A 115,343-nucleotide genomic window follows, 5' to 3' on the forward strand; every position below is an offset into this window, starting at 1 on the left:
ATGGTGCATTGTTAGTTACCGTTACTGTTCCTGAGCAGTTATCGCTTGTAGTTGGTGTTCCTAAAACAACTCCGGTTGCAGCGCATGAATTAGCATCAGCTACAGCAGTAACATTCGCAGGACAAGTAATTGTTGGTTTTTGCGTATCGTTTACTGTTACGGTTTGTGTACAAGTCTGAGTGTTACCAGCAGCATCAGTAGCCGTCCACGTTACCGTAGTGATTCCGATTGGGAAGCTTGATGGTGCGTCGTTAGTCACCGTTACAGTTCCTGAGCAATTGTCTGAAGTCGTTGGAGTGCCTAAAACAACTCCGGTTGCTGTACATGAATTAGCATCGGCTATAGCAGTAACATTTGAAGGACAAGTGATTGTTGGTTTTTGAGTATCGTTTACTGTTACGGTTTGCGTACAAGTCTGAGTGTTACCAGCAGCATCAGTAGCTGTCCAGGTTACCGTAGTGGTTCCGATTGGGAAGCTTAATGGCGCGTCGTTAGTTACCGTTACTGTTCCTGAGCAATTGTCTGAAGTCACTGGAGTGCCTAAAACAACTCCGGTTGCTGTACATGAATTAGCATCGGCTACAGCAGTTACATTCGCAGGACAAGTGATTGTTGGTTTTTGAGTATCGTTTACTGTTACCGTTTGCGTACAAGTCTGAGTATTTCCGGCAGCATCAGTAGCCGTCCAGGTTACCGTAGTGATTCCGATTGGGAAGCTTGATGGTGCGTCGTTAGTTACCGTTACTGTTCCTGAGCAATTGTCTGAAGTCACTGGAGTGCCTAAAACAACACCGGTTGCTGTACATGAATTAGCATCGGCTACAGCAGTTACATTCGCAGGACAAGTGATTGTTGGTTTTTGAGTATCGTTTACTGTTACCGTTTGCGTACAAGTCTGAGTATTACCAGCAGCATCAGTAGCTGTCCAGGTTACCGTAGTGGTTCCGATTGGGAAGCTTGATGGTGCATTGTTAGTTACCGTTACTGTTCCTGAGCAGTTATCGCTTGTAGTTGGAGTGCCTAAAACAACTCCGGTTGCTGTACATGAATTAGCATCAGCTACAGCAGTTACATTTGAAGGACAAGTGATTGTTGGTTTTTGAGTATCGTTTACTGTTACGGTTTGCGTGCAAGTCTGAGTATTTCCTGCAGCATCAGTAGCTGTCCACGTTACCGTAGTGATTCCGATTGGGAAGCTTGATGGTGCGTCGTTAGTTACCGTTACTGTTCCTGAGCAATTATCGCTTGTAGTTGGAGTACCTAAAACAACTCCGGTTGCAGCGCATGAATTAGCATCAGCTACAGCTGTAACATTCGCTGGACAAGTGATTGTTGGTTTTTGAGTATCGTTTACTGTTACCGTTTGCGTACAAGTCTGAGTGTTACCAGCAGCATCAGTAGCTGTCCAGGTTACCGTAGTGGTTCCGATTGGGAAGCTTGATGGTGCGTCGTTAGTTACCGTTACTGCTCCTGAGCAGTTATCGCTTGTAGTTGGAGTGCCTAAAACAACGCCGGTTGCAGCGCATGAATTAGCATCAGCTACAGCAGTAACATTCGCTGGACAAGTGATTGTTGGTTTCTGTGTATCGTTTACTGTTACGGTTTGCGTACAAGTCTGAGTGTTACCAGCAGCATCAGTAGCTGTCCAGGTTACCGTAGTGGTTCCGATTGGGAAGCTTGATGGTGCGTCGTTAGTTACCGTTACTGTTCCTGAGCAATTATCGCTTGTAGTTGGAGTACCTAAAACAACTCCGGTTGCAACGCATGAATTAGCATCAGCTACAGCTGTAACATTCGCTGGACAAGTAATTGTTGGTTTTTGAGTATCGTTTACTGTTACGGTTTGCGTACAAGTCTGAGTATTTCCTGCAGCATCAGTAGCTGTCCACGTTACCGTAGTGATTCCGATTGGGAAGCTTGATGGTGCGTCGTTAGTTACCGTTACTGTTCCTGAGCAATTGTCTGAAGTCACTGGAGTACCTAAAACAACTCCGGTTGCTGTACATGAATTAGCATCGGCTACAACAGTAACATTTGAAGGACAAGTAATTGTTGGTTTCTGTGTATCGTTTACTGTTACCGTTTGCGTACACGTCTGAGTATTTCCTGCAGCATCAGTAGCTGTCCACGTTACCGTAGTGATTCCGATTGGGAAGCTTGATGGTGCATTGTTAGTTACCGTTACTGTTCCTGAGCAATTGTCTGAAGTCACTGGAGTGCCTAAAACAACGCCGGTTGCAGCGCATGAATTAACATCAGCTACAGCAGTAACATTTGAAGGACAAGTGATTGTTGGTTTTTCAGTGTCACTCATCGTTACGGTTCTGGTAGCTGTTGCATTAGCACAACCTCCTGTTCCTGTTACCGTATAAGTGATCGTAGCGGTTCCAGTTGCTTTTCCTGTAACTACTCCTGAAGCATCAACAGTAGCAATTGCGGTATCACTGCTTGACCAGCTTCCGCCTGTATTTCCGTTTGATGTGAATGTAGTCGTTCCGGCAACGCAGATCGTTTGATTCCCTGATAATGTACCTGCATTTGGTGCAGCGGTTACCGTTACAGTTCTCGTTGCAGTTGCATTGGCACAACCTCCTGTTCCTGTTACCGTATAAGTGATTGTTGCAGTTCCGGCTGAAACTCCGGTAACAACGCCAGAAGCATCAACTGTAGCAACTCCCGTTGCATTGCTTGACCAGCTTCCGCCTGTAGTTCCATTTGAAGTGAATGTTGTCGTTCCGGCAACACAAATAGTTTGATTTCCTGATAATGTCCCTGCATTTGGTGCAGCGGTTACCGTTACTGTTCTCGTTGAAGTTGCATTAGCACAACCTCCTGTTCCTGTTACCGTATAAGTGATTGTTGCAGTTCCTGCTGAAACTCCGGTAACAACACCTGTTGAGTTATTTACTGTTGCAATTGCGGTATCACTGCTTGACCAGCTTCCGCCTGTAGTTCCGTTGGATGTAAATGTAGTAGTTCCGGCAACACAAATAGTTTGATTTCCTGATAAAGTCCCTGCATTTGGTGCAGCAGTTACCGTTACGGTTCTGGTAGCTGTTGCATTAGCACAACCTCCTGTTCCTGTTACCGTATAAGTGATCGTAGCGGTTCCAGTTGCTTTTCCTGTAACTACTCCTGAAGCATCAACAGTAGCAATTGCGGTATCACTGCTTGACCAGCTTCCGCCTGTATTTCCGTTTGATGTGAATGTAGTCGTTCCGGCAACACAAATAGTTTGATTCCCTGATAATGTACCGGCATTTGGTGCAGCAGTTACCGTTACCGTTCTTGTTGCAGTTGCATTAGCACAACCTCCTGTTCCTGTTACGGTATAGGTGATCGTTGCAGTTCCGGCTGAAACTCCGGTAACAACGCCAGAAGCATCAACTGTAGCAACTCCCGTTGCACTGCTTGACCAACTTCCGCCCGTATTTCCGTTTGATGTGAATGTAGTCGTTCCGGCAACACAAATAGTTTGAGTTCCTGATAATGTACCAGCATTTGGTGCAGCAGTTACCGTTACCGTTCTCGTTGCAGTTGCATTGGCACAACCTCCTGTTCCTGTTACAGTGTAAGTGATTGTTGCAGTTCCGGCTGAAACTCCGGTGATAACACCTGTTGAGTTATTTACTGTTGCAATTGCGGTATCACTGCTTGACCAGCTTCCGCCTGTAGTTCCGTTTGATGTGAATGTAGTCGTTCCGGCAACACAAATAGTTTGAGTTCCTGATAATGTACCAGCATTTGGTGCAGCAGTTACCGTTACCGTTCTCGTTGCAGTTGCATTGGCACAACCTCCTGTTCCTGTTACAGTGTAAGTGATTGTTGCAGTTCCGGCTGAAACTCCGGTGATAACACCTGTTGAGTTATTTACTGTTGCAATTGCGGTATCACTGCTTGACCAGCTTCCGCCTGTAGTTCCGTTGGATGTAAATGTAGTAGTTCCGGCAACACAGATCGTTTGATTCCCTGATATGGTACCAGCATTTGGTGCAGCAGTTACCGTTACCGTTCTCGTTGAAGTTGCATTGGCACAACCTCCTGTTCCTGTTACCGTATAAGTGATCGTTGCAGTTCCAGCTGAAACTCCGGTAACAACGCCAGAAGCATCAACTGTAGCAACTCCCGCTGCACTGCTTGACCAACTTCCGCCTGTAGTTCCGTTTGATGTGAATGTAGTCGTTCCGGCAACACAAATAGTTTGCGTTCCTGATAATGTACCTGCATTTGGTGCAGCAGTTACCGTTACCGTTCTCGTTGAAGTTGCATTAGCACAACCTCCTGTTCCTGTTACGGTATAGGTGATCGTTGCAGTTCCAGCTGAAACTCCACTGATAGCACCTGTTGAGTTATTTACTGTTGCAATTGCGGTATCACTGCTTGACCAGCTTCCGCCTGTAGTTCCATTTGAAGTGAATGTAGTCGTTCCGGCAACACAGATCGTTTGATTTCCTGATAATGTACCGGCATTTGGTGCAGCGGTTACCGTTACCGTTCTCGTTGCCGTTGCATTGGCACAGCCTCCTGTTCCTGTTACGGTGTAGGTGATTGTTGCAGTTCCAGCTGAAACTCCAGTAATAGCACCTGTTGAGTTATTTACTGTTGCAATTGCGGTATCACTGCTTGACCAGCTTCCGCCTGTAGTTCCGTTTGATGTGAATGTAGTCGTTCCGGCAACGCAGATCGTTTGATTCCCTGATAAAGTCCCTGCATTTGGTGCAGCAGTTACCGTTACAGTTCTCGTTGCAGTTGCATTGGCACAACCTCCTGTTCCTGTTACAGTATAAGTGATCGTAGCGGTTCCGGCTGAAACTCCGGTGATAACGCCAGAAGCATCAACTGTAGCAACTCCCGTTGCACTACTTGACCAGCTTCCGCCTGTAGTTCCGTTTGATGTGAATGTAGTCGTTCCGGCAACACAGATAGTTTGATTCCCTGATAATGTACCGGCATTTGGTGCAGCAGTTACCGTTACAGTTCTCGTTGCAGTTGCATTGGCACAACCTCCTGTTCCTGTTACGGTGTAGGTGATCGTTGCAGTTCCGGCTGAAACTCCAGTGATAGCACCTGTTGAATTATTTACTGTTGCAATTGCGGTATCAATGCTTGACCAGCTTCCGCCTGTAGTTCCATTTGAAGTGAATGTAGTCGTTCCGGCAACGCAGATCGTTTGATTTCCTGATAATGTACCAGCATTTGGTGCAGCAGTTACCGTTACCGTTCTCGTTGCAGTTGCATTGGCACAACCTCCTGTTCCTGTTACGGTGTAGGTGATTGTTGCAGTTCCGGCTGAAACTCCAGTGATAGAGCCTGTTGAGCTATTTACTGTTGCAATTGCGATATCACTGCTTGACCAGCTTCCGCCTATAATTCCGTTTGAAGTGAATGTAGTTGTTCCGGCAACACAAATAGTTTGATTTCCTGCTAATGTACCGGCATTTGGTGCAGCAGTTACCGTTACCGTTCTCGTTGCAGTTGCATTGGCACAACCTCCTGTTCCTGTTACGGTGTAGGTGATTGTTGCAGTTCCGGCTGAAACTCCAGTAATAGCACCTGTTGAGTTATTTACTATTGCAATTGCGGTATCACTGCTTGACCAGCTTCCGCCTGTAGTTCCGTTTGATGTGAATGTAGTCGTTCCGGCAACACAAATAGTTTGAGTGCCTGATAATGTACCGGCATTTGGTGCAGCGGTTACCGTTACAGTTCTCGTTGTCGTTGCATTGGCACAACCTCCTGTTCCTGTTACCGTATAAGTGATTGTTGCAGTTCCGGCTGAAACTCCGGTAACAACGCCAGAAGCATCAACTGTAGCAACTCCCGTTGCATTGCTTGACCAGCTTCCGCCTGTATTTCCATTTGATGTAAATGTAGTCGTTCCGGCAACACAGATATTTTGATTTCCTGATAATGTACCGGCATTTGGTGCAGCAGTTACCGTTACCGTTCTGGTAGCTGTTGCATTGGCACAACCTCCTGTTCCTGTTACCGTATAAGTGATTGTTGCAGTTCCAGCTGAAACTCCGGTAACAACGCCAGAAGCATCAACTGTAGCAACTCCCGTTGCACTACTTGACCAGCTTCCGCCCGTAGTTCCGTTTGAAGTGAATGTTGTCGTTCCGGCAACACAAATAGTTTGATTACCTGATAATGTACCAGCATTTGGAGCTGCAGTTACCGTTACTGTTCTCGTTGCAGTTGCATTGGCGCAACCTCCTGTTCCTGTTACGGTGTAGGTGATTGTTGCAGTTCCGGCTGAAACTCCGGTAACAACGCCTGTTGAGCTATTTACTGTAGCAACTCCCGTAGCACTGCTTGACCAGCTTCCTCCTGTATTTCCATTTGATGTGAATGTAGTCGTTCCGGCAACACAGATAGCTTGATTCCCTGATAATGTACCGGCATTTGATGCAGTAGTAATCGTTACAATTCCATTTATTGTCGCTGCGGTACAAGGTGCTGTATGACCAACTGTTGTTATCGTATAAGTACCACTCGCAGTTGGTGTTCCAGAAATCGTGATTGTTTTTGCATTGGAATCAACAGAAGCTGATAAACCAGTCGGCAAGTTTGAGGCAACAGCATTGGTTGCGCTTCCGCCAAAAGTATAAATCGTGCTAGGAATAGCTGTTCCGTTACAAATTGTCGGGTTTTGTGTACCACTGGTAAATACAATCGTAGAGGCTGTATTTACAACTGCCGCAACTGCAACTCTTGATGCCGAAGTACAACCTTCTGGTGAAGTAGCCTCTACATAATAAGTTGTAGTAGTTGATAAACTTGGTGTAGTATAACTCGCTCCCGTTTTTAATGATGTACCTCCTGTTGAAGCCGCATACCAGTTAATAGTTGCTCCTGCCGATGCTGTTGCATTTAATGTTAATGTTCCTGCACCACATCTGGAGTCTTGTGTTGTTGAATCTATTGTTGGTCTTGTATTTATTGTTGCTACAACTGCCGTTCTTGTTCCTGTAGTACACCCATTTCCTGTAGCATCTACATAATAAGTGGTAGTTGTTGATAAATTTGGTGTGATAAAACTCGTTCCGGTCGCTAATGATGTACCACCGGTCGCAGCAGCATACCAATTAATAGTTCCTGAAGAAGCTGTAGCGCCTAATGTTACTGATCCTGCATCACATCGCGAAGCAGGTGTTGTTGCTGTTATTGTTGGTATTGCATTGATCACAAAATTTGTAGCAGTTCTACAGCTTCCAAGGCCCGGACAAGCTGCATAATATGTTGTGGTCCCCGGCGTATTTGTATTGGTCAAACCTGAGCCCGCAACACCTACAGGATTAAAAGAAGAACCTGTAAATATTGGTGTTAAACTTACAGACGATGTGTACCATTGTATAGTCCCCGAATTTGAACATGTAGAAGTAGCTGTTAATGCCCCGCTACCTCCCTGACAAATAGAAACTCCTGTGGTTGTTGGTGCTCCAGCAACCGGATTGATCGTCATACTTGCAGTCGGAGCCGAAGTACATCCCTGAGCATTAGTTGTAGTCAATACATAGCTGTTCGGTACTAAACCTGAGAAAACACCTGATGTATTATTTACTGGCGCCGTTACCGGATTTGTTCCTCTTAGAGTATAACTTATTCCCGCTCCCGGAGCTGGGGTATTGACTGTTATTGTTCCTGTTGGTGTAAGACAATTTCCTTGTGTTACAGTAGCTGTTGGAGTTGCCGGCAATGCCAAAATTGTAATATCATCTACTGTTTCTGCACTACCTTTAAAATTTGTTCCCGGAACATTTGCCTGGCTTGCTCCTTCATAAGTTTTATTGGCAGTACCATAAGCGTTCGTAAATGCTGTAATTCTTCTATTCGGATTAGCGGTTGTACGTGTTGGATCAAGATACAAAGCCTGCGCACTAGAACTGTAAGTTCCTGCCGCCATAGACGCCGCTACCTTTCCTGTTAAGGTTATCGTAACCACTCCATTTTGTGCAATATTAAAGCCTCCAAATACAGGATTACCTGCCGTAGCAGTGTTTGTTAATACACCTGAAGGTCCTGTTGCTTCTGCTGAATAAGTCGCTGTAGCGGAATCGAACTCGATACCTGTTGGAAAAAGAAAATCTAAAAATACTCCTGCAGCATTCCCCACTCCTGTATTTTTGATCTGAATTTCATAAGAAACTTTTTCTCCAATCGAATTACAGGCTGATGCGGTTGAAAGTGCTTTTACTTTTGTTTCTAAAACAGGGAAACAATTAGAATTTACCTGCAAATTTGGCGGTACATCCTGTGCTGTAAAAGTTGACGCACTACCTGCTGTTCCATCTACCGCACCATTTCTAATTCCCGCACCGGCATTAGACCTTCCTGAACTACCTCCAACTACAGTAGTAGTTAAGGTTACAGTACCGGTAAGGTTGTGTCTGATTATTCCACCACCACCACCACCACCAGGTCCGTGTGAATTATTATTATCATTTTCAGTATTTCCTCCTGCTCCTCCTGCTGCTTCTATTCTGATCGTAGCGGTACTACTATTTGAGATATTCAATAATACTGTTCCTCCGGCACCACCACCACCTGCTCCATCGGGTGAGCCTGAAAAAGCACCTGGTGCTCCTTTTCCTCCATTGGCATAAATGTTACCTGTTCCCTGAACGGTACCTGCATTAATAAGAATAATGGCACCACCGACACCACCTTTAACACCTGTTGAAGCATTATTGGCATCTCCGGCACCACCACCACCTCCCATAACTAATCTTGGAAAGGCAGTTGCAGTAAGATAAGATCTGAAACCTGGTCTTCCTCCTCCTGTTAATGGAAGAACATCACCGCCTCCACCTTGCCATCCGGCACCACCTAAGCCACCGAATCCGCCATTACCTCCACCTCCACCTCCGGAGTTGTGGTCATTACCACCTCCACCAGCGTTGGCAGGGGCTCCTCTTCCTGCAGATCCTCCAGGCATTCCTTCTACTCCATTATCAACCTGATTAAATCCATCCCACATATAACGGGGCGTTCCGGCTATTCCTTCTCCTTTTCCTGAAATTGTATTATTACTTGATAATCCGACATAAGTTGTAGAATTATTAAGATTAGATACTGCTATAGGGCTATAACCTCCTCTAAAACCGCGGGCATTTCCATCAATAGAAAATCCGGCAAAATTGAATGTACCGGAAACATTAAAAGCAATAACTCCTCCTGCAACACCATTAAAAGGAGGTGTTGTTATAGAAGAAGTAAGTGTTAAATTGGAATATTGGGGTACTCTTACAATCTGAAAAGTTCTTTTTCCTCTTGTCGTTGTAGCATCTGCATTATAAAAACTATTCAGGGTTCCACCATTGGCACCCGTTCCTTTAAACGTTAAATTCCCACCAGTCAGTGGGACATTATTAGTTGCGATAACATATTCAAAAACTCCGGTGTTACCCAAAGATGTAAATCCGGTACCTCCTAAAGCATCAGGACCGCTATTTGACGTTCCGGAACCATAACTTGTTGTATTCGTATAATCTATCGTAGCATCCTGCATTTGAATAATCAAAATCAGATCTCCTACTGATATCGCAGTTGTTCCGAAATTATTAGAATACTGATCTGTGGGAGGTACTCCTCCTAAAACTATCGATTGAGTTCCTGCATTCAGTGTTATATTTCCCGAAATAGGAAAATAAGTATTTACAGAACTTGATACGGTAACAGGTCCATCTCCTCCGGGTGTTCCACAAACTTGTGAAAAAGCAGGTAATGACACTAGTCCAAAGAACAAAACAAAAAAGATTTGTTTTAAAAAATTAAACTTGCTAAAAGTAAAGTTATACATAAACAATGGGGAATTTAGAAATGGAAATATCAGATGCTGAGAAAACAACCGTGGTATTCAGCACACAAAACAGATACGATAAAATAATGGAAATGGTTTTTTGAAGTCTTAAAAAGTGCTTTTTAAAAGCTTTTTCAAAAAAGGGCAGCGTTTGGACCATAGGTATATAGGTTCAAGACACAAAATGTCTTTCGGTTAAATTAGTAGTTTTTGGAGCCGCGAAAATATGCAATCAACTGGCTATCAGCTATATTTTTCGATAAACTACCCAGATTAACGATGAATGACGTTTTTCAACAGACCATAATACACTTTTGACTACAAAAAAAATGACTATTTGATAACGAAGTGGTAAAAATTGGCAGGCATATTGTACATATATTACTATTTTAAAGAATATAGTGACAAAAAATCAATAAAAAAAGCGCAACAATGTCGCGCTTTTTTTACTTAATTATTTGAAAAACAATATTTTACATCATCTTGAAAAATATAAATACCCCATTAAACTTATCGGCTCATTTAAATACGTTTTATACGTAATCACGTAAAAATAAGTACCAACCGGTAATCCTTTTTGTTTATTGACTGTTGCTCTTCCTTCTGAAATTCCTGTAAAGACAACGGAGGTATTATTATAACCATGAGCATCATAAACCAGAACTCCCCAACGGTCATAAATTTCTACATATACATCAGGATAACATTCGACCCCATCGATTTTGAAAACTTCATTAATCCCGTCACCATTAGGTGAAAATGCATTGTGAACTGTAATTTTACAAGCGTCTATTGGCAGTACGGTAGGATTGTCTCCTAAAAGAGAGTTTCCGTCAGACAAGTCTTTTGCAATTTGCCCGTCCGGGCTGACGGCACTCACCTCAGCCTGATTTACGACAGATCCGGCCTCGAGATCAGCAGCTGTTAAAACATAGGTTCCAACAAAGTTATTAGAATTTGTCTCTCCTTGTTTTAAAATCACCGGATCACCGGTAATAGTTACACCTGGTTTAGGATCTTTAACTACAACATTTACGAGTATAATATTTCCCGTATTGGTTATGCTAAAGCGATACGTAACTGTTTCCCCTACCTCAGCATATCCATTTTTGTTTTCATCATTAAAAGTAGCCGTTTTGATAAGTGCAATAGAAGGTTTAAGGCTTAAATTAACAACCGTTGGATCATCATCGCCGGTTAAAGTTGGGTCATCACTATCGGAGATATCGGTAACCGGATTTCCCTGAGGGTCATCTCCAATTGCAAGTGCAGAATTGATTACTACTCCTTTGGCAACATCTGCAATATTTACGGTATACGATGCTGTGGCTGTTCCTGTTGCCCCCGGTGCGAGTACATTAGGAGAAACAGCAATGGTTGTCGCTGTTAGCATCGGATCTGTTACAACCAAATTAGTGAGTGCTACATTTCCGGTATTCTTAACTGTAAAACTGTAATTGATGATCGAACCTACTCCTCCATTTCCGGTTAATTTCCCGCCTTTTATTAAAGTTAATTCTTTATGTTGAGGCACCGGAGTAATTGTAGGATCATTAGGTCCAATTAAGGTAAGATCGTTACTGTCGGACAAATCCTGAATGGCTGATCCGCTAGTCGGCTGCGCTTTCACCAAAGCCTGATTTTCGACATAGCCCAGATTAATATCTGCCTGAGTCAACACATAAGTTCCTTTATAATTCGTGGTGTTGGATTGCCCCACTCCCAATACTGCAATTGGTGTACCTGTAATATTTGCCTTTGGATCGGTTACCACCACATTGTTTAAATCTAAAGTTCCGGTATTGGTAATAACGAAGGAATAACGTATTTGCTCTCCCGGCTGTGCATACCCATCACCATTGGAATCAACAAAAACACCTTGTTTAAGCAATTGAATAGAAGGTTGTGCTACCGTTATTTTGATAACTGCTTCATCGCAATTTGACGGATTTAATTTATCACAAATTTTATATACAATAGAATATACTCCCGCAGCTGTACCCGCAGGAACATCCACAGCACCAGTAAGAATATTTAAAACAGGGACTGCAGCTCCGTTTATGGAGTTTGCTGCAGTAATAAGCGTACTATTAATATTGGTCTGCAGAATTGTTGTTCCGTTTAGAGTATCGTTGGCGTACGCATTTAAAACATTACTTGCTCCGGTTAATCCATTAATATTGTCAGCGGCATCATCATTCGCAACAATTGTCGGAACAGCTACTACAATAGTAATAATGGCATCGTCGCAATTCGTTGGGTTTAATTTGTCGCAGATTCTATATCTAATCTGATAAGTTCCCACCGGTGTACCTGCCGGAATGCTAACAAAACCAGTCGCCAAATCTAAAACAGGAACCAATCCGCCATTTATAGAAGTTGCCCCACTGATAATTGTTGGGTTAATTAAACTCACATCTGTTAGAAGAACTCCGTTGTACGTATCATTGTTTGTAAAAGCATTCAGTACATTATTTATTCCTGATAAGCCGTTTGCGTTTGTGATGGTATCATCTTCCGCAACTATCGGAGGTGCGTTTACAATTATGATAATCGTTGCCTGATCACAATTCGTCGGATTTAGTTTTTCACAAATTTGATATTGGATGAAATAAGTCCCTGCAGAGGTTCCTGGCGGTACATCGACATTTCCTGTAGCGGTATTCAATACGGGAACAATTCCGTTTGTTGATGTTGGCGGTGGCGTAGTACTCAAAACACTGATATTAATCAGAGTGGCTTGTGCTGTTACTCCGTTAAGGCTATCATTGGTTAGAGCATTTACTACATTGTTTGCACCAACATATCCGTTAATAGCATTGGCAAAATCATTATTAGCATCAATAATTGGGGCAATAACATTTATGGTGATATCTGCCTCACTGCAATTTGACGGATTTAGTTTTTCGCAAATACGATAATGAATAACGTAAATTCCTGCTGAAGTTCCTGCCGGTACATCGACATTTCCTGTCGCAGTATTCAATACCGGAACCGGGTTACCGGAAACATATCCTGCCGGAGTGGTGGTACTTACAGATGTAATATTAATGTTAACCAATTGAATATCCGAACCGTTCAGTCTGTCATTTGTAATGGCATTTATGATGTTCGTTCCGCCTGTATATCCATTAATCGTACCTGCGTTATCTGCATTAGCGATGATCGTTGGCGCTATAACCACAATAGTTATAGTTGCCGTATCAAAATTAGCTGGATTTAAGTTCTCACTCAAACGATATTGAATGGTGTAAGTTCCTGCTGCGGTTCCTGCCGGTACATTTACATTTCCGTTTGAAGGATTTAGAACTGGTACTGCTCCGCCATTAATTGGTGTTGCCGGAACTACATTACTGATGGTTACCTGAGCAGGAATAACGGCCGCTCCGTTTAGGGTATCATTCGATAAAGCATTCAGTACATTCGTTGCTCCCGTAAATCCATTAATATTGGCTGCGGAATCATTCACTGCATCTATTTGAGCTCCTGTCACATTAATGAAAACTGTAGCATTATCACAATTCAGCGGATTTATTTTCTCGCAAATATGGTATTTAATTTCATAATTCCCTGCCGGAGTTCCAGCCGGAATACTTACAAATCCGGTTAGCGGTTCTAATACCGGAACCGGGCCTCCGTTTATTGGTGTTGCGGCGGCATCAACGGTAATATTAACTTTCGAGATGTTAGCAGCAGTTCCATTAAGGGTGTCATTCAATAAAACATCAATTGCATTGTTGGTAGTTACATATCCGTTTATATTAGCAATTGTATCATCATTAGCTACAATTAATGGTGCCGAAACCTCAACAGTTATAAAAGCAAAATCATTATTAGACAAGTTCAGCTTTTCATTCAGCTGATAACCTATCAGGTAAATTCCTGCTGCAGTTCCCGGTGGTACACTTACGTTTCCTGTTATCGCGTTGAGTACCGGAACCAAACCTCCGTTAATAGGTGTAGCAGGTATAATATTAGTAATTGTTACTTCCGAAGGAATTACAGCCAAACCATTTAAGGTGTCGTTGTTTAAAGCATTTAACGCATTCGGATCACCAACAAACCCATTAATTGGTGCAAAATTAGCATCATCTACAGCATCAATTGGTGCTGGAACAACCATGATGGTAACCACTGCCTGATCGCAATTAGTTGGATTTAGATTTTCACAGATTTTATATACAAATTTATATTCTCCTGCCGGTGTCCCCGGAGGAACGTCTACTAAACCGGTAACGCTGTCAAGTGTCGGAACCGGACCGCCATTTATAGCCGCTGGAATTGATATAACGGTTGTCGTAATATCCGGAAGGTCCAGCATTCCTCCGTTCAGTAAATCGTTATCATAAATATTGACAATATCATCTGCTCCTTCATAGCCATTTACATTTAAAACGGTATCGTCAATAGCTTCAATAATTGGTACAACTACATTAATAATTACAGTCGCATCATCACAATTACCCGGATTAAGGTCTTCACAGATCTGATACTTTATTTGATATTGACCGGCCGGAGTTCCCGGTGGAACAGTCACAAAACCTGTCGAAACATCTAACTCAGGAACAGGAGCTCCCGGAGTTTTAGGCTGCGCCGGCGTTAGAACTGAAGGAGTCAATACATCTGCCAGATTGATATTAATAATCTGACCGTTAAAAGTATCAGCTCCGGCTGCATTGGTGTACACATTAATGACATCTACCCCACCTTCATAACCATTGATATTATTGACCTGATCGTCATTTGCAATTATCGGAGCCGCATCTACCACAATAGCAATGCTTCCGTTTGCACAATTTGTCGGGTTTAATTTTTCACAAATCGTATAGGTTATATAATAGGTATCGGCCGGAGTTCCTTCGGGAATGCTGATGCTTCCTGTGGCCGCACTAAAAACCGGAACATTAGCTCCAGGGTACAAAGGTATAGCAGCAATATTTTGAGAAATTGTTATTTCATCAAAATTTGCTCCGGTAATCGGCACTCCGTTTAAGGTGTCATTGGTTAGGGCATTCGCAGCATTCAGCTGTCCTACATAACCATTTATGTTTTCTACCCGATCGTCATTTGCCACAATTTCGGCATTTCCAACCGGAACCAGAATACTTGATGTATCACAATTGGTAGGCGCTCCGATTTCGCAAATCCTATATTCAATTTCATACAGTCCTTTAACGGTCCCCGGCGGTACATTTACATTTCCGGTGGTGATATCCAGATACGGAACGGTTGTTATGGCCGAATTAATAGGCTGTGCCGGATTTACTACCGAAAGGGTTACATTAGACAAGGTTGCCTGTGCACTGGCCAGTCTGTCATTGGTTAAAGCATTAATCACATTGTTAGCTCCCGTATATCCGTTTACCAGATATTTCACGATATCGATTCGGGCATCAATTCCTGCAGTAGTTACACTAATGGATTCTGTTGCTGTCGAACAATTTTTAAAATTCGCAGGATCTGATGGAGTTCCGGGATTTACAATTTCACATATCGTGTAAGTTAAGGTATAATCTCCCGGAGGAGTTCCCGGTCCTACAGAAATAGTATTGTTAGCAGGATTGAAGGTTAAAAAACTGGAAATAGAGTTGATTGTAACATTAACTGACGAAGGGTTCAAAATAACTCCGTTCAGCGTATCACTGTCTAAAATGGTTTGTGCTCCGGTATTCCCTCCTGTATCTCCTGATATGGAGGCGAAATTTTCTGAAACTGCGCAGATTCTGTTAGAAATTGTAAAGGTAGTTCCGGATGAGATACAAGTATTCAACCCTACTCGTCTCACATAAATGGTTACATTTCCGGAAGGTAAACCTGCAAAAACATTACTGGCCTGAAAAGTCGTTCCATTGCTGCTGTATTCATATCCTGTTCCCAGATCCGGATTCGTGATATTAACGGTCCCTGTAGCAATGGTACAGGAAGGTTGTTCCGTTACCAAACCAACCGGAGCAGCAGGAAGATCAAAAACCTTTAAAGTTACCTGATTGGAAAGGGTACGACAACCGGACTCTGCCTGAGAAATATTCACTCTGAAATATCGGTTACCAGCTGTAGCGTAAGCTGGTGTTGTATAAGAAGCTGTTGTACCGCCAACTCCAGCTGTTACGTCTGTATAAGGCCCTGCCAGAGCAGCAGCACTTTGCCATTGGTACAATATTGGGCTTCCGGAAATATTTCCCGTTGCCACAACGGTAAAAGTATGAGTCTCATTAATACAGGCTTCCCCATCTTTTGGTTGCGTAGTAATTATTGGAATATCAAAAACATCAACTTTCGCCGGATTAGAATTTATTGTTCCACATCCAACACCTGAATCTGTCACGCGCAATCTGTAATACGCATCTGCATTTACAAAACCGGTCGTATAAGTTGTTGTATTAGCTCCCGAACCATCCGTTACGTTTGCCCACCCTGTCGTTCCATCCAAGGATTTTTGCCACTGATAGGTAAAGTTTCCGGAACCATTTTGTGCACTGGATGTCATAGTAAATACACCTCCTTCACAAATATTTCCACCCACAGGCTGTACTGCTATCGTTGGATCCGGTATAACAGTTGCTACTACAACATTGGTAGTAAGAGTACAATTTGGATTTGACGAAGTGATTACACAACGATAATAAGTTGTAACAGAAAGTGGTCCTGTCAAATAATTCGGATTTTGTGCTCTGATTTCTCCGGTAATATTAGCCCAGCCATTAACCCCGTCTGGTGAACGCTGCCATTGATAGGTAAACGAAGCCGACCCATTGTTAGCAGAAGCCGCCGTTGACATCAATACTGTTCCTCCCACACAAACGGTATTCGGATTAACAGGCTGAGTCGTAATACTTGGAATAATTACTGAAGCAATACTCGATAGAATTGGTATACATCCCTGGGTAGGATCAGAAATGGCTACCTGATAAAAAGTAGTCACCGTTAAGTTTGGAGTCGTATAAGATGCCGAATTTGCACCCGAAATATCAGTAAACGGACCCGCTAAAGCAGCAGAGCTTTTCCATTGGTACGCATAATTTCCGGAACCTCCTGCCACTACTACATTTAAAGTTGCATTTGAACCGCTGCAGATGTTAGTTTTAAATACCGGTTGTGTCACGATGGTAATGGCCGACAAAACGGTCACGGTCGCTACGTTTGAAGTAATGGTATTACATCCGCTTCCGCTGGCCGAAACATCTACTTTATAATAAGTAGTTTGTGTTAAAGCAGGAGTTGCATAAGTTGCTGCCGTTGCCCCGCCTATGGCTGTAAAAGTAGCGTTGTTTGTACTGCTATACCATTGATAAGTTAAGGCCGGAGTTCCATTCGCTCCTGTTACCGATAAAGTATGATTTCCTCCTGAACAAATTGTCGCTCCTGTTGGTTGAACGGTAATGGATGGATCCGGAACCACTGTTGCTGTAACGGTATTGGAGGTTAAGGTACAATTGGTCGTCGATGAGGTCACTACACATCTGAATTGGGTTGTAGCATTCAATACATCTGAAGTAAAATTAGCCGTAATTGCCGTTGCATTGGTTTCATTCACAAAACCTGAACCCGAATTACTTTGCCATTGATAACTAAGTGATCCTGTACCTCCGTTTAATGAAGCTGAAATACTGATGTTTACAATTCCTCCCACGCAAATAGCTGCCGGAGTGGCTGGCTGAGTCGTGATTGTTGCCACAAATACCGGTACTGCATTCGAATAAACTTCGCAGCCATTAGGCGTTTGTGTCACTCTGACTCTGTAATAAAAAGTAGAAGTTAATGCTCCTGTGGTGTAAGAGGCTGTTGTAGCACCGCTTCCTCCAGTTGTATTGGCCCAGCCTGTTGTACCGTTTGCCGATCTTTCCCATTGATAAAGCAAAGCTCCTCCCAAAGGATCTCCCGAAGCTGCGACCGTCATGGTATGTGTCGCACCGGAACAGATTGTATTTCCCACAGGCTGCTGGTTTACAACCGGATCAGGAATTACATCCACTAATACGCTATTGGAAGATACCAGACCACAACCGTTTCCGGTAGCCGAAACATCTACACGATAATAAGTATCCTGTGTTAATACCGGAGTGGTATAAGTACTGGAAGTCGCACCGGATATTTGCGCAAAACTTATATTATCCGAACTGCTGTACCATTGATAATTTAAAGACGGAGTTCCCCCTGTTCCTGTAACCGATAAGGTAAATGCCCCGCCTGAGCAGACAATTCCTCCTGTTGGCGGAACTGATATGGCAGGATCAGCGACTACAGTGGCGGTAACCGTATTTGAAGTCAGTATACAATTGGTTGTTGATGAAGTTATCAGACATCTGAACTGAGTGGTAACATTTAAAACATCAGACGTAAAATTAGCGGTTGTTGCCGTTCCATTGGTTTCATTTACAAAACCTGCACCTGAATTACTTTGCCATTGATAACTTAATGCTCCTGCTCCTCCGTCTAAAGTTGCAGCAATAGTCATGCTTACAATTCCGCCTACGCAAATAGCTGCCGGAGTTGCAGGTTGTGTTGTAATGCGCGCAACATTAACCAATGCCGGATTTGAAAAGGTTTCACAGCCGCTTCCCGATTGTGTAATTTGTGCTCTAAAATACAAATTCGATGTTAAGGCTGCTGTAGTATAAGTTGCTGTATTGGCTCCGCTTCCTCCTGAAACATTAGTCCAGCCCGAAGTTCCATTCACCGAACTTTGCCATTGATAAACAATCGTTCCTGCAGCTGTATTGGTAGTTGTCGCAGCGACCGTCATCGTATGAGTGTTTCCTGAACAAATTGTACTTCCTGTTGGCTGAGTAGTGACAACAGGGTCTGCAATAATGGTGAGTTTCGCCGCATTACTTGTAACCTGTGTACAAGTACTCGAAACAATTACTCTATAATAATAAGCTCCACTTGTTAAAGCATTATTAGTGGAAAAAGAAGCATTCGTTTGTCCTGAAATATCGGTCCAGCCCGTAACTCCATTGGCAGAAGTTTGCCATTGATAGGTATAAGGTGATATGCTTCCGGTTGGGCTAGCCGTAAAAGTTGTGGTACCTCCTTCGCAAATAGTGGTATCACTTGTTAATCCCGCAAGGGCTAAGTCAGAAGGTCGTACTATATTGACTTCATCTGCATAAGAATTACAAGAGCCATTACTAATTGTCCATTTTAATCGTGTTGTCCCTACTGATATATTCGTTACCGTAGTGTTAAAAGCATTGGCATTGGTGATTACTGCCGTACCTCCGGGATTCGTTACAAAAGTCCAGACACCTGTTCCCGTTATCGGATTGTTTCCATTTAAGGTTGCGGTTCCCGTATTACAAATCGTCTGATCGGCTCCTGCATTTGCTAAAGGCGGCAATGCATTTACAGTTACCGAAACAGTACTGGAACTTGACGCACACACTCCGCTAGTAATCGTCCATCTAAAAACATAATTACCTGCCTGTGTTCCCAGAACAATTGTTGTTGGCGAAGTGGCATCTGTAAAACCTACTGTTACCGGCCCTGAGATTTGTGTCCATAAACCTGTTCCTATTATTGGTGTATTTGCTGCCAGAGTCAGCGTTTGAAATTCACAAATACTAATTGGAGTTCCCGCATTTGAAGTGGATGGCAGAGGGTTAACCGTTAAAGTCATCTCGTCAAAAAATTGACAGCTCAGATTTGTGGCTGTCCATCTCAAAACATAAGTTCCCGAAGCACTTGGTGTAAATGTAGAAGTCGGACTCGAAGCATCAGAAAAAACTCCTGCCGGTCCACTGGTTTTTGACCATTGTCCTGTTCCAACAGTAATGACATTGGCAGCTAAAGTTGCACTATCAGATTCACAAATCGTCTGATCAGGTCCGGCATTAGGAACTGTTAAATTTGCAGTCACCGTAATTTGAACCGAATCTGTTGTAGACGGACAAAGTGCTCCATTGCTAACGGTCCAGCTAAAAACATATACCCCACCTGTTTGTGTCAGATTGCTAACCGTTGTCGTAGGCATAATATCTGAACTAAATACCGCTGTAGTTGGTCCGGAAACCTGAGCCCATTTTCCCACTCCTGCTAGTGGTGGAATTGCCGTTAAATCTGTCACAGATCCGCAAATACTTTGATCACCACCCGCAATTGCCGGTGAAGGCGGTTCTGAATTCTCAATCCTAATCTGGTCCGACTCACTACAGGTTCCTGAACTAACGGTCCAGTTAAACACATAAAAGCCATAACCCGGATTTATAAACATCGTATTAGGATCGGTATCATTTACAAAAGATCCTGTTCCCGGGCCGAATAATACCGTCCATTTTCCTGTTGTTCCGGGATCAGGTGTCGAAGCTGCCAGCTGAAATCCTCCTGCACCTACATCGCAAAATTCCTGATTAGGCCCCGCATTTGGAGGTGTTGTAATCTGACCGTTTACCGTTACCTGAATATCATCTGACGTTTCAGGACAAAGTCCTTGTGCCGCAATAGTATATCGAAACACGTAAACACCCGGTATTAAATTGGTTACCGATGCGCTATTGTTACTGGTTGTTGTAATGGTTGGCGCTCCTGCTCCTCCGGAAACATAGGACCAGGTTCCTGTACTGTTGGGATTACCCGTTAGATATAAAGGTCCCTCTAAGCAGGTGGCATAATCAGACCCCGCAGCAGCAACTTCCGTTACTTTTACGGTCATCTGATCTTGGTTTGTCGGACAATTTATTCCTGTAGAGGTCGTCCATTCTAGAATATATTCTCCCGTTATAAGTCCGGATAAAGTCGAATTAGCAGCTCTTGCATCTGAAAACACAGGCGAATTTGGTCCGCTGACTAACGACCATATTCCATTGCCTATCACCGGAGGAGTTGCTCCGAGAGTAACCGAATTTTGATTACAAACCGTTTGATCTGGTCCTGCGATTGCCGGTGAAGGACCTTCGTCAACATTAAGCTGTACGGTATCTGATGTACTCGCACAGAATCCTCGTGAAATGGTCCATTTGAACACCCATGAACCTGGAGTTAGTCCTGTTATTGTAGTAGTGGGACTATTCGGATTTGTAATAACAGGTCCGTCTCCTCCACTAACCAATTCCCATAGGCCGCTTTCTCCGGAAGCTGGTGCATTTCCCGTTACTGTTGTATTATTGGCACATAGTCTTTGACCGGGACCAGCCTGAGCTACAGTAATATCAGGTGCTATAGTTATACCTACACTATCTTCGCCATCGGCACAGCCCACATTACTAACGGTCCACTTGAAAGTATAATCTCCGTCACTTAATCCTGTTACCGTAGTATTATATTGCGTTGGATTTGTAATGGTTACCGGTGTTCCCATTGTCTGAGTCCAAAGACCGGTTCCGGGAGCAGGATCATTTCCGTTTAAGGTAATCGTGCCGGTACCCGTCGCAAAACATTGAGCAGCTCCTGCATCAGCATCTGCTCCTTCTGTGCCATTGGTAACAACATCAACTGTATCTGCCGACGTACCGCAGCCGTTTGCAATAGTCCAGGTAAAAGTATAAGTTGTATTGGCAGCCAATCCGCTTACTCTGGTATTTGGATCACCCGGATCGCTAATAATTACTCCGGCACTGGGAGAAACTGTCCAGGTACCATTTTCGCTATTCTGTATGGCATTTCCCTGTAATTCAACTTTTGCCCCAAAACAAACTGCCTGATCAGGTCCGGCATTAGCATCTGTAGGGGCGACACTGGATACCAAAACCTCAGAAGTGCTTTGAGATACTTCACAGGCTTCTCCACCTGAAATGGTCCATCTAAATTTATATGCCCCGTTAATTAAGGGAGATACTGTTGTAGTGGGGCTATTGACATCAGAAAAAGTCACACTACTGGGCCCTGAAATCTGTGACCATTTTCCTTTCCCCCGAACGACCAGATTTCCCGCCAATGTTCCGGAAGTTGAATTACAAGGTACTATCTGCATCGTTCCCGCACTCGAGGTGGTAGGAGTTGCAGATACCACCAATGTCACATTATCATAAACGGTTTCACACTGACTCCCCTGATTTGGCGCTTTAATTAACCGAACAACATAAGTTCCTGAAAAAGTCAATTGACTAATTGTAAGACTGTTTCCTGAAAAATTCACCGGAGCTGTCGGGAACGAAGGATATGGCGGATTCAGAATGGGATTGATACTTGGTCCTGATACGATCTGCCAGCTCATTTGCCCATTACCTGTAAAAGTTACCGGAATTATAGCCTCAGAATCATTACAGCCCAGAACCTGATCCGGACCTCCTGAAATGGATATTATATCTTCTAAGACTACCACATAATTAGCCGTCGTCACACAATTTGTTACGCTATTAGTCAGTGTGTACAAAAAAGTATAGGTTCCTAATGTGGTCATTCCTGACACTGCTGTGGCCGGAGAAGTCGGATTTTGAATTACTGCTGTTGGGCCTCCGGTTTGTGTCCACTGCACACTTTCATTTACATATCTTGGTATTGTTCCCTGAAGGATTGTTGAGGTTCGTCCGTCACAAAAAAAAGCTGTAGAACCACTAACATTAGTAACATCGGCTGTTGGCGGCGGAACTACTACCGTTACTTCATCCACTCCATTGGCACAGGTTCCGGCAACTGTCCATCTAAAAACATAAGTACCTTCAAGCAGGCCTGTTACGGTTGTATTGTTTTGATTGGCATTCGTAAAAGTTGGAATACTTGGTCCTGAAACAACTGTCCAGGTACCTTGCTGCTGTCCCGGTGTATTTCCGCCAAAACTCCCATTAAGCGTAACGGTCTGCGTAGCAGAATAACAGTTTGAAAGCGTGATGTCAGATCCTGCAGTAACAGGCATTCTTCCGCCCAAGCTTGAGATAACTACGTCATCAGTTGAAGTACAGGATGCATTTGTTATGGTCCATCTTAGCGTAGTCGAACCGGAACTATTTCCGGAAACGGTAATTGTACTAGTGGGAGAATTTGGATTGTTAATTGTAACTCCGGCACTATTATTTCCTACAATACTCCAGGTTCCTGTTTCTGTTCCTCCTACTGTGTTTCCGTTAAGTGGATATGTCCCCTGACAATAGGTTTGATCCGGCCCTGCATTTGCAGCTGTAAGTGGCGAAACCGTCACTACAACATCATCAAATATGGTTGAATCGTCACCACATTTAGCCGTTAATCTAAAAGTATAACTATTTCCGGGAACCGCTCCCTTAATTAAGGTCTGCAATGCGTTCGGATCATCGATTTGTACCGCTGGCCCTCCTATCTGACTCCATTTCGGAGCATCCATAAAATTAGTCCCGGGTGCCGTATTGGCTGTCCCCAGTAAATAAAACTGATCTGGTGGTAAAGCTGTTGCTCCACCCGGACAAATTGTTCTGTCTGCATTTGCATTTACAGTACAATTCTGCGAAAAAGTATAAGCGGGAAGTACAAATAAAAAAAAGAAAAGCGTTTTATTTAGTCCTTTATGTAATTTATCAGAGTAATTTAATTTCATAAATTTAAATTTTTGAATTAAAAACAAAGAAATAACAGTAAAAACGTTGGGGCGACTTAACACAAATTTAATAAAAAAAAGCTTATCAAGTCAATAAATGTACTGATTATTAAGTAGTTACAAAATAAAAGCAATTAAAAAACACAACTTACTGATTATCAATAAATTACATGCGTTTAAGGATTTTATTTGTATGAAAAAATTAAATTAGAGCTCCTAAAATCATTAAAAAAACAAAAAAACAAGACAAAATACATCCTGTTTTTAGTTTTATTCAAGAAAGAGAATATTGCGTTTTAAGCCATCAAATTTGGTTCTTTTGATAGGGGAATTTTTAAAAACTAACCGAAAAGTTTCCTCGGTAATTTCGATCCAATCCTTTTTAGAAAAGGAAAGTAATTCCGGATTGGGATTGAATAAAGGTTCGGAATGCGGCTTTGAGAATCGATTCCACGGACAAACATCCTGACAGGTATCACAGCCAAACATCCATTCATCAAACTTTCCCTTCATTTCATGAGGTATGTTTTCTTTGAGTTCGATAGTGTAATACGAAATGCATTTGCTGCCGTCGACTACATGAGGGGCCACTATTGCCTGTGTGGGACAGGCATCAATACAAGCAGTACACGACCCACAATGATCTGTTGTAGCGTGATCGTACTCTAAATCTAAATCCAGAATAAGTTCGGCAATGAAATAAAAAGATCCTACTTTTTGAGTCAGCAGGTTACCGCTTTTACCAATCCAGCCCAGTCCGCTTTTTGCTGCCCAGGCTCGATCTAAAACGGGTGCCGAATCTACAAAAGCACGGCCTGATACTTCTCCTATATTTTCCTGAATCGAGTGTAAAAATTCTTTTAATTTTTCTTTAATCACAAAATGATAATCCTGACCGTAGGCATATTTCGAAATTTTAAAGCTTTCGTCGGTCTGGGTTTCTGTTGGGTAGTAATTTAATAAAAGTGACACTACACTCTTGGCATCATCTACTAATAAAGTAGGATCCAGACGTTTGTCAAAATAATTCTCCATATACCCCATCTGCCCATGATGGTTGTTGTTTAACCATTTTTCAAGACGCGGTGCCTCCTCTTCCAGAAATCCCGCTTTGGATATTCCGCAAGAAAGAAAACCGAGCCTTTTGGCTTCAGCTTTTATAAATTTTGAATAGGTCTCTTTAGAATTGATTGTCATCTTTTAGAGAATAAAACTTCTATTCCAACAGGTTTTAAAGTAATTAACGGATTGAATTGAACAATATCAGTCTCCGATTTAATTACGTATTTTTTTACAACATGAGCCACAGTAAGGCACATTTCATAGATCGCAAATCCCGCTCCGATACACATTCTTGGTCCGGCTCCGAAAGGATAAAAATATTGCATCGAGTGTTTCTTTTGTTCCCCAAGAAAACGCTCCGGAATAAACTCTTCGGGATTTTCCCAGTATTTAGGATTTCGATGCAACTCATAAAAAGAAACTCCAATTAAAGTTCCTTTTTTTAAATGATACGCTCCAATAGTATCATCTTCAACATTTTGCCGGTCTGTAATCCAGGCTGGCGGATACAGGCGCATTGCTTCATTGATAACGGCATTCAAATAGGTCATCTTCTGCAATTGTTCTGTTACATTCTCTGTCTGTGCTTCGATTTCCAAAATTTCATCCAATACTTTCTGCTGTATCTCCGGATTTCTTCCCAAAAGGTATAGTGTAAAAGTTAAGGCATTGGCACTGGTTTCATGTCCGGCAATAAAAAGAATTTTAATTTCATCAATCAGTTGTTTGACTGACATTCCTTCACCGGTATCTTCGTAACGTGTTTCTAAAAGCAGCTGAAGCAAATCGTTTACGGACTCTCCCGAAGTGGTTCGCTCGTCGATAATTTCCTGAATGATTCGGTTGTTCTCTTCGGCCAGTTCCAAATGTTTTGCCACCTGACCACTCACCGAAAACCACCATGCTTTATGGGGAAGCCGAATTTCTTTGATCAAAAAATTCTGAACTTCTTCGATGATGTATTTGATCCGATTTAATTTCTCTTCCGAAATCGAAAGATGAAACAGTGACTTCGCCACTACATTAAATGCAAGCTGACTCATAACCGGAAAGAGATCAATGCACTTTTCTTCCTCCAATTCCTTTAGTTCTGAAACGATTGTCTCATTCATATTCTCAACCAGCTGATTCATTTTCTGTTTGTGAAACGCGGGCTGAATGAGTCGTCTTTGTTTCAGCCAAAAATCACCGTCAACGGTCAAAAGTCCTTTTCCCAAGTATTTTGAAAGATAAACGGACTGAAATTTAGATTTGTGATAGTTCCTTTGATTTTTCTGCAAAATATGCTGGGCAATCTCATTATCACGCGATAAAATCAAGTGTTTCGAACGTCCTATCTGAAGTGAAAAAGAATCCCCAAACTGCTCAAAATATCTTTTATGATAAGGAATAGGGTTTCTACGCACTCCTTCGGCATCTAAAAAGAACCTTACGATCGAAAGCTTGTTCGGGTACTTGTATTTTTTATTTTCAGACATGCTTAACAGGATTAAAACAATCCGCCCTGAATATTGGTATTTATTTTTCCTAAATGTTTGTAGGCCTTATCCGTAACCTCACGTCCGCGTGGTGTACGCATAATAAAACCTTCCTGAATCAAAAAGGGTTCGTAAACTTCTTCAATAGTTTCACTGCTTTCTGATACAGCAGTTGCCAAAGTCGAAAGTCCTACGGGGCCACCTTTGAATTTATTTATAATGGTCAGTAAAATTTTATTATCCATTTCATCCAATCCATGCGCATCTACATTTAGTGCTTTTAAGGCATAACGTGCAATTTCGATGTCGATGGTTCCATTTCCTTTTATTTGTGCAAAATCGCGAACTCTTCTCAATAATGCATTGGCAATACGAGGTGTCCCACGACTTCTACCGGCTATTTCGATAGCGGCATCCAATGAAATTGGCATTTTAAGTATAGAAGAACTTCTTTCTACAATGGTGGTCAAAAGTTCAGTAGTATAGTATTGCAAACGGGATGAGATTCCAAAACGAGCTCTCATCGGAGCTGTCAGTAATCCGGAACGCGTTGTAGCTCCTATCAGCGTAAAAGGATTCAGATTGATTTGTACCGTTCTGGCATTTGGTCCGGATTCAATCATAATATCGATTTTGAAATCCTCCATAGCCGAGTACAAATACTCTTCGACAATAGGGCTCAAACGGTGAATCTCATCAATGAATAAAACATCTCTTTCGTCAAGATTGGTCAATAAACCTGCCAAATCTCCCGGTTTGTCCAAAACAGGGCCTGAAGTAATTTTGATTCCCACTTCAAGCTCATTGGCCAGAATGTTCGCCAAAGTAGTTTTACCCAATCCCGGAGGCCCGTGAAAAAGAGCGTGATCAAGTGCTTCACCACGCTGATTAGCGGCAGCAACGAAAATCTTTAGGTTCTCTAAAACCTGATCTTGTCCTGCAAAATCATCAAATGACAGTGGACGCAATCTTTTTTCAAGATCTAATTCTTCCGGATTGTACCCTTTTGTAGTGGGATCTAAGTTTTCATTCATTTTACAAAGATAGACAAAGAAATTAGTTTGTAAAACAGTTCTATTTCAAATAAAAAATTCCAAGTTTCAGGTTTCAAGTTTCAGGTTTCAAGTTCTAAATCATTCCTTTGCCGGACTAATGACGAACACCTCTTCGTTATCCGCCATTTGAATTCCGATACTCTTTTTAGGAAATGTTTTTTAAGAAGTCTAAGAGCTTTACTTCCCTCTTAATGATTCTTACCAGCATTACTCCAAAAAACAGTAAAAAACCAAATCCGCTGACAAGGATATATAGATAAAACCCTTTGGAGAAATTTTCTTTAAAAACGGGCAAAAGCAATGTAAATCCGACGATATAAGTCAGGTAAATTATGGGCGTAAAAATGTAATGTATTTTTTTTCTCCATTGATAAAACCGTTGAGCCTGCTTGCTGTATTCGATTAAGGGAACGTCTGTTTTTAAATTCTCAAATTTTCTTGCGCTACTCCACTCCAGAGCGATACGAACCATCAGCATGGTAATCATAATTCCCAATCCGAAACTGAATACAGTTTGTTTATAGGCTCCTACCCAAATGTAATAGGCGATGAGTATGATTGCCGTCAGACTCAGAATTATTCTGGTCCAAAGATGATTGCGTTTTATTTTTTTAGTATGTGCTTCGGCCTTTTCAATGACATCGTTGGCGGCTGGTTTTATATTAGATGCTGCTTGCTGATCCCAAATGTTTTGTAAATCTTCAAATGTTTTCATTTTGTACACATTGCGTTAAACTTTTTTTAATTCGATGAATTCTAACCCGAAGTGTTTCTTCAGTGATTCCGATTACTTCTGATATTTCGGGATATTCGATACCATCTAAGATCATCAGAATGATCATTTTATTGGTTTCTTCGAGCTTTTGTATGCACTGATACATTTGCTGAAGCTGTTCTTCTTTTTCATCCGAATAAGTTTCCGAAGCAACCTTAGGCAGTATATCAGTTCGAACTTCTTTTCTTGCGGATGATTTTCGCAAATAAAGAAGACAGGTATTAACGGTGATCCTGTAAATCCAGGTACTGATGCTTGATTCATTCCGAAAGGTATCTAAATGCTCCCAAACCTTGATGAAAACTTCCTGAGCTGCATCAGAAGCCAATGCAATATCTCCACAAAAATAACCTTTGCACAAACGAAACACTTTATTATAATGTTTGTTATAGATCTCGTTAAATTGTTCTTTTTTATTCACCTTAACGTATTTCTGATTTTACTTTTTCCATGAACCACTCCGGTTGATCGTACATTACAAAATGTGCCGAATTTGCTGCATAATAAATTTTAACCGATGGCAGATTTTCATATTGTGCTTTATAGGTATTTTGTACGGTAGCAAGATCGGGATTTGTGGCCGCTAAAATTACTACCGGGATTTTAATTTTGGCAATTTCTTTACGCAAATCCAAATTAAGCATATCGATATAACCGTACACATAGGTTTTCCTGTCGGCCACACTCATCCATTCGTTGACTGTTTTTTGCTTTTCTTTGTTGAGACACATGTAAGACGTTGCCTGAGAATTCATCGCATTGAAAGCTTTTTGATCCATTCCCAACATCATTTTGCTTTGCGGATTGTCATAAGGAATGACTTCTCCTTTGTAGTTCGGAATCATTAAAGCAGCACTTGCTGGTAAAGCATCAACGATGATTACTTTTTTGAACAGATTAGTTTCTTCGGCAGCCAGCCACAAACTTAGAGTTCCTCCTAAACTGTGCCCCATTAATGTGGCTTTCTTTAGTTTTTTGGTCTTTACATAAGAGACAACCTGATTTTTTATTGTAGACAACCAAGGGCCTTCAATTGGAGGAACATTTCCAAACCCGGCAAAAGTAAAAATGTGGCATTCGTAATTTTTAGAAAGTTCGGCTACAGTTTCGTTCCAAACTTCTCCTGTACAGCCAAAACCCGGAAATAATAAAACAGGTGCTCCTTTTCCTTTTACGTCGACCTTAAAAGCGGTTTGCGAAAAAACAGATTTTGAGATAAGAAGCATTAATGCGATCAGTAAAATTGATTTAGTTTTCATAATGTTATTTTTTAAAGTTTCTCTTTTGATGCAGTGCTATACTATTTGTTACCTCAAAAAATACTTTTTTTTTAAAATAAATTAGAATCCCATAATCTGCGGTACTTCACGCGTGCTTTTGTTACGCAAAAAAACGGAACAATGCAGCTACTTTAGTTATTTAACCTCTTTCAGAATACTCTCGGCTATTTTATTATAGTCATTGTTGTAGTGATGTGACCCGGGCAAAGCAATAGTTTTGATTCCGGCTTCCGAGAAACGATTGCGGGTTGCGGCGTCTTCTTCATCTCCAAAAAAACAAATTGGATTATAGGATTTGATTTTTTTTATTTCGGAAATCACATCAAAAGTGTCCTTCGAACTTTCCATACTCAGCATGTCTGCAATATGAATTTCAAAATCAGCTTTTACATCCGGAGACAACAAATACAATCCTTTTAATTTTTCTTTCAGGGATTCCGGAAAATTACCCGCTACAAACGGAATTACAGAAGCACCAAATGAATAACCGGCAAGTAGGAATGTTTTTCGATTCCATTGCTGTAAATAATGTTCAACTGCTTTGGCAATTGCATTCGAAGTCTCGACAGGAGTTTTTGCATTCCAAAAATATTTCTGCGAATCCAATCCTATTACGGCAATTCCTTTCTCCGCCAAAGTTTCCCCGACAGATTGATCAAAACTTGTCCATCCTCCATCACCTGAAATTAAAAAAGCGACAGGCAAAGATTCCTCTTTACTTTTTGTCGGAATTAAGATTAAAGGCATTTCAAAAGGCAAAGGAGCAAGGTGCTGTTCTTTCAACAAAAGGTTTTGTTCTGATTTTTGTTGATTATAATTCGGGGTGTTCACGATCTCCCTGAAAGCAGCTGTGAATTGTGGCAGCCAGTTTTTAGTAACCGAAAAACCATGTCCCACTTTGGGCAGTGTGATTAGTTTTCCCTGCTTCATGCCTTCCATGTATTTTTTGGTGTCGGCATAATTACAAACCTGATCGGTGATTCCTTGCAAGACGATAAAAGGAGCCGATAATTTTTCGGTTTTTTCCAGAAAATAAGCTTTTCCGTCTTTCAGGACATGTGAAGTCAGTCCGGAACCATCGCATAAAGTCCTGTCCGTTTCTATATCGGGACAAAACCCTAAAGCAAAGGCTCCGCCAAAAGTATTCGCGGGAGCCTGAGCCAGCATACCGTAGATCAAGGTTGCTCCCGAAGAATATCCGGCCAATATTGGCTTTAGATATTGCTTCATCTTTATCTTTTTTTGCAACATCAGACTAAGCTCTTCAAAGTCTCCGGCAGGATAATAACATTTGGATTTTTCTTTTTTGATTTCCTTAAAATAATGCTGAATATCAATTCCCGCAACCACAGCTCCCTGGTCAACAATGTTTTTAGCCATATCGACGACACCGCTGTTCCATCCGCCATCACCTGACACAAACAAAACAACCGCTGTTGGTGTTATTTTAGGCTTGTATATCATAATTTTTCCAAATGCTCCAACCCTTAAAGTATCTGTTGTTACGGCATAAACATTAGTCCCAAAAATAAAAACCGACAGAAGAAGTGTTACGACTTTATTCATCTTGATTGTTTTTTAACATTACGAAATCTTAAATTATGGTTTTACTACTTTATTTAAAACTAACGGTGCCTGTAGTAAATCGTAATCATGCGTGTACACTAAGTATTTGTTGTACCAAACTGGAGAGAATTTTTCTTTAAAATCGCGCAATCCTTTATAATGTGAAAAATACTTAATTCTTTCATAAGCATACTTCATTGACTTTTCCGGAAAGGTGTCCGGGTCTTCAATTCCACTCATAGCAGCTAATCCTAAATTGACTGACGTACAGCCCTGACTTTTCAAATAAGCAAAAAGTTCCAAAAGGATAAAATCGATGATCCCATTTGGTGCATCATTGGTTTTCCGAATCAAATCGTATGTTCCTTCTCCTTTAGCATAATCCGGAATCACATTTAAAAAAGCCACGATTTTCTCTTCAGCATTTTCAACTGTTATGATGGTTTGCTGTTTGAGTTCTTCCCAATCAAATTTACCTTGCGAAAAAACTATTTCAGTTCTTCCGGTACCTGCAAGCCATTCATCGCTTACCGCTTTAACTTTTTGCAGTAATCCATCCTTAACCGGTGCCGTATGAATGGTAGTCTTAAAACCCTTTTCTTTGACTTTGCTTATCGCATTACGCAATGATTTTTTGGCACCTCCTTCCATCGTAAATACCGATAAATCCACAACAGCTTCCTGTCCTATAAACAGATTCTTTTTGTGTAATGAGGCAAAGAGTTCTAAATTTTCTTCAGGAACACGATAATAAATACTTCGCAAGCCATTCTCATAACAATACTCGTCAAACTCGACAATACACTGTTTAAATTCATCCTCCGACGCTGCTACGGGGTTTTCTAAAACCACCGCAAAACTATCCGCTACACGATAAGCTAAAAAAGACTTTTTACTTTTTGCTATAAAAATATTTTTATCGTCATACGTTTTAAAATAGTCTAAAGCAGAAGTTCCATACAGACTCCGAAGATCTTTAGCAGATAAAAAATCATCTTCTATTGCTTCCTTTTTTATGGTATAGGGACGGATTAAGGCAAAGATCAAAAAGCCGATGGATAAAAAACCACTAATGTTGATGGAAAGTAAAAAGCGCCTAGCAAATCTGTCAAGAGGAACCAAATCAGAACTCCCTACCAAAAAGTAATTCTGAAAGCCATATCTAATAGATTGCTGCCAATGAAAATCGATACCAAAATGTTTCTTATCCAAAAAGTAGAATCCCAGAATGCTGTATATTAAAACAGCTGCCATAGTGATTAAAACTGTTTTTAATCCGATACTCTGCAGGTGCGCATTACTCTTAATATAATATTCTTTTCTGGTAATAATTAAACTGATAAAAACAACCAAAGCGATTACTGCTTCTTCATAATCAATCGCCTTTGTAAGGTGTCCAATTACAGAAATACCACTTAAGAAAATGGCAGACCACCACGCATTTCGCAAACCTTTGAGCATAAATGTCGCATTTACTAACATGAATAAACCTGCGGTTATCACAAAATCATTTGATGCTTTAATCGCCGACACGGGAATAATGTTTCTCAGGATGTGCAATCGTTCTGAAATCGCCGGGGTTAGTACAGACACTATATTTATTAACCCCAAAACAAAAAGTAAAAATGAAGGCACAACCCGCATCAATAAGGTATTCGCATTAAACAAAAAGAGGAATGCCCCTGCAACTAATGGAATCCAAAATTCGAAGAAACGATACAAAAAAGTGATGGCGATAGCACTAACATTATCAAACCCGAATTGTATTAATATAAAACTCATTGAGATTTCTATAGCTCCTAACCCCCGCAAAAAAGGAGAAACGATTAAAAAAATAACCGAAACAATATACCCTATTATAGCGGCAGGCAATGACGGCTCAAATCCCAAAGCGATCATCGCAATATACAAATGTGCTATTCCCGCAAACTCGATGAGCACGGAATAAAAAACAACTTGCAGAAAATTCTTTTTTAAGATTCTGTTTTGCTGTAAATCATCCAAAAAGACAACTGCAGAAGGAAGAAGTTTTATAATGAGACGGTACAGAGGCCCTTTTTTTACTATCGAATCATAAATCAGAAAAAGAAATAGAGCCAAGATCACAACCGCTCCCAAGGCATATCCTTCACCAGATCCCGCAGTTCCCTCCAATAAAGAGTAAATTAACGCCGGTATTGCCACAATAATAACCGAGAGTATCCCGACAAAACCATAAACTACGGAAGCAAAATGAATTTGAGTTGGTTTTACACCACTCTTTTCGATGGATTTTGTAAAAAAAGCTAAAGAAGAAATTCCACCCGCCGGCAAAAAAACGCTTACAAAATTTCGTTTGAGAAATAAAATAATGGCCTGTTTAAAAGATATCCCGCTTTGAACAGCTTTAAAAGAGGCAAAATACATTAACGCCTGAAGTGATACATACAAGAAAGCAAGAGCTATTCCGCACGAAACCCAAAAAAAGCTGGCATTGGTAATTACAGTATTAACTTCTACTAATTCCGAACGTTCGTGTTTGATAAACCAGATTCCGATTCCGATAAAAAAAATAGTAAATACAAACTGCCTGATAATTTTATCATTCTCACGTAAATAAGAGACTCCCTTTCTGTCTTTAAAAAAACTAAAAATTGTATTGGAAATCACTTGTGTCTTCATATTATCACCGAATAATTTACTTATGAAAAATGAAACCTGTTTCTATATAAATATACAATAATTATCTATTTGTCAATTATTTAGTTTGCTATTTTTCTCACTTTTACAAACCATACCAAACTAAGTGTAATTATGACTACAGCTAATTAACTTTTTGGGATCAAGAACAAAAGTTGGAAAAAAAAAGCTGAAAGCCAGAAACGCACGATCATAGTACAAAGGGCTATAATTTAGATTAAGGTGTAGAATTGCCCTGAATGGGCAAAAGCAATTTTCAACTCCAACAAATCCCGATAAAAAAATGACATTCCTAGAGAGTCTCACACAAAATATGCCGGATGCTTTTCTTTGCGATCGGACTTTTGTCATTTCAGGGCATAACCCACAATTGCCATCATCATTCCTAGTGCTACGCGCCATGCTTTTGCCATAGCCCTTCAAAGCAAATCCAGATTTCAATAGTGATCCTGTCACAATTGAATTCCGGATTCAAATATTTTCCTACGCAAATGAAATAATCAGATCCGCACTCTAAACGCATAGCTTATAAAAACAAAAAAGACTGTCTTTGCAGACAGTCTTTTAAAGTATTTTTTAGTGGTGTAAAACTTCTTCACCTTCTTTCATCGGTACATTTTGCGGTACAAAATCTACATCGTGATTCGGGTTACTGTAGTCATACGGCCAACGGTATACGTGAGGAATTTCACCTGGCCAGTTACCGTGGATATGTTCTACAGGAGTAGTCCACTCTAATGTTGTTGATTTCCATGGATTCTGAACCGCTTTCTTACCGTAGAAAATACTAACGAAGAAGTTGTATAAGAATACTAATTGGAACGCACCTCCTACAAGAGCGAATGTTGTAATTAAAACATTCACATTTTGTAAATCATCAAATAATGGGAAGTTTGTGTTTGTATAATAACGTCTTGGTAAACCAGCTAATCCGATAAAGTGCATTGGGAAGAATACTCCATAAGCACAAACTGCTGTTACCCAAAAGTGAATGTAACCTAAGTTTTTATTTAACATTCTACCGTACATTTTAGGGAACCAGTGGTAAATACCAGCAAACATTCCGTAAAGCGCAGAGATACCCATTACTAAGTGAAAGTGAGCAATTACGAAGTAAGTATCGTGAACGTTAATATCTAAAGTACTGTCTCCTAAAATGATTCCTGTTAAACCTCCAGTGATGAAAGTAGAAACCATTCCGATAGAGAATAACATTGCAGGGTTGAATTGTAAGTTACCTTTCCATAAAGTCGTGATCCAGTTGAACGCTTTTACAGCAGATGGAATTGCAATCAATAAGGTAGTGAAGGTAAATACAGATCCTAAGAAAGGATTCATACCTGAAATAAACATATGGTGACCCCAAACAATTGTAGATAAGAATGCAATTGCAAGAACTGACATAATCATCGCTCTGTAACCAAAGATTGGTTTACGAGAGTTTGTAGCCATAATTTCAGACACAAGACCCATCGCTGGTAAGATTACGATGTAAACCTCAGGGTGTCCTAAAAACCAGAATAAGTGTTCGAACAATACAGGAGAACCACCTTGGTAGTGTAAAACCTCTCCGGCAATATAGATATCAGATAAGAAGAATGAAGTACCAAAACTTCTGTCAAAGATCAATAATAAAGCAGCTGACAATAATACAGGGAACGAAATAACACCAATGATAGCTGTTACGAAAAATGTCCAGATTGTCAATGGAAGTCTTGTCATAGACATTCCTTTTGTTCTAAGGTTGATAACCGTTACAATGTAGTTCAAAGATCCCATTAAAGAAGATGCAATAAAGATAGCCATTGAAACTAACCATAAAGTCATACCTGTTCCAGAACCTGGGATTGCTTGTGGTAAAGCACTTAATGGAGGGTAAATTGTCCAACCTGCAGATGCTGGTCCAGCTTCAACAAATAAAGAACATAACATTACTACAGCAGATAAGAAGAACAACCAGTATGAAATCATATTCATAAATCCGGAAGCCATATCTCGCGCTCCAATTTGAAGTGGAATCAATAAGTTACTAAAGGTTCCGCTCAAACCGGCCGTCAGTACAAAGAATACCATGATGGTACCGTGAATGGTAACCAAAGCCAGATAAATATCATTTGCCATTACACCATCAGGTGCAAATTTATCTCCTAATAAAACATTAAAAATTTTAAAAGACTCTTCTGGCCAAGCCAATTGCATTCTGAAAAGCAACGACATTGCAATACCAATTACTCCCATTACAATACCTGTAAGTAAGTATTGCTTAGCAATCATTTTGTGATCAATACTAAAGATATATTTAGTAATGAACGTGTCTTTATGATGATGTTCGTGCTCGTGATCGTGTCCGTGATCGTGACCGTGCGCTTCTGCTGACATATATGTGTACTTTAAATTTTCTTAATAAATATTATCTCATAGCCACTTTAGCTACAACTGCCTTAACTGTATCGATAACTGCTTTCACAGTATCTTTAGCAGTACTATCTGTGCTCGCTTTTGCTTCTTCACCTGCCTTCTTTTCAGCATCTGCAGCAGCGGCAGCTTTAATATCCTGAGCTAATGTAGTTTTTTCGCTTAACCATTTTTTATAATCTTCCGGAGTGTCAACAACTACTTTCATTTGCATGTTGTAGTGAGAAGCTCCACAAATTTTATTACATAATAGTAAATAGTCAAATGTATAAGGATCTAAAGCTGTTCCACCTTTAGCCACTAACTCAACGCTTTTTTCAGCTCTAAGTTTGTTGATGTGTGCAACTTTCTCCACCATAAACGGTAACTCTCTGTATTCAGAAGTTGTGTAAGTTGGAATAAAAGCAAATTCAGTAACCATTCCAGGAACACAGTTCATCTGTGCTCTAAAGTGAGGCATGTAAGCTGAGTGTAATACGTCTTGAGAACGCATTTTGAAATGTACTTTTTTACCTTTTGGAATATGCAATTCACTAACTACGATATCATCCTGAGCATTAGGATCAGACATGTCTACTCCTAAAGTATTTACACCTTCAATTAAACGAACATTTGCTTTTCCTAAGACATTGTCCTGACCAGCATATCTTGCTGTCCATTTAAATTGTTGAGCGTATAATTCAATTTCTATTACGTCTTCGTCTTTATCAACAAACATAATGTTGTTCCAAGCGTACAATCCGTAAAGGATTAAACAAGCTAAAACTACAGATGGAATAATACTCCAAATTGCTTCTAATTTATTACTATCAGCAAAGAATAAAGCTTTTTTATCTTTATGTCCTCTGTTTTTAAAAGAGAACCAGTATAATAATCCTTGTGTAATAACCTGAACTGTGAATATTAATACCCATGTAATGTTCATTAAGTTATCTACTAAAAGCCCGTGCTCTGAAGCCGGTGTATGAAGTGCTAAATTACCCCATTTCAATAAACCGTAAATCGTAAAGATATAAATGAAAGCTAAGAAGCCAAACATGATATACCCCTGAACATTATTATCATTATCGGATGCCACTTGCGAATCGTCCGAAGAAGCGGATCCCACTTGCGTAAGATCGAATATCTTGGTCAATTGCCACAATGCAACTGCTAATAAAACTAAAACTATAATTACCAACAAACTTGTCATCTGTTTACTTCTTTAAATATTAATAATGAAAATGTTTACTTTCTTCAATGAAAGGATTTCTTTTTGCTAACAAAGGAGCTTTAGTTAATGCAGTAAATACAACAAAAATAAATAAACCTAAGAAGAAAAGAATAGATGCAATTTCAGAAACTCCAATAAACCATTTATCTCCAACTGTAGCAGGCATAATCATATTAAAGAAATCAACATAGTGTCCTAACAAGATCACTACACCAGCCATTACAATAACCCAGTTAAGACGTTTGAAGTCTGTATTGATCAATATTAATAATGGGAACAAAAAGTTCATAACTACAGCTCCAAAAAATGGTAAGTTGTATAATTGAATTCTAGTTACGAAATAAGTAACCTCTTCCGGAATGTTTGCGTACCAGATCAACATGAATTGCGAGAACCATAAGTATGTCCAGAATACACTGATACCAAACATAAATTTAGCTAAATCGTGAATGTGACTTGTATTTACATATTCTAAATATCCTTTAGATTTTAAGTAAATAGTAACCAATGCTATTGTAGTAATACCGCTTACAAAGAAAGAAGCAAAAACATACCATGCAAATAAAGTACTGAACCAGTGTGGGTCAAATGACATAATCCAATCCCACGCCATGATAGACTCAGAAACAATAAAGAATACTAAGAATCCCGCAGAGATTTTGAAGTTCTTTTTGTAGTAAAGATCATCATTAGCTTCGTCCTGAGCTAAACAATTCTTTCTGGAATAGTGACGGTAAATGTTCCATCCTAATAAAAAGATTGCTGCTCTAACGATCCAGAAAGGAAAGTTTAAATAACCTGATTTTCCAGCAATGATTGCATCATAGTTTGCATGTTTTGGATCTGTAACTCCTTCTCCTAACCATACAAATATGTGATTAAAATGCAATCCGCAAAGTACTAAAATGATAAAGAATATTACAGAACCAGCTGGTAAGTAAGCTGTGATTCCCTGCATTACTCTGAATAAAACCGGAGACCATCCTGCCTGAGCCACTTGTTGAATAGCATAAAAAGCTAATACTCCCATAGAAAGCAACAAGAAGAAAATGGAGGCAACATATAATGCTGACCAAGGCTTGTTTTGCAATTGGTGTAATACGTGTTCTAAATGTTTTTCATGTTCCCCTGCGGCATCAACTTTCGCATGCTCACCACCTTCGTGTGAATCATGTGAAACTTTTGCAGCTTCATGAGAAACTGCTGGAGTTTCTGCGTGCGCTGCACCTTTAAGTGAATCATGTGAAGCTTCTGCTGTATCATGAGAAGCTGCCGGAGCTTCTGCATGTGCAGCACCTTCATGTGAAGCTTCTGTAGCTTCATGACCTGCAGTTTCATGAGAAGCCTCTGCAGCTTCACCATGTGCAGCTCCATGAGAACCATGAGCATCTGCAGCTAGTATTTTTTCAACTTCTTGAATATCTTTAGGTGCATTTAAAAAACCATACCCAATCCCTAATAGGCCAAGAACCATTAGGACGATAGAAAAAGTTTTTAATTTACTTGAAAATGTATACATATCTATTACGATCAGTTTGTTCAACAATTATAATTGGCTTTTTAGTTTTAGAACATAGTCAGCAACTAACCAACGTTCGTGGGCACTTAATTGATTTGCATGTGAACCCATTGCATTTAAACCATAAGTCTCAACGTGAAAGATACTTCCTTCAGTGATAACTCTGTCTTTATAGCTAGGTACTCCAAGAAATTTTTCTCTTTCAACCAATTTACCTTTACCGTTTCCAGTTGCACCATGGCAGCTGATACAGTAAATTTCGAAAAGCTCTTTTCCTTTTTCAGAACTTTTTTCAGCTTCAGTCAAAGGTGATTTTAAATTTGCTTTCGCTAATTCATAACCAGCCGTTGAATTCTCATACTCATAAGGTTCAAAACCTCTATTGATAGTTCCTTCTACAGGAAGCTGTCCTTCTTTTCCTCCTTTAAATATTTTTGCTTCTGTATATGGCTCGTAAGCAACAGATTCATACATATTTGGGAAATACTGATAGTTTGGTGCCGAATTATTGTGGCAAGATGAAACTAAAATAGTTATACCAACTAAAAGTGTTATTTTATATATCCTTTTCATAGCTACAATTAATTCTTTTCGATTACTTTAACTTCAACAGCTCCTGTTCCTTCGAAAAAAGAAACTAATTCTGCTTCGTTATCATTTACAGCAACTTCCATTAAGAAATGGTCGTCTGTTGTTCTTACATCAGGATTTTCAGCTTGTTTGAATGGCCACAATCTACTTCTCATGTAAAAAGTGATCACCATTAAGTGGGCAGCAAAAAATACAGTCATCTCAAACATAATTGGCACAAAAGAAGGCATATTCTGAATGAAACTAAAACTTGGCTTTCCACCAATATCCTGAGGCCAGTCATGAATCATGATATAACTCATCATGAATGTTGCAACAGAAATACCAACACATCCGTATAAAAATGCACAAATTGCTAATCTTGTTGGTGCTAAGCCCATAGCTTTATCCAATCCGTGAACTGGGAATGGAGTAAAAACCTCTTCAATATGATGATGAGCAGCTCTGGTTTTCTTTACTGCATCCATCAAAATATCATCGTCATTATAAATGGCGTATATTACTTTATTACTCATGGTGTGAATCTTTATTTGCTGCTCTTTCTCTAATATAATTATCTCCTGTTCCTTTCAAAATTGTTTTCACCTCCGCCTGAGCAATTACAGGGAATGTTCTGGAGTATAATAAAAACAATACGAAGAAGAAACCAATTGTTCCGATGAAAATTCCAATATCAACGAATGTTGGTGAGAACATTGTCCAAGAAGATGGAAGGTAATCTCTATGTAAAGAAGTAACAATAATTACGAATCTTTCAAACCACATTCCGATGTTTACTACAATCGAAATAATGAAGGAGAACATGATACTTGTTCTTAGTTTTTTAAACCACATGAACTGTGGAGAGAAAACGTTACAAGTCATCATCGACCAATATGCCCACCAGTAAGGTCCGGTAGCTCTATTTAAGAACGCATATTGCTCATACTCTACTCCTGAATACCAAGCTACGAATAATTCAGTGATGTAAGCAACACCAACGATAGAACCCGTGATCATGATAATGATGTTCATCAACTCGATATGTTGTAGTGTAATGTAAGCTTCAAGGTTAGAAACTTTTCTCATAACGATCAACAGGGTGTTAACCATCGCAAATCCTGAGAATACCGCTCCTGCAACGAAGTAAGGAGGGAAAATCGTGGTATGCCATCCCGGGATTACAGAAGTAGCAAAGTCCATCGATACAATTGTGTGTACAGAAAGTACAAGTGGAGTAGCTAAACCTGCAAGTACTAAAGATACTTCTTCAAAACGCTGCCAGTCTTTTGCTCTACCGCTCCATCCAAAACTTAGGATAGAATATACTCTTTTATTGAAAGGTGTTATTGCTCTATCACGTAGCATTGCAAAGTCAGGCAATAAACCAGTCCACCAGAAAACTAATGATACTGAAAGATACGTTGAAATTGCAAATACGTCCCAAAGTAATGGCGAGTTAAAGTTTACCCATAAAGATCCAAATTGATTTGGAATAGGTAAAACCCAGTAAGCCAACCATGGACGACCCATGTGAATAATTGGAAATAAACCTGCCTGAACTACTGAGAAGATAGTCATCGCTTCAGCAGAACGGTTAATAGCCATTCTCCAACGTTGACGGAAAAGTAATAATACCGCAGAAATTAATGTTCCGGCGTGACCAATACCAACCCACCAAACGAAGTTCGTGATATCCCAAGCCCAACCAACTGTTTTATTTAATCCCCATGTTCCGATACCTGTAGATACAGTGTAAATTATACAACCTAATCCCCAAAGGAAGGCTATTAATGCGATTGAAAATACAATCCACCATTGTTTGTTTGCAGGCCCCTCAACAGGTGCAGCTACATCTACTGTTACATCGTGATAAGATTTATCACCTATAACTAAAGGTTTTCTAATGGGTGCTTCGTAGTGAGACGACATAATCCTTTATATTGTTTCTAATTAATAATTTTACTAAGTATTTCTAACTTTTACATGATAGAAAACGTTCGGTTTTGTACCAACATGCTCTAATAAATGATACATTCTTTCGCTTTCTGCTAACTTAGCAACTTCGCTTTCTTTATCATTTACATCTCCAAACACCATAGCTCCAGAAGAACAAGCTGCAGAACAAGCGCAAGCATTGTTAAACTCATCTTTCGCCACAACTCTTCCTTCACGTTTTGCCTGAAGAATAACAGCTTGTGTACTTTGAATACAGAATGAACATTTTTCCATAACTCCACGAGAACGAACGTTTACGTCTGGGTTTAATACCATACGACCTAAATCATCATTCATGTGATAGTCGAATTCACTGTTTTTGTTGTACAAGAACCAGTTGAAACGACGTACTTTGTATGGACAGTTGTTTGCACAATAACGAGTACCAACACATCTGTTGTATGCCATGTGGTTTTGACCTTGACGACCGTGAGATGTTGCTGCAACCGGACAAACTGTTTCACAAGGAGCGTGGTTACAGTGTTGACACATTACTGGTTGGAATGCAACCTGTGGATTGTCTCCTGGTTTTTCCATTTCATTAAATGTAGATAATGAACTTGATAAACCTGCAATTCCTTCTTTTCTTTCGTTATCACCTTCAAAAGTGCTTTCAGAAGAATAGTATCTGTCGATACGCAACCAGTGCATATCACGGCTTCTTCTTACCTCTGCTTTACCAACAACAGGAACGTTGTTTTCAGCGTGACAAGCAATAACACAAGCTCCACATCCTGTACAAGCGTTTAAGTCGATAGAAAGGTTAAAGTGATGTCCTGTAGAACGATCAAATGATTCCCATAAATCTACTGTTGTAGCTTTAACTTCCTGGTGATCTAAAGATACCATTGGTTGTGGATTCCAATGTTCAGCATTTTCTTTGTTAAATACATCAAGGGTAGTTTCTTTAATGATATCTCCTCTACCCATTAACGTTTTTTGTCCCTGAACACAAGCAAACTCATGCTCTCCATTTGCTTTCGCAATAGAAACAGACTGAACACTATTGAAATTTTTATATAAAGCGTAAGCATTTAAACCTACCTGCATTTCTTCTTTTAACGCTGCCTTACGACCGTAACCAACTGCTAAACCAACTGTACCAACAGCTTGTCCTGGCTGAACAATTACCGGTACATTTTCTAATTTAGCTCCGTCAGCAGTAGTAATAGTAGCATAACTTCCGTTCAAACCACCGTTAGCAACGATTTCATTTGACAATCCTAATTTTTTAGCATCAGCATTAGAAACAGTAACATAGTTATCCCATGAAACTCTGGTAATTGGATCCGGGAACTCTTGTAACCAAGGGTTATTAGCATGTTGTCCATCTCCTAATCCCGTTTTAGTATATAATACCAATTCGAAATCACCCGCAGCTTTAGATTTTGCAAGTGCATTTGCAGCGGTAGCAGCATCAACAGCTCCTCCAGACAATGCAGAAGATCCAATAACTGCAACACCATCATGTAATACTTTGTTCCAAGAAGATCCTGCAGTAAATGCTGAAGAATTAACTTTTAAATAATCATAAAAAGTACCTCCGGCACCATTTAATGATAATAAAACATCTTGAAATTGTTTGGTATTAAAAATAGGGCGAATCGTTGGTTGCGTTAAGCTATAAGTTCCGCTTGTTATTTCTAAATCTCCCCAAGACTCTAAATAATGAGGAGCCGGAGCAGCAACAGTAACAATTGAAGCAGTTTCATCTTCTTTTAATGAAAAAGCAACAGATGTTTTAACTTTTTTCAATCCTGAAACAAAAGCAGCTGAATCAGCTAAAGTGTAAACAGGATTAACTCCACTCATAATTAAAGTATGAACACTTCCAGCATTCAGATCTTTAATTAATTGAGAAACAACAGCATTCGATCCTTTTCTAATTTGTCTTGCTCCTGCAGTAGTGTAAGCTTCACTCGCCAATATTTGATTGATAGCTAAAACTAATAACTGAGCATTTTTATCTTCAATTCCGGATACCAGAACCCCTTTAGATCCGGCAGCTTTTAATTGCTGAGCAGCTTTCACTACTTCAGCTTTATAAGCAGCATCTAAAGTAACAGGAACAGAAGCACCTGCAATAATGTTATATATTTGAACTAAAGCCTGTTTTTGAACAGCAGTAGTCATTGGAACACGCTTATCAGCTGCTGCTCCGGATAATGTCATATTTGATTCGAATTGGAAATGACGGGACATTTTTCCGTTTTGAGGAATACGTCCTTTTGCATATCCACTATCGTACCCACCACCTTGCCAGTCTCCTAAGAAATCAGCACCGACAGATACAATTAAATTAGATTTTGAAAAATCGTAATCAACTAAAGCTCTTTGACCGTAAACAGCCTGGAAAGCATCTAAAGCCTCAGATGAAGAAACTGCATCATAAACAACATGCTTAGCATTTGGATTTTTAGCAATAAATTCAGCGATTAATTTTTCAGTAGATGGACTTGCAAGTGTATTTGTTAATAATACAACCTGTTGGTTTTTAGCTTTTGCTTCAGCTAAACTTGATTTAATTTTTAAATCAACAGCTGACCAAGTAGTTTGCTTACCATCTACTTTTGGCTCTTTTAAACGAGCACTATCATACAATCCTAAGATAGATGCGTGAATTCTTGCATTGGCTGCAAATTTAGCACCAGCGATTGCATTGTTTTCAATTTTAATTGGACGACCCTCACGAGTTTTTACCAAAAGATTAGCAAAATCAAAACCATCAAATACAGTAGTTGCATAATAATCTGCAACACCAGGAATGATTTGCTCTGGTTGTAAAACATAAGGGATAGACTTGTGCACAGGACCTTCACATGCAGCAAGCGTAACTGCCGCAGTACTAAATCCTACGTACTTTAAAAAGTCACGACGTGAAGTTCCAGATGAAGCTAAAGCATCTGCATTCCCTAAGAATTCATCTGTAGGAATCTCTTCAACAAACTCGTTATTTCTAAGCGCCTCAACAATAGAACTATTTTCTAGTTCTTCAACACTTTTCCAGTATTTTTTGTTTGATGACATTGTATATAAATATTAAAATCTTAATAATTCGATTAATAGTGGCATTTACCGCATTCTAAACCTCCCATTTGCGCTGCAGTTAATTTCTCTACACCGTATTTTTTAGAAAGTTCAGCATGAATTTTATCATAGTATGCATTTCCTTCCATCTTAACATCAGTTTTTCTATGGCAATCAACACACCATCCCATTGTTAATTTAGAGTATTGCTTCATGATTTCAAATTCTTCCACAGGACCGTGACAAGTTTGACATTCGATACCTCCAACAGTAACGTGTTGAGAGTGGTTGAAGTAAACAAAATCAGGTAAGTTGTGAATACGAACCCATTTTACTGGCTGCGTTTTTCCGGTATAAGCTTGTTTTGCCTTATCCCAACCAACTGCATCATATAATTTTTGGATCTGTGCATCGTAAAATGCCTTGCTGTACTCAGGAGTAGCAGTAGTTTCAGCAACTTCAGAAATGTTTTTATGACAGTTCATACAAACATTCAAAGATGGAATACCAGCAGTCTTACTTACACGAGCAGCAGAGTGACAATATTTACAATTGATTTCGTTATCACCAGCGTGAATTTTATGAGAATAGTGAATTGGCTGAATTGGCTCATAATTTTGATCCACACCAACTTGCATTAAGTATCCGTATACAAAATATCCACTTGCCAATAGCAAGAATATTGCCGTAACTAATACCAAGAACTGGTTTCTAGCGAACGCTTTCCAGATAGGAGTCGTAGCTTCTTTAGGAGCAACTACAATTCCGTTATTACTAGCTACTTTAGTCAATACTTTGTTCACCATGAACAACATCACAACCAATATAGCCATTACAAGTGCAAGTGCACCTAAAATAATATTGTTTGAAATACCACCACCGTCAACATTAGTTCCCGGAGGAGTTGCAGCCCCACCACCTGCAACAGCTGGCTCAGCTTTTACTTCAGAAGTATACGCGATAATATTATCAATATCTCCTGTTGATAATTGAGGAAAAGAAGTCATTACTGACTTGTTGTTTTCTTCAAAAAGTTTTACTGCTACAGGATCACCTGACTTAATCATGTCAGAACTGTTGTGAACCCATTTGTAGATCCAAGCAATATCATGCTTTCCAGCAACTCCTCTTAAAGCAGGACCTGTTGATTTGGCATCTAATTTGTGACATGCAGCGCAATTTGCATTAAAAAGTTCTTTCCCTTTTACCGGATCACCACCAGCAGTTGCAGCCGGAGCGGCAGCAGCTTCAGTCGCCGCAGGAGCAGCTGGATCTTGAGCAAATGAAGTTAGGGAGAAAATCAGCGTTAGCGATAAGCTAAGCAGCAATTTTCTTGAGATCGAATTATGGTTACCCACCTTTTTCATATAGTATAATAATTATCTACTAATTTTTGGTATGATTTTTTCTGTAGTAAATCAACAAAAAACTAATACCTTCTTTTAAAACTTGCACAAAAATACGACTTATGTGTTATTCTCAAAACCTTAAAATAGTCTTAAATATCAATTTATATCAATTCTAAATAATATCAAATTTTCGCATACAAATTTTAAATAGTATTTTTGCTCAAAAACCACCACATTATGAGAATTTTAACCCCATCTAAAAGAGTTTTCTTCACGCTAACAATGATCACTTTAGCTTACAACATTCAAGCTCAGGATCAAAATTTAACACTAAATCAAGATCCAAAATTTGAGCAATTATTGAATGACAAACGCAAAATTAACACATCAATAAGTACAAACGATACCTATAAAATTCAAATCTTCAGTGGCAAAAGCGAAGAAGCAAAGAAAACGTTATCGGATTTCAAAAGAGAATACAGTAACATCGATGGAACCATAATTTTCAACACACCAAACTACAAGGTTATTGTTGGAAATTTCAAGACCAGAATAGAAGCAGAAAGAAACCTGGCAGACATCAAAAAGAGACACAAAAATGTTTTTCTATTAAAGCCAGGAAAGTAAACACTTCATTAAAACAGAACAATCAAAAAAAGGGCAGCTTCAAAACGAAGCTGCCCTTTTTTCATAACTTATTCTGATCACAAAATACAATCTTCCACATCCTCTTATCTTTCTTTCCAAACATTACCAAAACACCCCTTATCAGTAGCTAGCCAACACCTAAGATTACACCATACAGACAAGACTCTCACCAACATCAATATGCATACTCATGACGAATTCAAATGATCTCACCCCATGCGAAAAAGATAATCCTCCATCACTTAAAGCTCTCAGAAAGCAAATCCAATCATTCCACTTTAACACTTTCTGGCATATCCTAAATCAAATCTAAAAGCTCAAGATACCGATACAAGCAGACGAGTCAACAACATTAAACGATTTAACACACCCTCATCACACAAATAACCTTCCATCAATTATCCATATTTCGCAATTTACCCCCCTTACACCCTTGTTTCATTTTACAAACTGAAACAAAATATTACCCGGACTCAAAAAAACATCCCCAGACCTGAAACAATTATTAAGCAACTTATTCTTTCAAACAACAAACAACCTTGTCCCTATTCAGTCCGACTCTCTACTTCCACAGACACCCTCTTCTTCCAATCACCCAAACAAAACAAACTCTTTTTTACTCCAACAAAAAAGTCCCGGCAAAAGCCAGGACTCTAAAACATAAATATTGAGCAGTAAATCAAAAATGCATTTAATTCACCACCTTAATTCCATCTGCCATAAATCGAATTTCTTCTTTCGGCTTGTTGATCGCATCAATTTCAGCCTTTGATTTTTTAGCATCTTTAGCATAATGTTTCAACTCATCGACAGAGGTGATTTTCTTCTCAGCCGTACCTTCCAAAACAACATTTTTACCTTTTAATGCCGTTGGCACAAAAAAAGCATAGTCCTTCATTTTCACAAAGAAGGAAGATCCATCTTCTGTTTTAACAGTAACCCAGCATCCTTTCTTCGGACAAACATCAGTCACAACTCCTTTCACTGATATATTTTCAGCCTTATCAGTAGTTTTTAAGTCGTTTTTCAACTTCTCAACCGTGATCGCTTTGCTTTCTGAAATTTTCGAAACATCGGCACCGTAATGATCTCCCACTACAGCATTTCCTGCCGGAGGAGCACTCTTTTCAACTGCTTCCTGCGAAAAAGACACTAAAGAAAAACTCACAGAAAGAACGAATGCGTATATAAATTTTCTCATAATTAAATATTTTTTAATCAAAAATAGCATTAAAATTGAAATAAACGAAAATATTAATCACACCTCGTTTTTTTTTAAACACTACAAACTTCGTTTACATATTCTCACAAAAAAAGTCCCAACTCTCGTTGGGACTTTTGAATATCAATATTGAATTGACTATTATTTCAATTTCTTTTTGATTGCTACTTCATGGTAAGCCTCAATAACGTCTCTTTCTTCGATATCATTGTAACCTTTGATCTGAATACCACAATCGTATCCTTTACTAACTTCTTTAACATCGTCTTTGAAACGTTTCAATGCCACAAGTTCACCTGTGTGCACCACTACTCCATCTCTGATCACTCTAATTTTAGAAGATCTCATAATCTTACCGTCCATCACCATACAACCAGCAATTGAACCCACTTTAGAAATTTTGAAAATCTCACGAATTTCAGCAGTTCCTAAAATTTCTTCTTTCATCTCAGGAGCTAACATTCCTTCCATTGCATCTTTTAAGTCATCGATTGCAGCGTAGATAATAGAGTAATAACGGATATCGATTTCTTCTTTATCAGCAAGCTGTCTCGCGTTTCCAGCAGGACGAACGTTAAATCCGATAATAATCGCATCAGATGCAGAAGCCAGCATAACGTCAGTTTCAGTAATTGCTCCAACACCTTTATGAATGATATTAATTTGAATTTCTTCTGTAGACAATTTAGAGAATGAATCTGATAATGCTTCAACAGATCCATCCACGTCTCCTTTAAGGATTACGTTCAATTCTTTAAACTGACCAAGAGCAATACGACGTCCGATTTCATCCAATGTAATATGACGTTGTGTACGTACTGATTGTTCACGCATTAATTGAGAACGTTTCGAAGCAATTTGTTTCGCTTCTTTTTCGTCTTCAAAAACGTTAAACTTATCACCGGCAGTTGCAGCTCCGTCAAGACCTAAAACAGATACCGGAGTTGAAGGTCCTGCTTCTTTAACAATATGTCCGCGTTCGTCATGCATAGCTTTAATTTTACCATGATGCTTACCTGCCAACATATAATCTCCAATTTTCAAAGTTCCGTGTTGAACTAAAATGGTAGAAACATATCCTTTTCCTTTATCTAAGAACGCCTCAACAACAGTTCCCTGTGCTGCTTTATTTGGGTTTGATTTTAAATCTAAAATTTCAGCCTCCAATAAAACTTTCTCTAACAATTCTTTCACTCCTAATCCTGTTTTAGCAGAGATATCGTGTGATTGAATTTTTCCACCCCAATCTTCAACAAGTAAATTCATACCTGCCAGTCTTTCTTTAATCTTATCCGGATTAGCATTTGGCTTATCCACTTTATTGATTGCGAAAATAATTGGAACACCCGCAGCTTGTGCGTGAGAGATTGCCTCTTTGGTTTGTGGCATGATATCATCATCCGCCGCAATTACAATGATAGCAATATCGGTAACCTGAGCTCCACGTGCACGCATCGCGGTAAACGCCTCGTGACCCGGAGTATCTAAGAATGCTATTTTCTGACCATTATCTAAAGTTACTCCATATGCTCCAATGTGCTGTGTAATACCCCCAGACTCTCCGGCAATAACATTTTCTTTACGGATATAATCCAATAAAGAGGTTTTACCGTGATCGACGTGACCCATTACTGTAACAATTGGCGCTCTCACCACTAAGTCTTCTTCTTTATCTTCAACTACCTCAATAGCTTCTTCGATATCAACCGTGATAAACTCTACTTCGTAACCAAACTCATCTGCTACAATTGTTAGAGTTTCAGCATCCAGACGTTGGTTCATGGTAACCATGATACCAAGTGACATACACGTTCCAATTACTTTTGTAATCGGCACATCCATCATGATTGCAATTTCACCTACTGTAACAAACTCCGTAACTTTAATTGTTTTACTTCCTTCGTCAAGTGCTCTTTGCTCATCATCTGATTTCTGACGGTGCGTTTCTCTTTTATCTCTTCTGTATTTAGCAGCTTTAGATTTTCCACCTTTACCCTGAAGTTTTTCAAGAGTCTCTCTAATTTGGTTTTTTACTTCCTCTTCAGTTGGCTCCACTTTTGCTACAATTGCAGGACGGTTTCCTTTAACAAAACCTGGCCTTGCACTTCTGTTTGCATTAAAACCTCCTCCACCAGTATTTGGTGTAATTTTATTAGGGTTTGGAGTTCCCGGCGCATTACCTGTTGCAGGTTTTGGTGCCCCCGGAGTTCCCGGTTTAGGAGCGATTCTTTTACGCTTATTTTTATTAGCGTTATTTCCGGCTCCCGGAGCTCCTGGTTTATTAGGAGTTATCTTTGGATCTTCTTTCTTTTTCTTAGGCTTATTGAATTGAGACAAGTCAATTGTCTGCCCGGTAAGAGTAGTTCCAGATAATTTTTGATATTGTGTAGTAATTATTTCCTCAGCAGTGTTAGGATCAGTTGAAACAACTGGTTCCTGCGCTACTTTTGGAGACTCTACTTTTACTTCTTTCTTCTCTGTAATAATAGGTTTTTCTACCTTTTTCTCTTCAGAAACAACAGGAGCAACTACCGGCTCTGGCTGTACAATTTCTTTTTGAACAGGTTTTTCTGGTTGAGTTGGAGTAACAACTGCTTTTGGCTCTTCGGTTTTAGCCGGTTCCTCAGAAGTAGTAGAAACAATTGCAGGTTTCTTCGGGTTTAAATCAATTTTACCTACTTGAACAGGCCCTGTTACAACTGCTCTCGCTTTTATAACCTCCTGTTGTTTTTGGCGCTCTTCGTCTTGTCTGCGTTTGTCCTCAATTTCTTTCTCACGTTCAACACGTAATGCTTCTTTCTCTTTTCTTTTCTCTTCTCCTACCTCTTTAGAAGCTTCCTTATTCCCCTTATCGCCCGCAAATTGGCTTTGTAGGATATTAAATTCGCTATCAGAAATTTTTGCATTTGGATTTGCATCAATAGCAATTCCCTTATCTTTTAGATAATCAACAGCTCTTTCTAACGAAATATTTAATTCCCTTAAAACCTTGTTTATTCTTATTACTCTCTCTTCAGACATATAACCTTTTTATTATTACCTTTTTCGTTGTGTTGTTAGAGCAGACAACTAACTGTCAAACTCTTCTTTTAGTATTTTCATAACATCAAGAATAGTTTCCTCTTCTAAATCTGTTCTTCTTACTAAATCTTCTACTTCTTGCTTCAGAATACTTTTTGCTGTATCCAAACCAATTTTAGCAAATTCTTCAATTACCCAGCCCTCGATTTCATCTGAGAATTCTGTTAATTCAACATCATCCTCATCTGCCGTTGCTCCTGCAACATCTCCTTCACGAATAACATCTAATTCATAACCTGTTAACTGGCCTGCTAATTTAATATTGTGACCTCCTCTACCAATTGCTTTAGAAACTTCTTCTAATTTCAAGAAAACTTCAGCTCTTTTATTTTCTTCGTCGATTTTAATAGACGAAACTTTTGCAGGGCTTAAAGCTCTTGTAATAAACAATTGAATATTGTTTGTATAATTAATTACATCGATATTCTCGTTTCCTAACTCACGAACGATTCCGTGAATACGAGATCCTTTCATCCCTACACAAGCTCCAACAGGATCAATTCTATCATCATAAGAATCTACCGCTACTTTTGCTTTTTCTCCAGGAATACGCACTACATTTTTAACTGTAATCAAACCGTCGAACACCTCAGGAATTTCCTGTTCAAACAATTTCTCCAAAAACTTCTCAGAAGTTCTGGACATAATGATTTGAGGTTTGTTTCCTTTTAATTCAACGCTTTCAATAATTCCACGTACATTATCTCCTTTACGGAAAAAGTCAGACGGAATTTGTTTTTCTTTTGGAAGCACAATTTCGTTTCCTTCATCATCGACCAAAATTACAACTCTTGGACGTACGTGGTGCACTTCGGCAGTATAAATATCACCGATAATATCTTTAAATTGTTTGTAAAGATTTGTATTATCGTGTTCGTGAATTTTAGATATTAAGTTTTGACGCAAAGCTAAAATAGCTCTTCTTCCTAAATCAATCAATTTTACCTCTTCAGAAACCTCTTCACCGATTTCAAAATCAGCTTCAATCATTCTTGCTTCTGTCAAAGTAATCTCTTCGTTTTCAAAATCCAGATCTTCATCAGCAACAATTACTCTTCTTCTCCAGATCTCCATATCTCCTTTATCAGGATTTATAATGATGTCAAAGTTATCATCAGAACCGTATTTTTTCTTTAATGCATTTCTAAACACGTCCTCTAAAATTGCCATAAGCGTTACACGATCAATAAGTTTATTATCTTTAAACTCTGAGAATGAATCGATTAATGCTAAATTTTCCATGCGAATTCTTTAATTAAAATGTTACTGTAACAATTGCCTCTTTAATTTCTGTATAAGGTATTTGTTGCTCTTTTTGAACTGTTTCTTTTCCTTTTCCTACTTTTTTCGGTTCTCTTGCTTTCCAAGACAAAATTATAAAAACATCGTTAGCTTCCACCAATTCTGCCTCAATTTTTTCAGTATTTGTAGTAACAATCAACGTTCTACCAATATTTTTAATGTATTGTCTTGTCATTTTCAAAGGCGACCCTACTCCAACAGATGCTACTTCAAGCGAAAAATCCTGCTCTTCACGATCCAGATTATTCTCGATTGCACGACTTATGTCAATACAATCCTGCAGCGCCACTCCATTATCACCATCTAAACCAACACTAATCTTAAAAGAGTCTGACACAGCCAGATCAATCAAAAAGACCGATGGCTTCTCCAGAAGAGCTTCTATAATTAATCCGTTTACTTTTTCTTTAAATGTCATAATTTTATAAAAAGAGGGGACACTTAGTCCCCTCATTATTTAGATTTTAATAAATAACGGTGCAAATATAGTGTTTTTTTTATAAATCAAAATAAATAGATTAACCTAAAAATATTTCTTATCTTTATAATAGCATCAAAACGATCGTTTTTTTAACTATTCAAGCCCTAAAACACCATGAAACGAATCCTAGTACCTACCGATTTCTCCGAACATGCAGAGGACGCTTTAAAAGTCGCCTCTCAAATTGCAAAGAAAAACAATTCCGAGATAATCATTTTACACATGCTCGAATTACCCAGCCAAATGAACGATGCTGTTCTAGGAGGCGCAAGCATCCCCGAGACAATGCTTTTCATGAAAAAAGCCAACGAAATGCTGGACCAGGTTTCATCAAGACCCTATCTGGACGGAATTCCAATTACAGAAATTGTAAAAATAGACAAACCCATTCACGGCATAACTCAGGTAAGCAAAGAATATGAAATCGATTTAATCGTAATGGGATCACACGGATCATCCGGCATAGAAGAATTATTAATAGGATCAAATACCGAAAAAGTAGTTCGAAATTCTGAAATCCCGGTTTTAGTAATCAAAAAAGACACTACAAATTTCAATGCCTCCACTATTGTTTTCGCCTCAGACTTCTCAGAAGAAGCCAAAAAACCCTTCAAAAAATTCCTGAAATTCACGAAGGCTTTTGACTCAAAAATACACCTGGTCACTATCTGCACCCCTAACAGCTTCAAACCAACTCATGAATTACAAAAAACAATAGATGCCTTTGTAACCGAATTTAACCTGACCCATTACTCTGCTCATATTTACAATGACACCAACATCGAAAAAGGAATCATCAACTTCTCCAACAGCATCAATGCCGATATTATAGGAATGTGTACACACGGAAGAACTGGCTTTGCTCATTTTTTCAACGGTAGTATTAGCGAAGGACTTGTAAATCATGCCATCAGACCGGTACTTACTTTTAAAATTTAAAAAAAATAAACGCATAAAAAAAGCCTCTCGATTGAGAGGCTTTTTACGTTGGTCTACTAGGACTCGAACCTAGAAAGACTGCACCAAAAACAGTTGTGTTACCATTACACCATAGACCAGCAGTGCTGTTAAGCGAGTGCAAATTTAAACCTTTTTTTAGTTTACACAAACTTTTTCTCAACAAAAATATCAATATTTCAGAATTAACAAATCGTCCCCCCCAGCCTTCCTACCCTCAAACCGTTTTCCCAACCCTAAAACACCACACAAACCTCACAAAACCAGTTATTAATTCAAAAAAAAAAAAACGAAGCACAAATTTTTTGATTTTTTTTCACACACTCCAGTATTTTTTTTCTCAGCAGATACCCCATTTGAACAACACCCATTCATAAAGACCGAAAATCAAGAAAATCACAAATGGAATTTCAGAAACTTCAGCCACATTACTCCTTATTCTGAGAAGCACATATGACACCTGAAACACTATTAACAAAACAACAAACACCCACTTTAAAACACCATAAAAACAAAAAAAAAAAGAGAAAATTTCGCAACGCAAAACTTTCTCTTTTTATTTTCAAACATTTTTGAACTTAAAAATTCAACAACGTTTCTTTTTTTTTCACAAAACTAGACAAGTACGGCAAGTAATTGCTGAACAGTTACACCTAGAATTCGTGCTACCTCCCATATTGTCTTACCCTCATTCAGCAAGGCTAAAGCATCACTCAAAAGGCCTCCGCCTTTTACTTGTTTCATTTGAGTAGAATCCAACTCTGTAAAATTCATTTCTTTAATAGTTTTCATAATTTTAATTTTTTAGAATTATTAATTAGCTATAACAAAAAACTTATTCTACCATCAAATATACACAAAAAAACTTACAAACAACAATCAGTATGTACTAAATTTTCTATTTTTAAACCTAAACACACTTAACCAACCATTATCTCGTCAACACAAAAAAACCTAAAATCTATTAAATCCCTAACAAAATCTTATATCAACCGAAACATCAGCGCATAAAAAAAGCCTCTCGATTGAGAGACTTCTTATGTTGGTCTACTAGGACTCGAACCTAGAAAGACTGCACCAAAAACAGTTGTGTTACCATTACACCATAGACCAGCAGTGCTGTTAAGCGAGTGCAAATTTAGAGCTTTATTTAGTTTGTGCAAACTTTTTGAGCAAAAAAAATCATTTTTTACTGTTTTTTTCTCTTCAAAATCGCTAGCAAATCCACAAGTATTTCACAAACAACACCTTAATACAACCAAATACTTTTATAGATTTTTTTGTTAATGCTCGTTTCTTTAAACAAAAAAACATTTTCTTTGTAGGATATAAAAAATACGAAATTTTAACACCTAAATATGGCACAATTCAATTTCAATAAATGGAATACTATTATTGGTTGGTTTGCATTTGCAATCGCTTTAATTACTTATACATTAACTGTTGAACCTACGATGAGTTTTTGGGACTGTGGAGAATATATAGCTACAGCCGCTAAACTGGAAGTAGGACACCCTCCCGGAGCTCCTTTATTTCAAATGATGGGGGCTTTCTTTGCCATGTTTGCGACAGATGCACAACATGTAGCGGTAATGGTTAATATGATGTCGGTTTTTTCAAGTGCCTTTACCATTCTATTTATGTTTTGGTCTTCTTCTATGATTTTGAAAAAAATTGTAGCACGTTTTGCCGAAATCGACCAAAACAATTCAATTGTTATTTTAGGAAGTTCTTTTGTTGGAGCTCTTGCCTACACTTTCTCAGACAGTTTTTGGTTTAATGCTGTTGAGGCAGAAGTTTACGCCATGGCCTCTCTTTTAATCGCCTTGCTTTTCTGGCTTGGTTTACGCTGGGAACAGGACATGGACAAACCTAAAGGAAACAAATGGTTATTGATCATTTCTCTTGTTATCGGACTATCGTTTGGAGTTCACTTTATGGCTTTGTTAACCATTCCTTCTATTGGTTTTCTGTACTACTTTAAACATTACGAAAAAGTTACCATCAAAAATTTTCTTATTGCCAATGTTGTTGTAATTGGTGTTCTTCTCTTCATCTTCAAATTGCTTTTACCTTTAACAATGGAAGCCTTTGCTGATACTGAAGTTTTTATGGTAAATAGTTTTGGATTACCATTTAACTCGGGAACGATTTTCGTAACGCTGCTTCTAATTGCCTTCTTCTATTTTGGATTAAAATACACCAAACAAAAAGGATTGATTTTTTACAACACTATTATTCTTTGTGTTCTTTTTATATTTATTGGATTCTCTACCTGGATTATGCTGCCTGTACGTGCCAATGCCAACACCGTAATCAACGAAAACAAACCTTCGGATGCCGCAGAAGTACTGGCGTACTACAATCGTGAACAATATGGAGTAAATCCTCTTTTTTACGGACCTCAGTACACGGAGTATTTCGCAGGTCTTGATGCAAAAAATCCTTATTCAGACAAAGCTCCTAACTACGAAAGAGATTACAAAACAGGTAAATACATCATTACCAATAATTTCAAAAACGCTCAGCAAAACTCTGACGATAACCAAAAAACGATTCTTCCAAGAATGTGGAGCACTGAAATGGGACACATTCAAAACTATATCAACTTTACAACTCCGCCTAACTTCAGAATAAACCCTAATTATGACTACGAGCAGGATTTAGGAAAATACGGAATTGACGCCAGTCAGTTAACCGAAGAAGAATACAACAAAGCTACAGCTCAATTGCGAAATGAAGTTGAAAAAACAATTTCAGAATTCAGAAAAGCTTACGCGCAAAAACAAATTGATAACGAAGGTTATGTGAAATTCTTAAAAAGCTATGGTGATTACCTGATTATCGAAAAACCATCTGCTGTAGACAATTTCAGTTTCATGTTTGAATATCAATTCGGATATATGTACTGGAGATATTTAATGTGGAACTTCGTTGGACGCCAGAGTGATGTTCAGGGAAAATACGATAATATTGACGGAAACTGGATTAGCGGAATCAAAGCCCTTGACTCTTTACACCTTGGCTCACAAGACAATTTACCTTCTGATGTTACCAACAATAAAGGAAGAAATGTTTATTACTTCCTGCCATTTATTCTTGGACTTATCGGATTAATGTACCATGCCAACAAGGACTTAAAAAGTTTTTACGTCCTATTAGCTCTATTCTTATTTACCGGAATTGCTTTAAAAATATACCTGAACGAAAGACCTTTTGAGCCTCGTGAAAGAGATTATGCATTAGTAGGATCATTTTATGTGTTTGCCATCTGGATTGGTTTTGGTGTTTATTCACTTTACGAAAGCATCCAAAAATATATCGCTCCTAAAATTGCCGGTCCGGTTATTATTGCTGCAAGTTTATTGGCCGCACCTGTTTTAATGGCTTCTCAAAACTGGGACGATCATGACAGGTCCGGAAGATATACCGCAGTGGCAATGGCAAAAGCATACCTAAATTCGTGCGATAAAGATGCTATTTTATTTACCATTGGAGACAATGACACCTTCCCGCTTTGGTATGCTCAGGAAATTGAAGGCATCAGAACCGATGTTAAAATCGTAAACACCAGCTTATTTATGACCGATTGGTACATTGATCAAATGAAAGCGAAAGCTTACGAATCTGACCCGTTACCAATATCCTTTACCCATGATGAATACGTAGGGGACAAATTGGATTATGTAGCACATATTCCTAAAATTGACACACGCTGGAACATCAAAGATTTTATTGATTTTATTAAAAACCCTAAATCAACTGTAGGTTTACAAAACGGACAAACGATCCATTTCTACCCTACGAACAAAATCAGAGTTCCTATTGACAAAAATGTGATTATCAAAAACAAAGTAGTTAATTCGAAATACAATGACTCTATTGTTCCTTATATGGATATCGACATCAAAGGAAGTGCTTTATACAAAAATCGCTTAATGATGCTGGACATTCTAGCCAACAATAACTGGAAAAGACCTATTTATTTTAGCGGAGGAGCTTTTGACGATGAAGATTACTTATGGTTGAAAAACTATTTGCAATTGGACGGAATGGTTTACAAATTAGTCCCTATTAAAAATGTTCCTTCAAAAGACGGAGGACCTATGGATATGGGACAAATGGATGCTGATAAATCGTACGATATTGTAATGAAATGGGACTGGGGCAATAGCAATGGTAATATTTATCACGATCCTGAAACCAGAAGAAACAGCATTACCTACCGTACTAATTTATCCCGTTTAATGGATCAGTTAATTGCCGAAGGTAAAACTGATAAAGCCAAAAAAGTGATCGAACTGGCAATGACAAAAATGCCGGTAGACAAATTCGGTTATTACTCTTTAGTAGAACCTTTTGCAGGAGGATATTACAAAGTGGGAGAAACTGCCAAAGCACATGATTTGCTTAATAAACTGGTTCAGAAATACAAAGAAGAACTAAACTATTATGCCACTCTGACCCCTGGTGACCAAACAGACTTAGCGATTGACATCATTACTGACATCGAACGTTACAGAAGTCTATTACAAGTGATGAAAGAAAACAACGATCTTACTTTCTACGAAAAGCACAAAGTAACGTTTAATACTTATGTAAATGTTTTCGAACGTTTTGGAAGAGAAAAAGAATAATAAGATACGAAAAACATAGCAATTAAAAAAATGCAGCGCCGCTTGATTAGTAGCGCTGCATTTTTTAATTTTACATATCTGTAAACCAAAACAAAATGAGCTTTTATTGGGTAAAAACAAATTCATTCATCAAAAAGGTGTTTTCTAAATATTGTTGGGACATTCCAAACAACGAAAAGAAAATATACCTCACCTTTGATGATGGCCCAACTCCCGAGATTACAGACTGGGTCCTGTCTGAATTGAAAAAGTTTGATGCAAAAGCCACTTTCTTCTGTATTGGAAAAAATATAAAAGCTAACCTTTCTTTGTTTGAAAAACTAATCAAAGAAGGACATTCTATTGGCAACCATACCATGAACCACGTTAATGGCTGGAAAAGCCATACCGATGATTATATTAAAAATGTACAAAATTGTGCCGCTGTTCTGGAAGAGGAAAAAACATGCAACCTTATCTTTCGTCCTCCTTATGGAAAGATCAAAAAGGCACAATCTAAAATTCTTCGAAAATTAGGATATAAAATCATCATGTGGGATGTTTTAAGCGCTGATTTCGACCAGAGCATCACACCTGAGAAATGTCTTGAAAACGTAACAAAAAATGTAAAATCAGGAAGTGTAATTGTATTTCATGACAGCATAAAAGCTTCGCCAAATTTAAAATTTGCCTTGCCTAAAACCTTACACTTTTTAAAAGAAAATGGGTATACATTTGATATTATTCACTAAATAATATCCTTAAGAAGTAGTATTCTATAAATTAAATCGTTCCTGAACAATTCCTATAATTGTATTCGCATCCAGTTCGCCGGATTGTCTCCAAATCATCTGTCCTTCTTTATAAATCATTAAAGTAGGAAGTCCCTTAATACGCAGTGCTTCTGCTAATTCCTGATTTTTATCCACATCAATTTTGATCACCTTGGCTTTATCGCCAAGTGCAGCCGCAACATCCTTAATTACAGGATGCATTGATACAGATGATTCGTTCCAATCGGTGTAAAAATCAATCAACACTGGAACTTGAGCATTTATAAGTTCTCCAAATTTTGACATAAAACCAAAAATTTAATTCTTTTTTAATCTTTTAAAAAGAGGTAATTATATACAAATGTAGCATTTTTAACGAATTAAGCCACATTGTTCCCCTTTTTTAGTTCAATCACGGTTATTTCGGGCATAATCCCCACACGCCCCGGATATGCGTGAAAACCAAATCCACGATTCACATATACATATCGACTTGCATTTTCATATAAGCCTGCCCATTGTTTATAAATATACTGAGCCAGGCTCCATTTAAAATAACCCGGAATTTCTATTCCAAATTGCATGCCATGTGTGTGACCTGACAAGGTTAAATGAAAATTTTTCGGATGATCTTTAATTACGTATTCCCAGTGTGTCGGATCATGACTCATCACCACTTTAAAATCGTCCTGAGACACATTCTGAGAGGCTTTATCTATATCTCCGTACTTCGCAAAATTCTTCCCCCAGTTTTCTACACCAATCAGTGCAATTTTGTCATCTCCTTTTTGAATGTATCGGTGTTCGTTTAACAGAAGCTCGAATCCAATTTGCCCATAAAGGCTCTTAATTTCTTCAAAATTTTCCTTTTTATCCTTTTCGGAAGGCCAGGTTACATATTCGCCATAGTCATGGTTGCCTAAAACAGAAAACTTCCCGTATTTATAGTTTTTTATTCTCTTAAAAGTCTCCAGCCATGGATGCATTTCTTTAGCATGTGTATTGACAATATCTCCTGTAAACAAAATCAAATCAGATTCCTGAGCATTAATCAGATCAATAGCATAGTTTATTTTATCCGGATTGTCAAAACTTCCGCTGTGAACGTCTGATATCTGAGTAATTTTAAAACCATCAAAAGCATCCGGAAGATCCGGAAAAAAGACAGTTTGCTTGATTACCTTAAAATTGTATTTCCCTTCAAATATTCCATAAATCAAGGAAAGAAAAGGAACTGCTGCTAATCCTAAGGCGATCTGACTGATAAATTTTCTCCTCTCGGGCATCATTTCCTTTTTTGGAACATTATACACGAAGTAATTGACGATGCTTACCCCTATTCTAAAAATATCCTCACCAAACATAAAAAGCGTAAGAACAATTTTTGGCACATAAACCAATAGCATTAATCCTGTTGTAAACATAAATTGTTTCGTTTGTCCAACAGACCGGTCAATTTGCGAAAAAGAATAAATGATAAAAATTAGAATTAGTAAACTTATAACCTGATAACTAATTAAAACCCATCTTAACTTGATTAAGGCCCGAAACGCCTGATAAGAATAGTACTCAATAAACAATAGAAGAGCACAAAGAATTAGAAACTTAAGGATCATTATTTTTAGTTTTAAGCAAAGTAACAAAGAATGAAAATCTTATGACTTTTTATTATCAAAAATTTAACGCTGTTAATGACAAAAAGCTGACAGATTACTCTATCAGCTTTTTTTCTACCAAATTTTTAAAACCTTTTAAAATCCTCAACATGTGTTTACCGAAGTAAACTATACCTTTTTATTTTTGTGTTTTTGCTGCTTCCGGTTTAGCGGCTGCTTCTTTTTTCGCTTTTTTATCTGCTTTTTTCTCTTTTTTAGGCGCTTTTGCTTCTTTTACAGGGGCTGATTTTGCTGGAGTTGTTTGAGCGTTCACCATAGCAACTGTTCCTAAAACAGCTACTGCTAACATTACTAATTTTCTCATGATTTTAGTTTTTATGATTATTATTATCTTCATTTATTATACCTCAAAGATATTCTCACAAAATGAAGATAAAATGAAGATTAGGCCTGTCTGAAAAAATTAACTTTTAATTATGTTTTTGCTCTCCGGGAAACAATAATGTAAAGGTGGTTCCTTTATCAATCTCAGACGTGACCTTAATTTCAATATGATGAAAAGAAGCAATACTCTCTGCAATAGCAAGCCCTAACCCCTGTCCTTCCTGATCTGAACTAAGTCTGGCAAATCTGTTGAATATCTGTTCTATTTGAAAATCATTCATCCCAACACCGGAATCGGCAATAGAAATAAAATAGTTATGGTCCTGAAAACCATCCGTAACAATTATACTACCCTGAGGTTTATTGTATTTTATGGCATTCGTTACCAAATTATAAATAAGAATATGAATCAGCGTTTTGTTTCCTGTAAAAACATAATGATGGTTCATTTTATTCCAAAACTGAATTTCTCTGTCGTCGATACGATCCTGTAAGTCTTCCTGCAAATCGGTAACCATTTCATGAAAATTTATATTCTCGTTGGCTTCATATTGATTGTTTTCGATTCTGGAAATCAACAATAAATTATTAATGATTTTTTTCAGCATATCTAATGTTTTCAATGCTCCTGCAATTTTATCAATGGCATTATCATCTAAAGATTCATTTTGCAATAAGTTCTCAAACTTACTTTTGAGCAATGCAATTGGCGTTAGCAGCTCGTGGGAAACATTTGATATGAACTGTTTTTCCTTTTTAAAAAGCTCTGCAATACGATCCATCATTTGGTTTAAAACAGAATCGAGTTCTCTAAAATCATGAGACCTGACTTTGATTGGAGTATGATCAAAAGCTTCAGGCTCATTGACCCGCCTTATCTTGGTATCAATAATTTTATAAAAAGGCTTTAATAAGTATTCGATATAAAAAGTATCTGCCAAAAAAGTAATTAATAATATCACCACAAAAACGATAATAATAAAAAATCGGATGATAAAAGTAAGGTCTTTTACTTCTCCCAAACTGCTTCCAATTTCGAGCTGGTATCCCTGATTTCCGAAGGTAAAATGATACTGCAAGATTCTGTATTCGTTTTCTTCTCCTTCAATAATTCGGTAGTCATTACTAAAAACAGGTTTTTTCTGATCGTGTTTTAGAGAAGATTTTGAGAGCACCAAAAACTCGCTGTGAAGAGTTGAAAACTGTGAATAGGTTTCGGTCGAATCACCTGAATTTTCAATAAAGTCATCGATTTCATTCTGATTCAGATGTTCAATAAACTTCTGTTTTTTTTCGAGCAGCCCATTATTGATATGTCTATACACCACATTTTCTACCAAAATAGGCAGCATCAGCCATAAGATAAAAATAACCAACAGTCTTGTCAGCGCATTAAAAATAGCCAATTGATGTTTTATCTTCACAGCCTGTACTATTTATTCGTTTATACGATATCCTACATTTCTAACAGTTTCAAACCAATCAATTTCTGTATGCTTGTCTAATTTTTTTCGAAGATTTCTAACATGGACGTCAATAAAATTAGAGTCGGAATTGACTTCGAGAATGTCTCCCCAAATATGTTCCGTCAATTGCAGTCTCGTAATTACTCTGTTTTTATTAAGGACTAAATACTGAAAAATATCAAATTCCTTTTTGGTCAGATTAATGGGCGTTTCATTATAACTCATCTTATAATCCTGAAGTTGCAATAAAAAACCATGAATGCTTAAATTATTCAAAGTAAAACCGTGCATCCTGCGAATAACCGCAAACAATCGTGCACTAAGCTCTGTGAGAGCAAACGGTTTGGTTAGATAATCATCGGCGCCCAGGTGCAAGCCATTTACCCTGTCATCCAGTTCTCCACGGGCTGTAAGTACAATAACTGCCATTTTCGATTTCGTTTTGCGAACTGTTTTCAGTACTTCAAATCCATCTCCGTCAGGCAGACCAAGGTCCAGCAGCATAGCATCATAATCATTACTGTTTACCTCCTCCAGAGCATCACTGCAGTTGTGAACTATTTTACAGATGTAGCCTGCATTACACAGAAAATCATAAACTTCTGCCGCAAGTTCTTTCGTATCTTCAACAATCAAAATATTCATAATTCAACTTTTAAACGCAACTAAATTTAAGCAATTATAAAAAGTATTGTTGCGCATTATTAAAAAAATTAACGAATAAAAAAAAGCCAGTAAATTTCTTTACCGGCTCTCTTCAACCGCATTCTCATAATCATTACTTCTGTTTTGCTCACTGTACAATTTTTTGAAAGCAAAACGAAAACAATTTTCCCTACTTCATTTTAGTTGTTTCTGCTTTTGGAGCTTCGCTTTTTTGCGATTTCATTTTTTTATCGGCTTTGTTTTTGTGATGTTTAGTTGCTTTCACTTCTTTTGCAGGAGCTGTTTGTGCAGGAGCTGTTTGCGCGCTAACCATTACACTTGTTCCTAAAACTGCCACGAGTAACATTACTAGATTTTTCATAACTTTTAATTTAAATTGATTTATCTTTTTTTTTGCTTTTATAGTCTTATTTTTTTGCTTTTGGAGCTTCTGTTTTTGGAGCTGCCGTTTTTGCTGATTTTACTTTTTTATCCGCTTTGTGTTTAGGATGTTTGGTTGCTTTTACTTCTTTGACCGGAGTCGTTTTAATATTTTTAGCCGGAAATGCATGTACCATAACACTGGTTCCTAAAACTGCTACTAATAACATCAATAAATTTCTCATGATTTCTACATTTTTATATTAATACCTTTTATTTTACAGATCAAATTTACCCTCGTAATATGAAGACAAAATGAAGAAAGTAGCCAACCCGGATATTTTAACTTCATATTAACTATTAGGGCTTCTTATTTCCTGTGTTGAAAATAAACAACACCTATTAACGTTAGTAACAACAGAAGCATTGCCCCGTATTCTAAAAAATACTGCTATGCTTCTCTGTCACGATCAACCTGCATTTCTTAAACCGTTCAAACAAATTAATTTTCAGATGGAATCGTTTTTAAAACCCAATTGATTATTTTTACAGACTAATATTTTTTTTATGTCAACTCAAAAACGCCTTTTTCTACTTGATGCTTACGCTTTAATATTTCGTGGCTACTACGCCTTCATAAAAAATCCAAGGATTAACTCTAAAGGAATGGATACGTCGGCGATCATGGGATTCATGAATTCGCTTTTGGATGTTATCAAACGTGAAAAACCGGATCATCTGGCGGTAGCTTTTGATAAAGGTGGAAGTGACTTGCGAAACGAATTATTCCCGGAATACAAAGCCAATCGTGATGTAACACCGGAAGCCATAAAAATTGCAGTTCCTTATATATGTGAATTATTAAAAGCCATGCACATTCCGATTATTGAAGAGTCAGGTTTTGAAGCCGATGATTTAATTGGAACTATCGCCAAACAAGCAGAAAAACAGAATTATAAAGTTTTTATGGTAACTCCCGATAAGGATTTTGCCCAATTGGTTTCTGAGAATATCTTCATGTACAAGCCTGCCCGTATGGGGAATGGGATTGAGATTTGGGGAGTTCCTGAAGTTTTAGCCAAATTCGAAATCGAACGTCCCGAACAGGTGATCGATTTTCTTGGTATGATGGGTGACGCTGCCGATAATATTCCGGGACTTCCGGGAGTTGGCGAGGTAACTGCCAAGAAGCTTCTTAAGGAATTTGGAACAATGGAAAACCTATTAGCGAATACAGACAAGCTGAAAGGAAAAATGAAGGAGAATATTGAGGCCAATAAAGAAAAAGGATTGTTATCTAAAAAACTGGCTACCATTTTATTAGACTGTCCGGTAACTTTTGATGAAAACGATTATGAGTTAACACGTCCCGATATTGAAAAAACCGAAGCTATCTTTCAAGAATTGGAATTCAGACGAATGGCGGAACAATTCGATAATTTGTTTAAAACAGGAGGCGAGAATGAAACAACTTCAGCTCCGGTTTCTGACGCTAAATTGTATAAAAAACCACAGCCTAAAAACGAAGATCAGTTTGATCTCTTTGGAGGAGGCTCTACCGAAGAACATACAGAAGCAACCCGAACTTCTTTTTACAATACTTTAGAAAATACCGCTCACTCCTATCAGGCGATTCAGGGTGATCTGGGAATAAAATTACTTTTACAGAATCTGCAAAACCAGACTTCTGTTTGTTTTGATACCGAAACTACCGGTTTAGATGCTTTGCACGCCGAATTGGTTGGTATTGCATTCTCTTACGAAAAAGGAAAGGCTTTTTATGTTCCGTTTCCGGAAAGTCAGGAAGAAGCTCAGGTTTTAATTGAAAAATTCAGACCTTTCTTTGAGAATGAAAACATCGAAAAAATAGGTCAGAATTTAAAATACGATTTAAAAATTCTTTCTAATTATGACATAACTGTAAAAGGAAAACTTTTTGATACCATGATTGCGCACTACCTGATCAATCCGGATATGCGTCATAATATGGATATCTTATCGGAAACTTATTTGAAATATGCTCCTAAACCAATTGAGGAATTGATTGGCAAAAAAGGAAAAAATCAAATTTCAATGCGCGATGTAGCTCTTGAAGACATTAAGGAATATGCCGCCGAAGATGCTGATATCACTTTACAGCTGAAAGAAATTTTCACTACAGAATTAGACAAAACCGAAACGAAGAAATTATTTGACGAAATTGAGATTCCGCTAGTAAGCGTTTTAGCGGCCATGGAAACGGAAGGAATTCGTCTGGATGTTGAGTTTTTAAAGGCGATGTCACAAGAAATGGATGTTGAAATCAAATCGTTAGAACAAAAGATATACGAAACCGCCGGAGAGAAATTCAACCTGGCTTCTCCTAAACAGCTGGGCGACATTTTGTTTGACAAACTTAAAATTGGCGGAGCAAAGCAGAAGAAAACCAAAACCGGTCAGTATGCAACCGGCGAAGAAGTTTTAACTTATTTGGCCAACGACAACCCTATCGTAAAAGAAATTCTGGATTGGCGTCAAATGGTGAAATTACAAAGCACTTACATTCTGGCTTTACCGGAACAGGTGGACAAAAAGACACAGCGTGTTCATACGGATTATATGCAGACTGTTGCCGCAACAGGACGTTTGAGTTCTAACAATCCGAATTTACAAAACATCCCGATTCGTACCGAAAGAGGACGTCAGATTCGTAAAGCTTTTGTCGCACGCGATGAAAACTATACTTTAATCTCTGCCGATTACTCGCAGATAGAATTAAGAATTATTGCGGCTTTAAGCGGAGAAGAAAATATGATTGCGGCTTTTAAAAACGGAGAAGACATTCACAAAGCAACTGCCGCCAAAGTTTTTGATGTGCCTTTGGATGAAGTTTCCCGCGAACAAAGAAGCAATGCCAAAACGGTTAACTTTGGAATTATCTATGGGGTTTCTGCTTTCGGACTAAGCAATCAGACTTCTTTATCCCGCAGTGAAAGTGCCGCTTTGATCGAAGCGTACTACAAAACCTACCCGAGACTGAAATCGTATATTTCTGAACAAATTGAATTTGCGCGCGAAAAAGGATATGTGCAGACCATTTTAGGCCGTCGTCGTTATTTAAAAGACATCAACTCGGCAAATGCAGTGGTTAGAAGTGCTGCTGAACGAAATGCTGTAAATGCACCCATTCAGGGAAGCGCTGCCGATGTGATCAAAATCGCGATGATCAACATTCATAAAAAACTAAAAGACGAAAACTGGAAATCTAAAATGCTGCTTCAGGTGCATGATGAGCTTGTGTTTGATGTTCACAATGATGAACTCGAAAAAATTCAGCCTATGATCAAACACGAAATGGAAAACGCCTTTACGATGGCAGTTCCTTTGGAGGTTGAACTTGGAATGGGTAAAGACTGGCTCGCTGCACATTAATAATTTTAGATTTCAGAGTGTTGATTTTATATTTCAGTATTTTTATGAAAAAATATGCTTTGCTGTTTTTTGTCCTTTATACTATGATTGCTTTTGGTCAGGAGACTTACTATCTTGAAGGTACCTTGGCCAAAAGCAAAATCTATATGAAAATTGACGTTTATAAAAACGACAAAGAGACGAGCTTAAATGCTGTTTACTTTTATCAAAATTCATTAAAAGACATTAAACTGGAAGGAAACTTAAAAGACAATCTTTTTACTTTCTATTTTAAGCCAAACGATATAATAACTGAAAAGTTCTATTTAAAAAAATTAGCTAATAATAACTTTGAAGGATCCTGGTACAATGCTAAAGGGGTACAATTTCCGGTAAAAATTCAACCTATAAATTTTTCAGGCTACAAAGCGAATCTCGACAAATATTATGCTGACGACAAATTAAATTATATAAAGTATAAATTTTTAGAGTTCAAAAAACAGAAAACTACCACTTATAACAATAAGGAATTTGTATGGTATTCTGAAAAACACTGTGATTCGGAATTTTTCAGGGCAGGAAATAACTTTTCAGAAAAAAACAAGTCAATCCTAAATCCGATTCTCGAAAAAATTCACATTCAGAACACTTTAGACCAGCTCAATTGTTCTTCGTCTTTTGAATATAGTGAAGGAAAAGGAATAGAAGGAAATACTGCCGTAACTTTTTTAAATTCGAATTTACTGGGCTTTCAAATTTCAAGCTCTTATTATTGCGGTGGTGCTCATCCTGACTGGGGAAGCAGAGGTTATCTGATTGATTTAAACAATGGAAAGGATTACGGAATTGACGACATATTGGCTTTTGACAAAAGCGTTACAACAGAAGAACAAAGCAATTTTTCGAATTTTTCTAAATATCGCTCTGATTTTTTCGCTCCGAAATTATTAAGCGCAATTACTTCAGAATATCATTTTGAAAAACCAAAAGATGACAGTGATCCCTGCGATTATACCAATGAAGAATATTGGGATTTCCCTTCCTGGAATTACACCGAAAAAGGCATTGAATTTACTCCGATTTTTGCAAGAGTCGACCGATCTTGTGAAGAGTCTTTTTTAATTCCTTTTGAGAAATTAAGAAAATACAAAAATCCTAAATTCCCTTATACCTTATAAAAAAAAACATCCGCCATGGCGGATGTTTTTTTACTTATTTTAGACAGGTACTACCATTAATTAAAAGTCAAACCCTATATTTTTTTTAAACTTACACTCTTTTAGAAGAGTATCTTTTTCAATTATTTCTACTTTTTCTTTACTTCTTCCATCTGTTTTTCTAAATCCTTAATTCTCTTATTTTGTTCTACCATATAAAGAGTCATTTCTTCAATTTTCTGCAAAAGTTTAATATTCATTTCAGACAAATTAATTCCGTCCTTTTGCATTTCTTTTGCAGAAGCGATTTCAGGCAGGTGCTTATTTTCTTTGATGAATTTACCTACAGACTCCAGCGAAGGAAGATTATAACCATTTTCAAATACAAAATCGGCTCCGGCATCAACAGTTACTTTTACTTCACGGGCCGCAACATTACCAGCAACAGTAAGCTTTGAAGCTGGATTTGCTGTTCCAATACCAACATTTCCGTTCTGAATCGCTTTTATAGCCAGAGTAGCGCCATCTGCAGTAAAAACATTTCCAACATACAAATCCCAGTCTGCAGTCATAGGGAGGAATTTAGAAACCGAGGTATCATTTCCAGTCACATTTAGAGCTGTAAGTGCATCATTTGAATTAAATGAGGTAACTTTAATATAAACAGTAATTGGGGTATTGATCCCTAAAGTGTTTACTGCTCTTATTCTAAATCGAGGATTTCCATATTGTGTATTACAGTCAACAGTAAAATTTATTCCTGATCCCGTATAAGGATTATTATTAATCCTTCCCGTTTCTCTCCATATGGCAGGATTAGAATGAGATATAGAAGCAATATGAGTTGCAGCCGAAGCAATATTTCCTCGAGTATAATTGATAGAAATTTGATAATATCCACTAGCCCCTGCAGATATTGGATTTACTCTTAAAAATTCAACATAATCGCCAATAACATATCCAGCTTGAAAAGTAACCGCGCCTTCATATTCTGTTGAATAAAAAACATTCCTTAGATTATTGGATTTTGCAGAAAAATTGTAAAATAAAAGAGTTAGAATTACAAGAAGTAGTTTTTTTTTCATTACGATTATTTGGTCATGGTGGTTTCATTTTTTTTATCCTCTTCAATCATATAAAGTGTCATTTATTCTTTTTTATAATTAGACTTACCACATAAAAAACAAAAAAATGACCTGTTTTGATTTTCTAAATCAGTCGTTTTTTCTTTTAGATTTTTCTTGTTGACTCTCTTTCTTTCAGTTTTGTTTTGATGACGATTGTTTCATAATCTGATGTTTCTTCTTCAGATTCCTCCTCTAAACGTTTGATTAACTGTCTGGCTGCGACCTCGCCTATTTCTACTCCATGCTGGCTTACTGTTGTTAAACTTGGCGACAAACGTCTTGAAGCTAAAATTCCATCCGCAAAACCAATAATTGAAATATCTTCGGGAACCTTATATCCTTTTTTCAGACTTACGCGTAAAGCGGCCACTGAATCATTTTCATCCAAAGCAAAAATCGCATCAATTTTATGTTCGAAAATGGCGTCAATTTTAGCTTTCATATCCTCTTCCGAGTCGGTACGAAGAATTATATTTTCGTTTACCGGAATATTATTGTCTGCTAATGCTTTTAAGTAACCATCGGCTCTTAATTTTCCAACACTCAAATTATCTACTGATGAAATCAGAGCAATATTTTTACATCCTAAATCAATTAAATGCTGTGTTGAATTTAAAGCAGAATCAAAATCGTCAACTATTACTTTGTCACATTCTACTCCGTCAGCTATTCTGTCAAACATCACAATAGGTGTTCCATCAGCAATGATCGCCGAAAAGTGACCATAATCTTCCAATTTTTGCGCTTCTTCAGATACTGACAATATAAATCCGTCAATCGTTCCGTTGCTTAACATTTCAAGCGTGTGAACTTCTTTTTCCAGAGATTCGTTCGAAATACAAGTAATTACATTATATCCTTTTTTATCGGCTACTTTTTCGATACCACTAAAAACCTTTGCAAAAAAGGAGTTAAGTATATTAGGTATAATTACACCTATTGTTTTGGTTTTACGATTCTTTAAATTCAAACCAATAACATTCGGTTTATAATTTTTGAGTTTGGCATACTCCTTAATCTTCACCTTTGTTTGCTCACTGATCTCCGGGCTATCATTTAATGCCTTAGAAACAGTCGATACAGAAACACCGAGTTCCTTCGCAATTTGCTTTAGAGTTGCTTTAGCTTTCATTTAAAAATAAATTTTATGTAATTAATACAAATATAGTAGAATTACCTAAAATAAAACAAAAAACACGTTATCCTATTTAAAATTTCAGAGTGTTTTTTAAAATTAACTTCTTTTTCAAAACCGCAAGCCTTAAAATTTCGTTAATACCTGAATACATGCTTTTAACCTTTTAAAATCCTTGATTATGAAAAACGAAGTTAAAATTCATGAAGTTGATCCTTCATTGAACAACAGAAGGAGCTTTCTTAAGCTCAGCGGCCTTACATTAGTTGGCGCAGGCCTTCTTATGGCTGGGTGCAGCGATAATGACAATGACGATGATATGGAGGACACTACGCTGCCCGGAATCAGAAATGGAGTTTTTGATTTAGGGTCCGGTGATTTTGGAGTACTGACCTATGCGTATGCTCTGGAACAACTGGAAGCCGATTTTTATACTAAAGTCGTAAATTCAACAAGCTTTAATGTCACTTTTAATCCTATCGAACGCCAGGTATTAACAGATTTGTATCATCATGAAGTTATTCACAGGGATTTTTTCAAGGCCGCTTTAACCGGAGCGCTTCCTGACCCAAGTTCACAACTGCTTCCCTCCTTGGCTTTTAATTATGGCTCTTTAAATTTCAACAGCCGCACTGAGGTTCTTGCTACAGCAAAAGCTCTTGAAGATACTGGAGTTGCTGCTTATAACGGAGCAGGAAAACTAATTAAAAGTGCTGATTATTTACTTTTAGCCGGAAAAATTGTTTCGGTAGAAGCCAGACACGCCTCAGCTATCAGAAGCTTAATCAATCCTGACTCTAAGGATTTTGCCGGCGATGATATTGTAAACGCAAGCACCGGTTTGGATGTTGCTCAGGATCCTTCAAAAATTCTACCAATTGCAGGAGGCTTCATTACTACAAAATTCACAGCCAAATATTTACCTTAATCTTAACAAGCTAAAACATAGAAATTATGAATATTTTAAAATTTATAGAAACGTTTACTGATGATAGCTTGATGAGAAGCACTGGTTCAAGAAGAGACAGTTTTAATCAGTTTGGAAGTATTGGAAAAACATTAGCCTACGCATCGATCCCTTTCGGATTATCTGCAATGGCTAATAAAGCATTAGCGAAAGACATTACCGCAACTCCTGCAACTCCTATTGGAGCCTTGCAATTTGCCTTAACTTTAGAATATCTGGAAAACGAATTTTACGCTATGGCATTAGATTCTGGTGTAATTCCGGCATCAGAAAATGGAGGAAGAGATCGAAAAGTTTTTGAACAAATAGCTGCGCATGAGTCTGATCACGTTAAGTTTTTGATTGCGGGACTGGGCGGACCAGCAAGTGCAAACTTTGTTGCCAAACCTACTTTTGACTTTACCGTTGGAGGAGCTTTTGACCCGTTTCATGACTACCCAACCTTTTTAGCATTAGCACAAGCCTTTGAAGATACAGGCGTTAGAGCCTACAAAGGTCAGGCAGCAAATTTAATCACTACACCGGATTTATTAACTGCCGCATTACAAATTCACTCAGTAGAAGCCCGTCATGCTTCTGAAGTACGACGCTTAAGAGGACTAAAAGGATGGATTTCTAACAGTGAGAGAGGTGCAGGAATGCCCGCCGCAACACAAGCTGTCTATGATGGCGAAGGCGTTACTGTACAGGCAGGATTCAACACCGCAGCTGCTTTTGGAGCTGCTGCAGGATCAGAAGCTTATGATGAGCCGCTTACCACACAACAGGTCGTTGATATTGCAAATATATTTATTGTTTAGTACAAAACAATTCTAAATATTGAACCATCTTTACACTACTTGTGAAGGTGGTTTTTTTTTATGGTTTAAAATCGAAAACTGATGTCCTGATTTTCAGCAGATAAAATATTCTTTTCAGGTATTTGGTTTTAAAATAATTAATTGTACTTTTGCATCCCCTTTATTGGGGATGGAATGTTTAATTAAAATAATATTATGGACGCATTAAGCTACAAAACGGTTTCAGCTAACAAAGCCACTGTAACTAAAGAGTGGATTGTTGTTGACGCTGAAGGTCATAACTTAGGACGTCTTGCTTCAAAGGTTGCAATGATCTTAAGAGGTAAGTACAAACCAAGTTACACACCGCACGTTGACTGTGGAGATAACGTAATTGTTATCAACTCAGAAAAAATTAACCTTACAGGTACAAAAATGAATGACAAAATTTACATGCGTCATACAGGTTACCCAGGAGGACAAAGAACTTTAACTGCTAAAGTATTGCAATCTAAGAATCCTGCATTATTAGTAGAAAAAGCTGTAAAAGGAATGTTACCTAAAAACAAATTAGGAGCTGAACTTTTTAGAAATCTAAATGTTGTTGTAGGTGCTGAGCATACTCACGGAGCTCAAAAACCTAGAACTGTTAACCTAAACGATCTTAAGTAATGGGAGTTATTCACAAAATCGGTAGAAGAAAAACCGCTGTTGCACGTGTATATGTTTCTGAAGGAACAGGAAAAATCACTGTAAACAAAAAAGAATTCGCAACTTACTTTCCAACTGCAACTTTACAATACAAAGTTTTACAACCATTATCTATGACAGAAAATGCTAGTAACTTTGATGTAAAAGTAAACGTTTACGGAGGTGGTTCAACTGGTCAGGCAGAAGCTGTAAGAATGGCATTAGCACGTGTAATGTGTGAAGTGAACATCGAAAACAGAGCTATCTTGAAACCAGAAGGTTTATTAACAAGAGATCCAAGAATGGTTGAACGTAAGAAATTCGGTCAGAAGAAAGCTCGTAAGAGATTCCAATTCTCTAAACGTTAATATTACCTGTCTTGTACATTTGGTACAGGACACTATCAATTATTTATTGAAATTAAAAAACACAGTTGTTGTTGCTCTCCTATCGAGGTAGGAAATAGTTTAGCATCTAAATGGGTTAAGCGATTATAAAGATTGAAAGATTAAAAAAGATTCAAAGATTGAAAAATCTAAAAATCTAAAATCTAAAATCTAAAATCCAAAAAGACACATTGCTAATCAACAGAACGTAAACTAGTACAAAAATGGCAAACAAAATAGAAGTAAAAGAATTACTAGAAGCAGGTGTTCACTTCGGACACATGACTAGAAAATGGGATCCAAACATGGCTCCTTACATTTATATGGAGCGTAATGGTATTCACATTATCAATCTATATAAAACTGCAGCTAAAATTGAAGAAGCTAACGAAGCTTTGAAAAAAATCGCTGCATCAGGTAGAAAAATCTTATTCGTAGCTACCAAAAAACAAGCAAAAGACATCGTTGCTGATAAAGCAAAAGCTGCAAACATGCCTTACATCACTGAAAGATGGCCAGGTGGAATGCTAACTAACTTCGTAACTATCAGAAAGGCAGTTAAAAAAATGTCTTCTATCGATAAAATGAAGAAAGATGGTACTTTCATGACGTTATCTAAAAAAGAGCGTTTGCAAGTTGATCGTTTACGTGCTAAATTAGAGAAAAACTTAGGTTCAATCGCTGATATGTCTAGACTACCTGCAGCATTGTTCGTAGTAGATATCAAAGCTGAACATATCGCAATAAAAGAAGCACAAAAATTAAACATTCCAGTTTTCGCAATGGTTGATACGAATTCTGACCCAAGAGAGGTTGATTACGTAATTCCAGCAAATGATGATGCTTCTAAATCAATTGACAAAATTTTATCTTTAGTGACTACTGCAGTAATCGAAGGTCTTTCTGACAGAGGTTCTGAAAAAGAAGTTGAAGTAGCTGAAGAAGCTGCTCCTGCTGCTGAGGCTGAGGCTGCTCCTGCAACTGAAGAATAAATCAAATTTTAAATTCCAAATTTTAAATTCCAAATTCCAAATACAAAATTAAAAACGTTATGTTGATAATTTAATAAAATTGGAGTTTGGGATTTAGAAGATGGAATTTTTACTTTTAACATTAAAATTCAAAATATTATGGCAACAATTACTGCTGCAGACGTAAATAAATTAAGACAATCTACAGGTGCCGGAATGATGGACTGTAAAAAAGCTTTAGTTGAAGCTGAAGGAGATTTCGATAAAGCTATACAAATCCTTAGAGAAAAAGGACAAAAAGTTGCTGCTAACCGTTCTGACCGTGAGTCTTCTGAAGGAGCTGCTGTTTCTTTTATCAATGCAGACAACACTAAAGGAGCTATCATCACTTTAAACTGTGAAACTGACTTCGTAGGTAAAAATGAAGCTTTCGTAACTTTAGCTAAAGATTTAGTTGAAAAAGCGATCAACTTCTCTTCTAAAGAAGAATTTTTAGCTTCAGATTTCAATGGAATTACTGTTGCTGAAAAATTAATTGAGCAAACTGGTGTTATCGGTGAGAAAATCGAAATCGGTGGTTTTGAAATCTTAGAAGGTGCTTTCGTTGGATCTTATGTTCACGTTAACAAAATTGCTGCTTTAACAGCTATTTCTGCTCCAATCGCTAACGCTGAGACTTTAACAAAAGACGTATCTATGCAAGTTGCCTCTATGGGAGCTGACACATTATCTTACAAAGATTTTGATCCTGCTTTCGTTGAATCTGAACTTGCTGCTCGTATTGCTGTAATCGAAAAAGATAATGAAGAAGCAAAACGTTTAGGAAAAACTTTAAAAAATGTTCCTAAATACATCTCTTTCTCTCAATTAACTGAAGAAGTTATCAAACAAGCGGAAGAAGATGCTAAAGCTGAATTAAAAGCTGAAGGTAAACCAGAACAAATTTGGGATAAAATTATTCCTGGAAAAATTCAACGTTTCATTTCTGACAACACTACTTTAGATCAGGAAAAAGCATTACTAGATCAAAACTTCATCAAAGATGACAGTAAAAAAGTTGGTGATTACGTTAAAGGATTCAACGTTGAGATCACAGGTTTCAAAAGAGTTACTTTAGGTTAATATATTATTTCAATATTTAAAAAGCCCGAATATTAATTTATTCGGGCTTTTTTATGTAAAGTTTATTTGTGAAATGTTAGATGTAAAATGTAAAGAAGTTAAAATCGTAACTTTTAAGGATAGTGCCTAGAATCTATTTCATCTTCAGAGCAACTCGATTATTTCGTAAATCTTAAGTTTTCTTCTAATTCCATCTCACATTTTACATCTCACATTTCACATCTAACTATTTATTTCTTGATCGGAAAATTTCTGGCTCTCATCAAAGCATCTGATTTTGGAGCTCTTCCTCTAAAGTTTTCATACGCTTTCTCCTGATCAATCGTGTTTCCAACACTAAAAACACTTTCATAAAGACGTTTTGCTACTGCTTTGTCATATGCCCCTTTTCCTTCTGTAAAAGCTTCCCAGGCATCAGCATTGATCACGTCTGCCCATAAATAACTGTAATATCCTGCTGAATAACCATCTCCTGAAAAGATATGCCCAAATTGCGGAATTCTATGACGCATTACGATTTCTGACGGCATATGAAGTGCATCTAAAGTCTCTTTTTCAAATTTATGAGGATCAATAGTAGTGGTTGCCAAATGAAGCTTCATATCAATCAAAGAGCTCGAAATGGTTTCTACAGTTGAAAAACCTTCCCCGAAATTAGCTGCTCTTTCAATTCTGTCAACCAAAGCTTTCGGTAATGGCTCGCCCGTTTTGTAATGTAATGCAAACTTGTTTAATACTTCCGGAGTCGCTAACCAATGCTCTAATAATTGAGATGGGAACTCAACATAATCGCGAGCTACAGAAGTTCCTGCTAAACTTGGGTAGGTTACATTTGAACACAATCCGTGAAGTGCGTGTCCAAACTCATGAAACAAAGTTGAAGCATCTTCCCAGGAGATTAAAATAGGCTCGTTTGGAGCTCCTTTTACAAAGTTACAGTTGTTAGACACAATCGTCAACACTTCTCCATCCATTCGCTCCTGATTGCGATATGCATTCATCCAGGCTCCTGAACGCTTGCCTGCACGTGCATAAGGGTCAAAATACCATAAACCAACTGTTTTACCTGTCAATTTATTACTTACTTCCCAAACACGAACGTCAGGATGATAAACCGGCACATTTGTGATTTGCTTAAAATTCAAATTAAACAATTCGCCCGCTACCCAAAACATTCCTTCTCTTAATTTTTCTAATTGTAAATACGGTTTAACTTCATTCTGATCTAAATCGTACTTCGCTTTTCTAACTTTTTCAGCATAATAACGGTAATCCCAAGGCTGAATTTTGAATTTACCTCCTTCTGCATCTACGATCTTTTGCATTTCTGCCACATCTTCACGCACTTTTTCAACTGCAGGTTCCCATACAGAAAGCATTAAATCTAAAGTTTTCTGAGGATCCTTTGCCATTTTGTTCGATAAACTCCAATGAGCAAAAGTAGGGAAACCTAATAATTTAGCTTTTTTCGTTCGTAATTCTAAAATAGAAACCAATGTCGAATTGTTATCATTCGCATTTCCATTATCACCACGTTTTACAAAAATATCAAATGCTTTTTCCCTTAAATCTCTACGTGTCGAGAAAGTCAGGAAAGGCTCAATTGATGAACGTGTATTAGCAATACACCCCATAACATTCAGCTTTCTGTCTTTAGCCTCAGCAATAGCTGCTTTCTTAACCTCTTCAGGCAGCCCGTCAAAATCACTTTCTGTTTTCAATTCCACATATTGATTTTGTTCTTCCGCCAATAAGTTTTGACTAAAACGGGTAAAAAGTGACGCCAGCTCTTTATTTATTGCGGCAACTTTCTCTTTATCAGCTTCATTTAACTTTGCTCCCTGACGAACAAAATTTGTATAATACAACCAGATCAGACGCTGCTGTTCCTTGGTTAGTTTTTTACTCTCTTTAGAATTATAGAGCGTTTCAACTCTTGTAAAAAGCTTTTTATTCTGATTGATTTTATCACTAAACTCAGAGAACTTAGGAGACATTTCTCTGTCAATAGCGCTAAATTCCGGACTGCTCAAGTTAGATCTGTAAATCCCGTAAACAGTAGAAATTCTATCCATTGTTTCCCCTGAACGCTCCATTGCGGCAATCGTATTATCAAAAGTAGGCGCTTTTGGATTGTTAGCAATAGCCTCTATTTGGTTTAGTTTTTCCTGAATTGCAAATTCAATTGCCGGTTTAAACTGCGAAACCTTGTACTCATTAAAAGCAGGGACACCGCCATAAGGACCTGTCCATTTTTGAACCAGCGGATTGTCCGGAATGGTCTGTGCGTTCGCCGCAAATAAGCTTGTTCCCATGAGAAAAATTGTCATTAATTTTTTCATTATCGTTGATTTATTTTAAAATAGGTTATTGTTCCAAATGTAACTAAAAATCAGTATTCATTTGGAAATTTTAACTTTGGAATCCTCTAAAAACTACCCTTTAATTTAAATATTCCGCTAAAAAGTTATAGAGAAATAGTTTAAATTTGAAACATCATTAACCGAACCACATGTTTAAAACCCGTAGAGAAATTGTTTTTGTAATTCTGGCTGGCATCTTTATAACCAATGCTGTTGTAGCCGAACTTATTGGAGGAAAATTAATTCAGATTGGACCATTTGTCATGAGCATTGGTATTTTACCCTGGCCAATTGTCTTTCTAACAACCGATTTAATCAATGAATATTTTGGCGAAAAAGGAGTCAAAAAACTGTCCTTTATAACAGCCTGTCTAATTGCTTATGCTTTTCTGATCTTATTTATGGCTATCGTGATACCCGCCGCCAAAGGAATCAGCCCTGTTAATGACGAACAATTTAAGGCGGTTTTTGGGCAAAGTATGTGGATCATCGTAGGTAGTTTAATTGCCTTCATGGCTTCTCAGTTGATTGATGTCTGGATCTTCTGGTTTTTCAAAAGACGTACCGGAGAGCGAAAAATATGGCTCAGAACAACAGGGTCAACTGTAATCTCACAATTGTTCGATTCTTTTATTGTACTTGGAATTGCCTTTTGGTTACCCGGAAAAATTGATTTCGACACTTTTATTTCATCAGGATTAACAGGTTACATTTTCAAACTATCCGTAGCTGTTTTACTGACACCGGCAATTTATGCAGGACATCATTTGATTAAAAAATACTTAGACAAAGATCCTGCTCACGAAAAATCCAAACACATAAACAATGGAGAATAAAAATCTAGTTCGCTGCGGCTGGTGTTCTTCCAGCGATTTATATAAAAAATACCACGACGAAGAATGGGGTGTTGCCATTTATGATGACCCTTCTATATTCGAATTTTTAATTCTGGAAACTTTTCAGGCAGGTTTAAGCTGGATTACCATTTTAAATAAAAGAGAAAATTTCAGAGCCGCTTTTGATCATTTCGATTATAAAAAAATTGCCCAATATCCTGAAGAAAAAATAGAGTCTTTGCTACAGGATACGGGAATTGTTCGCAACAAACTTAAAATTCGTGCTACTGTTTCAAACGCACAGGCATTCCTTAAAGTACAGGAAGAATTTGGCACTTTCTCCGACTATATTTGGAAATTTGTCAACGGAAAACCGATCGACAACAATCCAAAAACATTAAAAGACGTCCCTGCTACTACTCCAATTTCGGACGAAATTAGTAAAGATTTGAAAAAAAGAGGCTTCAAATTTGTCGGATCAACCGTGATTTATGCTCATATGCAGGCTACCGGTATGGTCAATGATCATGTTGAGGACTGCTGGACGAGAAAGAAATAGTCGCAGTTTTCAGTCTCAGTTTTCAGTTTTTCAAAAACCTGAAACTTGAAACCTGAAACTTTTTTCAGCTCTCCAATAAAATTTTATTACATTTGCTTCACACTTTAGGGGTGTCTACAACTTGTAGGCTGAGATTTTACCCTCTGAACCTGATCTAGCTCACACTAGCGTAGGGAAAAGTAAGATGACTTCTGCGCGCATTTCTATGCGCGATTGTAGCCATTCCTAAAGTATAACTACATACTAAACTTAAAGGAATGGAACTAAAAATCAACCAACAAATCAAAAATTTCGATGCTGAATCGTTAAGCATTCAGTCATTGCTCGATCTCGAAATTCCCAACAAACAAAACGGAATTGCCGTTGCTCTCAACAATACTGTTGTTCCAAAATCCAACTGGAACGAACAACTTGTATCCGAAACTGACGAAATTCTAATTATTTCTGCTACTCAGGGAGGCTAAAATTCCAATTTTTTAATTCCAAATTCCAATTGTCAAGCAAGAAGTAGGCCTACTGCCGTGCCCCTCTGCAATCGACAATTACATTTCACATTTTACATTTCACATCTCACAAAATACAACTACAAGCTATGACTACAGAAGAACAAATTTCCAGAACCCCGTTTCCTAATTCTAAAAAAGTTTACATCAACGGAGAAATACACCCCATCAAAGTGGCCATGCGCGAGATACATCTTAGCGACACCAAACTTTCAAATGGTGGAATTGAAAAAAATCCTCCCGTAACGGTTTATGATACCTCAGGTCCCTATACCGATCCTAATATTGAAATTGATATTAGAAAAGGTCTTCCAAGACTAAGAGAACAATGGATTTTAGACCGAAATGATGTCGAAATTCTAAATGAAATCACTTCCGATTACGGACAAAGCCGATTGAAAGACGAAAGTTTAAATCATCTTCGATTTGAATATTTACATCAGCCTAAAAGAGCTAAAAAGGGCGCTAATGTTTCACAATTATATTACGCCAAACAAGGCATTATCACTCCTGAGATGGAATATATTGCTATTCGTGAGAACCAACGAATAGAGCTTTTAAACGAACAAACCAAAGCGATGCAATGTCAGCACGGTGGTCATAGTTTTGGAGCCAATACCCCAAAGAGTAAAATCACTCCCGAATTTGTTCGCAGCGAAGTAGCTTGCGGAAGAGCCATTATCCCCAACAACATTAATCATCCTGAAAGTGAGCCTATGATCGTTGGTCGCAACTTTCTGGTCAAGATAAATGCTAACATTGGCAATAGTGCCGTTACCTCGAGTATTGAAGAAGAAGTAGAGAAAGCAGTATGGGCTTGCCGTTGGGGTGCAGATACGATTATGGACTTATCAACAGGTAAAAACATTCACGAAACCCGAGAGTGGATTATCCGTAACTCTCCTGTTCCAATTGGTACGGTTCCGATTTATCAGGCTTTAGAAAAAGTAAAAGGAATTGCCGAAGATTTAACCTGGGAAGTTTTTCGTGACACTTTAATTGAACAGGCTGAGCAAGGCGTTTCTTATTTTACGATTCATGCCGGAGTACTGTTACGTTATATTCATTTGACTGCCGATCGCGTTACCGGAATTGTTTCGCGTGGCGGATCTATCATGGCCAAATGGTGCTTGTTTCATCATAAAGAAAACTTTTTGTACACTCATTTTGAGGAAATCTGCGAAATCATGAAACAATATGACGTGGCTTTTTCTCTTGGGGATGGTTTACGTCCGGGTTCTATTGCAGATGCTAATGATGCAGCTCAATTTGCAGAGCTAGAGACTCTGGGAGAATTAACTAAAATTGCCTGGAAACACGATGTACAGGTTTTCATTGAAGGTCCAGGCCACGTTCCGATGCACATGATTAAAGAAAATATGGACAAACAACTGGAACATTGTCATGAAGCTCCTTTTTATACTTTAGGCCCACTAACGACGGACATTGCACCAGGTTATGATCACATTACCTCTGCTATTGGAGCGGCGATGATTGGTTGGTATGGCTGTGCGATGTTGTGTTATGTTACTCCAAAGGAACATCTTGGTTTACCTAACAAAAAAGATGTGAAAGACGGTGTAATCACCTATAAAATCTCCGCACATGCTGCCGATCTTGCCAAAGGTCATCCGGGAGCACAATACCGCGACAATGCTTTAAGCAAAGCCCGTTTTGAATTCCGTTGGGAAGATCAGTTCAATTTAGCCCTTGATCCGGATACGGCCAGAGAGTTTCACGATGAAACCCTTCCTGCCGATGGTGCTAAAGTCGCTCATTTTTGTTCGATGTGCGGCCCTAAATTCTGCTCCATGAAGATCTCTCAGGAAATTCGTGATGTAGCCGCGGCCGAAAAAGGCATGCAGGAGAAATCAGAAGAATTTATTGAACAGGGGAAAGAGATTTATATTTAATGTAGTTAGTGAAGAAAATAGAAGAAAGAGTATAGAACAAAGAAGAAAATATATGATCGTAATTACCAATCCTTCCCCAATTAAAAATGAAACACATATCGTTCATACTCTATTTGAAGAAGGATTGGCTTTACTTCATATTCGGAAGCCTGATTTTTCTGAAAATGAAATGGCTCGATTCATTCAGCAGATAAAACCTGAATATCGAAGCCATTTAGTCTTACACAGTCATCACGTTTTGGCGGAACACTTTGGAATTACAAAGATTCATTTTTCAGAAAGGGAAAGGAAAAATAATTTTTCAATTGACTCGGATCAAAAGGCATTTTCGACAGCAACCCATTCAATTGAAGATTTCAATTCCTTATCATCTGCATTCAACTATGCTTTCTTAAGTCCTGTATTTAAAAGTATTTCCAAAGAGGATTATCATCCAAAGACAAACCTGTTTGAAGCTTTAAACTCAAGAACAAATCATAAAACTAAAGTTATCGCTTTAGGAGGAATTGATGCTAAAAACATCAAAAAAACGCTCGAAAATGGCTTTGATGATGTCGCTCTTCTAGGAAGTATTTGGAAAAATGAAAACCCTATAAAACAATTCAAATTATGTCAGCAAATCGTCCAATCGCACTTTCAATAGCAGGTTTTGATCCTTCGGGTGGCGCCGGTGTTTTGGCAGATGCCAAAACATTTGAACAGCACCACGTTACTGGATTTGGCATTTTAACCGCCAATACCATTCAAACGGAAGATCAATTTATTGAAATTCAATGGACTGATTTGAGTTTTGTGATTCGTTCTGTTGAAACCCTTTTTGAGCGTTATAAAATCAGTACCGTCAAAATTGGAATTGTTCCGTCTTTGAATTATCTGAACCACATTCTTTCGACCATAAAACGAATATCCTCAAACACTTTAATTGTCTGGGATCCGGTTTTAAAATCGTCTACCCAATTTGAATTTATGAGTATTGAAGATCGTTTGGAATTAAATCATACGTTGTCAAAAATTGATTTAATTACGCCTAATTATAACGAAATTGAAATATTGTTTCCGGGTTTTATTATCAATCAACTTGAGTTTCAGAATAAAATCCCGACAAACATTTTATTAAAAGGCGGGCATCATCCTTCGGCAACCGGAACTGATCGTTTGTTCCTGAAAGACGAAATCATCGATCTTCTGCCCTCTGATAAAAAATGCTTTGCCAAACACGGCTCAGGCTGCATATTATCAGCCGCAATCGCCGCAAATCTTGCACGGAATCAATCTTTGGAAGAAGCTTGCAGGAATGCGAAAACCTACATAGAAAAATACCTGAATTCCACTCCAACCTTAATCGGACATCATTATGTATCATAAATTGCAATATATCTCGCAAGGAAAAACAATAGAAGAACAGCTGTATAATATCCATGAGGCTTTAGATGCCGGATGCGATTGGGTGCAGCTCCGTTTTAAAAATCAAACTGAAAAAGACACTTTTACTCTGGCGGAAGCAGTAAAATTTTTATGTGAAGAGTATCTCGCTAATTTTATTGTAAACGACAACCTATATCTCGCTCAGCAAATCGCCGCAGACGGAGTTCATCTCGGACTATCGGACATGAAAATTGACGAAGCAAGGGCAATACTTGGAAATACCAAAATCATAGGGGCAACAGCCAACACTTATGAAGACATTGAAAATCATATCAAAAACGGCTGCGACTATATTGGTCTGGGTCCCTTTCGTTTTACAACAACCAAAGAAAAACTAAGTCCAATTCTGGGATTGTCAGGTTATTTTAAAATTATTCAAGAGTTAAAACGCAATAAACTGGAGATTCCTGTTTATGCCATTGGAGGAATCACTCTGAACGATGTCGCTCCTTTAATGGAAACCGGGATTCATGGAATTGCGATCTCCGGAATGCTTACAGAAAGTAATCAAAAAGAAAAACTCATTCAACAATTAAACGAAAAGTTATATGCAAACGTCATTGTTTAACATCGGAGACAAAACCTTAACCTCTCGTCTATTTTTAGGAACAGGAAAATTTGGTTCGAATCTGGAAATGGAGAATGCTATTTTGGCATCAGAAAGTGAGTTGGTCACTGTAGCACTGAAACGTATCGATCTCGAAACCGAAACTGATGCTATTTTGACGCACTTAAATCATCCAAACATTCATTTATTACCCAATACATCGGGAGCACGAAACGCCAAAGAGGCCGTTTTCGCTGCACAATTAGCGAGAGAAGCATTAGAAACGAATTGGCTGAAACTTGAAATTCATCCGGATCCGAAATATCTGATGCCCGATCCGATAGAAACTTTAAAAGCGACAGAGGAGCTCGCTAAACTTGGTTTTTTTATCCTGCCGTACATCCATGCCGATCCCGTTTTATGCAAACATCTTGAGAGTGCCGGAACAACCGCTGTTATGCCCCTAGGTTCCCCGATTGGAAGTAATAAGGGTTTAAAAACGATTGATTTTTTAGAGATTATTATCGAACAAAGTAATGTCCCTGTAATCGTCGATGCCGGAATTGGGTCTCCGTCTGATGCTGCAAAAGCAATGGAAATGGGTGCAGATGCTGTTTTGGTTAATACTGCAATTGCGATTGCAGGAAATCCAAAACTAATGGCAGAAGCCTTTAAAGAGGCTGTCATTGCAGGCCGAAAAGCCTTTGAAGCTAAAATTGCTCCTCAACAGAATTATGCTGTGGCTTCGAGTCCTTTGACCTCTTTTTTATATGAATAAAAATATTTCACGCAGATTTTAGGAGATTTAAGCAGATAAAAAATGACTATTTTTTTGTTCGTCACCGTCTTAAATTGATTTGAAAAACAGACATGGAAAAGAAAGAAAATTCTTTATTTTTGAATCATTTTTAAATTAATAGAATAATGAATGAAAATGAAATCTCATACTTAATAAGAGGGGCAATTTTTAAAGTATATAATAAGTTAGGTCCTGGATTGTTTGAATCTGTTTATGAAAGTGCTTTATTTTACGAATTAGAAAAATTAGACTTGAAAGTCCAGAAAGAAATTGAAGTAAAAATCACATATGATGAAATGATATTAGATCCAGCTTTTAGAATCGATTTATTAGTAGAAGATAAAGTAATAATTGAGCTGAAATCAGTTGAAGATTTAGCTCCAATACACCATAAACAACTTAATACTTATCTAAGGCTAACAAATAAGAAACTAGGATTACTAGTAAATTTCAATACTTTAAACATTCTTAATGATATCAAAAGAATTGCGAATAAAATATAAAGAAACGTCTGTAGATAAAAATAACAAAACATAAATCATTTTTTATCTGCTTAAATCTCCTAAAATCTGCGTGAAACAAAACACAATCCAATGAAAACATTCAAATCGGTTTTTGAGAATTATGATTGGAATACTATTCAATCTAAAATATATCAAACCACATCAAAAGATGTAGAACACTCTTTGTTTAAAGCCAAACTAAATCTTGATGATTTTTTAGCTTTGATTTCTCCTGTTGCACAAAATTATCTGGAGCAAATGGCACAAAAATGCCATGAAATTACCAAAAAACGTTTTGGCAAAACCATACAAATGTATGCTCCTTTATATCTCAGCAACGAATGTCAAAATATCTGCACGTATTGCGGATTTAGTTTAGACAATAAAATCAAACGAAAAACCCTTTCTGATGCTGAGATAAAAATTGAAGTAGAAGCTTTAAAAGAGATTGGTTTTGACCATGTTTTATTGGTGACCGGTGAAGCGAATTATACCGTAAACATTAATTACTTCCTAAATGCAATTGCTTTAATACGAAAAGAATTCTCCATTATTTCTGTGGAAGTCCAGCCGCTTTCAACCGAAGATTATGAACGTTTGCATCAGGCTGGTGTTTATTCCGTTTTGGTATATCAGGAGACCTACCATCAGGAAGTATATAAAAAATATCATACGAAAGGAAAAAAATCTAATTTCGATTACAGATTGGAAACTCCCGATCGTATTGGTACAGCCGGAATTCATAAAATGGGATTGGGGGTTTTACTGGGGCTGGAAGATTGGCGAACCGACAGCTTTTTTAATGCGTTACACCTGGATTATCTTCAAAAAAAATATTGGCAGACTAAATATTCTGTTTCCTTTCCGAGACTCCGCCCCGCAGAAGGCATTATTGAACCAAATTTTATTATGGACGATAAAGATCTGACACAACTCATTTGTGCCTATCGCTTATGGAATGAGGATTTGGAAATTTCAATCTCGACACGTGAGAATGAGAAATTCAGAAACAATATTATCCCTATCGGTGTGACCAGTATGAGTGCGGGCTCTAAAACCAATCCCGGTGGTTATGTTGTTGATCCGCAATCTTTGGAGCAATTCGAAATCAGCGACGAACGTTCTGCCAAAGAAATTGCACAAATTATAACGAATTCAGGCTATGAACCTGTCTGGAAAGACTGGGATAAAATATATAGTCATAAAGAGGAAAGTCTTAAAGTCTTAAAGTAAATCCTTTTACTTCAATTCTAACTTTCGACTTTTGACTTTTGACTTTCTAACTTTAAGACTTAAATTACAATGAGTATCATACAGGAATTTTTACGCTACAACAGACAAACCATTCTTCCCGAAATAGGTGACGAAGGTCAGGAGAAACTCAAAAAGGCGAGAGTTTTAGTAATTGGTGCCGGAGGTTTAGGATGTCCCATTTTACAATATATCGCCACAGCGGGAGTCGGTTACATTGGCATTATGGATTTTGACACTATCGAAATTCACAATCTGCACAGACAAATTTTATATACCGAAAAAGAACTTGGTAAACTTAAAGCTGTTGTTGCAAAAGAAGTTGTTTCTGAACTTAATCCATTAATAAAAGTCGAAGCCATAGTCGAAAAATTAACTCCGGAAAATGCCCGACAGGTTATTACGCAATACGATATTGTGGTCGATGGTTCGGATAATTTCACAACACGCTATTTGGTTAACGATACCTGTGTGGCGCTGCAAAAAACTTTGGTCTACGGTAGTATCTTAAAGTTTGAAGGACAAATTGCCGTTTTTAACCATAAGGGCAGTAAAAATTTACGCGATTTATTTCCCGAGATGCCGGATCCGAAAGATGTTCCGAATTGCAATCTCAATGGTGTTTTAGGAACATTGCCCGGAATTATTGGTACGATGATGGCACATGAAACGCTCAAAATAATTCTGGAATTACCAACTTTAAACAATGAGTTAGTACTTTTTAATACGATAAACTGGAACTTTATGAAACTTAACTTTTAAAAAACAATCGCGTCTCCAACACTGATAAGTCCCGAATTCAGACTTACAATATTAGTTCCGAATAAAACGGAATTATTTACATTTCGATATTTACTTAAAGTCTTCAAAGGTTCTTTTTTTACAATGCCTTTTTGCGGATCATTATTTACCATAATACATCTTCCGCAGGGTTTTATATTTCTAAATCGAACTTCTCCAATTTTAAAAGTAACAAAATCATCTTCTTCGTGAGCCTTTTGGCTGCTGATTACAATATTAGGACGGAAGCGCAAAATGGTAATTTTTTCTTCTAGTTTTTCATTTAGATAATCCAAACTTTCGGTTCCGATCATTAAATACGGATAACCGTCGGCCAAACTTACATTAAAGGTTTCTTTTAGCTTTGAACTTTCGTGTTTACGATCTCCATTTCTAATAATTTTAACCAGTTTACATTCAAAACCCAAATGTTCGCTAAACCAGATCGAAGTGCTTTTATTAACCTCAACGACATCACTGTCATCCTCCCATACTTTAACGGCAATGGACTGACTCAAATGTTCTTCGATTAAAAAATCATGCTTCTGGTCTTTAAAAGTAATGCTGATTTTACCTTTCGAAATCTGAGGATAAAATTGACTCATGAGAGGATATTCTCTTTGTGTCAGCATCTTGTTTTCAGCATCAACAAGCATCCATCTGCGGTCGTTCTCAAACCCCATTTCTTCGGCATAGGCACTTTGACAGCTTACTCCTGCCAGACTTTTTACAGGATAGATATAAAGCTCTTTTACAATATAAACTGCACTCATTTTATTCCTTTTTTAAAATAGATATAAACGCTTCTCGATCAATTTCACGACAGCCTAAACTCTCTAAATGCGAATTATAAACCTGACAATCCAAGAGTTGGTAGTTCCCTTCTTTTAAATAATTTACCAAAGCTATGAAAGCTACTTTTGATGCATTCGATACTTTCGAAAACATACTTTCACCACAAAAAACATGACCCAAATCGATCCCATACAAGCCTCCAACCAGATTCTCGTCCTGCCAAACCTCGACAGATTTTGCGATTCCCTGCTCATTAAGTTTACAATAGGCATCAATCATTTCATTTGAAATCCAGGTTCCGTCTTGTCCTTCCCGCTTTATTTTTTGACAATTCGAAATCACCTCTCTAAAATTTTTATTAAAAGTAACCGTGAATTGTTTCCTATTCAAAACATTACGCATGCTTTTTGACACAATCAATTCCTCTAAAAACAAAACCATTCTGGGATCCGGTGACCACCAAAGAATAGGCTCTCCTTCATTAAACCACGGAAAAATCCCGCTTTGATAAGCCAATTTCAGTCTTTCCGGATCTAAGTCTCCGCCAATGGCAAGAATTCCTTCTTCATCGGCTTCTGAAACGGGTGGAAAGAACAAATCGTTAAATACGTAATACATTTAAAAAAAAATCAATTATAAAATTCCAAATTCCAAGATTGTATTTCAACCTTTCCTTTTTCAGAGTTAACAAACTACTGCACTAAATTTCCATACAAAAACAAATTCCAAATCCCAATTACACATTTTATGAATTGGAATTTGGAATTTATTTTTTGAAGTTTAAACTTTCTTAGAACGGTAAATCGTCCGGTTCGTCTTCGTTTAAATTAGTTGCAGGTGCAAAAGCTTCTGCAGCTGGCATTGGAGGCGTTTGTCCAGGACCTTCCGGTGCCAGTCTTTCGATTCTCCAACCTTGAATACTATTGAAATATCTTGTTTCTCCTTGTGGATTAACCCATTCTCTTCCTCTTAAATTGATAGAAACTTTTACTGCCTCACCTTGTTTGTAGCTACTTAATAAATCGCATTTATCTTGCGTAAATTCGATCAAAATATGCTGTGGATATTGCTCATCTGTGGTAACAACCAACTCTCTTTTTTTGAATGCAGCACTAACTTGTTGCTCTGGGTTCACCACTTTTACTTTACCTGTAACTTCCATCTTCTTTCTATATTAATTATTGTTTCTATTCTTATTGCTTTGCTAAAAGTACTTTCCAGGCCGATGAAATATCATCTTTATTGAGATATTTTTTGGCTTCCAAATGTACTTTTTCGAGATCGTCTGAGCTTAAAACTCCTTTTACCGAAAAATTTTCTTTCACAAATATACTAACTTCTTCTGTGGTAGGCAAGGCTTCAATGTTCCCTAATTTTCCAAGATCATTCCCATCAAAAACAGGACTTTCTTTAATAAAATCAGGAATTACATCTACTCCTACCCCAAGAGTTGTCAAGGGTTTAGGCACTTCAAAAAGCCCCTGATTCGATCGGGAATACCAATTACTACCCAATCTTGAAACCAGATCTATTTTATGCTGATCAATGGCTCCGTTTTCATCTAAAATAGCTTCGCTAATATGAAGCTTAACCACTTCACAAAGAATCAGATTTCCTGCACCTCCCTGATCTCCCAACGGAATAATCTGAGTGACTTTACATTCAAACTGTACCGGAGACTCTTTTACACGATAAGGCTTTACAAAATCGGACGGGACTTGTGTCAATCCGGCCTTTATAAATTCATTTACGCCATCTCCATATTCGGTACTGGCTAATGATGTTTGTTGTACCAAATCATAATTCACAACATTTATAACTACTTCACGGGTTTCTTCAGCGTTAATTAAAGTATGTTTTATGGTATTGTCGCGTACACGTCGTGCTGGTGAAAAAACCAAAATTGGCGGATTGGCACTGAACACATTAAAGAAACTAAAAGGGGACAAATTGGGTATTCCCTTAGCACTAATTGTACTCGCAAATGCAATTGGCCTAGGTCCCACAGCACTTTGTAAATAGCCTTGCAATTTGGCCGTTGGTATTTCTTTTGGATCAATACTAATCATATTTTTCTTTTTAAAGGAATCTCATTTCCGTAGCTACAAAAATAGAAAAATCGTTTAATCCAAAGAAATAGTTTCAGACTTTAAAACAAAAAAATCTTTATCGTTACGCAAAATATTAAATGTGTATATTTCGTTATATTTATACCACAAAAAAATAGTTATGTCTTTTTCCGAGAGAAGAAATACAACCCGTTGGATCATTATTACCATTTCCTTTTTAATCATTTCCCTGATTCTCTGGAACACTTATACTTTTTTCCAAATCTTTAAAAATGAAGAACGCTTAAAGATGAATCTTTGGGCCAATGCACAAAAGACACTGGTCAATGCAGATGAAAATACAGATTTAGATTTACCGCTTGAAATCATCAACAACAACACTTCGGTTCCTGTTATGCTTACTATGTATGACAAGGTGATTAGCTCTGTAAATGTTCCTGAGGAAGTCCTGCAAAATAACGAAAGTACCTTATCTTATCTCAAAAATCTGAAAAATGAGAATGAGCCCATCGTTATTGAATATGCGCCCGGAAAACATCAGGAATTGTACTATGGGAATTCGGCATTGATTAATAAACTGAAATATTATCCCATCGCCTTATTGCTGATTATCTTTTTGTTTGGGGCTTTGATTTATAATTTTTACAGAAGTACTAAAATGGCTACCCAAAATAAACTCTGGGCAGGAATGGCTAAAGAAACGGCGCATCAAATCGGAACACCTTTATCTTCCTTAATTGGCTGGGTAGAGATTTTAAAAACAGAAGACATCGATTCGTCTATAACTTTTGAAATTGAAAAAGATATTGAACGTTTACAGACTATCACAGACCGTTTTTCTAAAATTGGGTCGGTCCCTGTTTTAGAGGAAAGAGATATTGTTACCGAAACTTTGAATACTTACCAATATTTACAATCCCGTTTTTCGAAACAGGTTACTTTCTCCTATCGGGCACCTCAACAAAGCATACAGGCAATGATAAATCCAACGCTGCACAGCTGGACTATTGAAAATTTAGTAAAGAATGCTATTGATGCGATGAAAGGAAAAGGAACGCTGGACCTTCAAATTGAAGAAGATGCACATCATGTAAAAATTAATGTAAAAGACTCCGGAACGGGAATTTCTAAAAAGCAGTTCAAAACTATTTTCGAACCCGGTTTTACAACCAAAAAACGCGGCTGGGGACTTGGACTTTCTTTAACCAAAAGAATCGTTGAAGAATATCATGGCGGAAAGATAAAAGTTTTACAATCTGAAATTGGAAAAGGAACTACTTTTCAGATCTCATTAAACAAAAAAGTGCAGTAAAAGACTTCGACTTCGCTCAGTCTGACGTGGTGTTTTATAGATTCATCGGATTTCGTTAAATAAAAAAGTGCAGCAAATTACTTTACTACACTTTATCTTTTTTATTTCGACTGTCAAATCGATCGGAGTCGAGATTTTTTTATGCCTAAAATGAGGACTTCGACTTCGCTCAGTCTGACATTTCTACTTCGCTCAGTCGGACATTTCGGCTTCGCTCAGTCTTGCGTTTCGACTTGGCTCAGTTGGACAGTTTGTTTTGTTTGTTTATAAATTAGCCTGAATATCTTTGGCCAAAACCTCAAATTCTTCTTTAGAAAGTGAAACTTTATTTTGAAAACGCATTTCATCCATTTCGTTTAACGGAATCAAATGTACGTGTGCGTGAGGCACTTCAAGACCAACAACTGCCACTCCAACTCTTTTGCAAGGAACCGTTTTTTCCAGTGCTGCTGCAATTTTCTTAGAAAACCTCATTAATCCTAAATACAACTCCTCTTCCATATCAAAAATCTTGTCGATTTCTTGTTTTGGAATACAAAGTGTATGTCCTTTTGCATTTGGGTTTACATCTAAAAAAGCCAGATAATTATCATCCTCAGCAATTTTATAAGCAGGAATTTCTCCGTTTACTATTTTGGTAAATATTGATGGCATTATTTCTTTGTTTATTGGGTGAATCGTCTAATCGATTTAACGATTAAACACAAAAAATTAGTCTCTGGTGATTTCAAGAATTTCAAATTTCAAAACTCCATTTGGAACAGTAATTTCAGCTACTTCTCCAACAGATTTCCCCAGTAACCCTTTTCCGATAGGAGACGTTACAGAGATTTTTCCTGTTTTTAAATCTGCTTCACTTTCAGCAACAAGTGTATATTTCATTTCCATTCCATTGCTTTGATTCTTAATTTTCACATTAGAAAGAACCAATGCCTTCGAAACATCTAATTGTGATTCGTCAATTAATCTTGCATTAGAATACACTTCTTCCAGTTTAGCAATTCTCATTTCTAATAAACCTTGCGCTTCTTTAGCTGCATCATACTCCGCATTTTCAGACAAATCTCCTTTATCTCTTGCTTCTGCTATATCTTGAGATGCCTTTGGACGCATTACACTTTTTAAATGCTCCAACTCATCTTTTAATTTTTTTAATCCTTCTGCTGTATAATAAGATACTTTACTCATAACTTCGTCGTTTATATAAATACAAAAAATCCCATCGGGACGGGATTTCTTAATTACAAATATACTATTATTTTTAATAGTACATAATTATATGTTAATCATATAGAATTCAAATGTAAATAATTTATTTTTGTTTCACTAATTCTTATTAAAATAATGAAAAAATTCTGGTACTTAATCCTCTTTGTTTCTGTACTTTTCTCCTGTAGTGAAAATAGTAGACGCGACAAAAACCCTTACATTCCTAGTTATGCAGTTAACCTGTCTATTGATACTAATCTGCCTGCTTATTCCAATCTTAAATTTGTAAGTAATGGCGTGATTATTCCAAATTACGGAGCAAAAGGAATTATCATTTTTAATACCGGAAGTGGTTACAATGCGTTTGATGCCGCCTGTCCAAATCAGCCCATAACTTCCTGCACCGCCATGACAATTGACGGCATAAATGCAGTTTGTTCGTGCGATAAAACAGCCTATAGTTTATTTACCGGATTGGGAGGTAAAGATTATCCATTAAAACAATATCGCGTAGAATTTACCGGAACGATAATTCACGTTTACAATTAAAAAAAAGCCTGAAAAGATAACTTTTCAGGCTTTTTACATTTTACGTTTGACTTCTTACTTTTTTAGAATTTCAATGTCAATCCGGCTAAGAAATTAATTCCTGCCTGAGGATAGTAGTAAGGATAAACATCCCACATTGCTCCGTTTGAAACATATTTTTTATCCAGAAAATTATTCACCAGACCAGTAATCAAAATTGATTTGAATACTGATTTTGGTTTGATTTCATAAGACACATTCAAATCGTTTACGAAATAGTCTGCCAATTTTGCTGCCGGTAATTCAATATTGTTCATGTATTGTTCTCCCACAAACTTTTGCAATAACGAAATGTGCAGATTTTGGATCGGACTATATACAATAATATTTCCTGCAATAACTGATGGTGAATAAGCGATATCGGTTGTTCCGTAATGTGTGCCTTCAACAGCTAAATCAATATTTTTATTACTGCTTAAAGTAAAATTCGGTCTAAGGATAAACTTTTCAGAAAGTTGTATTGTAGCATCAACTTCTAAACCTAAGCGGTAGCTTTTCTCAGTGTTAGCACGAATTGGAGCTCCAACATCGTCCAGTCTTCCAGTCAAAATCAACTGATCTTTGTAGGCCATATAATAGACATTCGAATTCAACTGAAATTTATCTGAATTGAATCTCCAGCCCAGTTCAAAATCATTTAGTTTTTCAGGTTTTACATTCCCCCCTTCATAATCGGTTCTGTTAGGCTCACGATTGGCTCTTGCGTATGAAAAGTAAAGGGTGTTTTTTGAATTGATTGCGTAATTTAAACCTGCTTTCGGATTAAAGAAATTAAAACTGTCATCAACCAATCCTGTATCTTTTCCGTTGGCTTTGTACGTTACATTTCTATACTGCAAATCCCCATAAAAACTAAGTTTTTCTGTTAACTGATAATTGGCTTTCGCGAAGATATTTCCATCTGTTTTGGTTGAAAAATCATCATAGTAATGATCTCCCGGCAGGGCCTGAGAAGAATTTCTGGCCCAGATTACTTTACCAAAATGAGCTCCCTCATATTTATTCCAGCCACCACCTACGATTACGTCTAATTTCTCTTCTTTATATTTTACAGAAAAAGTGGTACCGTAAAAATCGTTGTCTAACCATTTCTGACGAATTAAATCAGTTCCCGGAACTAATTCCCCAAGGTCATTTTCTACCATTTTAGTAGGCTGAATCGGCCCATACCCTTTAATTGGCTCATTATATTTGAAGTTTTCGTAGTATCCTTGTCCTTTAGTGTAATGAAAAGCTAAGTTGCTGCTCCATTTATCAGAAATGGATTCACTCCAATGCAATTGATAATGGTTTTGTTTGTAATTATCGGTTTCATTATCGTAAAAATGAACATTTCCTGCTTCATCTTTATATTTTCCGGCTGAATTATAAGTACGGTCTGAATTTAGTTTTTCAGCATCAATTCCGTTCCAGGACTGGTATGTTCTTTCGGTTCCACCAAAAACCAGCGCCTTAATTAAAGTTGTTTTACCAATATAAGTTCCCTGAAGAAAATACGATTTTAAATCCGAACTTGCACGATCTACATATCCATCTGATTTAATGGTAGACAAACGCCCTGCCAGCTCAAAATGATCGTTCAGTAAGCCTGTACTGAATTTTACGGTATTTTTATTTGAATTGAAGCTTCCGTAAGAACTTGAAATTTCTCCCGTTGCTTTCGTAGCATAATTATCAGTCAGCATATTCAAACTCGCTCCAAAAGCAGAGGAACCATTTGTAGAGGTTCCAACACCTCTCTGCAATTGTAAACTCTCAACAGAAGAAGCAAAATCAGGCATATTTACCCAAAAGGTTCCCTGACTTTCAGCATCATTATAAGGAATTCCGTTAATGGTCACGTTTACTCTTGTAGCATCACTACCACGCACCCTGATCCCGGTGTATCCTATACCTCCTCCTGCATCAGAAGTAGTTACCACTGATGGCAAATAATTCATTAAAATTGGAATATCCTGTCCCAGATTTCTAAATTTAATATCCTTTTTATCAAGATTACTAAAACTTACCGGAGTTTTAGCAGTAACACGAACTGCCGAAACTAAAACATCATCCAATTTATTAACTTTCGTAGAATCCTGCTCTTGCGCGAAAGAAAATTGAGAAAAGAAAATAGAAAAAAGAAGTAAGAAAATAGATTTGGTTCTGCTCGACTTTTGAATCTTAGAACCTTTGTGACTTAGTACCTTAGTACTTAAAAAAAAAGTTTTCATCCGTAAAAAATTTACGAATAAAAGGGGGAATTATTCTTTTTGTTAAATTAATAAAAGTTTCACGACAAAGTATAGTGTGCACGCTAAAATTTGTCGTTTTTCCCTTAGCAACATTACTCGCTCAGGTTCTTTGGGTATGATCTCAGCTCGTTATTTAGAGCACCCCTTTGAGACGATGCAAATGTAATGTTAAAAAATCCAATTTTCAAATTCCAAATTCCAATTTTTGACAGGGAAATCTAAACGCTATAATTGGAATTTGAAATTTAAAGAGTTGGTATTTAATCTAAATTAGGTTTCTTTCTGGATTGTTTTATTTCCGAAATGCTCTTTTTATCCTTGATACGCTTTTTAATTACCGATTTCGGAATCTTAGTTGCTTTACGAACTTTAGGAACATGCAATCCTTTTTTAATTACTTCTAAGAATCGTTTTATGACAATATCTTTGTTTTTAAGCTGACTTCTGTCTTCATCACAATTTAAAATCAGGATATTTTCTGTGGTTAAACGCGCTCCGATATTCTTTTGCAAAAGCAGTTTTTCTTCTTCAGAAAGTGCCTGAGACACATTCAAATCAAAAGTCAACACCACTTTTGATGACACTTTGTTTACATTTTGTCCGCCCGCACCACTGCTTCGTACGGCTTTAAAACTTAATTCTGATATGATTTTTTCGATATCCATTATTGTGGCTGATGTGCAGCTTTTAATAAATCGTTTACTGTTTTCACCGGATTAAAGGTAATTAATGGTACTGCCACAAAAATAGTAAGCCAATTGGCCATTGCTCCGTTCCAGAGTCCCGGAAGTTCGTAACTCTTTACTAATTTGCCATCCACACTTTTTTCGACAATAAAACCAGTCTTTTGATCTACAAATTGCAATAAATCAAACTTCTCATTTTTGTAATTTTTGATTCCGCAAACTAAATCAACAGGATTAAAATGAGTTGCCGAAGCCAGGATTTCCTGTTGTCTTTTATTTGTAAGATCTATTTGCGAAGCCTCTACAATCTGCAATGAAACTGATCCTTTAGAGCTCATTACCCAAAATGGACCACCTCCGGGTTCTCCTTCATTTTTCACCATTCCGCAAACACGAATTGGCCTGTCTAATAAGCTTTTTATCTTACTGATTTTATTTTCGAAAGTAAACTTACTATAGTCACTATTCAATTCAACATTAAGTTTTTTTGATAAAAAGATAACGATCTCTTCAAGATCTTTCTCTTGTATCTCCCCTTTTTCAATTGCATTTAAATAACCAAAAACTTTTTGCTGTATTTTAATTAAAGTCCCTGCTAATGCTTTTTTATATAATGCAATCTGATCCAAATGATTTTGAATTACATTATCAATGTTTTTGACAAAAATAACATCCGCATCAAGTTCATTTAAATTCTCAATTAGCGCACCATGCCCTCCGGGTCTAAAAACTAATTTATTATTCTTATCCCGAATTGGGCTATTTTTAGCATCTACACAGATAGAATCGGTACTTTTATTTTGATAGGAATAAGAGATGTCTATTTTAACTCCTGAATCTTTCTCTATTTTTTCTTTAAGAACCTTAATCTGATTCTCAAACAAACTTTGATGGGCTTCCGAAACGGTAAAATGCAAATTCGAAATCTGATTCGAAGAAGCATAGTGAACACATTCGTTTAAATGTTCTTCAATTGGATTTGCAATATATCTTTTATATTGATGAAAAGGTAAAACTGCTTTTGGCTTATTTGCAAAATCAAAGTGATCAACAGACAACAATGTTTTGATAAAATAATAATTTTTATGATCACGGTCAAGCGCTTCAAAATCCGGATAGATTTCTTTTAACTTTTTATCAACCGCTTTAAAAAACGCAAACTTCTCCATAGCCACTATAAAAATAGATAGCTCTTTGTCATTTTTACGATTGATATAAGCGTTGATAGTTTCTTTCTGAATGTCAAAATCGTTCAGAAAAGCGCTTAAAAATTTAAACATTCTGCTGGCTGCACCCGAAGCCGGAACAAACTTTTTCAATTTGATTTCTGATTTTTGAAGATCAAAAAAGGCCGCTTTCTCTTCAAATTCTGCTTCTGATAAACTTAATATACCATTGGAAATTGTAGCCGGACTAACCAAATTAGACTTGCTTATTCCGTTTTTAAAAATTTGCAGCTGCTGTAAAATCTTTTCAAAAGAAATTCCATGTTCGTATATCTGAACAAAATCTTCAGATGAAATACCGTGCTGTTTTGCGACAGCTAATTGCTCTATGATCGCTATCGCTTTAGTCAAGCGACTTTCTTTATCTCCGGAAAGAGTAATAAAAGGTTTTTTAGTATCAATAAGAGTCTGTTTGAAAACTGAAAATACTGTCTCACGACCTTTAGGAGTATCTCTAATATCATCTTTTTCCCAGGGAACATCAATATCAGTCAGGAAAAATAAATCGTATTCATGCTCTAATGCTGCTTCGTTTAAAAGCGGGTCACAAAATCCATAATACATTTCAGAAAAAACCTTTGTCACCATTAAATTGGTATCACAAAACAGATACTTTCTGGACAAAGCCAGCTTTTGATTTTCAAGAGCTACTTGCCCGTATGCAATAGGCATCATATCACCGACTACACAAATGTGCTGGTTTTCTTCCCATTTTTCCTGCAAATAATCGCGTGCGAACTCAGGAACCCATTCGGTTTCATAATATTCCGCAAGTTGTTTTGCCAAGGTAGTTTTTCCTGTACTTTCAGGACCAAATAAAGCAATTTTTATGATAGCTGTTTTTTGCTGTCTAAGATTTTTCTCCATTCTAAATAAGCTGAAATAGCCAAAATTGTAAAAATTAAATACTGAAGTGACAACATCCCTAAACCACGATAAGCGTAAAGGGGCACCACAATAATATCACCAATGATCCAAAGCGTCCAGTTCTCGATCTTTTTCTTCGCCATGTACCACATTCCTGCAAAAAATATTCCAGATGAAATCATATCGACATAATTGTCGTTTCTAATTTCGTAATCAAAGTATTTATAGATGCCGAAAACTACAAAAACAGTTATAAAAAACAATACTATTCCAATTATTTTTTCATTGGCATTTGTTCGTGTTATAGGCAAATTGTCTTCAACCGTTCCTCCTTTGGCCCATACATACCATCCATATATACTCATAATCGAAAAATATCCATTGATGATCATATCTCCGATATAACCCGCGACATATAACAGATAAACCGAAATAACGGTGGCAATCAAACCGGTTGGATACACCCAGATATTTTCTTTTTTTGCAAACCACACACTCAAAATCCCACAGATAAAAACTAAAAACTCCAGGGCAATATGCCATAACGGAGTATTTTTATAACTGTCCAGAAAAAAATCAATCATAATTGAGCAGGTTTGTTTGGGTTGGATTTTTATTTATGATTCAAAAAAATGGCTGTCGTTTTCAAAAGCAGTTCCGATAACTACTAAATCAGCACCGGCATTATAAGCCTTTTGAATTCCATGCAAATCTACAATTCCTCCACCAACAATTATAGGAATCTCAACATTTTGAGCAATTAGCTGTATCATCTCTAACGGAACTGTTTTTTTTGCACCGCTTCCCGCCTCCAGATAAATCAATTGGTTCCCTAACATTTCTCCTGCCTGCGCTGTTGCCAGCACCAGATCAAAGTTATCCCTTTCCATTGGTTTTGTTTTACTTACACGGGCTACGGCAGTTTCATTGCCGCTTTCAATCAGAATATAACCTGTCGAAATAACTTCCAAATTTGTCTTTTTTAAAATTGGAGCTGCCTGAACCTGATACTCTATTAAATAATCGGGATTTCGGCCTGATAATAAAGATAAGAACAAAATCGCGTCTGCCTGAGGTGAAATCTGCGAAGGATCACCCGGAAATATAACAACGGGTAAATTGGTTTCTTGTTTTAATTTTGATATTAAATCTTCTAAAATTGTTGCCTGCACAATACTTCCTCCTACAAAAATATGTGTGGCGGGAGATTGATTTATTTTAAGCAATAAATGATCTAAATTTTCCCAAACAATTTTATCCGGATCTAATAATATGGCCAGTAATTTTTGCCCATTACTTTTAGCCTCTAAAATTTCCTGCCGTATACTGAGTAATTTTTGTCTCATAGTGGGCGTAAAAGTAAAAGTTTTTTGATGTAGAAGAACTATTTTGAATGAATTATATTTGTGTTATAGTTAAACAAAATTATGATTGCAATTGATCTGTTGGAGAAATATGGTGCTTTGAGAAAGTCTTTCGCTAAAAATGAAATCATTTTTAAAGAAAACAATTTGCCAGCATACTATTATCAGATTGTTTCCGGAGAAGTGAAAATGAGTAATTATAACGATGACGGACGTGAATTTATTCAGGGTATTTTTTACAAGGAACAGCCTTTTGGAGAACCTCCTTTATTTTTAAATCAAAAATATCCGGCAAATGCCATTGCTGTTGAAGATTCGGAAATTCTTCTTCTTGACAGAAATAGTTTCATGAAACTGCTGGGGGAGAATCCGGACATCAGTCTTAAAATAATCGAAAATCTGGCGCAGCGACTGTACTATAAATCGGTTATGGCGGCAGAAATGTCTACTCAGGAGCCGGAGCATCGAATTTTAAAATTAATCGATCATGGAATTGTCTATTTCAATTTTAAAAAAGACATAAATGGCTACCTCATCAATTTTACAAGACAACAGATTGGAGACCTAACAGGTTTACGCGTTGAAACGGTCATCAGAACGATAAAAACTCTGGAGAAAAAAGGTGTTTTAAAAATTATAAACAGAAAAGTATACCGATAAAATAGTTCAGTTTATATGATTTAAATCATAAAATACAACCCTATAGTGCCTGTACCTTTGTAGTATAAAAATCTCAATATCATGACACTATATCAAACAACATTCGAAAATTTCAATAAAAACTATATGGGTTCTGCTGCAATGGCAGTAATTGGTCAAAGCTGCTTAGGTGGTGCTGCGGCCATGTACGTTCTGGCTAACGGAACCTCAATACCACAAATGATACAACTTGCCATTATTGTTTTGGCTTGTGTTTTTGCAAATACTTCTATATTGGCACAAATGAAACATAAAACGGTTTTTAACCTTATTATTGCAAGTGCCCTTTTAAGTGTATTTTTTATTCTGTTAAACAGTTTTATTCTATGAAAAAACAAATAGAGAATCGAGAAGATGTCGAATTTTTAGTCCATCAGTTTTATGCTAAAATAAGAGCCGATAATGAAATCGGCTTTTATTTCAATTCTATGATTAAAGATTGGGATGCGCATTTAGAGAAGCTTACCGATTTTTGGGAAACTAACTTATTTGCCGTAAGAAAATATAATGGTAATCCGCTTGCTGTGCACAATGAAGTCGATTCGCATTTTGAAGGAAGAATCACCTCTAATGAGTTTGGAATCTGGCTGAATCATTGGTTTCAGACTTTAGAAGAACATTTTGAAGGCGAAAATGCCGAAACGTTAAAACGACGTGCCCGTAAAATGGGAACTTTTTTGTTTCTGAGTATGTTTGAAAATCGAAAGAAAACAGCAGAACCTAGTGCTGAATAAATTGATTTTTTTGTGATTACGAGACTCGAGCGAAATGACAAAATTAAACCTTGGAATTTCTTTATTGGAATTTTATTTAAACTTTATTTATCAAAAGCATAAACCAGAGTAAAGTTCTGCCCTGAAGTATTCGATTTAATTTCTTTATAGTACACGTCAAAATCTACTGCGAGATCATTAAAATGAAGACTGGCTTCGGTTTGATTTTTATCTAACGAAAATGCATCTACACTAATATGATCTTTAAAACTGATTCCTTTTTCGTTTCTGATTTTAAAAATAGCTTCTTTGGCTCCCCAAATCACTGTCAGTTCCCTGATGTAATCGGGAGTATTTTGAGTGTTTAAATAACTGTTTTCGGTCTCTACAAATTTGTCTGCTATTCGAAGGATTTTGTCGCGTTGCAGCTCCATGTCGATTCCTACTGTTTTATCACTAATTATAATCGCTGCAAAATCATGTGAATGTGTGATGGAGATATGATTTTCGCAGTTGAAATAGGGCTTCCCAAATTCGTCGTAGTGCAAGTCCTGATCTGTAAAACCCATTTCCTGGATCAGCATACGAACGCTCAAAAAGGCGCGTTGATGCATTACAGATTTCATCCCGTTCAGCCTCAACTGTGTTTTCTCTTTTAAAACTACATTGCTCACTAACTCCTCAAATGATTCTGTTATGTGCCAAACTAAAATTTTAGTCGTTTCGTTGAATTGTATGGTTTCAAATAAAGGCATTCTTTTTTAATTATGAGTTATGAGTTGTTAGCTATGAGTTGTTTTCCTGATTTGAAAACGAAATTTCTTATTTTAACGTCTCGTCTTTTAGCCCTGATGGGAACGGCATCCTTTTGCAGCGGGGTTCGCTGCAAAAGATATAGTGGACAGCAGGATTAGCTTCTTATTTCAACTACGCTCCATATAACAGCGATAGTAATCAACTAATATTCTAAAGATTAAGAAATTAAACATTTCACAATTCTGACAGAAAGTAGTCTAAATTAAAAACCTATTCCGTAAATTTGCAAAAATTTTACAATTACAAATATACTATAAATGAGTACTACAATTACGCCTTTTGTGGCTTTCAAAGTAAAAGACATCTCTCTAGCGGCTTGGGGAAGAAAAGAAATTGAATTGGCTGAAGCTGAAATGCCAGGTTTAATGGCACTTCGTGCTGAATATAAAGACGAACAACCTTTAAAAGGTGCTCGTATTGCTGGATGTTTGCACATGACGATTCAAACTGCTGTTTTGATCGAAACTTTAATTGCTCTTGGTGCTGAAGTTACCTGGTCTTCTTGTAACATTTTCTCCACTCAGGATCAGGCTGCCGCTGCTATTGCTGCTGCAGGAATTCAGGTTTATGCCTGGAAAGGTCTTGATGAGCAATCATTTGACTGGTGTATTGAGCAAACTTTATTCTTTGGTGAAGACAGAAAACCATTGAACATGATCCTTGATGATGGTGGAGATTTAACAAACATGGTTATTGACCGTTTCCCTGAATTGGTTCCTGGAATTAAAGGTTTATCTGAAGAAACTACTACTGGTGTTCACAGACTTTACGAAAGAGTAAAAGCCGGAACTTTACCAATGCCTGCAATTAACATTAACGACTCTGTTACTAAATCTAAATTTGACAATAAATACGGTTGTAAAGAATCTGCAGTGGATGCTGTTCGTCGTGCAACTGACTTAATGTTGGCTGGAAAAAGAGTTGTAGTTTGTGGATATGGTGATGTTGGAAAAGGAACTGCTGCTTCTTTCAGAGGTGCAGGATCTATTGTAACTGTTACTGAAATTGATCCAATTTGTGCTTTACAAGCTGCAATGGACGGTTATGAAGTTAAAAAATTAAACACTGTAATTGCTAATGCTGATATCATCATTACTACTACAGGAAATAAAGATATCGTTCTTGGAGAGCACTTCGAGCAAATGAAAGATAAAACTGTTGTTTGTAACATTGGACACTTCGATAACGAAATCGATATGGCTTGGTTGAACAAAAACCACGGTGCTTCTAAAATCGAAATCAAACCACAAGTTGACAAATATACTATCGCCGGAAAAGACATCATCATTTTGGCTGAAGGTCGTTTAGTAAACCTAGGTTGTGCTACAGGTCACCCAAGTTTTGTAATGAGTAACTCATTCACCAACCAGACTTTGGCTCAAATCGAATTATGGAACAACAGTGCTGCTTACAACAATGACGTTTATATGTTACCAAAACATTTAGATGAAAAAGTTGCGGCCCTACACTTAGCTAAATTAGGAGTTGAATTGGAAGTCCTTCGCGAAGACCAAGCTGCTTACATTGGTGTTGAAGTTCAAGGTCCATTCAAACCAGAATACTACAGATACTAAAAAATTTTAGATTGAAGATTTCTGATTTTAGATTCCTTCAATTATATCTTTCAAATCCGACAGGTTTTTAAAAACCTGTCGGATTTTGTTTTTAATGGCTTTTCAGAAATAAATCGTAGGTCTATTTCTAAAAAGAAAAAGTTTTCCATCAAAAAAAAGCTTTTTTCAGAATAACTTTTTAATTTTAAGAATTCAAATAGAATTCAATTAAGTCACTACTTCTCAACTACATAAACGCCTTGCTCTTGAAAAAAAAATCTTGTTTATTGGTATTCTTGTTTTTATTATGTCTTCCTAACATACTATTTTCTCAGGAAAAGAAACCTAAAGTCGTTTTAGTATTAAGTGGTGGCGGAGCAAAGGGAATTGCACATATTCCGCTTTTGCAAAAACTGGACTCCCTACACATTGTGCCTGATCTTATTGTTGGAAATAGCATGGGAAGTATCATTGGCGGTTTATATGCCATGGGATATTCCGGAGATAGTATCGAAAAAATCACTAAGAATATTTATTGGGATAAACTCCTTGGCGGAGGTCAGTCATTACGATCGGTAAGTGCCGAAGAAAAAAGAGAATTCCAAAGATACTTGGTCGGAATAGGAATTAAAGATGGAAAACTCAATAGCGTTGGTTCACTTTTAAATGATCAAAACCTGAGAGAATCCCTTTCTGAGTTGACTTTTCCTGTATATAATGTTAAAGATTTTGATAGCCTGCCGATACCTTTTAGAGCTATGGCTACTGACTTAGTTGAAGGCAAAGAAGTTATTTTAAGCAAAGGCAGTTTAGCTTACGCCATGCGAGCCAGCATGTCTTTGCCTGCTATTTTCAAACCAGTGCCTTACGAAAAAACCATGTTAGTAGACGGAGGAGTATTAAATAATTTTCCAACTGATGTGGCCAAAAAAATGGGTGCCGATATTATTATTGGCAGTGATGTAGGTGGAGGAATGCAGCCAATGGGGAAACTGAACAATATTATGATGATATTAATGCAGACGAGTATGTTTCCGAGTAATGTTAAAAACCCGGCAAACCGTGATCTGTGTACCATATTAGTCGATCACATGCCCAACCTGCGTTTCTCGACAGCTGACTTTGCAGCTAGTAACGAAATCTACAAAGACGGTAAAATAGCGGCAAATAAAAATCTTCCGGCTTTAATTGCTTTATCGGAAAAGTTAAAGGGATTTACGCAACGAACGCACAAATTGCCCTATATGCCCAAAGAATTTGTTCTTGACACCATAATTTACAAGAAAATAAGTCCTGAAAATCTCCCTCTGGTAGTGGGAAGAGCAAATCTTAAACCCCATGTAAAATATACCTCCAAAGATTTAATTTCAGGTATCAACAGAGCTATGGGCACCAATCTTTTTGATGAAATTGGATATAGCTATTTCATCAAAGATGGCGATAAACCCGGACTTACATTATTTGGATCTGAGCGTGCTAAAAACCAGCTAAATACCTCTGTACACTATGATACTTACAGAGGTGTTGGCGTTATTTTTAACTACACCGCCAGAAACGTCCTTGCCGATGCTTCCCGTCTTTTGGTTACTGCCGATATAGCAGAACAACCAAAAGGCAGAATCAATTTTCAGAAAAATTTTGGAGGACGCAGAGAATGGTGGTGGGGTACGGAACTTTACGGAGCTTTCTTAAAACAGGAAATTTACCTTAATGGCAAAGCCTCAGATAACATCCTTTATAATACATTTGAATTCAACAATGAGGTAAACAGAAATTTAAATTCGCTGAAAAGCTATTTTGGTTTTGGTTTAAACTATCACTACACCTACTTCAAACCAAAATATGACCGGGAATACAATCCGAACGCAGTTTCACTAAACAACTACAGCTCTAATAATATCGAATTCAATATGCATTATTCTTATAATGATATGGATAAAGTTTTCTTTGCTACAAACGGAACCATTATAAAATCAAATATAACGCGATCACTCCTTAGCAATGTCAACGCCTCCATTTCCGCCCCAGATGTCCTGCGTCTTTCCGGCTCAACAAATAATTATACGAAATTTGGTTTAAGCTTTGAAAAGAGGTTGCCCTTAAAAAAGAAAATCACAGGAATCGTAGGATTTGATGCTTGTTTTATTTTTCAAGATCAGCTCAAAAACAATCAAATTTCGTTTTTTGATTTTGGTTATGCAACAAGATATTTTCTTGGTGGTATTATCCCAAGTTCCGGCAGTAATCGCTTTTCATTCCCGGGTTTGCATGAAGACGAACTCAATGTTACACAATATATGGGGCTTAAACTCGCCTCGCAAATAAACATTACCGGAAAAATCTATCTGACCCCTCATGTTAATATTGCCTCTGTAGGTTTTGACAGTTTTGGCGATTTCATCGACCACGCCTTTAAACCAAAAGGAAATTGGGATCATAATTTCGAAACCAGCCTTGTACTATCCGGAGGAGCTGCTATTTCCTATCAGTCTATTTTAGGCCCAATTCACTTTGACACTTCATGGATCAATAATATCGACAAAGTCCGATTGTTTTTCAGTGTCGGATTATCACTTAATCCGTAGAAAAAATTAAAAAATATCTTTCAAACCCGACAGGTTTTTAAAAACTTGCCGGATTTTATTTTTAATACTACTTCTTATTCATAGACAAAAATTCGCTCAACAAAATTGGCTTCCGGCTTTTCTGAACCCAGCCCACCCTCAAAAAACATTTCGGTCCAGTTTTTTTGATTATCGATTTTAAGATACTCTAATTTTGTATCCAACTTAATTTTTCCATCTCCTAAAAAGGAATCTGAACTTGATTCTTCAATTCTTCTATTATCGGAGTTGTATTTTCTATAAATTACCATTTCATCCAGATACCCCGAATCCTCTTTATTATTCTTCGAATGTTCTTCTATAAGATTCCCTCTTTCATCGTACACTAATACATCCTCAGACTCCGTAACTTTGGTTTCTCCATCTTGATAATCATAAGAAAAGCTTGTTTTTATAACTTGATTTTTATCGTATTTATATTTCACCAAACTTCTTAAAGTATCATTATCCGAAAAATAACTTTTCTCTTCTACTATTTTTTTTTCTGGCCCGTAACTGTAAATTGTTCTTCCGGTAATCTTTTCGTCATCATCATAACCTATTGATTCTATCTTTTGCTTTAAGCTATTATATTTGTTCTCCGGATAATCAGACTTTTTAGGAAATATTTTATCCTCAACAAACTCCCCATTAGCATTCTTTTTATAGGTGGTATAATTTTGCATTTTACCTTTTACATACTTGCCGTTCTTTTTTGTTGCATAGTAAACGTTCTCGGTGTATTCTTTAATGTTTCCGAATAGTTTCTCATTCCAATCTGCAGATAATTGTGGAGCATTGTAATCTTCTGTCCTCATTTTTTTAGGCTCAGGCTCTTTCAGATTGGGAATCATCTCAAAAGACCTGTCTATACCATAAACAGGCTCATAAAGAACGAAATCATTTTTAATTGGCGCAATAGTCTGAATAAAGATGTACTTCCTTTTTTCATTTATCACCTCATCAATAATAAATGTTTTTTTAAATTCTTCAAAACTCATCGTAGGGTTGGCTTTAAAAGTCTCAAAAACATGTTTACTTATATTACCTCTTATATCACTAAGACCAGCCCTTTCATCATTGATTTTTTTATTTTTCTTCTTTAGTTCTGCCATTTCCTTGTCACTGTATGTAACCAATACATTGCCCAACTCATCGTAATTCACCAAGCCTATCTTGTTTTCCCGATCACTATTCTGATCAACTGCCTCTATCAAAATCACATTGTTTATGACATCTACTAACTTGTATTCGTTATTATTCAGCTTAAACGTACTTCCTATGTCCTTTTGAGAAAGCTTTACCTGAGAATAATCTGTAATGAATTTAATATTGTAAACCACACTTCCTTTAATTTCATCAAGTTCGTTGTTGTTTTTAAAATTTATGGCATTGTTGATCTGATCCTGCTTCCGCAACGTAGTAAAATTCAAATTAACCTCTTTTCCGTTCTTGTATTTGTACAAAAACTCTATTCCAAAAGAAGTCCCACCGACATGCTGAATTTCAATCAACTCTTTTTTCGAATTAAACAGCTTACTGGTTACGGGGTGAAAATCTACAATAGTAGTTTCATCATTTTCTTTAAAATAAGAAGGAAAACGGGAATTAAACAAGAGGTCATATCCATAAGTAGATTTCTCCAATTTCAACACTCCTCGTGAAATAATTGTATCTATAGAAGAATTTATCACCTCAAGAGATTGAATTGCTTTCTTCTGAATTTCATCCATTTTTCTATTTACTTTTTTAAACGGAAAATTAGGAGTCTTAAAAATTTCTTTATTTATGTTATAAGTCATTTCATAAATCATGTCTTTCTCCTCTTTACTTGGTTGCTTTTTCTGAGAAAACACTGAAAGACTTAAGCTCATCAAAATCAAAACAATTCTATTCATCTATTTTTTCTCGAAAAGTACTGCTTTTCCTCCCAAATGTCCAAGGTCTATTTTTAGAAAATGTTATTCTTATCTTTACTGGAAATTTGTCTTTATGAAACGATTTCTAGTTTTTTGCCTGTACTTCTTTACTAATTGTGTTATACTCGCACAAAACAAAGATATCTGGATTTCATTTTGGGATAAAGACACCACACATATTGGATTTAAAGACGCAAACGGAACTATCAAAATAACGCCAAAGTTTATGGGGTTCACTACTGCCCGTAAATTCGATAAAATCATTGCTGTAACAGAAGAGATAAATGACGGCTGGAAAAGCTACTATTTAACTAAATCCGGTAAAATAGTGGGACGTGATAGTTTATACATTTTTGACAATGGCCCGGATTGCGAAAATGAAGATTACATTAGATTTACAGACCGAAAAACAGACAAAACCGGAATGTTTAATAGTGAAGGCAAAATTGCAATCCCTGCCGATTATAGTGTTTTATCAAAAGTTCAAAACGGAATGATTGTGGCCTTAAAAGGTGCCCTAAAAAAACAAGACGGTGAACATTTTTTCTGGACGGGTGGAAAAAGACATCTTATAGACCTTAACAACAAAGTCTTAATTGAGGATTTCAAAAACAGTACTGATCTTAACTTTTATTCTTTACAAAAATCAAAAGCCCCTAATAAAGAAGAATCAAGAGAGAATTTTGCCGGCGTTGACGGTGAGTATTATTCTTTTATTAATTACGATAAGGAGTTTAAGTGGTGGTTAAAAAACAATTTGCTTTCTGATTTATCCAAAGAAAATTTAATGAAGATCTCCTTTGACAAAATCACTTATTGGAAAGAACCAATTGGATGGAAAAGCGAATCAAAGACGAAATTTATTGAAGATAATTATGCCCTTTTAAAATCAAAACTGCAACAGCTTAAGGCTTCCGGAACAGATTATTTCGTTTCGTCTGATGGGTTGAATCCTTTTATTTTTGAAACGGATGAATACACGACTTACTTCAACAATTGCAACGAAGCTAAAGAATGGATGTATCCTGTTAAAAACATAGTTATTAATTCAAAAAACAAAGCCGATTTCAAACAGGATCATTTTGAATTTCTTCGAACCGAAAAAGGTTACAAGCTCATAAGTGTTTCCGTCGCAAAAGACGATCTCAAATAAAGTTCTTCTTTTAATAAAGCTATCTTTGTAAAAAACGTGATATGAAAAACTTTTTCTTTTTAGGCATTGCTATAATCTTTGAAATCATTGCTACTTCGGCCCTAAAAAAGTCTGAAGAATTTACCCGACTAATCCCAAGTATTATTACCATTTTGGGGTATTTTGCCGCTTTCTATTTTTTAAGTTTTGCCATCAGAACCATTCCGGTCGGAATTGCTTATGCCATCTGGTCGGGAGTTGGGATTGTACTGATCACCATTATCGGCGCTGTTTTTTTCAAACAAATCCCCGATTTACCCGCGATAATTGGATTAACATTGATTATGGCAGGTGTTATTGTCATTAATGTTTTTTCTAAAACTACAGCGCATTAAGGTATTTTAAATCAATCATTGATATTATCAAATGACATTATAAAAACACTCCTTACACTATAAATCAAAAATTTAATGAATTTCAGAAAAGCAACAATTTCAGACTTAGCGGAAATGCAGCAATTGTACACCGAAACTATACAATCGGTCTGTAAAAACGATTACGATCCAAAGCAAATTGAAGTATGGATTTCGGGTGTGCAAAATACCGAGCGTTGGTTAGACGTTATTCAAACACAATTTGTTTTGCTGGCCATCATTGAAACTAAAATAGTTGGTTTTGGCACTTTGAAGAACGGCAATTATATTGATTTCTTTTATATCCACAAAGACTATCAAAAACAGGGAATTGCCCATAAGCTTTTAAATGAATTGCTACTTGAAGCCCAAAAGCAACATCCAGAAACCATTACCTCCGACATTAGTATTACGGCCAGACCTTTTTTTGAAAAAAACGGTTTTGTTGTAAAAGTCGAGCAGGTAAACATTCGATCCGGTGTTGAGCTGATTAATTACAAAATGGAGAAAGAAATTAAATAATTGGTTTCAAGTTTCAAGTTTCAGGTTTCAGGTTTGAGCAGAACTTGAAACTTGAAACAAAATCAACAAAAAGTTACTTCCGCAAGTTTCGGATTTTATACCCGCAAAAACGTGTCGATATTTGCCTTATAAAATGAAACGAAAATGAACACACAGGAAAACATTAATTATAATCGAATTGCTGAAGCGATTGATTATATCAAAGCCAATTTTAAAGCGCAGCCTAATCTTGATGAAGTTGCCGAAAAAGTGCATTTAAGTCCTTTTCACTTTCAACGTTTGTTTACTGAATGGGCAGGCACAAGTCCGAAGAAGTTTTTGCAATACATAAGTGTTGAACATGCCAAGAAGATCCTTCAGGATGACCATCAGGCTACTTTATTTGATGCTGCATTTGACACCGGTCTTTCGGGAACCAGCCGTTTGCATGACTTGTTTGTAAACATCGAAGGTATGACACCAGCCGAATATAAAAATGGGGGAAAGAACTTAGAAATTAACTTCAGTTTTGCCGAAAGTCCATTTGGAAATATCATTGTGGCTTCAACACTTAAAGGAGTTTGTTTTATGGCTTTTGCCGAAAATGAAGGAATGGGTTTTGAGAATTTAAAACATAAATTCCCCAACGCCACATTCTCCAGAAAGCTGGATCTGATACAACAAAATGCACTGTTTATTTTTCAAAATGACTGGAGCAAATTATCCGAAATTAAACTGCACTTAAAAGGCACTAATTTTCAATTGAAAGTTTGGGAAACTCTTTTAAAAATCCCATTGGGACAGCTTTCTACTTATGGTTCAATCGCGCAGCAAATTGAGAAGCCCAATGCTTCCCGTGCCGTTGGTACCGCTATCGGAAGTAACCCAGTCGCTTTTTTAATTCCCTGCCATCGCGTGATTCAATCCACCGGAACCTTTGGTGGATATATGTGGGGAAACACCCGTAAAACGGCCATTATTGGATGGGAAGGCGCACAGATAAATCCATAATTTTCTGCCACAAATTCACGATTTTTTTTTAAAATCTTTGTCGGCAAAATTGCTACAATCGGGAATCACTTCGTCCGTTCGCTATCGCTCGGGCCGCAGCAAAAAAACCTCAACTTAAAATCATTATGCAAAACATATCCACAAAAATTGCTTCCCTTCATTGGGACAGCATCACCGAATCTATGCACGAAAACGGATTCGCCATTATTCCAAATCTGTTAGATAACGAACAATGTGAAGCTCTAAAAGCCGATTATTCAAAGTCTGAATTATATCGAAAAACGGTCGTCATGGAGCGCTATCGTTTTGGTTTAGGAGAGTACAAATACTTCACTTATCCCTTACCCGATCTGATTCAGAACCTTCGTACTTCTATTTACCCTAAACTCGCTCCTATCGCAAACGCCTGGATGAAAGCACTTCATATTCAGACCGTTTTTCCGGATACGCATCAGGAATTACTGGAACAATGCCATGCCAATCATCAATTAAAGGCAACTGTTTTAATCTTAAAATATGGTAAAAGCGGTTTCAATACACTGCATCAGGATTTGTACGGAGATGTTTATTTTCCAATTCAGATTGTTCTTTTCCTGAACGAACCCGATGAAGATTTTACAGGCGGAGAATTTGTACTGACACAGCAAATACCTCGGGCGCAATCCAAAGCTATTGTACTGAAACCTAAAAAAGGAGACGTTTTAGTTTTTACCACCAATTTCAGACCTATAAAAGGTACAAAAGGATATTATCGGGTTAATATGAAGCATGGTGTCAGCGAGATTCATTCTGGTGAGCGACATACATTGGGAATTATTTTTCATGATGCCCTATCGTGAGTATTTTTTTCTGCCACGACCCGAGCGATAGCGAACGGACGAAGTAATTCACAAATTATGTTTTTTAAATCTGTCCGTTTATTTATTCAAATTCATTCGAATAATATCCGATAAAGCATGTAAAAGAATAATTCGTGAATTCGTGGCTAAAAAACAAAACACAAAACAATATGCTTAAACATAACAAAATTTCAGATTCTGATCTTCGAAATAAAATTAAAAAAGGCGAAATTTGCTTTGGTGGCAACCAAAAACTAAAAATCTACGGAACGCTCAAATGTTCTTCGGGGAAAAGAATGAAAAGAGAGAATCGTATTTTCTTTTCAACCGAGGACGAAGCCAAAGAAAACAATTTTCGGCCTTGTGGACATTGTATGAAAACTGAATATCAAAACTGGAAAAATGGACTTATTTAATCCGCATACAGACGAAACAACGAATCTGCTTCCTAAAGACGGAACGGTTAATTATTACGGAAAGTTGTTTTCCAGAGAGGACTCCAATCATTATTTGGAGGTCCTTTTAAATACCATTGAATGGAAAAATGATGAAGCTGTTATCTTTGGTAAATTGATTTTAACCAAACGGAAAGTGGCCTGGTATGGTGATTCAGGTTTTGAATATACGTATTCCAATACAACCAAAAAAGCGCTTGCGTGGACTCCGGAATTACTAGTACTAAAAGCGGTGATGGAAGAAAAAACGGGAGAGACATTTAATTCCTGTTTGCTCAATTTATATCATTCCGGTGAGGAAGGAATGGCCTGGCACAGTGATGGTGAAAAAGATTTAAAAAAGAACGGTGCCATTGCCTCCGTTAGCTTTGGCGCTGAACGAAAATTTGCCTTCAAACACAAGGAAACCAAAGAAACTGTTTCTTTAATTTTAGAACACGGAAGTTTACTGGTTATGAAAGATGCTACCCAAACGAATTGGTTGCATCGTTTACCTCCCACAAAAACGACTTCAAAACCAAGAGTAAATCTGACGTTCAGAACTATTGTAACTTAACAGTACATTCTCACTTTTCACTTTTTTTTAAAAGCTACATTTTGATAAGAAAGAATCAAAGCGTCTTCAAACATTTCCGGTCTTACTTTTGAAAGCTCTACAACCGTCCAGCCTTGTTTGCCCCACTTATTGGGAACCGGATAAAAAATCAATTCACTTGAAGCGCAAAAAACGGACTGATCGATTTCGTTCAATTTTAAAACGGCTGTATTGTTCTTTTCATCAAAAGTGGCGAATATTTTTTTGTTGATGCGAAAAGAGGTCTTCTCAAAATGAGGTTCTTCTGTGGCGTCCGGAAATGACAACGCAAGGCTTCTAAATGTTTCTATTGCAATCATATTTAACTCGTCTTTTAAGATCTCACTGCTTAAAACCTGTTTTTCACCATCCCTGATTCAGTCCGTTTTTAAGGACCTCTTTGTATTTGTCTGTATCAAAAGTATATAGGTTTGGGGCTTTGTGAGCCACATTGCTTTTCTTTTCGTCCAGTTTATTCAGAATTCCGATATTGGTGATTTTACGCAGAAAGTTTCGTCTGTCTAATTTTCGATCTAAAATCGTTTCATACAGCTTTTGCAGCTGGGGAATTGTAAATTTTTCGGGTAACAAATTATACCCCACCGGCATTAAATTCAACTCGATCCTAAGAGTATTCAGGGCTTTATCCAGAATTTCTCTATGATCCAGAATAAGTTCAGGAACTTCTTTGTGATCGATCCATTCTATAATTTCCTGACTGTTTTCTTTTTGCGGAACTGCTTTTAAAAAATCAATTAAGGCATAATATCCAATGGTTATAAAACGCTGAGTAAGCCATTTTCCGTCTTCTTTGGAAATATTATAGTGATCCAGTACAGCATTCCCAAAATGCAGATCGTTTCGTTTGACGCGGCCAAAAGTCGCAAACTGTCTTAAAAAAATACCCTGCATGCCGGTACGCTCCTTTAAAACGGTCACGGCTGCGGTGTCAATATCTTCCTCAATGGGTATAAATCCTCCGGGCAAGGACCATTTTTCATCAAATGGAGTTTTAATGAGTAAAACTTTTAGCTGATTGTCATGAAATCCAAAAATGACACAGTCAATTGAAAGTCCGGGCTGGTAATTTTCGCTATTTTCTATTATCTTTTTTGGCATTTAACGTTTCTTAAATCAGCATGCTGTCCTTTAATATACCTGCAATTTAATGCATTTTTATAAATCAGAAACATTTTTGCAAAAAATGAGCTTCTGTTTTATAAGAATTCTTCTAAAAAACTCCCGGTACAACTATCACAATTTTTACTTAAAATGAAAATCGAATTAAAAAAATAATTACATTGCGTCATAATAACACATTCGAAAAACGATTTGTTATTTTTCAAACAAAAACACACTGTAAATCAGCATACTATTTACAGTTTTTAATCCAACATGAACGTAGAATTTTAATGCCGGAGATATGATTACCAATCCGTTAAAAGACATAAATAAAAAAATCAGAAATAAAATCTGGACTTCTTTCGGGTTTGTTTCTAAGACTTATCTTCTTGAAGCTTCTTTAAAATATAGTGAAGAGCAGGAAAGAATCTTCAACGAAATGATTGTTGAAACGGAATCCAAAAATAAAAAAGCAAAAAGCGAAGCTTATGACAAGGCGTTATATGCTTCTTACAAAGGAATTGGTGTAATGGATTTTATCAACACTATTTTAAAATAATTTTCATTCAATTATTTGACCCTTTAAGTTCAATACAAAAATTTCCTTATTTTATTCTTCGCAACAAAAACGGAGCGCTTTATACCTTAATTTCTCTTATTATTTTTGGAATTCATTTTCCTAATTTCCTTAATTCTTTCAGACCTTTTTTAAATTATTTAAGGTGAAATTTCTGCAAAATCAAATAATAAATTTATTTATTGTAAGAAAACTGAACTTATCCTAATAATACATTCGGTCCCTTTAGATATAGACAAAAAGCCATATTTTTGTTATAAACCGAAGATTTTACCTACTTCAATTAAAAGCCTTATTATGGAACAAGATATACAGTCAGAAATTTACAAAATTCAAAAGCCTGAACCGTGGGCTAGTGACCTTAATGACAACCAGCTTATAGATTATATCAAAGAATCTGAATTCTCTCAAAAACAAGCAGACGAGGGACGTGACTACTGTTATTTTTTAGATAAAATTTATTATACCAATGATAACGAAAGCAGCGAATATGCTTGTGTGGCCTATACTTTAAATGAGCCTGCCAATTTGGAGAAAGCTTCTGCTGTGGATGTTGTGTTGGAAGAAAGTGAAACTTATGTGATACACCGAATCAGTGTTTTAAGAGATGGTGTTTTAGTAGACAAAATTCCCGATACTAAAGTTAAAATACTGGACAGCGAAAATCAAAGCAGTGGTGGTGTTTTAAGCAGTAACAAAAAGATTAATATTACGATAAAAGATCTTCGTTTGTATGATATTTTGATTATGGAAGATTCCAGAATTAAAATTTTTACCGAGCGTGATTTTCTACGCAAAGAATTCGCCAGATATGTCTGGGTAGGTCCTGACAGTTACTGGGCGTACGGAAAGTACAAATTCACTTTTATAAACGATCGCGAAAAGGCAGTTGCTTACAAAAAATCGTTCTTTAGAGATGAAGATGGAAATGTGCTGGAACCACAAATAGCTTATTTGCAAAAGGGGGAAAAATATGTAAGAGAAGAAGAGAATTACATCAATTTTGTAGATTCAAACCGTGAGGTTTCTTCGTTTATAGATTTTACCACGGCCGCCGATTGGAAAGAATTATCCAATTACATCTCTCCTATTTATGAGACTATTTTCGAAAAATCTTCTTTGGCAGAATTTGCTCCGGAACTGGTTGAAAAACTGGATAAAATAGGTTCTAAAGACGATCAATTGCAATTTGCGATAGAATATGTTCAAAACCATATCAATTATATTTACAATGCCGATGAAATGAATGGCCACAAGCCGCAGGAGCCTGCTGTAACGTTTACTAATAAACAGGGCGACTGCAAGGCTAAATCAGTATTACTAAAAGTTATTTTAGATTATATTGGTATTGATTCTTCGATTATTCTGGTCAATTTCGGTACTGATTTTTATATCAAGCATTACTTACCGTCGTTACTGACTTTTAATCACGTAATTGTAAAGATCAATTACAAGGGTGAAAGCTACTTTGTTGATGCCACATTGCGTGATGAATTTGGACTGATTGAAAATCGTGGTTTTATTTTCTTCCTGCATTATCTGGAAGTGAAGCCTAATTTGGAATTACAACATAAACCTCCTCATCGTTTCCCTTATTATGCGCTTGATGAAAAATCAGAACTTGTTGCGGAGAACAATGTTGGTAAACTGAAACTAACGACCGTATACAAAGGAAATCGCGCCAACAGCATGCGAAGGTATTTCAAAAACACCAACAAAAGAGAGATTATTGACAGCTGGAACAATTTCTTTTTTTATACCTTAAATTATACGAATGACAGAAACGGAACTGATCTTCGAAAGATTTTTAAAGATGCCGCAATCGAAATTGTCAGTGATGATAAAAAACTGAATGAGTTTAAAATTGAATATCAGACCACTATTGAAAACCCTTATTTCTCAGACGGGAAAAACAATCGTTTCCTGATGTATTTTGACTCCAATATTGTGAAAAACAGAGCAAGAGATTTTATGCATAAAGACATCTCTTTCTGGCACAATTTTGACAATGAGCGATATGAAATCACTCTTGTAACGGATCAAAAAATTGATGTTAGCG

General features: G+C 37.3%; 87 protein-coding genes, 2 tRNA genes and 1 riboswitch (1 of these 90 running past the window's edge). Of the genes, 39 read left to right on the plus strand and 50 right to left on the minus strand.

Annotation, left to right across the window (positions count from 1 at the left end):
* The 18 genes from BHE19_RS02170 to BHE19_RS02255 form a co-directional block, all read right to left on the minus strand.
* A partial coding sequence (locus BHE19_RS02170; protein ID WP_070905774.1) for an HYR domain-containing protein occupies window positions 1–9,802 on the minus strand: 9,802 nt, incomplete at its 3' end.
* Window positions 9,803–10,280: 478 nt separating this feature from the next.
* On the minus strand, window positions 10,281–23,246 hold the full coding sequence (locus BHE19_RS02175) for a PKD domain-containing protein (RefSeq protein ID WP_070905775.1): 12,966 nt from the start codon (window positions 23,244–23,246) through the stop codon (window positions 10,281–10,283).
* A gap of 270 nt (window positions 23,247–23,516) precedes the next feature.
* A complete protein-coding gene (gene queG / locus BHE19_RS02180) occupies window positions 23,517–24,443 on the minus strand; it encodes a tRNA epoxyqueuosine(34) reductase QueG (RefSeq protein WP_017498169.1) in 927 nt (308 codons plus the stop codon).
* The gene (locus BHE19_RS02185) at window positions 24,440–25,786 is read right to left on the minus strand and encodes a cytochrome P450 (protein ID WP_070905776.1); all 1,347 of its coding nucleotides are present in this window, start codon (window positions 25,784–25,786) and stop codon (window positions 24,440–24,442) included. Before BHE19_RS02185 ends, queG begins: the two co-directional genes overlap by 4 nt.
* Window positions 25,787–25,797: 11 nt before the next feature.
* Window positions 25,798–26,820 carry a Holliday junction branch migration DNA helicase RuvB gene (gene ruvB, locus BHE19_RS02190; protein ID WP_017498167.1) on the minus strand — a complete coding sequence of 341 codons (1,023 nt, stop codon included), beginning with the start codon at window positions 26,818–26,820 and terminating at the stop codon, window positions 25,798–25,800.
* A gap of 166 nt (window positions 26,821–26,986) precedes the next feature.
* Window positions 26,987–27,556 (minus strand): hypothetical protein, encoded by a 570-nt coding sequence (locus BHE19_RS02195; protein ID WP_070905777.1) that lies wholly within the window; start codon window positions 27,554–27,556, stop codon window positions 26,987–26,989.
* Window positions 27,543–28,037, minus strand: a complete 495-nt coding sequence (locus BHE19_RS02200; RefSeq protein WP_070905778.1) for an RNA polymerase sigma factor — start codon at window positions 28,035–28,037, stop codon at window positions 27,543–27,545. Before BHE19_RS02200 ends, BHE19_RS02195 begins: the two co-directional genes overlap by 14 nt.
* A 1-nt stretch (window position 28,038) precedes the next feature.
* Window positions 28,039–28,875 carry an alpha/beta fold hydrolase gene (locus BHE19_RS02205; RefSeq protein ID WP_070905779.1) on the minus strand — a complete coding sequence of 279 codons (837 nt, stop codon included), beginning with the start codon at window positions 28,873–28,875 and terminating at the stop codon, window positions 28,039–28,041.
* Between the two features lie 156 nt (window positions 28,876–29,031).
* Entirely contained in the window at window positions 29,032–30,462 is a 1,431-nt protein-coding gene (locus BHE19_RS02210) for an AcvB/VirJ family lysyl-phosphatidylglycerol hydrolase (RefSeq protein WP_070905780.1), read from the minus strand.
* A gap of 33 nt (window positions 30,463–30,495) precedes the next feature.
* Window positions 30,496–33,123, minus strand: coding sequence for a bifunctional lysylphosphatidylglycerol flippase/synthetase MprF (gene mprF, locus BHE19_RS02215; protein ID WP_070905781.1), 2,628 nt, complete (start codon window positions 33,121–33,123; stop codon window positions 30,496–30,498).
* A gap of 594 nt (window positions 33,124–33,717) precedes the next feature.
* Window positions 33,718–35,520: a cytochrome c oxidase subunit I gene (locus BHE19_RS02220; protein WP_017498159.1), complete on the minus strand. Its 1,803-nt coding sequence runs from the start codon at window positions 35,518–35,520 to the stop codon at window positions 33,718–33,720.
* Between the two features lie 31 nt (window positions 35,521–35,551).
* Entirely contained in the window at window positions 35,552–36,748 is a 1,197-nt protein-coding gene (locus BHE19_RS02225) for a cytochrome c oxidase subunit II (RefSeq protein ID WP_017498158.1), read from the minus strand.
* A 19-nt stretch (window positions 36,749–36,767) separates the two neighbouring features.
* Window positions 36,768–38,288, minus strand: coding sequence for a hypothetical protein (locus BHE19_RS02230; RefSeq protein WP_026110156.1), 1,521 nt, complete (start codon window positions 38,286–38,288; stop codon window positions 36,768–36,770).
* A gap of 27 nt (window positions 38,289–38,315) precedes the next feature.
* Complete coding sequence (locus BHE19_RS02235; protein WP_026110155.1) at window positions 38,316–38,861, minus strand: c-type cytochrome; 546 nt, start codon at window positions 38,859–38,861, stop codon at window positions 38,316–38,318.
* An 8-nt stretch (window positions 38,862–38,869) separates the two neighbouring features.
* A complete protein-coding gene (locus BHE19_RS02240; RefSeq protein ID WP_017498155.1) occupies window positions 38,870–39,394 on the minus strand; it encodes a DUF3341 domain-containing protein in 525 nt (174 codons plus the stop codon).
* Entirely contained in the window at window positions 39,387–40,790 is a 1,404-nt protein-coding gene (nrfD, locus tag BHE19_RS02245; RefSeq protein ID WP_017498154.1) for an NrfD/PsrC family molybdoenzyme membrane anchor subunit, read from the minus strand. Before nrfD ends, BHE19_RS02240 begins: the two co-directional genes overlap by 8 nt.
* A 33-nt stretch (window positions 40,791–40,823) precedes the next feature.
* On the minus strand, window positions 40,824–43,883 hold the full coding sequence (locus BHE19_RS02250) for a TAT-variant-translocated molybdopterin oxidoreductase (RefSeq protein WP_070905782.1): 3,060 nt from the start codon (window positions 43,881–43,883) through the stop codon (window positions 40,824–40,826).
* 32 nt (window positions 43,884–43,915) lie between these two features.
* Entirely contained in the window at window positions 43,916–45,250 is a 1,335-nt protein-coding gene (locus tag BHE19_RS02255; protein WP_070905783.1) for a c-type cytochrome, read from the minus strand.
* 219 nt (window positions 45,251–45,469) lie between these two features.
* Between BHE19_RS02255 and BHE19_RS02260 the strand changes: the two genes are divergently transcribed.
* A complete protein-coding gene (locus BHE19_RS02260; protein ID WP_026110154.1) occupies window positions 45,470–45,859 on the plus strand; it encodes an SPOR domain-containing protein in 390 nt (129 codons plus the stop codon).
* A 712-nt stretch (window positions 45,860–46,571) separates the two neighbouring features.
* On the opposite strand, the gene BHE19_RS02265 is transcribed toward BHE19_RS02260, so the two are convergent.
* From BHE19_RS02265 to rimP, 4 genes are all read right to left on the minus strand, one after another.
* Window positions 46,572–47,081 (minus strand): DUF4920 domain-containing protein, encoded by a 510-nt coding sequence (locus BHE19_RS02265; protein WP_070906556.1) that lies wholly within the window; start codon window positions 47,079–47,081, stop codon window positions 46,572–46,574.
* Between the two features lie 162 nt (window positions 47,082–47,243).
* Window positions 47,244–50,123, minus strand: a complete 2,880-nt coding sequence (infB, locus tag BHE19_RS02270; protein ID WP_070905784.1) for a translation initiation factor IF-2 — start codon at window positions 50,121–50,123, stop codon at window positions 47,244–47,246.
* 48 nt (window positions 50,124–50,171) lie between these two features.
* Window positions 50,172–51,425, minus strand: coding sequence for a transcription termination factor NusA (nusA, locus tag BHE19_RS02275; RefSeq protein WP_017498147.1), 1,254 nt, complete (start codon window positions 51,423–51,425; stop codon window positions 50,172–50,174).
* Window positions 51,426–51,438: 13 nt separating this feature from the next.
* Window positions 51,439–51,903, minus strand: coding sequence for a ribosome assembly cofactor RimP (gene rimP / locus BHE19_RS02280; RefSeq protein WP_070906557.1), 465 nt, complete (start codon window positions 51,901–51,903; stop codon window positions 51,439–51,441).
* Window positions 51,904–52,080: 177 nt separating this feature from the next.
* Here rimP and BHE19_RS02285 point away from each other — a divergent pair, with 177 nt between their 5' ends.
* Window positions 52,081–52,905, plus strand: a complete 825-nt coding sequence (locus BHE19_RS02285) for a universal stress protein (protein WP_070905785.1) — start codon at window positions 52,081–52,083, stop codon at window positions 52,903–52,905.
* A gap of 48 nt (window positions 52,906–52,953) precedes the next feature.
* Here BHE19_RS02285 and BHE19_RS02290 read toward each other — a convergent pair.
* The 3 genes from BHE19_RS02290 to BHE19_RS02295 form a co-directional block, all read right to left on the minus strand.
* Window positions 52,954–53,024 (minus strand) — tRNA-Gln (locus BHE19_RS02290).
* Between the two features lie 514 nt (window positions 53,025–53,538).
* Entirely contained in the window at window positions 53,539–53,715 is a 177-nt protein-coding gene (locus BHE19_RS22710) for a hypothetical protein (RefSeq protein WP_017498143.1), read from the minus strand.
* 250 nt (window positions 53,716–53,965) lie between these two features.
* Window positions 53,966–54,036 (minus strand) — tRNA-Gln (locus tag BHE19_RS02295).
* A 245-nt stretch (window positions 54,037–54,281) separates the two neighbouring features.
* Between BHE19_RS02295 and BHE19_RS02300 the strand changes: the two genes are divergently transcribed.
* Both BHE19_RS02300 and BHE19_RS02305 read left to right on the plus strand, forming a co-directional pair.
* Window positions 54,282–57,560, plus strand: a complete 3,279-nt coding sequence (locus tag BHE19_RS02300; RefSeq protein WP_070905786.1) for a glycosyltransferase family 117 protein — start codon at window positions 54,282–54,284, stop codon at window positions 57,558–57,560.
* A gap of 95 nt (window positions 57,561–57,655) precedes the next feature.
* On the plus strand, window positions 57,656–58,291 hold the full coding sequence (locus BHE19_RS02305; RefSeq protein ID WP_017498140.1) for a polysaccharide deacetylase family protein: 636 nt from the start codon (window positions 57,656–57,658) through the stop codon (window positions 58,289–58,291).
* Window positions 58,292–58,315: 24 nt separating this feature from the next.
* On the opposite strand, the gene BHE19_RS02310 is transcribed toward BHE19_RS02305, so the two are convergent.
* The 7 genes from BHE19_RS02310 to BHE19_RS02340 all read right to left on the minus strand — a co-directional run bounded on the left by BHE19_RS02310 (window position 58,316) and on the right by BHE19_RS02340 (window position 63,049).
* The gene (locus tag BHE19_RS02310; RefSeq protein ID WP_017498139.1) at window positions 58,316–58,618 is read right to left on the minus strand and encodes a thioredoxin family protein; all 303 of its coding nucleotides are present in this window, start codon (window positions 58,616–58,618) and stop codon (window positions 58,316–58,318) included.
* Window positions 58,619–58,692: 74 nt separating this feature from the next.
* Window positions 58,693–59,928 (minus strand): metallophosphoesterase, encoded by a 1,236-nt coding sequence (locus tag BHE19_RS02315; RefSeq protein WP_070905787.1) that lies wholly within the window; start codon window positions 59,926–59,928, stop codon window positions 58,693–58,695.
* A gap of 178 nt (window positions 59,929–60,106) precedes the next feature.
* Window positions 60,107–60,292 (minus strand): hypothetical protein, encoded by a 186-nt coding sequence (locus BHE19_RS02320; RefSeq protein ID WP_026110152.1) that lies wholly within the window; start codon window positions 60,290–60,292, stop codon window positions 60,107–60,109.
* Between the two features lie 106 nt (window positions 60,293–60,398).
* On the minus strand, window positions 60,399–61,736 hold the full coding sequence (locus BHE19_RS02325; protein ID WP_233431349.1) for a sensor histidine kinase: 1,338 nt from the start codon (window positions 61,734–61,736) through the stop codon (window positions 60,399–60,401).
* A 12-nt stretch (window positions 61,737–61,748) separates the two neighbouring features.
* Window positions 61,749–62,423: a response regulator transcription factor gene (locus BHE19_RS02330; protein ID WP_070905789.1), complete on the minus strand. Its 675-nt coding sequence runs from the start codon at window positions 62,421–62,423 to the stop codon at window positions 61,749–61,751.
* Window positions 62,424–62,613: 190 nt separating this feature from the next.
* Window positions 62,614–62,805 (minus strand): hypothetical protein, encoded by a 192-nt coding sequence (locus tag BHE19_RS02335; RefSeq protein ID WP_026110151.1) that lies wholly within the window; start codon window positions 62,803–62,805, stop codon window positions 62,614–62,616.
* A gap of 46 nt (window positions 62,806–62,851) precedes the next feature.
* Window positions 62,852–63,049 carry a hypothetical protein gene (locus BHE19_RS02340; protein ID WP_070905790.1) on the minus strand — a complete coding sequence of 66 codons (198 nt, stop codon included), beginning with the start codon at window positions 63,047–63,049 and terminating at the stop codon, window positions 62,852–62,854.
* Between the two features lie 322 nt (window positions 63,050–63,371).
* Here BHE19_RS02340 and polA point away from each other — a divergent pair, with 322 nt between their 5' ends.
* Together polA and BHE19_RS02350 are read left to right on the plus strand one after the other, a co-directional pair.
* Window positions 63,372–66,215, plus strand: a complete 2,844-nt coding sequence (gene polA, locus BHE19_RS02345) for a DNA polymerase I (RefSeq protein ID WP_070905791.1) — start codon at window positions 63,372–63,374, stop codon at window positions 66,213–66,215.
* A 44-nt stretch (window positions 66,216–66,259) separates the two neighbouring features.
* A complete protein-coding gene (locus BHE19_RS02350; protein ID WP_070905792.1) occupies window positions 66,260–67,372 on the plus strand; it encodes a hypothetical protein in 1,113 nt (370 codons plus the stop codon).
* Window positions 67,373–67,500: 128 nt separating this feature from the next.
* Here the strand turns inward: BHE19_RS02350 and BHE19_RS02355 are convergent, their stop codons facing one another.
* Together BHE19_RS02355 and BHE19_RS02360 are read right to left on the minus strand one after the other, a co-directional pair.
* On the minus strand, window positions 67,501–68,436 hold the full coding sequence (locus tag BHE19_RS02355; RefSeq protein WP_070905793.1) for a hypothetical protein: 936 nt from the start codon (window positions 68,434–68,436) through the stop codon (window positions 67,501–67,503).
* Window positions 68,437–68,581: 145 nt separating this feature from the next.
* Entirely contained in the window at window positions 68,582–69,610 is a 1,029-nt protein-coding gene (locus BHE19_RS02360) for a LacI family DNA-binding transcriptional regulator (RefSeq protein ID WP_070905794.1), read from the minus strand.
* A 184-nt stretch (window positions 69,611–69,794) separates the two neighbouring features.
* On the opposite strand from BHE19_RS02360, the gene BHE19_RS02365 reads away from it, so the two are divergent.
* The 6 genes from BHE19_RS02365 to tsf all read left to right on the plus strand — a co-directional run bounded on the left by BHE19_RS02365 (window position 69,795) and on the right by tsf (window position 74,528).
* Window positions 69,795–70,541, plus strand: coding sequence for a ferritin-like domain-containing protein (locus tag BHE19_RS02365; protein ID WP_070905795.1), 747 nt, complete (start codon window positions 69,795–69,797; stop codon window positions 70,539–70,541).
* A gap of 26 nt (window positions 70,542–70,567) precedes the next feature.
* On the plus strand, window positions 70,568–71,380 hold the full coding sequence (locus BHE19_RS02370; protein ID WP_017497945.1) for a ferritin-like domain-containing protein: 813 nt from the start codon (window positions 70,568–70,570) through the stop codon (window positions 71,378–71,380).
* 195 nt (window positions 71,381–71,575) lie between these two features.
* On the plus strand, window positions 71,576–72,031 hold the full coding sequence (gene rplM, locus BHE19_RS02375) for a 50S ribosomal protein L13 (protein WP_017497946.1): 456 nt from the start codon (window positions 71,576–71,578) through the stop codon (window positions 72,029–72,031).
* The gene (rpsI, locus tag BHE19_RS02380; protein WP_017497947.1) at window positions 72,031–72,417 is read left to right on the plus strand and encodes a 30S ribosomal protein S9; all 387 of its coding nucleotides are present in this window, start codon (window positions 72,031–72,033) and stop codon (window positions 72,415–72,417) included. Before rplM ends, rpsI begins: the two co-directional genes overlap by 1 nt.
* A gap of 242 nt (window positions 72,418–72,659) precedes the next feature.
* Window positions 72,660–73,427, plus strand: coding sequence for a 30S ribosomal protein S2 (gene rpsB / locus BHE19_RS02385; protein ID WP_017497948.1), 768 nt, complete (start codon window positions 72,660–72,662; stop codon window positions 73,425–73,427).
* Between the two features lie 138 nt (window positions 73,428–73,565).
* Complete coding sequence (gene tsf, locus BHE19_RS02390; RefSeq protein ID WP_017497950.1) at window positions 73,566–74,528, plus strand: translation elongation factor Ts; 963 nt, start codon at window positions 73,566–73,568, stop codon at window positions 74,526–74,528.
* 230 nt (window positions 74,529–74,758) lie between these two features.
* Here the strand turns inward: tsf and BHE19_RS02395 are convergent, their stop codons facing one another.
* Window positions 74,759–76,870 (minus strand): M3 family metallopeptidase, encoded by a 2,112-nt coding sequence (locus BHE19_RS02395; RefSeq protein ID WP_083342452.1) that lies wholly within the window; start codon window positions 76,868–76,870, stop codon window positions 74,759–74,761.
* 170 nt (window positions 76,871–77,040) lie between these two features.
* Here BHE19_RS02395 and BHE19_RS02400 point away from each other — a divergent pair, with 170 nt between their 5' ends.
* The 11 genes from BHE19_RS02400 to BHE19_RS02450 all read left to right on the plus strand — a co-directional run bounded on the left by BHE19_RS02400 (window position 77,041) and on the right by BHE19_RS02450 (window position 85,989).
* A complete protein-coding gene (locus BHE19_RS02400) occupies window positions 77,041–77,727 on the plus strand; it encodes a queuosine precursor transporter (RefSeq protein ID WP_070905796.1) in 687 nt (228 codons plus the stop codon).
* Window positions 77,717–78,286, plus strand: a complete 570-nt coding sequence (locus BHE19_RS02405) for a DNA-3-methyladenine glycosylase I (protein WP_017497953.1) — start codon at window positions 77,717–77,719, stop codon at window positions 78,284–78,286. Before BHE19_RS02400 ends, BHE19_RS02405 begins: the two co-directional genes overlap by 11 nt.
* 96 nt (window positions 78,287–78,382) lie before the next feature.
* Window positions 78,383–78,479: riboswitch (TPP riboswitch) on the plus strand.
* A gap of 64 nt (window positions 78,480–78,543) precedes the next feature.
* Complete coding sequence (gene thiS, locus BHE19_RS02410) at window positions 78,544–78,750, plus strand: sulfur carrier protein ThiS (protein WP_017497954.1); 207 nt, start codon at window positions 78,544–78,546, stop codon at window positions 78,748–78,750.
* A 128-nt stretch (window positions 78,751–78,878) separates the two neighbouring features.
* Complete coding sequence (gene thiC, locus BHE19_RS02415; protein ID WP_070905797.1) at window positions 78,879–80,702, plus strand: phosphomethylpyrimidine synthase ThiC; 1,824 nt, start codon at window positions 78,879–78,881, stop codon at window positions 80,700–80,702.
* A 52-nt stretch (window positions 80,703–80,754) separates the two neighbouring features.
* The gene (locus BHE19_RS02420) at window positions 80,755–81,345 is read left to right on the plus strand and encodes a thiamine phosphate synthase (RefSeq protein ID WP_070905798.1); all 591 of its coding nucleotides are present in this window, start codon (window positions 80,755–80,757) and stop codon (window positions 81,343–81,345) included.
* Window positions 81,312–82,067, plus strand: coding sequence for a hydroxymethylpyrimidine/phosphomethylpyrimidine kinase (locus tag BHE19_RS02425; RefSeq protein ID WP_070905799.1), 756 nt, complete (start codon window positions 81,312–81,314; stop codon window positions 82,065–82,067). Before BHE19_RS02420 ends, BHE19_RS02425 begins: the two co-directional genes overlap by 34 nt.
* Window positions 82,057–82,695, plus strand: coding sequence for a thiamine phosphate synthase (locus BHE19_RS02430; protein WP_070905800.1), 639 nt, complete (start codon window positions 82,057–82,059; stop codon window positions 82,693–82,695). Before BHE19_RS02425 ends, BHE19_RS02430 begins: the two co-directional genes overlap by 11 nt.
* Window positions 82,676–83,452 carry a thiazole synthase gene (locus BHE19_RS02435; protein ID WP_070905801.1) on the plus strand — a complete coding sequence of 259 codons (777 nt, stop codon included), beginning with the start codon at window positions 82,676–82,678 and terminating at the stop codon, window positions 83,450–83,452. Before BHE19_RS02430 ends, BHE19_RS02435 begins: the two co-directional genes overlap by 20 nt.
* Before the next feature lie 146 nt (window positions 83,453–83,598).
* Window positions 83,599–83,976: a GxxExxY protein gene (locus BHE19_RS02440; RefSeq protein ID WP_070905802.1), complete on the plus strand. Its 378-nt coding sequence runs from the start codon at window positions 83,599–83,601 to the stop codon at window positions 83,974–83,976.
* Between the two features lie 90 nt (window positions 83,977–84,066).
* Entirely contained in the window at window positions 84,067–85,209 is a 1,143-nt protein-coding gene (gene thiH, locus BHE19_RS02445) for a 2-iminoacetate synthase ThiH (RefSeq protein ID WP_070905803.1), read from the plus strand.
* A 69-nt stretch (window positions 85,210–85,278) separates the two neighbouring features.
* Window positions 85,279–85,989, plus strand: coding sequence for a HesA/MoeB/ThiF family protein (locus BHE19_RS02450; RefSeq protein WP_017497962.1), 711 nt, complete (start codon window positions 85,279–85,281; stop codon window positions 85,987–85,989).
* Here BHE19_RS02450 and BHE19_RS02455 read toward each other — a convergent pair.
* The 4 genes from BHE19_RS02455 to BHE19_RS02470 all read right to left on the minus strand — a co-directional run bounded on the left by BHE19_RS02455 (window position 85,986) and on the right by BHE19_RS02470 (window position 88,871).
* Window positions 85,986–86,780: an MOSC domain-containing protein gene (locus BHE19_RS02455; RefSeq protein WP_070905804.1), complete on the minus strand. Its 795-nt coding sequence runs from the start codon at window positions 86,778–86,780 to the stop codon at window positions 85,986–85,988. The two genes, BHE19_RS02450 and BHE19_RS02455, sit on opposite strands and share 4 nt — an antisense overlap.
* 1 nt (window position 86,781) lies before the next feature.
* On the minus strand, window positions 86,782–87,420 hold the full coding sequence (gene aat / locus BHE19_RS02460) for a leucyl/phenylalanyl-tRNA--protein transferase (RefSeq protein ID WP_017497964.1): 639 nt from the start codon (window positions 87,418–87,420) through the stop codon (window positions 86,782–86,784).
* A gap of 172 nt (window positions 87,421–87,592) precedes the next feature.
* Window positions 87,593–87,964 carry a DUF3127 domain-containing protein gene (locus BHE19_RS02465; protein WP_017497965.1) on the minus strand — a complete coding sequence of 124 codons (372 nt, stop codon included), beginning with the start codon at window positions 87,962–87,964 and terminating at the stop codon, window positions 87,593–87,595.
* 31 nt (window positions 87,965–87,995) lie between these two features.
* Window positions 87,996–88,871, minus strand: coding sequence for a flavin reductase family protein (locus BHE19_RS02470; RefSeq protein ID WP_070905805.1), 876 nt, complete (start codon window positions 88,869–88,871; stop codon window positions 87,996–87,998).
* Window positions 88,872–89,031: 160 nt separating this feature from the next.
* Here BHE19_RS02470 and BHE19_RS02475 point away from each other — a divergent pair, with 160 nt between their 5' ends.
* Window positions 89,032–90,183, plus strand: coding sequence for a sensor histidine kinase (locus tag BHE19_RS02475; protein ID WP_070905806.1), 1,152 nt, complete (start codon window positions 89,032–89,034; stop codon window positions 90,181–90,183).
* Window positions 90,184–90,447: 264 nt separating this feature from the next.
* Here the strand turns inward: BHE19_RS02475 and BHE19_RS02480 are convergent, their stop codons facing one another.
* Window positions 90,448–90,837 carry an HIT family protein gene (locus BHE19_RS02480; RefSeq protein WP_070905807.1) on the minus strand — a complete coding sequence of 130 codons (390 nt, stop codon included), beginning with the start codon at window positions 90,835–90,837 and terminating at the stop codon, window positions 90,448–90,450.
* A gap of 57 nt (window positions 90,838–90,894) precedes the next feature.
* Window positions 90,895–91,371 carry a transcription elongation factor GreA gene (gene greA / locus BHE19_RS02485; protein WP_017497969.1) on the minus strand — a complete coding sequence of 159 codons (477 nt, stop codon included), beginning with the start codon at window positions 91,369–91,371 and terminating at the stop codon, window positions 90,895–90,897.
* A 156-nt stretch (window positions 91,372–91,527) separates the two neighbouring features.
* Between greA and BHE19_RS02490 the strand changes: the two genes are divergently transcribed.
* Window positions 91,528–91,941, plus strand: coding sequence for a Rieske (2Fe-2S) protein (locus BHE19_RS02490; protein WP_017497970.1), 414 nt, complete (start codon window positions 91,528–91,530; stop codon window positions 91,939–91,941).
* A gap of 62 nt (window positions 91,942–92,003) precedes the next feature.
* Here BHE19_RS02490 and BHE19_RS02495 read toward each other — a convergent pair whose 3' ends face one another.
* From BHE19_RS02495 to BHE19_RS02515, 5 genes are all read right to left on the minus strand, one after another.
* Window positions 92,004–94,193, minus strand: a complete 2,190-nt coding sequence (locus tag BHE19_RS02495; RefSeq protein ID WP_070905808.1) for a TonB-dependent receptor — start codon at window positions 94,191–94,193, stop codon at window positions 92,004–92,006.
* A 281-nt stretch (window positions 94,194–94,474) separates the two neighbouring features.
* The gene (arfB, locus tag BHE19_RS02500) at window positions 94,475–94,879 is read right to left on the minus strand and encodes an alternative ribosome rescue aminoacyl-tRNA hydrolase ArfB (RefSeq protein ID WP_070905809.1); all 405 of its coding nucleotides are present in this window, start codon (window positions 94,877–94,879) and stop codon (window positions 94,475–94,477) included.
* The gene (locus tag BHE19_RS02505; RefSeq protein ID WP_070905810.1) at window positions 94,879–96,993 is read right to left on the minus strand and encodes a DUF4301 family protein; all 2,115 of its coding nucleotides are present in this window, start codon (window positions 96,991–96,993) and stop codon (window positions 94,879–94,881) included. Before BHE19_RS02505 ends, arfB begins: the two co-directional genes overlap by 1 nt.
* The gene (gene pnuC / locus BHE19_RS02510) at window positions 96,954–97,577 is read right to left on the minus strand and encodes a nicotinamide riboside transporter PnuC (protein ID WP_017497974.1); all 624 of its coding nucleotides are present in this window, start codon (window positions 97,575–97,577) and stop codon (window positions 96,954–96,956) included. Before pnuC ends, BHE19_RS02505 begins: the two co-directional genes overlap by 40 nt.
* 33 nt (window positions 97,578–97,610) lie before the next feature.
* Window positions 97,611–98,339 carry a geranylgeranylglyceryl/heptaprenylglyceryl phosphate synthase gene (locus BHE19_RS02515; RefSeq protein WP_070905811.1) on the minus strand — a complete coding sequence of 243 codons (729 nt, stop codon included), beginning with the start codon at window positions 98,337–98,339 and terminating at the stop codon, window positions 97,611–97,613.
* An 81-nt stretch (window positions 98,340–98,420) separates the two neighbouring features.
* Between BHE19_RS02515 and BHE19_RS02520 the strand changes: the two genes are divergently transcribed.
* The 3 genes from BHE19_RS02520 (at window position 98,421) to BHE19_RS02530 (ending at window position 99,790) form a co-directional block, all read left to right on the plus strand.
* Entirely contained in the window at window positions 98,421–99,017 is a 597-nt protein-coding gene (locus BHE19_RS02520; RefSeq protein ID WP_070905812.1) for a Crp/Fnr family transcriptional regulator, read from the plus strand.
* An 81-nt stretch (window positions 99,018–99,098) separates the two neighbouring features.
* Window positions 99,099–99,386, plus strand: a complete 288-nt coding sequence (locus BHE19_RS02525) for a hypothetical protein (protein WP_017497977.1) — start codon at window positions 99,099–99,101, stop codon at window positions 99,384–99,386.
* Window positions 99,383–99,790: a group III truncated hemoglobin gene (locus tag BHE19_RS02530; protein WP_070905813.1), complete on the plus strand. Its 408-nt coding sequence runs from the start codon at window positions 99,383–99,385 to the stop codon at window positions 99,788–99,790. Before BHE19_RS02525 ends, BHE19_RS02530 begins: the two co-directional genes overlap by 4 nt.
* A gap of 83 nt (window positions 99,791–99,873) precedes the next feature.
* Here the strand turns inward: BHE19_RS02530 and BHE19_RS02535 are convergent, their stop codons facing one another.
* A complete protein-coding gene (locus tag BHE19_RS02535) occupies window positions 99,874–100,524 on the minus strand; it encodes a 4'-phosphopantetheinyl transferase family protein (protein WP_070905814.1) in 651 nt (216 codons plus the stop codon).
* Window positions 100,525–100,842: 318 nt separating this feature from the next.
* Here BHE19_RS02535 and ahcY point away from each other — a divergent pair, with 318 nt between their 5' ends.
* Together ahcY and BHE19_RS02545 are read left to right on the plus strand one after the other, a co-directional pair.
* The gene (gene ahcY, locus BHE19_RS02540) at window positions 100,843–102,159 is read left to right on the plus strand and encodes an adenosylhomocysteinase (protein ID WP_070905815.1); all 1,317 of its coding nucleotides are present in this window, start codon (window positions 100,843–100,845) and stop codon (window positions 102,157–102,159) included.
* A 245-nt stretch (window positions 102,160–102,404) separates the two neighbouring features.
* Complete coding sequence (locus BHE19_RS02545; protein ID WP_233431350.1) at window positions 102,405–104,723, plus strand: patatin-like phospholipase family protein; 2,319 nt, start codon at window positions 102,405–102,407, stop codon at window positions 104,721–104,723.
* 74 nt (window positions 104,724–104,797) lie between these two features.
* On the opposite strand, the gene BHE19_RS02550 is transcribed toward BHE19_RS02545, so the two are convergent.
* Window positions 104,798–106,639, minus strand: coding sequence for a hypothetical protein (locus BHE19_RS02550; protein ID WP_070905817.1), 1,842 nt, complete (start codon window positions 106,637–106,639; stop codon window positions 104,798–104,800).
* A 94-nt stretch (window positions 106,640–106,733) separates the two neighbouring features.
* Between BHE19_RS02550 and BHE19_RS02555 the strand changes: the two genes are divergently transcribed.
* From BHE19_RS02555 to BHE19_RS02585, 7 genes are all read left to right on the plus strand, one after another.
* Complete coding sequence (locus BHE19_RS02555) at window positions 106,734–107,813, plus strand: hypothetical protein (RefSeq protein ID WP_070905818.1); 1,080 nt, start codon at window positions 106,734–106,736, stop codon at window positions 107,811–107,813.
* 41 nt (window positions 107,814–107,854) lie between these two features.
* Window positions 107,855–108,187, plus strand: coding sequence for a DMT family transporter (locus tag BHE19_RS02560; protein ID WP_017497984.1), 333 nt, complete (start codon window positions 107,855–107,857; stop codon window positions 108,185–108,187).
* Between the two features lie 75 nt (window positions 108,188–108,262).
* Complete coding sequence (locus tag BHE19_RS02565; protein ID WP_070905819.1) at window positions 108,263–108,727, plus strand: GNAT family N-acetyltransferase; 465 nt, start codon at window positions 108,263–108,265, stop codon at window positions 108,725–108,727.
* Between the two features lie 144 nt (window positions 108,728–108,871).
* Window positions 108,872–109,717 (plus strand): methylated-DNA--[protein]-cysteine S-methyltransferase, encoded by an 846-nt coding sequence (locus BHE19_RS02570; RefSeq protein WP_070905820.1) that lies wholly within the window; start codon window positions 108,872–108,874, stop codon window positions 109,715–109,717.
* Window positions 109,718–109,842: 125 nt separating this feature from the next.
* Window positions 109,843–110,556, plus strand: a complete 714-nt coding sequence (locus BHE19_RS02575; protein ID WP_070905821.1) for a 2OG-Fe(II) oxygenase — start codon at window positions 109,843–109,845, stop codon at window positions 110,554–110,556.
* 170 nt (window positions 110,557–110,726) lie between these two features.
* Complete coding sequence (locus BHE19_RS02580) at window positions 110,727–110,972, plus strand: Ada metal-binding domain-containing protein (protein WP_070905822.1); 246 nt, start codon at window positions 110,727–110,729, stop codon at window positions 110,970–110,972.
* Window positions 110,959–111,567, plus strand: coding sequence for an alpha-ketoglutarate-dependent dioxygenase AlkB family protein (locus BHE19_RS02585; RefSeq protein WP_070905823.1), 609 nt, complete (start codon window positions 110,959–110,961; stop codon window positions 111,565–111,567). Before BHE19_RS02580 ends, BHE19_RS02585 begins: the two co-directional genes overlap by 14 nt.
* 17 nt (window positions 111,568–111,584) lie before the next feature.
* Here the strand turns inward: BHE19_RS02585 and BHE19_RS02590 are convergent, their stop codons facing one another.
* Entirely contained in the window at window positions 111,585–111,905 is a 321-nt protein-coding gene (locus tag BHE19_RS02590; RefSeq protein ID WP_017497990.1) for an MmcQ/YjbR family DNA-binding protein, read from the minus strand.
* A gap of 43 nt (window positions 111,906–111,948) precedes the next feature.
* The gene (locus BHE19_RS02595) at window positions 111,949–112,704 is read right to left on the minus strand and encodes an NUDIX hydrolase (RefSeq protein WP_017497991.1); all 756 of its coding nucleotides are present in this window, start codon (window positions 112,702–112,704) and stop codon (window positions 111,949–111,951) included.
* A 304-nt stretch (window positions 112,705–113,008) separates the two neighbouring features.
* Between BHE19_RS02595 and BHE19_RS02600 the strand changes: the two genes are divergently transcribed.
* Both BHE19_RS02600 and BHE19_RS02605 read left to right on the plus strand, forming a co-directional pair.
* Window positions 113,009–113,266: a hypothetical protein gene (locus BHE19_RS02600; protein WP_070905824.1), complete on the plus strand. Its 258-nt coding sequence runs from the start codon at window positions 113,009–113,011 to the stop codon at window positions 113,264–113,266.
* A 315-nt stretch (window positions 113,267–113,581) separates the two neighbouring features.
* Window positions 113,582–115,343 carry the 5' portion of a DUF3857 domain-containing protein gene (locus tag BHE19_RS02605; protein ID WP_070905825.1) on the plus strand. 260 nt of this gene lie beyond the right edge of the window, so only the first 1,762 of its 2,022 coding nucleotides appear in the window; it begins with the start codon at window positions 113,582–113,584; its stop codon lies off the right edge, out of view.

It is taken from the genome of Flavobacterium tructae (genome assembly GCF_001853485.1).
Taxonomy (GTDB): Bacteria; Bacteroidota; Bacteroidia; order Flavobacteriales; family Flavobacteriaceae; genus Flavobacterium; species Flavobacterium tructae.

Excerpts from the sequence above, each read along its gene's own strand:
- BHE19_RS02175 (WP_070905775.1), bottom strand. The coding sequence starts at position 23,246 with ATGAAATTAAATTACTCTGATAAATTACATAAAGGACTAAATAAAACG.
- queG (WP_017498169.1), bottom strand. The coding sequence starts at position 24,443 with ATGACAATCAATTCTAAAGAGACCTATTCAAAATTTATAAAAGCTGAA.
- BHE19_RS02185 (WP_070905776.1), bottom strand. The coding sequence starts at position 25,786 with ATGTCTGAAAATAAAAAATACAAGTACCCGAACAAGCTTTCGATCGTA.
- ruvB (WP_017498167.1), bottom strand. The coding sequence starts at position 26,820 with ATGAATGAAAACTTAGATCCCACTACAAAAGGGTACAATCCGGAAGAA.
- BHE19_RS02195 (WP_070905777.1), bottom strand. The coding sequence starts at position 27,556 with ATGAAAACATTTGAAGATTTACAAAACATTTGGGATCAGCAAGCAGCA.
- BHE19_RS02205 (WP_070905779.1), bottom strand. The coding sequence starts at position 28,875 with ATGAAAACTAAATCAATTTTACTGATCGCATTAATGCTTCTTATCTCA.
- BHE19_RS02210 (WP_070905780.1), bottom strand. The coding sequence starts at position 30,462 with ATGAATAAAGTCGTAACACTTCTTCTGTCGGTTTTTATTTTTGGGACT.
- mprF (WP_070905781.1), bottom strand. The coding sequence starts at position 33,123 with ATGAAGACACAAGTGATTTCCAATACAATTTTTAGTTTTTTTAAAGAC.
- BHE19_RS02220 (WP_017498159.1), bottom strand. The coding sequence starts at position 35,520 with ATGTCAGCAGAAGCGCACGGTCACGATCACGGACACGATCACGAGCAC.
- BHE19_RS02225 (WP_017498158.1), bottom strand. The coding sequence starts at position 36,748 with ATGACAAGTTTGTTGGTAATTATAGTTTTAGTTTTATTAGCAGTTGCA.
- BHE19_RS02230 (WP_026110156.1), bottom strand. The coding sequence starts at position 38,288 with ATGTATACATTTTCAAGTAAATTAAAAACTTTTTCTATCGTCCTAATG.
- BHE19_RS02235 (WP_026110155.1), bottom strand. The coding sequence starts at position 38,861 with ATGAAAAGGATATATAAAATAACACTTTTAGTTGGTATAACTATTTTA.
- BHE19_RS02240 (WP_017498155.1), bottom strand. The coding sequence starts at position 39,394 with ATGAGTAATAAAGTAATATACGCCATTTATAATGACGATGATATTTTG.
- nrfD (WP_017498154.1), bottom strand. The coding sequence starts at position 40,790 with ATGTCGTCTCACTACGAAGCACCCATTAGAAAACCTTTAGTTATAGGT.
- BHE19_RS02250 (WP_070905782.1), bottom strand. The coding sequence starts at position 43,883 with ATGTCATCAAACAAAAAATACTGGAAAAGTGTTGAAGAACTAGAAAAT.
- BHE19_RS02255 (WP_070905783.1), bottom strand. The coding sequence starts at position 45,250 with ATGAAAAAGGTGGGTAACCATAATTCGATCTCAAGAAAATTGCTGCTT.
- BHE19_RS02260 (WP_026110154.1), top strand. The coding sequence starts at position 45,470 with ATGAGAATTTTAACCCCATCTAAAAGAGTTTTCTTCACGCTAACAATG.
- BHE19_RS02265 (WP_070906556.1), bottom strand. The coding sequence starts at position 47,081 with ATGAGAAAATTTATATACGCATTCGTTCTTTCTGTGAGTTTTTCTTTA.
- infB (WP_070905784.1), bottom strand. The coding sequence starts at position 50,123 with ATGTCTGAAGAGAGAGTAATAAGAATAAACAAGGTTTTAAGGGAATTA.
- nusA (WP_017498147.1), bottom strand. The coding sequence starts at position 51,425 with ATGGAAAATTTAGCATTAATCGATTCATTCTCAGAGTTTAAAGATAAT.
- rimP (WP_070906557.1), bottom strand. The coding sequence starts at position 51,903 with ATGACATTTAAAGAAAAAGTAAACGGATTAATTATAGAAGCTCTTCTG.
- BHE19_RS02285 (WP_070905785.1), top strand. The coding sequence starts at position 52,081 with ATGAAACGAATCCTAGTACCTACCGATTTCTCCGAACATGCAGAGGAC.
- BHE19_RS22710 (WP_017498143.1), bottom strand. The coding sequence starts at position 53,715 with ATGAAAACTATTAAAGAAATGAATTTTACAGAGTTGGATTCTACTCAA.
- BHE19_RS02300 (WP_070905786.1), top strand. The coding sequence starts at position 54,282 with ATGGCACAATTCAATTTCAATAAATGGAATACTATTATTGGTTGGTTT.
- BHE19_RS02305 (WP_017498140.1), top strand. The coding sequence starts at position 57,656 with ATGAGCTTTTATTGGGTAAAAACAAATTCATTCATCAAAAAGGTGTTT.
- BHE19_RS02310 (WP_017498139.1), bottom strand. The coding sequence starts at position 58,618 with ATGTCAAAATTTGGAGAACTTATAAATGCTCAAGTTCCAGTGTTGATT.
- BHE19_RS02315 (WP_070905787.1), bottom strand. The coding sequence starts at position 59,928 with ATGATCCTTAAGTTTCTAATTCTTTGTGCTCTTCTATTGTTTATTGAG.
- BHE19_RS02320 (WP_026110152.1), bottom strand. The coding sequence starts at position 60,292 with ATGAGAAAATTAGTAATGTTAGCAGTAGCTGTTTTAGGAACAGTTGCT.
- BHE19_RS02330 (WP_070905789.1), bottom strand. The coding sequence starts at position 62,423 with ATGAATATTTTGATTGTTGAAGATACGAAAGAACTTGCGGCAGAAGTT.
- BHE19_RS02335 (WP_026110151.1), bottom strand. The coding sequence starts at position 62,805 with ATGAAAAATCTAGTAATGTTACTCGTGGCAGTTTTAGGAACAAGTGTA.
- BHE19_RS02340 (WP_070905790.1), bottom strand. The coding sequence starts at position 63,049 with ATGAGAAATTTATTGATGTTATTAGTAGCAGTTTTAGGAACCAGTGTT.
- polA (WP_070905791.1), top strand. The coding sequence starts at position 63,372 with ATGTCAACTCAAAAACGCCTTTTTCTACTTGATGCTTACGCTTTAATA.
- BHE19_RS02350 (WP_070905792.1), top strand. The coding sequence starts at position 66,260 with ATGAAAAAATATGCTTTGCTGTTTTTTGTCCTTTATACTATGATTGCT.
- BHE19_RS02355 (WP_070905793.1), bottom strand. The coding sequence starts at position 68,436 with ATGAAAAAAAAACTACTTCTTGTAATTCTAACTCTTTTATTTTACAAT.
- BHE19_RS02360 (WP_070905794.1), bottom strand. The coding sequence starts at position 69,610 with ATGAAAGCTAAAGCAACTCTAAAGCAAATTGCGAAGGAACTCGGTGTT.
- BHE19_RS02365 (WP_070905795.1), top strand. The coding sequence starts at position 69,795 with ATGAAAAACGAAGTTAAAATTCATGAAGTTGATCCTTCATTGAACAAC.
- BHE19_RS02370 (WP_017497945.1), top strand. The coding sequence starts at position 70,568 with ATGAATATTTTAAAATTTATAGAAACGTTTACTGATGATAGCTTGATG.
- rplM (WP_017497946.1), top strand. The coding sequence starts at position 71,576 with ATGGACGCATTAAGCTACAAAACGGTTTCAGCTAACAAAGCCACTGTA.
- rpsI (WP_017497947.1), top strand. The coding sequence starts at position 72,031 with ATGGGAGTTATTCACAAAATCGGTAGAAGAAAAACCGCTGTTGCACGT.
- rpsB (WP_017497948.1), top strand. The coding sequence starts at position 72,660 with ATGGCAAACAAAATAGAAGTAAAAGAATTACTAGAAGCAGGTGTTCAC.
- tsf (WP_017497950.1), top strand. The coding sequence starts at position 73,566 with ATGGCAACAATTACTGCTGCAGACGTAAATAAATTAAGACAATCTACA.
- BHE19_RS02395 (WP_083342452.1), bottom strand. The coding sequence starts at position 76,870 with ATGAAAAAATTAATGACAATTTTTCTCATGGGAACAAGCTTATTTGCG.
- BHE19_RS02400 (WP_070905796.1), top strand. The coding sequence starts at position 77,041 with ATGTTTAAAACCCGTAGAGAAATTGTTTTTGTAATTCTGGCTGGCATC.
- BHE19_RS02405 (WP_017497953.1), top strand. The coding sequence starts at position 77,717 with ATGGAGAATAAAAATCTAGTTCGCTGCGGCTGGTGTTCTTCCAGCGAT.
- thiS (WP_017497954.1), top strand. The coding sequence starts at position 78,544 with ATGGAACTAAAAATCAACCAACAAATCAAAAATTTCGATGCTGAATCG.
- thiC (WP_070905797.1), top strand. The coding sequence starts at position 78,879 with ATGACTACAGAAGAACAAATTTCCAGAACCCCGTTTCCTAATTCTAAA.
- BHE19_RS02420 (WP_070905798.1), top strand. The coding sequence starts at position 80,755 with ATGATCGTAATTACCAATCCTTCCCCAATTAAAAATGAAACACATATC.
- BHE19_RS02425 (WP_070905799.1), top strand. The coding sequence starts at position 81,312 with ATGTCAGCAAATCGTCCAATCGCACTTTCAATAGCAGGTTTTGATCCT.
- BHE19_RS02430 (WP_070905800.1), top strand. The coding sequence starts at position 82,057 with ATGTATCATAAATTGCAATATATCTCGCAAGGAAAAACAATAGAAGAA.
- BHE19_RS02435 (WP_070905801.1), top strand. The coding sequence starts at position 82,676 with ATGCAAACGTCATTGTTTAACATCGGAGACAAAACCTTAACCTCTCGT.
- BHE19_RS02440 (WP_070905802.1), top strand. The coding sequence starts at position 83,599 with ATGAATGAAAATGAAATCTCATACTTAATAAGAGGGGCAATTTTTAAA.
- thiH (WP_070905803.1), top strand. The coding sequence starts at position 84,067 with ATGAAAACATTCAAATCGGTTTTTGAGAATTATGATTGGAATACTATT.
- BHE19_RS02450 (WP_017497962.1), top strand. The coding sequence starts at position 85,279 with ATGAGTATCATACAGGAATTTTTACGCTACAACAGACAAACCATTCTT.
- BHE19_RS02455 (WP_070905804.1), bottom strand. The coding sequence starts at position 86,780 with ATGAGTGCAGTTTATATTGTAAAAGAGCTTTATATCTATCCTGTAAAA.
- aat (WP_017497964.1), bottom strand. The coding sequence starts at position 87,420 with ATGTATTACGTATTTAACGATTTGTTCTTTCCACCCGTTTCAGAAGCC.
- BHE19_RS02465 (WP_017497965.1), bottom strand. The coding sequence starts at position 87,964 with ATGGAAGTTACAGGTAAAGTAAAAGTGGTGAACCCAGAGCAACAAGTT.
- BHE19_RS02470 (WP_070905805.1), bottom strand. The coding sequence starts at position 88,871 with ATGATTAGTATTGATCCAAAAGAAATACCAACGGCCAAATTGCAAGGC.
- BHE19_RS02475 (WP_070905806.1), top strand. The coding sequence starts at position 89,032 with ATGTCTTTTTCCGAGAGAAGAAATACAACCCGTTGGATCATTATTACC.
- BHE19_RS02480 (WP_070905807.1), bottom strand. The coding sequence starts at position 90,837 with ATGCCATCAATATTTACCAAAATAGTAAACGGAGAAATTCCTGCTTAT.
- greA (WP_017497969.1), bottom strand. The coding sequence starts at position 91,371 with ATGAGTAAAGTATCTTATTATACAGCAGAAGGATTAAAAAAATTAAAA.
- BHE19_RS02490 (WP_017497970.1), top strand. The coding sequence starts at position 91,528 with ATGAAAAAATTCTGGTACTTAATCCTCTTTGTTTCTGTACTTTTCTCC.
- BHE19_RS02495 (WP_070905808.1), bottom strand. The coding sequence starts at position 94,193 with ATGAAAACTTTTTTTTTAAGTACTAAGGTACTAAGTCACAAAGGTTCT.
- arfB (WP_070905809.1), bottom strand. The coding sequence starts at position 94,879 with ATGGATATCGAAAAAATCATATCAGAATTAAGTTTTAAAGCCGTACGA.
- BHE19_RS02505 (WP_070905810.1), bottom strand. The coding sequence starts at position 96,993 with ATGGAGAAAAATCTTAGACAGCAAAAAACAGCTATCATAAAAATTGCT.
- pnuC (WP_017497974.1), bottom strand. The coding sequence starts at position 97,577 with ATGATTGATTTTTTTCTGGACAGTTATAAAAATACTCCGTTATGGCAT.
- BHE19_RS02515 (WP_070905811.1), bottom strand. The coding sequence starts at position 98,339 with ATGAGACAAAAATTACTCAGTATACGGCAGGAAATTTTAGAGGCTAAA.
- BHE19_RS02520 (WP_070905812.1), top strand. The coding sequence starts at position 98,421 with ATGATTGCAATTGATCTGTTGGAGAAATATGGTGCTTTGAGAAAGTCT.
- BHE19_RS02525 (WP_017497977.1), top strand. The coding sequence starts at position 99,099 with ATGACACTATATCAAACAACATTCGAAAATTTCAATAAAAACTATATG.
- BHE19_RS02530 (WP_070905813.1), top strand. The coding sequence starts at position 99,383 with ATGAAAAAACAAATAGAGAATCGAGAAGATGTCGAATTTTTAGTCCAT.
- BHE19_RS02535 (WP_070905814.1), bottom strand. The coding sequence starts at position 100,524 with ATGCCTTTATTTGAAACCATACAATTCAACGAAACGACTAAAATTTTA.
- ahcY (WP_070905815.1), top strand. The coding sequence starts at position 100,843 with ATGAGTACTACAATTACGCCTTTTGTGGCTTTCAAAGTAAAAGACATC.
- BHE19_RS02550 (WP_070905817.1), bottom strand. The coding sequence starts at position 106,639 with ATGAATAGAATTGTTTTGATTTTGATGAGCTTAAGTCTTTCAGTGTTT.
- BHE19_RS02555 (WP_070905818.1), top strand. The coding sequence starts at position 106,734 with ATGAAACGATTTCTAGTTTTTTGCCTGTACTTCTTTACTAATTGTGTT.
- BHE19_RS02560 (WP_017497984.1), top strand. The coding sequence starts at position 107,855 with ATGAAAAACTTTTTCTTTTTAGGCATTGCTATAATCTTTGAAATCATT.
- BHE19_RS02565 (WP_070905819.1), top strand. The coding sequence starts at position 108,263 with ATGAATTTCAGAAAAGCAACAATTTCAGACTTAGCGGAAATGCAGCAA.
- BHE19_RS02570 (WP_070905820.1), top strand. The coding sequence starts at position 108,872 with ATGAACACACAGGAAAACATTAATTATAATCGAATTGCTGAAGCGATT.
- BHE19_RS02575 (WP_070905821.1), top strand. The coding sequence starts at position 109,843 with ATGCAAAACATATCCACAAAAATTGCTTCCCTTCATTGGGACAGCATC.
- BHE19_RS02580 (WP_070905822.1), top strand. The coding sequence starts at position 110,727 with ATGCTTAAACATAACAAAATTTCAGATTCTGATCTTCGAAATAAAATT.
- BHE19_RS02585 (WP_070905823.1), top strand. The coding sequence starts at position 110,959 with ATGGACTTATTTAATCCGCATACAGACGAAACAACGAATCTGCTTCCT.
- BHE19_RS02590 (WP_017497990.1), bottom strand. The coding sequence starts at position 111,905 with ATGATTGCAATAGAAACATTTAGAAGCCTTGCGTTGTCATTTCCGGAC.
- BHE19_RS02595 (WP_017497991.1), bottom strand. The coding sequence starts at position 112,704 with ATGCCAAAAAAGATAATAGAAAATAGCGAAAATTACCAGCCCGGACTT.
- BHE19_RS02600 (WP_070905824.1), top strand. The coding sequence starts at position 113,009 with ATGATTACCAATCCGTTAAAAGACATAAATAAAAAAATCAGAAATAAA.